The sequence below is a fragment of the Sulfitobacter brevis genome (genome assembly GCF_900112755.1).
Taxonomy (GTDB): domain Bacteria; phylum Pseudomonadota; class Alphaproteobacteria; order Rhodobacterales; family Rhodobacteraceae; genus Sulfitobacter; species Sulfitobacter brevis.
Map to the genome: position 1 here is coordinate 1 of NZ_FOMW01000001.1, position 110,366 is coordinate 110,366.

Consider the following 110,366-nt stretch of genomic DNA (forward strand, 5'->3'; position numbering starts at 1 on the left):
CTCTCGTCGATGAGACGGCCTCAAGACTTTTTTCCGAGGGCTTCCTTGAGCAACTCATTCTGCATGCTCATCTCCGCATACATCTTCTTGAGGCGGCGGTTCTGCTCGGCCATGTCCTTCATCTCTACGATGAGCGACGCGTCCATACCGCCAAATTTGGCCCGCCATTTGTAAAAGCTGGCACTGCTCATCCCATGCTCCCGGCAAAGCTCAGAGACCGGCACACCGCCCTCCGCCTGCTTCAACACAGCCATGATCTGCGCATCGCTAAATCGTCCGTTCTTCATCGTAAATCTCCTCAGATATCTTGCCGAGAAAATTCTACTTTTGAACACCACTAATTTTAGGGGGGATTACCTGCGGAGCTGAAACCTAAGGTAATCGCTCTTTTTGACTCAACTTATACGAGAAGAGCTTCACAAGGTCTGTCGGCAGGATCAATGGCTTTTTACCTCCTAAAGCTCCATTCTGCTGGGCTTCCTGTTTCAAAAAACAAAGCCGCCCATTTGGCTTCAAAGCTGGCGCTCCGAAATTTACAGGCAAGAGGGTTGGGAATGAAAACAGGGCCGAAGCGTATCCTCGCGAATTTTCGTGAATACGCTCACGTGAGCCATTATTGGGCTGCAAAACTTGTTACAACTACTCCTGAGGCCCGAATGAGCTTCAAATCTGCTCATCCCCATTTTAATAGAATTGAAATCGCATTGTGGAGCATGATCCAATTCCTTGCTTGGGCAGAGCAATTTCGTGCAGATTTAGTCAGGATTCCGCATCTAGAAGCTGCTAGCTGGGGTATGCGGCCTCGACTTTTGATCCACTGTTCACAGCAGTACGTGCCACTCGCCACTCCGCCAGACGCTCTTCTGGCAGAGCTTGCCGATTATCAAAATCCAAATATGGGACCCTTGAAATAGGCCCCACGACATAGAGTATTTAAGCGCCCATCTCAGTGCACAGAAGCAACCTATGGAGACTTACTGTGCGCTATCTTTCCTTTCGCGAACTTCAAGCCAAACTCGGCGGACGTGGACGCACCACGATATATAAAGACTGCGAGTTAGGCCGCTTGCCTAAACCTGTCAAAATCGGCTCACGTCTCTACTGGAACGAAGCCGAGATCGACGCAACCCTTCAAGCAAATGCTGAATAACTTCACCCCCCGCCATGCAAAGCGCATGGGCGGTGGGTGGAGCGTCTTCCTTGGACGGAATGTCTCCACTCTACGCCCAGCGCCTTGCGGCATCAACTGCAAGGATGACACCATGTCAGACGACCAATTTTACTCTGGAAAGACACAAATAGCTTGGGCATGCCAAGCGCTTTTGGATGGTCGAAAAATTAGCCACCGCTCCGAAATAAACGAAGCGCACGGATGGCGTCTTGGCGCGATTATCTGCCGCCTTAAGCACGAGTTTGGCTGGCCAATTGATAAGGAGCGCGGCGCTGGAAACGTCGCGTACTACTTCCTTATAGCGGACGCCGATCTGGCTAATCTGCGGTTCCCTAGATCTGCAAGGACAGCGGCAAAGCGGGAGGCTGCGGAATGACCCGGCTTCGTATCGCCCGCTTGCGCCACCGCTTCGGCATGTCCCCGTCCCAAGCCCGTCTTTATGCGGAACTGTTCTTTGGAGGGATTGGCGATGATTGAGCGATATCGCATCACCCCCAAAGGCCAGGCTTGGCACATCATGGCTCGCAAGGGCGCTGGAACCGCAACAGACGCCGCATGGATAAGCTTGGGCGGTTGCCCCAGCCAAATCATTGCGGTGCGCGTCTATCTGGCGCTTACCGCACGTGGGGGCCGCTGATGGCAGCCAAACCCTACAAGGGCCATAAGAAGGGGGCTGGGCGTCATGTCCAGCTCCCCGAATGGGTACAGGCGTCCGAGGCATGGGCAACGCTCAAACCCGGCCCACGCGCGCTCTACGTCGAACTGAAGCGGCGGTTTAATGGCGGCAACAACGGGCGCATCATTCTCAGTCACCGTGACGCTGGCAAGGCACTTGGCGTCCATCGCAATACGGTTGGGCCGTGGTTTGATACATTGGAGGAACGCGGCTTCATCCGTATGACACAAGCCCCGCACCTTGGACCGTCCGGCGTTGGTCAGACTGCACATTGGGCATTGGAGGAATTGCCAACGGACAATCTAAAATCTGCTCCAAAAGGTTTCATGACATGGCGGCAAAAACAGAATCCTCGCACAAAAAACAGGACAGGGTGTCACATAAATCAGGACAGTAATGGCCCAGCGTCCCCCAATCCGTGCCCAACCGTCCTGAAAATTGTGACGGGATAGGCCGGGTTGCGGTTTTGCGCGGCACGGAAAACAGGACATATCTACATCTAGCCAAGGGCAGGAACACATGACCAGTAAGAAACTAGAGGACAAGAGCACGTTGGGCATCAAGATGGGTGGCAACAATGAGGAAGGTCAGAACCTAACTCTCACACAAGCCGACACCCTCAAGACCTTGTTTGGAACGGTGCATGATGAAATTGCCAATGGGCTTTTCCGGCATTGCATCAAAGCGCTTAAATCAGACGAAGCCAGCGATGAATTTAGCGGGAACGATGAACGCATGTTCATGGTGGCTGCAATTTCGGAAATCAAACCCCGCGATGGGGTCGAACGCATGTTGGCCGTGCAGATGGCGGCAACCCATGTTGCATTGATCCGTTCTGGGCGATGGATGGCGAATGCAAGCAACCTTGAACAGGTAAAGGCCCACACGACAGGCTATAACAAGCTGGCCCGCACATATTCATTGCAAATGGAGGCGCTACGCAAACACCGCAACGGAGGCAAACAGACCGTCACGGTGCAGCACGTCAACGTAGAGGGTGGAGGACAGGCTATTGTGGGCAATGTCCAGACGGGGGAGGGTCGCACATGAAAAGTGACGCCAACCCCATGCAAAGGGCGCACCAGTCACCGCGATGCACTGCCCACTCGAAGCGCTCCGGTTTTCTATGCAAAAATCCTGCCGTCAGAGGCTGGCGCGTCTGTCGGATGCATGGCGCTGGCGGTGGTCAGCCATCCGGCAACAAACATCCATCGTGGAAGCACGGTTTGCGCTCAATGGAATGGGCGAAGATGCACAAGAAAATTAACAAATTTGTGAGAGAGATGCAGCGAAAAAACTAGGTTCTATGAAGCCTAAGGTCAGTGGCCACCAGTCACAGGCGCAGAGCATTGTTGCTCACTTGATACTAACCGGATGCGTCGCCAACGGGCCTTAACGCACGGCAGGCTGGGCAATTGGTGTGTGGACGCGGGACGGCGACGAAACATCGCGCATAACATACCAAGCGCAAGAGGGGCGCATAGGGTCACAAAAAGGTTCTATTTCGGCCCGATGGACGCCTTTCAATAAAATTAGAGTTAAGCCTCGAAAGCACTGCTAAACCGTAGCTTGAGGCCGCGCTAATGGATGAACTCGCTGATATTCTGCACACAGATGCGATACGCATGCGGTACTTCAAGGGAAGTACTGACAAGCTAATTGTCGTGTTTTGTGGCGTGGGGACTCAACGTAGCCAACCCCCACCGATTGAAATGTTCGCGTCTGCCACTCAGGGTGCACAACACCACGCGCTGTTTGTAACAGATGCGAGTCGATGTTGGCTGAACACGCCCGGTTTTGACGTTCAGATCGCATCCGCAGTACAACGCGTCGCGGCGCGAATTCTACCATCTAAAGTGACGCTCATCGGTAATTCGATGGGGGGCACTATGGCCCTGCTATTGTCGAATATGATTCCATGCGACTCTGTTTTAGCCTTCGCGCCGCAGTTTTCGGTGCACCCAGAAATTGTTCCCGAAGAACTGAGGTGGAGTTATTTCAGAAATAAGATTGAAAGATTTAGCTATCCTCAGATCGACGAGCTAGATCCACAATCAAGAACAATTCAAATCGTGCATGGTGACAGCCCTGACGAGCTCGTTCACGCGCTGCGCTTCCCGCAATTACAGCGCCTGCGCCACTATATCGTCCCTGGGACAGACCATCATTTGATTAAAAAGCTCAAGACTGACGGCGCACTGACGACCTTGGTAAAACATGCAATCAATCAGCGACCCGGTCGGTTTCGTGGAGCCATGCAAAAACACGGGGCTATGTTTCGCTCTGAGTATGAAGCGCAGCACCCGTTTGCCTTGGACAATGTCGCGCTGCGCCTCACTGGGTAGCAAAATTGGCATACCTTCGCAGCGCAGAAGAGCGTGTGATGTTTTTCGACTAAGGGGAAGCGCTTTGCAGGCAAGCAAACACTGCCAGCCCCTTCGAAGTCATCGACTTAGCATGGCACAGAGCAAGCGAAGACCCTGAGAGAAAATGTCTGCGCAATAATAAATTGCTACTTGGCCGGAAACATCGCTTTAATCAAGCAACGGCATTGATGAAGGAAACCCCATGAAGATCGAAGACTTAGCCACCACATGTTTGCTAATTTGCGTCGGGTTTGGAGCGCCCGCGCTGGCACAGTCACTCGAGGAATGGGGCGCTTCTGAATACTGGGATGTGATGATCGATCCCACCTTAGGGGACGGCTGTTTAATCCAGTCCGAATTTGATGACGGATCAGTAGTGCGCATCGGCTTTGACCGTACCGAAGGCACTGGCTATGTCACAGCTTTCAACATGTCATGGGGCGATATTGTAGAAGGCCAATTATATCCGGTTCTTTTCTCGCTCGATGGTGAAGATTACGAGGCCGATGCGACTGGAATATATTTGGATGATGTACCCGGTGCCGACATCGCCTTCGACAGCACTGACTTTCTGTTCGACATCGCGAGAAAGTACACGATGACATTATACACCGAAGAAGGTGAAGTGATGTCAATCGACCTCACAGGCAGCTATCAGGCATTGGAAGCCGCGATTGAATGCCAAGACGAGCAGGGCTGACCAGTACCTCAACAATTTTTGTATACAGGACTAGAAGTAATGAAACTATTCAACGTTTTAGCGGTCACCCTTACGCTTGTCGGCGCTCAGGCGGCGACTGCGGGACCAGTTGGTATTTACGATGTTGTCGGCGCTAATCCAGGCGATGGTACGGCGTATGAAGGCGCTGTCGCTATCAAGGAAAATGGTGCCACCTACACGGTACTTTGGAAAATTGGCGAAGAGGAGTATATCGGCACCGCAATCGGAGCCGCAAACCTCAAAGGGTCAACAATATTCGGTGAGGCCGGAGAGAATGACACGGCACTCGCAGTCTCTTATAGATCAGGTGAAAGTTTCGGATTGGCGCTGTTTGTAGAGCAAGAAAACGGACATTGGAACGGGATATGGACGTATGCCGGCTCCGACTCCATCGGCTCCGAAACATGGACCCCACAGTGAAAATTACTTTGCAAGTTCGTTCGCGAAGAATGCGAAATTATTAAATAAGCAACTGGCAACAAGCTGATGCGATAGTTCGGATCTCTCGTACTTCATGCCATTGAGTGGGACGAGGAAAATCTTCTCCGCGCCAGTGATGTAAGTCGTCGGCATTAGGGAAGGCTCGTTACCATGTCTTTTCTGCGAAAAGTGCTGACTTTCTCGCCGCCATTGTAAGAGCATTGCCTATGTAAGCCAATCAGAGGCTCGCTATGACCGTATGTTACGGCAGGCGAATAAGCTGCGCATGGCGCTGGGCGGCGAACCCGGCACGGCGAATGGGATATTACATAAGCCAAAGGGCATGTGGCAACGCACCTGCCAGCGTAAACGGTTTTTGAATGAATAGTACGAGAACTAAGCAGACAATGCCTTCATAGCAAAATTTGCATACCTTCTCAGCGCGGAAGAACTTGAGATGTTTTTCGACTAGACCATGCGCCGCCTCATGGCGGTCCTAAAACCTGGTCACGCTAACCCCGCATCATTAAGGACACGACTGCCAACCACCTCTAGGCGTTAGCAGTACTCCCTGAGTTGGGAAGACTTGCCGCGTCAATTGCTGGCGACAAACCGGCGCTTTTCTGATACCATTAGTTCATGAAAACGCACTTCTTCAGATTCGTACTTTTCTTGTTTTTCATTCTGTTGCCTAGAACAGGGTTTGCCGCTGAGATCGAACCTTTCGTAGGCTCATATGCCGGACAAGTTGTTTCAGAATCGGACGGAAAATCTCTCCAACGGGATCTAAACGTCGTGATCGAAGCGACGAAAACGGGATTCGTCCTTACTTGGACGACCAATATCCTCAAAAGCGATGGCCGAACCAAGGACAGAACTTATAAAGTCGAGTTCACTCCTAGTAAGCGCGCAAGCATCTACGAATCTTCGATGAAGAAAGACTTGTTTGGAAATGGTGTGCCATTAGACCCGATGGCGGGAGAGCCATTTGTATGGGCACGGGTAGCGGGGGACACACTTTCAGTTTTCTCCCTCTTTATAGACGAAGTTGGTGAGTACGAAATTCAGGAGTACCACCGCACCTTGGTAGATGCAGGACTGGAGTTAGTCTTCGAAAGGACGCGCAACGGGAAATCTGAGAAAGCTATCAGAACCATCCTTTTACGTCAGGATTGATCGCAGCATATCTATCTGGAGCCTCAGCCTTAAAGCGGGGCCTCATTGATTTTATAGAGCGCAACTATCCGTTGGCCGAACCAATCATCAAATTGCCAAAGGGGGACGCTAAGGGGGACTTAAAATACCCAGCAAGCCCTAAGCCATTGAAAGTAGAAGAGTTTTTTAATAAAATTGGTGCGGTCGGAGAGACTCGAACTCTCACGGGTGTTACCCCACAGCGACCTCAACGCTGCGCGTCTACCATTCCGCCACGACCGCACGCCATGGATGGTAGGCGCGGTTTAGTGAAACTTTGCAGGGTTGTGAAGAGGTAATCGGCAACAAAAAAGCGCTGCGCGAAAACAAGTTGTGGATTGGTGGTTTGCTACGGTGCTCAAGCTGTTTTCTAGGCCGAGAGTTTAGGGATCAACATTTTGATAAAAGGGGTGCTCTAGACGTTTGCACACGTCACGCCCGGTGGTCTGGCGTGCTCCCCATCGTTCGATCCGCTGAGCACAAACCATATATGAACTCGAATCAGCGATTCTGCCCAAACTGCTCCCTCACCAATGAACTCTTCCCCCTCCTCCGAACCGTGACCGTCGGCCATACCCTGTGCACGCCCTCTTGCCGCTCTGCCCCGCCACGCCTAAACCGCTCTCATGGTAGAATGGATCACAACAGACGGGCTGACCGATTATCGCACTGCCGAGGCTTGGATGGAGGCGCGTGCCACTGCGATTGCGGCGGGCGAAGCCCAGGAGTGTATCTGGTTGGTCGAGCACCCGCCTCTTTATACGGCGGGCACGTCGGCGCGAGACGCTGATCTGGTCGATCCAGATCGCTTCCCCGTGCATCCGACACGGCGCGGCGGGCAGTATACCTATCACGGGCCGGGACAACGGGTCGTTTATGTGATGCTCGACGTTGGCGCACGCGGGCGCGATGTGCGCTGTTTTGTGCGCCAGCTTGAGGCTTGGGTGATTGCGACGCTCGCACAGTTCAATCTGCGCGGTGAAATACGCGCCGGACGGGTCGGTGTATGGGTGCAGCGCCCCGACAAGCCGCGCGGGCCGGACGGCGCGATTGGCGAAGATAAAATTGCCGCCATCGGCATCCGGCTGCGCAAGTGGGTAAGCTTTCACGGCATCAGCATAAATGTGGAGCCAGATTTGAGCCACTTCAGCGGAATTGTACCCTGTGGAATCACTGACCACGGCGTTACGTCACTGGTCGATATGGGGCTTCCGGTCACGATGGACGATGTCGACGTGACACTGCGCGCCACGTTTGATGAGGTTTTCGGTCAAAGTCTGAGTGGAAGCTGTAAGATCTCTACGTAAATCCGTTCAAGTTGACGGATCAGAGCGGGGTCGAGCGCAGCGGCGGTTGCCACGTCCATCGCCTCGAATGTCGCGCAGCCTGAAGGATGCATCGGGCAGTCTTTCTCTGGCAATGGCGCGAACAGGGCCGTAAACGCAGACGCATGAATATCGGCTGCGGTGAGCCAGTCCCCAATCAACCCGCGCCCACCGATCGCTTCAAGCCGCTTCGATGCTGCCCGGCCAGACCTGCGGCCACCTGTTGAGCACGACGGCACCATCCCAGCCCGTCGCGGCCTGCAAACGGATGCACCACAGCGCGCACCTCGTCGGCATGATCTTGGGGAACCAAGGCAGGTTCTGGCGCGATGCGTTCGGCCAGTGCGAGCATATCCAGCGCCGTGTTCACGGGTGCCTCGCCTTGCCAAAATGCCACAGGGCCGATGGTCTGTCCTGCCCAAGTGGCGTGAACCGGATCACGCGGATCAAGATAAACCGCGAGCCAATCAACGCCTTTGGCGTGGAAAATCCTCTTCGCGGCCTCGACCCACGGGCTGGGCACACCCGAGACCACGAACATGCGCAAGCCCTGTGCCGCTTGCGCCTTTTGGGTCGTCACGTATTCAAATGCCCTGGCATCCTCCCGCTTTTCGCATCCTGCATTTGGCTCCACCATGGGCACAAGGCCCAAGATGCGGCAAAATAACCTGCCCCTGCGACCTATCCGCCCATTGCCCCCCGCGCAGTGACCCTCTAAAACAAGCGGGACTTCGCATCGCGCGTGCCATCAGGCGTGGTGTTTTCAATTTTTACCCAGGAGGCACCGCATGGCAGACGCAGCCATCCACGGCCATGACCACCACGACGAGCGCGGGTTCTTTACCCGCTGGTTCATGTCCACCAACCACAAAGACATCGGGATACTTTACCTGTTTGTCTCAGCTTTCGCTGGCTTCATTTCGGTCGCCTTCACCGTTTATATGCGGTTGGAGCTGATGAACCCCGGCGTGCAATACATGTGTATGGAAGGCGCGCGTTTGATCGCCGACAACTCTGCACTATGTACGCCTAACGGACATCTCTGGAACGTGCTGATCACCGGCCACGGCATCTTGATGATGTTCTTTGTGGTGATTCCGGCGCTTTTCGGCGGTTTCGGCAACTACTTCATGCCGCTCCAGATCGGTGCGCCCGATATGGCGTTCCCGCGGATGAACAACCTCAGCTTCTGGCTTTATGTCGGCGGTACTGCGCTGGCGGTCTGCTCGCTGCTGGCACCGGGTGGCAACGGCCAGCTTGGTTCTGGTGTGGGTTGGGTACTTTACCCGCCGCTCAGCGTTAAAGAAGCCGGTATGTCGATGGATTTCGCGATCTTCGCGGTCCACGTCTCGGGTGCTTCTTCGATCTTGGGCGCGATCAACATGATCACCACCTTCCTGAACATGCGTGCCCCTGGCATGACCCTGTTCAAGGTGCCGCTGTTCGCATGGTCGATCTTCGTCACCGCTTGGCTGATCCTTTTGTCTCTGCCGGTTCTGGCGGGCGCGATCACCATGCTTTTGATGGACCGCAACTTCGGGTTTGCCTTCTTTGACCCCGCAGGCGGCGGCGATCCGGTGCTGTACCAGCACATCCTGTGGTTCTTTGGCCACCCCGAAGTCTACATCATCATCCTGCCCGGCTTTGGCATCATCAGCCACGTCATCGCGACCTTCTCGCGCAAACCGATCTTTGGCTACTTGCCAATGGTCTGGGCGATCATCGCGATCGGTGCATTGGGCTTCGTTGTCTGGGCGCACCACATGTATACGGTGGGCATGTCGCTGAACCAGCAGGCCTACTTTATGTTGGCTACAATGGTCATCGCGGTGCCGACTGGCGTTAAGGTGTTCAGCTGGATCGCGACGATGTGGGGCGGCTCGGTCGAGTTCAAGACGCCGATGCTCTGGGCCTTTGGCTTCCTGTTCCTCTTCACCGTTGGCGGCGTGACCGGCATCGTGTTGAGCCAGGCCGCTGTGGACCGCGCCTATCATGACACTTACTATGTCGTGGCGCACTTCCATTATGTGATGAGCCTTGGTGCCGTGTTCGCGATCTTCGCGGGGATCTACTTCTACTTCCCCAAGATGACCGGCAAGATGTACCCTGAATGGGCAGGCAAACTGCACTTCTGGGCGATGTTCATCGGCGCCAACCTGACCTTCTTCCCACAGCACTTCTTGGGCCGTCAGGGCATGCCACGCCGCTACATCGACTACCCAGAGGCGTTTGCTTACTGGAACCAGTGGTCCTCGATCGGTGCCTTCCTCAGCTTTGCGTCCTTCGTGTTCTTCATCGGCGTGATGTTCTATGCGCTGACACGCGGCCCACGGGTCACGGCGAACAACCCGTGGAACGAGTATGCGGATACGCTGGAATGGACACTGCCCAGCCCGCCGCCAGAGCACACGTTCGAGATCCTTCCAAAGCAGGAAGACTGGGACAAGATGCCGAGCCACTAAGACGCAGTACTCTCAAACATGATAAAAGGCCCCGACTTTGGTTGGGGCCTTTTGCGTTGGAGGGGCGGGCACACACCGCCCACTCTCGCATCATAGCCGTCGCCAGTGCCCCGATGCTTCGCTAGGCTTGGTGTATGATTGCCCCCTACCCAAAGGCCCAGCCATGTCCCTGACCGTTACCCCGATCTATGCAGCCCTGCTTGTGGCGCTGTTTTTGTATCTCACATTTCGGGTGATCGCCTATCGCCGCGCCAATACCCTCTCACTGGGGGATTACGGCGATAAGAATTTGCTTAAACGAATGCGTGCGCAGGCGAACTTTATCGAAGTGACACCGCTGGCCTTGATCCTGCTTTTGATCAGCGAGCTTCAGGGCGCACCCGCGCTTGCGTTACACATCCTTGGCCTGTTGCTACTAGCCGGACGGCTGCTTCATGCCCTCGGCTTCGCCGCTACCCCGCAAAAGATTTTCCTGCGCCAGCTTGGGATGCTGCTGAACATGGTGATGCTGGTCTTTGCTGCATTGGGTATTTTGGCTCACGCGCTGCTCTAAAAATCGGCCAATGCATTTTTTTTACATCTGGTCACATTTCCCTCTTGCGGCTCGCGGCTGCTATGGGTATTTCGGCCTCACCAAAGGAAGCGGGCGTAGCTCAGGGGTAGAGCATAACCTTGCCAAGGTTAGGGTCGGGCGTTCGAATCGCCTCGCCCGCTCCAATTGGACCAGTTCACCCGACTGGTATGCGACAAGACCGCTTCGGCGGTCTTTTTGCTTTTTAATCACACCTCTTGCCTATTTCCGTCCCCTCAGCGGACCTCCGCCGCAACCCCTCGCAATCGAGAGATTTTAAGTTAAATTCGCAACTGAAAGTTGCAGTTGGTCATACTTTGGTCCGAATTGGATGCGTAAATCTTAACAACCGAACGATAAGGATGGGTACGGGGCGCCCACTGTATGACTAAACGAGGTTTATGATGAGAATACTTGCCGTTGATGACGACCCGCTGATCCTGGAGCTGCTGCCCGTCGTCTTTCGGCAGGCCGATTTTCCGCAAATTTCTGTCGCAAGTTCGGGCGCGGCTGCCCTTGAGTTGCTGAACGATCCTGACGAGCATTTCGACTGTCTGCTACTCGACATTGAAATGCCCGAAATGACCGGGATCATCCTGTGCGAGCGTATTCGCCAGCTCAGCAAATACCGGAGCACCCCGATCCTCATGCTGACCTCGGTCACGGATCACGCACGTGTTGAACGCGCCTTTGCCGCAGGTGCCAACGACTATATCTCCAAGCCTTTCGACGTAAAAGAGATCGCCACCCGTGTTCGTGTCGCCGAACGGATGGTCGCATCGGTTTCCAATGTCGCCCGCTTTGAAGGCACTGATGCAATACTCGCCGCAGGGCGCGGGCAGCACAACTTCGCCGTGGACATGCCGGTCGAACTGGCGAGTATTCCGCAGCTGATCCTGCCCTTCTCGCTTGGCAACTACCTGTCACAACTCGCCCGCAGCAAGATTGACGCCTGTCAGGTGTTCGCCGTGCATGTAGAAGCGATCGAAGACCTCTATACACAGAGTAACAGCCGTGAATTCGTCAGTGCGCTATCCAAAATTTCGCAAGCCATCATCCGCGTTGCGGACTATCCGCATATGTTGATGGCCTATAGCGGCAACGGCGTGTTCCTGTGCATCACCCAAGGTGTGACTGTACCAGACTGGCCCGGCATCGAAGAAGACATCTATGAGCTGCTACACGATGGCACCGCGCTCTTTGACGACGGTACAGCGATGAACCTTGATGTCTCCGTTGGTAACCCGATCACGCCCTTCGCAAGCCGGACCCAGCGTGTAAAGAAAACCTTCGAGCGGGCAATTGACCGCGCGATGATGCGCGGCAAAGCCAAACGCGCCCAGCGCCGCGTCGAGTAACCGGCTTTCGCACAAAAATCAGGCGGTGGGCGGAGGTGTATCTGATCGGTTATGCCCTGCCGACGTCCTGCCCGCGCAGCCTGTTAAGCTATCGCAGTGCTGCAGAACGGGCACCAATCTGCGGCAGCGCATTCGAACCAATCCATTTTGGATTATCGGCCGTGTCGCGCTGATGACAGATTAGTTGATCGGAAACTGTCGCAAGCACTGGGCCGCGTTGTTACGGTAATCCTGCAACGTGTCCTCAAGGTTGCGCCGATCCCGCATAACCTCCAAGGCTGCCTTCTTCTGGTTCCAAGTGCCGCTGACATGCCGCTCCAGAATCAGAAAAGTAATGCCCAGCATCACTTCCTTCTCCGCTTGACTGATCAAGGCTTCGCCATTCAACGCCACGGCCGTCAGCGCCAGGGTATTGGCGCAACGCAGTGCGGCAGCTTCCTCACCCGCATAGGTCCGCGCCGCCTGGGCTGTACTGCCCATCGACGCCACAATGGCTATCGCAAATGTGGCGCGACGCATCCTCAAAATACTTTGAAGGTCATTGTGGTCAGCGAGCGCTCAATGCCCTCGATATCCAGCAGGTTGTCGTTGATAAAGACGCCTACGTCCTCCCCCTTCGGGATATAAAGCTTCATCAACAGGTCATATTCGCCCGAGGTCGAATAGAGCTCCGAGTGGATTTCACGCAGCGCGATATTTTCGGCGACAATATAGGTGGTGCCGGGCTTGCAGCGAATTTGGATGAAGACGCAGGTACTCATGGAAAGGCCTCATATGTTCTGCCTTTACGGTGACATATGGGGGTATGCGCCGCAATCCCTGTTCGGCAGCACGCTCGCCCCCTCGGCGCAGTCCGCCCTCCCCTTTGCCGGCATACACCAACCCTTGGCCTAAACGCCGGCGCTGCTATAAGGGCGCCAACAGACACCGAAAGGACCATGCCCCATGCGCAGCGCCAGCCTGACCCGCACCACGGCCGAAACCGATGTGCACGTCGAGATTAACCTCGACGGTACCGGCACCTACGACAACCAGACCGGCGTGGGGTTCTTTGATCACATGCTGGATCAACTGGCCCGCCACGCGCTGATGGATTTGAAAATAACCGCCACAGGCGATCTGCACATCGATGATCACCACACGATCGAAGACGTCGGCATCACACTCGGTCAGGCGCTCAGCAAGGCATTGGGCGACAAGCGCGGTATCCGCCGCTACGGGTCGTGCTTGCTGCCAATGGATGACGCATTAGTACGCTGTGCGCTTGACCTTTCGGGCCGCCCCTTCCTGATCTGGAACGTGACAATACCGACAGATCGCATTGGTGGCTTTGATACGGAACTGGTGCGCGAGTTTTTCCAGGCGCTCTCCACTCACGGCGGCATCACCCTGCACGTCGATATGCTGCACGGGCTGAACAGCCATCATATTGCCGAGGCCACGTTCAAATCGGTCGCCCGCGCCCTGCGCGACGCGCTGGAGCCTGATCCACGCACCGCCGATAGCATCCCGTCAACCAAGGGCGCGTTGTAACCCCATGCTGACAGCGATCATCGACTACGAATCCGGGAACTTGCACTCGGCACAAAAGGCTTTTGAGCGGATGGCGCGCGAAACCGGCACCGGCGAGGTGATCGTCACCGCGCGGGCCGCTGACGTGGCCCGGGCCGACCGGCTCGTCCTCCCCGGCGACGGCGCTTTTCCTGCTTGCATGGCGGCGCTGAAAGGTGCGGGCGGGCTTTACGATGCGATGGTCGAAGCGGTCGAGGTCAAAGGCCGCCCGTTCCTTGGCATATGCGTGGGTATGCAACTTATGGCGACGATGGGGCGCGAATACAGCAACACCGCCGGTCTGGGCTGGATCGGCGGCGAGGTCACACGGATCATGCCGGGCGAACCCGCGCTCAAGGTCCCGCATATGGGGTGGAACGACCTCGTGATTGATCACCCGCATGCTGTATTTGACGGAATTGCCACCGGTGATCACACTTACTTCGTGCACTCCTACCACATGGCAGTGACCGATCCGGCCGAGCGGTTGGCCCATGTCGACTATGGGGGCGATGTCACCGCCATAATCGGGCGTGACACGATGATCGGCATGCAATTCCACCCCGAGAAGAGCCAGACAACCGGCCTCAAGATGATTGCCAACTTTCTGGCGTGGAAACCTTAACGCAGCCGCGTCCAGACTGCATCGCGGCAAGCCCCCGCGTCACATCCGCGAAGCCAAAGCTTGTTGCCCTGCACCTTGAGATTCACCGGTACTGCCTTGCCCCGGACGGGCTCTCTGAACTGGCCCGCATAGCTGCCATCAGGCTGCGGTTTGAGGTCCCACATTACTTTGCTGCCGACCACGCTTGAAGGCGTGTCATAGCCGCGCCGGTCTTTGGCGCGCTCCACCATACCGCAAAGCGAAGCGCCGCAAGCACGAGTGCGCACATGAACAACAAGCCCCGAATCATCTGGCGCAGACCGCCAAAGGCCAACCGGCATATCGCTTTGCGCCTGCGCCATTGTGGCGAAAGTTGAAGCTAAGCATATAGAGATAAAAGGCTTTATCGAAAACATCCGCATCACTCCCCCAAGCGATACTTATGCCCCGAAGGCGTCGGGCTAATCCCGAACGCCCAAAAAGGGCGCATGCGTTAAAATACGCCTGCGCCCTCTTTTAATCAAATGATATCTATTCCGGCCCCGTGAAGGTTACTGAATGCGTTGCCATGTCTGCTTGGAGCAGATCAGCCCGCCCGCGACGCAACCTGACAACTTAAGGGAGTTACCCGAGACATTCATCTTACCGATGTAAATCTTGCCATTGGAGGGCCGCCAGACCTTGCCCGCGTAGGCGCCATCGCCGGAGGGGGCCATGTCGATGACCAGCGTCTTGCCGATGTTGGGCGACTTATATTCGCCGCTGTCATTGAACGTGCGCGCGATGGTGCCGCAAACCGCGCCGCCACAGGGGGCCATTTTAACGTGCGCATAGGCACCGTCGTCAACCTGCGTCTGCCACGTGCCAACCGCAGGGTCAGCCGCCATCGCGGCCCCTGCCATACCAAAACCCAATACAGCAGCAGTCAAAAACTTTTTCATAGCGATCCTCCCGATCTCTGATGCGCCCAACTTGGTCTATCTGCCCTGCGTCGGGCAAGCTTGACCTTAGGTCGCGTTGCAAATCGTGACGCAACGTGCATAACCGCGCCAAACATCCCAGCCAAAGGCCCGATCATGATCCTGTACCCCGCCATCGACCTCAAAGACGGACAGGCCGTGCGCCTAGTGCGCGGCGACATGGACCAAGCCACCGTGTTCAGCGATGACCCCGCCGCACAGGCCCGCGCTTTCGTAGAGGCGGGCTGCGAATGGCTGCACCTTGTCGACCTCAACGGGGCCTTTGCCGGTGAGCCTGTGAACGCCGCCCCTGTCGAGGCAATCCTCAAAGCCTGCAGGGTCCCTGCCCAACTCGGCGGCGGCATCCGCGACATGGCGACCATTGAACGCTGGCTCGACAAAGGTCTGGCACGGGTCATCCTCGGCACCGTCGCGGTGGAGAACCCTGCCCTCGTCCGCGAAGCCGCAGCAGCCTTCCCCGGTCACGTGGCTGTCGGTATTGATGCCCGCAATGGTCTGGTCGCCACCAAGGGCTGGGCCGACCAAACGGATGTCAAAGTCACCGACCTCGCCCGTTCTTTCGAGGACGCAGGCGTCGCCGCGATCATCTACACCGACATCGACCGTGACGGCGCGATGGGCGGCCCGAATGTCTCCGCCACTGCGGCCCTCGCAAAGGCCGTCAGCATTCCGGTGATTGCCTCCGGTGGGGTTTCTTCGCTCGATGATCTCATCGCCCTGCGTGATACCGGCGTCATCGAAGGCGCAATCTCGGGCCGCGCCCTATATGATGGTGCGATCGACCTTGGCGCCGCCCTCACAGCCCTGCGCAGCTAACCGCATTTTGCCGATCCGCGCGGGCCATGACAACCCGCGCCGCTTGCCACCCTCACCGCCGGAGCCTAGACAGTCCCCATGCTGAAAACCCGCATCATCCCCTGTCTCGATGTCGCCGATGGCCGCGTCGTCAAAGGCGTGAACTTTGTTGGCCTGCGCGACGCTGGTGATCCGGTCGATGCCGCCATCGCCTATGACGCTGCTGGCGCCGACGAACTGTGCTTTCTCGACATCCATGCCACCCATGAAAACCGTGGCACGATGTTCGATCTGGTGCGCCGCACGGCCGAGCATTGCTACATCCCGCTCACCGTGGGCGGCGGCGTGCGCACCTCGGCAGACGTGCGGGCGCTCCTGCTCGCGGGGGCCGATAAGGTCAGCTTTAACTCCGCCGCTGTGGCCGACCCCGACGTTATCGCCCGCGCCGCCGACCAGTTCGGCAGCCAATGCATCGTCTGCGCCATCGACGCCAAAACCGTCAGCCCCGGCAAATGGGAAATCTTCACCCACGGTGGCCGCAAACCAACCGGCATCGACGCCGTAGAATTCGCCCGCCTTGTCACCGCAAAAGGTGCCGGAGAAATCCTGCTCACCTCGATGGACCGCGATGGCACCCGCGCCGGTTTCAACTTGCCCCTAACCCGCGCGATCAGCGATGCGGTCAAGGTGCCAGTCATTGCCTCGGGCGGTGTCGGCACACTTGATCACCTCGTCGACGGCGTCCTCGAAGGCGGCGCTTCTGCCGTGCTCGCGGCGTCGATCTTCCACTTTGGCGAGTTCACCGTGGCACAGGCCAAGGCCCATATGGCCGCCGCCGGCATCCCCGTGAGGCTCTCATGACCCTAGAAGACCTTTATGCCACAATCCTTGCCCGCAAATCCGCCGATCCCGACAGCAGCTGGACCGCGCAACTCCTCGCCAAAGGTCCCGAGAAATGTGCCAAAAAATTCGGTGAAGAAGCCATCGAGGCCATCATCGAAGCGGTAAAAGGCGATCAAGACGCCCTGTGTTCTGAGGCCGCAGACGTGCTCTACCACCTTCTGGTGATGCTCGCTGCCCGCGACGTATCCTTGCAATCGGTCCTCGACGAACTCGACCGCCGCCAGACCCGCTCAGGACTGCAAGAAAAAGCGGCGCGTTAACGCTCTTTCTGGCCGGAGATATTCTGTGGGAAGTTTGAAGCCGCAAAGCCCTCTCATCCAGGCATCACAACTTGCTCGAAATCCGCCCAGTCGCGAATCCCCCCATCCGCAATTCCCCGAACAGACGCTGATATTCAATCTTGGGGCAGCGGCCCTCAATCACGGTGACCCCACGCGCTTCTGCCACAGCAGCAGCTTGCGGGTGCCGCACGCCGATCTGCATCCAGATCGTCTGCAATTCGGGAAATGTGGCCAAAGCCTCGTCGACAATTTCCGGCACCGCATCGGACCTGCGGAAAATATCCACCATGTCTACAGATCCCTCGATCTCGCTCAAAGAGGCGCAGATTTTCTTGTCAAACAGCGTCTCGCCCGCGTGCATCGGGTTCACCGGCACAACGTCAAAGCCCTTCAGCCCCAAATACCGCGCGACAAAATAGCTTGGCCGCACAGGGTTCATCGACACGCCGACCACTGCGATCCGCTTGGTCTGCTCAAAAATCAACCTGAAAAGACTGTCCGGATAGCTCATCGCCCGCCCCTGTGCTGTACTGCCATACCCTAGCGCGGCACTGCGGCAGAAAAAAGCGCCCCGTGGTGAAAACCAGGGGCGCAAAGGTATGGAACGAGGGACAGTAAATACGGCAGACCGGACGTTCCAGTTCCGGTGCCTTGCAATGAAGGTAATCACCAGCGTCGCCAATCAAAGAGGCAGCCCCGAAAAGACGATGAAACCGGCCATAATCAGCCTATTCTGGCGACATCCCGCCACAAACAGCCTGCTTTCAGTCAAAGATATCTTCGACGAAGTCGAAAGCCTCTTCCAACAGGTCGCGATACCACGGCTTGCGTTTGCGCGGTTTCGCGTAGCTCTGGTGGCGTTTCGCCGCTTTAACGGGGATCGTAGCGCGCCCTCGCTGCGGCCTCTGATGCGTCACTGCTGCGGGCCGCGCCTCCTCCACCCGAAGTGCCTTGAACTGGCTCAGCGGTGCGCCACAACTGGCACAGGCCAGCATGTGCCGGCCTCGGTCCAGTTGCAGAATCGTCTTGCTGCCACAATGGCAACAGGTCGCGATCTTGGTCGGATAGGCGATAGCAGCAGCCCCTCTTAGCTATGGTTGCGCGATGCATATAGGGCGATCGCCGCCGCGTTCGAGACATTGAGCGAGCCAAACCGCCCCGATGCGTCAATCCGTACCAAATGATCGACGGTTTCTTTGGTTTTCTCGCGCAGACCCGGCCCTTCAGCCCCCAAAACCAGTGCCACAGGGCGATCACGCCGACCCTCAACGGCAGTTTCGATACTCATCTCGGCCTCGCCGTCGAGCCCGAGCACCACATAGCCCATTTGTTGCAAGCTGGTGATCGCATCCGAAAGGTTACGCACCCGCAGATAGGGCTGGCGTTCAAGTGCACCTGAGGCGGTCTTGGCCAACGCGCCGGTTTCCGGCGCCGAGTGGTGCCGTGTTCCGATCACAGCAGACGCGCCCATCACCTCGGCCGAACGTAGAATCGCCCCGACGTTATGCGGGTCCGTTACACGGTCGAGCAAAATCACCCGTGGTGCGACATCGCCAATGCAAACATCCTCAAGGCGGCCCCAATCCAGCGGTTTGACCTCCAACACGGCGCCCTGATGCACCGAATTCGGGTCGAGCGGCGGGCGGAATTTGCGCGGATCAACAATCTCGGGCGTGATTCCCGCCTCGGCGATCGCATCTTCGAGCTTGGCAGCCGCATTCGGCGTCACCATCAACGTCAATTTTTCGCGCTTCGGATTGACCAACGCATCGCGCACCGCATGCAGTCCAAACAGCCAAAGCGTGGTATTTGCCTCGGCCTTTTTGTCCTGTTCTTTCTGTACGACCCACTTCGGTTTCTTCATGACTTTGCCTTTACTCTCACGCCTTGCGGATTTTGCGTCGCATTTCGCCTTGACGCCCTTAAGACCCGCTTGTAATCACGCCTCCACGTCCGGTGCAATGCACCAGGCTAAGTGGGCGACAGGCCGCAAGGTGTGGCAGGGGACTGTAACTCCCTCGCGGAGACGCACGCCTGGTTCGATTCCAGGGTCGCCCACCACTTTCCCTCCTCCCGTTGTGCTAAAATGACCCCCTCAGGGGCGCCGACAGTATCCTTCGGAGATTGCTCCAGCGGACGAGGTTCACGGGATCAACACCGCCCCGCGCTCAAATGTCGCCTCATCCACCTTGAGGTCATCATAGACGACCCGCACCTTTACCGTCTGAACTGACCCTTCCGGCATCGCCCGATACGGCAGCCCATCTTGTTCCAGCACCGCATTGGGCGTTGCGAGATCTTTATGGCAGGGCGGCAATGGCCAGTCCTGCAACGGCGCGCCATTGATCGATATCGCCATCGCCGCCCACCCGCAGCGCCAACTCCACAAATGCGTCACGTAAACCAAATCCTGCCCATCATAGACACGCACCGCGACCCAACTCGCCTTGGTCGCCTCCAGTATCGGCCTGATTTCCATGGCCGTCGTGAATTTTCCGGAAGGCGTTTGCGGCTCCGCTACCAATCCTTCATTACCTGCATTTTCGGCACCCGCACCTGCCGCGCTTTCCGCTCCCAAATTCGCACCCGGCCCCGCCGCTTTTGCTCCTTGCGAAACCGCACCGTTCAACCCAACCGCCAATATCGCAAACATGAAATCGAGCATAAATATCACCTCGTCCCAGTCCGGCAGAATTGCCGTCTTTTCCTTTGCTTCTCTGCCCCTATACTAATGACAAAAGATCAAAGGCACGCATCGAGTATGGCACGCAAACCGCAGCCCTCGCAAATTTTCAACGTAGCGGTCGTCGCACAGCAGGGCAGATTGGCCTATGAGGCGCTGCTCTTTGCGGCCTCCCTGCGCCAGTGCAGTCCGGATTTCAAAGGCAGGTTGCTGGTGATGGAGCCCCAGCCCGGTCCGCTATGGAACACCGATCCCACCATTCAAAGCGACGAGGTGCGCGAAGCCCTTGTCGATCTCGGGGCCGAGATCGTTCCGTTTCATTCTAAGCATTTCGGCAGCACCTACCCCTACGGCAACAAGATCGAGATGCTTTCAGCCCTGCCCAAGCGCGAGCCTTTCGTATTCTTCGACACCGACACCTTGATCACCGGCGATCTGACCCGCGTGCCGTTCGATTTTGCACGCCCCGGCGCCTCCCTGCGCCGCGAAGGCACTTGGCCAATCCCGCAACTCTACGGACCGGGGTACACAGGCTTGTGGAAATCGCTCTACGACAAATTCGGCATCGACTTCCCAAGCAGCCTCGATCTGAGCCAGCCCGACGAATACTGGCGCCGCTACCTCTACTTCAACGCGGGCTTTTTCTACTACCGGTGCCCGCACGAGTTCGGTGAAAAATTCCTGGATTATGCTGTGGCCATCCGCGACACCCCACCGGTCGAACTTTGCTGCCAAAGCTTCGATCCCTGGCTGGACCAGATCGCCCTGCCCCTCGTGATCCACGCATTGGGCGGCAGTCGCGACGCGTTGCCTGATGGGCTGCTCGACGGCGAAGTCTCTTGCCACTACCGCCTACTGCCACTGCTCTACGCGCGCGAAAGCGATCGCGCCGTCGAAGTGCTGGAACAGATCGCCGCACCAAACAAGATCAAGAAAGTCCTCAAGGGCCATGATGCAATCAAGCGGATGATCTTCCAAGGCCGTGGGGAAAAGGTGCGCGCCTTGTTTGATCAGGACGACCTGCCGCGTAAGGAACAGGCCATCCGCAACCGCATTAAATCAAACGGCTTCTGGATGCGCTGACCCGCCCGCGTTTTTGACCACAAAAACCCCAGATGTGGTCCGGTGAGGGCTGCGCGCCCCAGTGCTTTCAACTGCCAGAACGCCCCATTCCCCGCCCCGTTCTCAGGCCCCATTTTGCAAAGGGGATGGGTCCCGATCATCTCAAGGAACCTGCAAAACACAGACAGTTGAGCGCCACAGAAATACCGCCTACACCTTTGGCAACAGATTTTCAGGAGGACCACCAATGACAGATGCACCCACACACGGCTTTGACACCCTGCAAATTCACGCAGGCGCACGCCCCGATCCTGCAACCGGCGCCCGCCAGACACCGATCTATCAGACCACAGCCTATGTCTTCCGTGACGCCGACCACGCAGCGGCACTCTTCAACCTCCAAGAGGTCGGCTTTATCTACTCACGCCTGACCAACCCGACTGTCGCCGTCCTGCAAGAGCGTATCGCCACTCTAGAAGGGGGCGTCGGCGCCGTCTGTTGCTCCTCGGGCCATGCCGCGCAGATCATGGCGATTTTCCCGCTGATGGGTCCGGGCAAAAACATTATCGCCTCGACGCGCCTCTATGGCGGCACGATGACCCAGTTCGGCCAAACCATCAAACGCTTCGGCTGGAACTGCAAATTCGTGGATTTCGACGATCTCGATGCAGTGCGTGCCGCAGTTGACGACGACACCCGCGCCATTTTTGGCGAAGCGATTGCCAACCCCGGCGGCTATATCATGGACGTGCGCGCTATCGCCGATATCGCCGATGAGGCAGGCGTGCCGCTGATCATCGATAACACCACCGCCACTCCCTACCTGTGCCGCCCGATCGAGCTTGGCGCGACCCTTGTGGTACACTCAACGACGAAATACCTCACTGGCAATGGCACCGTGACTGGCGGTTGCGTGGTCGACTCGGGCAAGTTTGACTGGTCCGCCAACGACAAATTCCCCTCCCTCTCGCAGCCCGAGCCTGCCTATCATGGCCTCAAGTTCCACGAGACCTTTGGCGCGCTGGCCTATACCTTCCACGGCATCGCCATCGGCCTGCGCGATCTGGGGATGACGATGAATCCGCAAGCGGCGCATTATACTCTAATGGGCACCGAAACCCTGTCCCTGCGCATGGACCGCCACATTCAAAACGCCGAAACCATCGCCAAATGGCTGGAAAACGACGACCGGATCGAAAAGGTCACCTATGCAGGGCTGGAGTCCTCGCCCTATTTTGAGCGCGCGAAAAAGGTCTGTCCGAAAGGCGCGGGCGCGCTGTTCACTGTCGCGGTAAAGGGCGGCTATGATGCCTGCGTCAAACTGGTTAATGCGCTGGAAATCTTCAGCCATGTTGCAAACTTGGGCGATACGCGCTCGCTGGTCATCCACTCGGCTTCGACCACGCACCGGCAATTGACCCCCGAGCAGCAAGAGGCCGCAGGCGCCGGTGCCGGTGTCGTGCGTTTCTCCATCGGGACCGAAGATGCCAAGGATCTGATCGCCGATCTTGATCAAGCGCTCGCAAAAGCTGTCGCCTGAAACTGGAAATTAGGCAACTAAACGAAATGGGGCGTTTCGCGGGCAGGCGTGAAACGCCCCTCTAGATTTAAGAACTCTTGCTCTGTTATCTCGCTTGTGCGCACCCAACCGACCTTTGTTGGCACTATTCGAAATGCAACAACCAGCAAGACAGCGCTAAAGCGAGGTATATGCAAAATGTTAGTCCGACGACTTTCCGGAGAAGACGCGGCCGAGTTCCAAGCCCTTAGGCTTGAGGGGCTCAAACACCATCCAGAAGCCTTTGGTGCATCTTATGAAGATGAAGTCGCCCTGCCGCTCTCGCTGGTATCGCAAAGACTTTCTGCTGGCGTGGTCATTGGCGGATCTTGCGACGGTCACGCGCTAGACGGTATGATCGGCGTAATGATGGGGCAGTCTGAGAAAGTCCGGCACATCGCCACGATCTGGGGAATGTATGTCCGCCCGCAGGCGCGTGGAACGGGGTTGTCCTCTGAGTTGCTAAAAACAGCAATTGCAGAAGCCACTCCGAGTTGTCGCACAATCCATCTTTCTGTCGTTTCTACAAATGAGGCGGCGCGTCGCCTTTACCAGCGCGCTGGCTTTGTTGAATGGGCTGTGGATTCCGAAGCGCTGTTTGCAAATGGGTCTTTCCATGATGAAATTTTGATGCGTCTGAGTGCTGAGTGACCGTCCGGTTATCTGGCATACCAGCGGTCACTCAGATGAGCTAATTTTTCAAATCAAGAAACTGCTGCTTAGGGCGCGATCGCATAAACGATCGTAACCTGCGCGCGCACATCTACCTCACCACCCGCGACGGCATCACTCATCACGCTGCGCATCTGGGCCATTTCCATGCCTTTGGGCTGCGCACCCATACTGCTTTCGGTCATGCGCTGGATCTGGCCGAGCTTTATGGAGGCGGCCTGCGCCAACTGCTCCGCCCGCAACCGCGCATCGGCGACAGCCAGCGCACGGGCCGTGGCCAGCGCCACAGAATCGTCCTTGAGGCCAAAGCTTAACCCGTTGAAATTATTGGCCCCGATCTCCAACACGGCATCCATCATTGTGCCGAGTGTCGCGAGGTTCCGCACCCGCACGGTCACCGAATTGCCTGCCTCATAGCTTATGACCTGCGGCGCTTTGTCGGTATCAATGGGGCGAGGGTCATAGACAGGGTTAAGGTAAAATTGACTGGTTTGCCGGTCAATATCCGCCACGCCGAGTTCGTCCAGCTTCACGAGGATCGCAGCCACTGCGCCGGAAACCTGCAACATCGCGTCACGCGCACTGGGCGCCGTCTCGCGCACCCCAAGTGTGATCATCGCCATATCGGGCACAGCCGCATAGGTGCCCTCCCCCGTTACCACGACGCCCTGTTCGGGCATATCTGCGGCCACGCTACTTGCGACGCCAAGGCAAAATGCCAGCGCCAAATTCAGCAATTTCATCGCGGAATACCTCCATACATTCGATGCATGGGCATATCTTCGCGTAGTGCCCTGCGCCGCGCAAGCCGGACTTTGGGTGCTCCCCTTTCCTTGAGCAAACTACCGCGCTATTCTTAACCAAACGTGCATGTGCATTTCCCCTGATTTTGAACTGAGTTAAGCTATCGCAATGAAGCCAAATTTTGCTCTTTCCCTGTCGTTCGATGGCATCCGGCTGCTACACCGCACCGCTGGTGGCTGGCGCCTTGTCGGTGAGGTCGCCCTTGAAGCCGAGGATATGGCCGCCGAACTGGCCATGCTGCGCAAGACAGCAACCTCTCTCGAACCCGGCGGAGTGCGCTCCAAGATACTGATCCCGAACGGACAAATCAAATACCTCACCATCCAGACACCCGGCGCTGAGCAGCCTAAACGCCGCGCGGCGGCTACCGAAGCATTGGCGGGGGCGACCCCCTATGCCGTCTCCGAGTTGGTGTTTGACATCAGCACCGAGGGGCCGCGCACGCATATCGCCGCCGTCGCCCGCGAGACGCTGGAAGAGGCCGAAGCCTTTGCGGTCGAGCACCGTTTCCACCCCGTCAGCTTTGCTGCCATGCCCGAGGATGAGACATTTGTCGGCGAGCCGTTCTTTGGCTTGACCGAAACCTCGGGGACCCTGCTGGAATCGGGCGAGAAGGTCGAGCCCGACAGTGTCGCAGTGGTTGTCGTCGGCGATAGCAAAACCGCCGATCATGACACCGCTCCAGCGCGGCAAGAAGGAGCTGACAAGGCGTCTGGGACCGTCGTGGCGGCGGCTATGGCTGCGCCGGATGAGCCTCCAGCATCCGCGCCAATTGAAATACCCGAGCCTGCGAACGCACCAATCCCTGCGGACCCGACGCCCGATTCTGTACCGGACGAACTGCCGCAGCCGACAGATCCGACGCCACCGGCAGCGCCCAAAAAAACGCCCGAGGTTCCCGCAGACCCGACGCCGGCGCCGACCCCGCAAGAAGCGCCACAACCAGCGGAGCCTGATCCGGTTGCGCCGCCCGCCGAAGTGCCTTCCCCTGTCGCGCCGCAGCCAAAGTCGCCGCCGCTGGAGAGCCCAACACCACCCGCGCCCGAAACCCGCGCCGCAACGGCATCGCAGCCCGTCGGTGTCGCGCTGCGCAACGGCCCGCAACTCCCCCCCACCCATCCAGCGGCTAAGCCGCCTGCCCCCCAAAGCCCACCGGTAAAACCGTCTCTGGGCGCGGCAAACCGTGCGGGCAACGCAAGCAAACCCAGCGCGCCCGCTGTCGCCGCCTCAAAGCCTGCGACGGCGAATGTCGATCCACTGGCGATCTCCACCGGTTTCATCAGCCGTCGCGGGGCAGAGAATGCCCCGGCCTTGGGTGCTGCAAAACCGGTTGTGCCCGATGCGGTCCGTCCGGTACCGGCTGTTGCCTTGTCTGCCAGCAAGGCGCAGAGCAGCAACACGCCTCCAACCGCCTCAACCGAAAGCCCTGCCCCCGCCGCTAAGGCAGGTTTCCTGAGCCGCCGCAAACTCAAAGCAGCAGGTACCCAGCCCCGCAAAGCCGAGCAATCCGCACCGACAGGCCGTGCCGCCGCCCGCGCCAGCGAAGCAGAGCGGATGACTGTTTTCGGGGCCCGCCGCAGCGCTGGCATCGGAGGAAAGCCGCGTTTCCTCGGGCTGATGCTGACCTTGGCGCTTTTGGTCTTTCTGGCTGGCGTCGCAGCATGGGCCTCGGTATTTCTCGATGACGGGCGCGGCATTTCGCGTCTCTTCGGGGATCGCGCTCCCAAAACGGTGACGGCTCCGACATCCGAAGACGCGGCTATTGCGCCACAGGCTGCTCTGGTTCCCCAACCCGCTCCTGAGAACCCCGTAGCAACAGTCGAGACTGCCTCGCTCGAACCGGGACTGAGCGACGAAGACGGCGCGATACTGGATGCTTTGAGCGAACCTGTCCTGCCCGAGCCAGATACACCCCCGACAGAAGCCGAGATCGACGCTAAATATGCCGCGACCGGCATCTGGATGTACGCGCCCAGCGTCCCGCCCGAACCTGCGGGGCTGATTGATATCGAAGACCTTTATCTGACCTCGATTGATCCGGTTAGCACCTCCACCGATGCCGTCGCCTTGCCTGCGGCGGAAAGCTTTGCCTCCGATCTGCTGCTGGCTTCGCTGAGCTCGCCTGCAGCTGCGGGTACGAATTTCGCGCTTGGCCCCGACGGCATGGTGATCCCGACGGCCCAAGGCGCCATCAGTCCCGATGGCGTCACCGTTTACCTTGGTCGCCCTGAAAAAGTGCCGCCAGCGACCATGGCACGGTTCCAAGCGGTGCCACAGGAAACATCGGTCGCGGCAGAGCAATCGGCGCTTGCCGCTTTTCGCCCGAAAACAAGGCCCGAAGATCTTGAGGAAACCACGGAGCGCTCCCAGCTTGACGGATTGACCCGCAGCGAATTGGCCGATTTCCGTCCAGCTTTGCGCGCCAAATCTTTGCAAGAGGCCGCGCAGGAGGCGCTAAACGCCGAAAAGGTAGAACAAGCCGCAGTTGTGTCGGCGCAGGACACCCGTGCAGCCGTCGCCGCAGCCCTGCTCAGCCCGCCGGTAGTGCCGGAACCTGAGGTCGTCCCGACAGTGGGGGCAGATGCCACTAAATTCGCAGTCGCCTCTTCGGTGCGCCCCGATACCCGCCCACGCAACTTTGGCCGCTTGGTCAAACGCGCCGAAAAACTCGCGCCGCGTGAGGAAACAGTTGTCGCCAGCGCGGCCGCCGTAGCGCCACGGGTGGTGCAGCCTTCGATCCCCTCTAAAACTTCGGTGGCCAAACAGGCGACCACAAGTAATGCGATCAACCTGCGCAAGATCAACCTGATCGGCGTCTATGGCAAACCCTCCGAGCGCCGCGCGCTGGTCCGGCTTGGCAATGGCCGCTATCAAAAACTGGTTGTTGGCGACAAAATCGACGGGGGGCGCGTGTCGGCCATCGGCGACAGCGAATTGCGCTATTCCAAAGGCGGGCGCAATGTCGTCCTGAAGATGCCAAACACTTAATACTCAACCGACAGCCAGCGCGGCAGCTACGCACACCTGCGGCTTTTGCCCCCGCCACGTAAAAAAGGGGGCAGTCATCCCGCCCCCTTCATCACAGTTTATATAATCGCATTAGCTTTCAGCGAGTTCACCACTGTCGATCTGCTCCTGCTCGATGCTCTCAAACAGCGCTTTGAAGTTGCCCTCGCCAAAACCATCATCGCCTTTGCGTTCAATAAATTCGAAAAAGATCGGCCCGATCACGGTTTTCGAGAAGATTTGCAACAAAATACGGGTTTCGCCGCCATCTACCACACCTTCGCCGTCAATCAGAATGCCGTGCTTCATCATCCGCTCCAGCGGCTCGGTATGGCCGGTGACACGGTCGCGGCTCATCTTGTAGTAGGTCTCGGGGGGGCCCGGCATGAACTTCAGGCCATTTTCAGCAATCGCGTCGGTGGCGTCGTAAACGTTGCGCGCCCCGACCGCGATGTGCTGGATGCCCTCGCCGTTATATTTCTTGAGATAGGCAACGATCTGGCCCTTCTCGTCGCGATCTTCGTTGATCGGGATGCGGATCCGTCCACAAGGCGAAGTTAGCGCACGGCTGGTCAGGCCGGTGAACTTGCCCTGAATGTCGAAAAACCGGATTTCGCGGAAGTTGAACAGGTCGCCGTAGAACCTGAACCACAGATCCATGTTGCCCTTAAACACATTGTGGGTGAGGTGATCGAGATAGTAAAATCCGACACCTTCAGGCTTGGATTGCGCGATCCAGTCGTACTCCCAGTTATAGGGTGACGTGTCATAATATTGATCGACGAAATAGATCAATGACCCGCCGATGCCCATGATCGCGGGCACATCCAGCACCTTGCCGTCGCCTGTGTACTCTTCCGCCCCCTTCGAGACCGCGTGTTCCAACGCTTTCGCTGCATCGACCACACGCCAGCCCATCGACGGCGCACAGGGGCCGTGTTCCTGCACGAACTTTGCGGCGAAACTGTCGGGATCGGCGTTCAGTACATAGGTGATGTCGCCCTGCTGCCACAGCTCGATCTTTTGGGTTTTGTGATTGGCCACATGGACATATCCCATGCGGGTAAACACATCGCGCAATTCCTGTGGATCGGGGCTGGCGAATTCTACAAACTCGAACCCGTCGGTTCCGGCAGGGTTATCGGACGAAATCACAGTTTTGGCGGCGTCATGTGGGAACGGACCCATGGGCGGTCTCCTTTTTAAGCAATTGGTGGAAATATATCCAAGAAAATGCGCAGGTTTTGCGCTTTCTCCTGCAAGCACCTAGCCATTTTCGCAAAATTACCGCACAATCATCGAATTAGACGCGGAGTTTACGCATGCCATTGGACGAAACCGACACGCGCCTGCTGACAGCGCTCCAGAAGGACGCACATCTGACCGCCCAAGAATTGGGCGAGCGGTTGAATATGTCGGCCTCGCAAGCGGGGCGCAGACGCCAGCGGCTGGAGGAGCACGGCTATATTCGCGGATACGTCGCGCGGCTTGATCCGGTGCGGTTGGGGCTGAATGTACAAGGCTTTGTGCAGGTCCATCTCGGCACCCACGGGCCGGAGCACTCTGCCAGTTTTGCGCGGCTTCTCGCCACGCGGGCTGAAATAGTCAGCGCCTGGACGATGACCGGGGATGCGGATTATCTGCTGAGGGTCTATTGTAGCGATCTACCAAGTCTGAACACCCTGATCCACGAGGTCCTCCTGCGCCACCCTGCCGTTTCGCGCGTGCACAGCCAGATTGTGATGGACCAACTGAAACCCGACGGGCCGCTGCCCACCTAAGACACTGGGGCCGCCCCCGAAAGGACCGACATGGAAGGTTTCCTGTTCCAAGCCACCATCTACCTCGCCGCTGCGGTGATCGCGGTGCCTATTGCCGCCCGATTGGGGCTGGGGTCGGTGCTGGGTTATCTGGCTGCGGGGATCATGATTGGTCCGGTGCTGGGGCTGGTCGGCTCGGAAACCAAGGACTTGCAGCACTTTGCCGAGTTTGGCGTGGTGATGATGCTGTTTCTCATCGGGCTGGAGCTTGAGCCCCGCGCCCTGTGGGACATGCGGCACCGATTGCTGGGCTTGGGCGGCTTGCAGGTTGTGCTCTCCACAGCGGCGCTGATGGCGATTGCCATGGCCTATCAGCAACCGTGGAGCGTCGCCTTGGCGATCGGCCTGACCCTGTCGCTGTCTTCGACCGCGATCGTGCTGCAAACCCTGTCGGAAAAGGGGCTGATGCAGACTGGCGGCGGGCGCTCGGTGTTTTCGGTGCTGCTCACACAGGATATCGCGGTGATCCCGATCCTCGCGTTTCTGCCGCTGCTGGCCATTGCAGTGCCGATGGGCATGTTGCCGGACGGATCAATCTCGCTGGATGCTGAAACGGTGGAAAGTGCTCATGGCGTCGCCGAGGCAGGCCACGGCTCCGATGCCGCACATGCCGCCTTCAGCTATGTTCAGGGCTTGCCCGGTTGGGGAATTACACTCGCGACGCTGGGCGCGATTGCCGCGATTATCTTTGTCGGCGTGTTCTTCACCCGCCCTGTATTCCGGTTTATCCATTCCGCCAACCTGCGCGAGATGTATACCGCGCTGGCATTGCTGATCGTCGTCGGCATTTCATTCCTGATGATGCTCGTCGGGTTGTCGCCTGCACTTGGGGCGTTTCTCGCGGGTGTGGTTCTCGCCAGCTCAGAATTTCGCCACGAGCTTGAGACCGACCTTGAGCCCTTCAAGGGCCTGCTTTTGGGGCTGTTCTTCATCACCGTGGGCGCAGGCATCAACTTCGAGCTTTTGGTCTCCAAGCCCGTGATCATCCCCGGCATTGCGGTGCTGGTCATCGTGGTGAAGGGGTTGATCCTTTATGGACTGGGCTGGATATTTAAGATGCGCGGCCGCGACAGGTGGCTGTTTGCGCTGGCGCTGGCGCAGGCCGGTGAATTCGGTTTCGTGCTGGTCAGCTTTTCGGTGACCACCGGCGTGATCCCCAATGAAATCGCCGAAACCCTGTTGCTGGTGATTGCGCTGTCGATGCTGATCACCCCGCTTCTGTTCATCCTCTATGACACGATCAGCACGCGGATGGAGGAAAGCGGCGTAATAACACCCGACGAGATCGACGAAGAAGGTCCGGTGATCATCGCGGGTGTGGGCCGTTTTGGCCAGATCGTGAACCGCATTGTACAGGCCAGCGGCTTTCGCACTGTTGTCTTGGACGTGAACCCAGAAACCATCGCGGTGATGCGCCGTTTTGGCTTCAAAGCTTTTCTCGGCGATCCGACACGGCCCGATATCCTGCGTAAAGCCGGGCTTAAAAACGCCCGCGTACTGGTGGTGGCCTTGGATGATCCCAAATCAGCGCTACAGCTGATCGCCTATGCCCGCAAACAGCGCCCCGATCTGCATATCGTCACCCGCGCCCATGACCGGACGGACGTCTACCGCCAGTATCAGGCAGGCGCCAATGACATCGTGCGCGAGATGTTTGACAGCAGCCTGCGTGCGGGCCGCTATGTGCTGGAGAATATGGGGTTGTCTGAGTACGAAGCCTCGGAAGCGCAAAAGTTGTTTTACACCCACGACCGCGCCTCGGTCCGTGAGTTGGCAGCGCTCTGGCGTCCTGACGTGCCGCCGTCCGAGAACAAGGCCTATGTGGCACGTGCCAAGGAATTGCAGAAAGACCTCGAAACCGCCTTTCTCAATCGTGGCGACGAGGACGATAAGAAACGCGCCTGATACCCGGTCGGGTGCACATCAATCGCGTGCAGTGTGTCAGGTATCGCTGACACCAGCCTCGGCAAAGGTCGCCATCCCGACGTGGCAGGCCACAGCGCCCTTGAGCACCCCAATCGCCAGCGCCCCGCCCGAGGCTTCGCCTAAACGTAGGCCAAGCTGCAAGAGCGGTGCCTTGCCTAAAGCCTCCAACAAGCGGGCGTGGCCGCCCTCAGCGCTCAGGTGTCCCGCGACCGCGTGATCAAGCGCGCCTGCATGGCTCTGTGCGAGGCAAAGGGCCGCCGCACAGCAGATAAACCCGTCGAGGATCACCGGAATACGCAGTGCCCGCGCCCGCGCAATTGCCCCGACCATGCCGGCCAGCTCCCGCCCGCCAAGACGGCGCAGGGTTTCAAGCCCGTCGCCCTGACCGCCATGCAATGCCACGGCCTCGGCGACAACGCGGGTTTTTAGCGATAGGCCCGCATCATCGACGCCCGTACCACGGCCCGTCCAATCCGCAGCTTCCCCACCCAACAACGCACAGGCCAATGCTGCCGCCGAGGTGGTATTGGCGATGCCCATCTCACCGACGACCAGCAAATCCGCTTGCGGGTCCACCGCATCCCAGCCCGATTGCAGGGCGGCCACGAAGGCTTCCTCGTCCATCGCAGGGGCCTTGGTAAAATCTTCGGTGGGCGCATCCAGATCGAGCGAGACCACGTCCAGCGACGCACCGACCGAGCGGGCAATCTGGTTGATTGCCGCACCGCCGGTCTGGAAGTTCATCACCATCTGCGCGGTGACTTCCGCCTGGAACGCCGAGACGCCGCGTGCCGCGACCCCGTGATTGCCAGCGAATACAATCACCTGCGGGGCCGAAATCTCGTTGGCCGCACCACCACGCCAACCGCGATACCAGATCGCAAGGTCCTCCAGCCGCCCCAAGGCACCGGGGGGTTTGGTCAACTGCCCGTCCCGCGCTGCTGCGGCATCCTGCGCGGCAACGTCGACCGCAGGCTGGCTGGCAAGGAGCGCACGAAACGCCGCGAGGGTGGCAAAGCTGTGGGACATGGGGAAAGCTCGATTTGCAGTTTGAGGTTGTTTCGTGTCTAGCCTTAGGTTGGACAGACGAAAAGGGCAGGAAAGTCGGAATGATTGACAGAAGCGACATCAGCAGACTGGCCGCGGCCTATCGTCCGCAGGATTTGTTGACAGCGCTTGGCCTGCTGACCCGCCTGCCTTTGCCCGTAGATACCAATACTTCCCCGGACGGGCGGGCAATGGCAGCGGCGGCTTGGGCCTATCCGGTGGCGGGGTTTGCGGTCGGGCTGGTTGCAGTCGCGTTCGGCTCGGTGCTGGCCGCGCTCTCGGTCGCGCCGCCGGTGGCGGCACTTTTCGTCATGGCGACGATGATTTTGCTTACCGGCGCGATGCACGAAGACGGGCTGGCCGATTGCGCTGATGGATTTTGGGGCGGTTGGGATCGTGACAGGCGGTTGGAAATCATGAAAGACAGCCAGATCGGCACTTACGGCGTGATCGGTTTGGCCTTGTCGCTGGGGCTGCGCTGGATGGTGCTGACCTTGCTGATCGAACAAGGCGCACTGGGGATCGGGTTGCTGGGCGCTGCCGTTATATCCCGCGCCGCGATGGTATGGGTGATGTACCACCTGCCAAACGCCCGCGCTGTCGGCCTGTCGCGGCTGACCGGACGGCCCGACCAAGCCGCCACGGGTGGCGCAATCGTGCTCGCTGTGCTGATTTCTCTCTGGGTTGCAGGACTGGGTTTTTTCTGGCTCTTGGCAATAGCAGCGGCAGTTGCCTTTGGCTCAGCACAGATTGCACGACGTAAAATCGGCGGGCAGACCGGTGATGTGTTGGGGGCAATCCAGCAATTGGTCGATCTGGCGGTTTTGGTCACACTGACCACGATGATCGGGTAGACTTGGGTACTTCAGCCAGCGCAAAAAGCAAAAGGCCGCCCCCGAAGGGACGGCCATTGGAACTCACTTGCAGCCAGATCAGGCGGCGACGCGGCTTTCCAGCACATCACCGACCTGCTTGGCAGCGGCCAACTCGTCACCCCCACCAACAGCGGCAACTTCGCGGGTCAGACGCTCAAGCGCTGCTTCATAAAGCTGACGCTCGGAATAGCTCTGCTCGCGTTGGTCATCGGTGCGGTGCAGATCGCGGACCACTTCGGCAATGGCAATCAGATCGCCGGAATTGATCTTTTGTTCATATTCCTGTGCGCGGCGCGACCACATGGCCCGTTTGACCTTGGCTTTACCTCTAAGGGTTTTCATCGCATGGGTAATCACGTCAGGGCTCGATAGAGCGCGCATGCCAATCTCGGTGGCCTTGTGGGTTGGCACCCGCAGGGTCATCTTGTCTTTTTCGAAAGAAATCACGAAGAGTTCCAGCGTAATGCCAGCGACTTCCTGCTCTTCAACCGAAACAATTTGACCCACGCCGTGCGCGGGATAAACGACGAACTCGTTAGGGCGGAATTCAAGCTTTTTCGACTTAGTCATGTACAGGCTCCTATACGCGCGGGGGCTCCCGCTCTTGATGTCATGCATTGATACAAACGGCACAGACAACTGCGGGCAGCGGTCAAGGGCGACCGCGTCCGGCACTTCGGGTTAGATTATCGGCGTCAACCTATGCAGCTTGGTTGATGGTTTCCCATGTCGTGTGATGGTCCGTTTGGATCAGGCTTGCCCTACTATACCACAGAATCGGCCCCACTGAAAGCTGCCGCAGCGTCACTGCAATCAACAATCTTAGTTATCAGCCGTTTACAGCCGCAAGAACAGCCTTCTTGACCCGAATCACAGTGATTCGGCGCCTCAGCCGCCCTCGCCCGGCGCTTCGGAGAAATATTTCTCCAGCTTGCCGCCCTCGCCATCGCGCTCTTCAGCTTCAGGCAGGGGGTCTTTTTTGGTGATAATAACAGGCCAAAGCTCGGAATACTTGCGGTTGAATTCAACCCATTTCTCGGCTTCCGGCTCGGTATCAGGGCGGATCGCGTCGGCAGGGCACTCGGGCTCGCAGACGCCACAATCGATACATTCATCCGGATGGATGACCAGCATGTTTTCGCCTTCATAGAAGCAATCTACTGGGCATACCTCGACACAGTCGGTGTATTTGCAGGCAATGCAGGCGTCATTTACGATATATGTCATGCAGGGTTCTTCAATCTATCCGGTGCGCTTACCGTCTAGCTAATTCAGGGTGCAGGATCATTCAAGGTGCCGCGCCTTGGAAAGATCAAGCTGCCTGCGGTCACGTTTTGTCGGGCGACCCTTTCCTTCAAACGCGGGATTCTCCGGTGGTTTGTCCTTGTCGCGCGGCTGTGGCGGGGACAGATCTTCGTATAGGGCCTGTGCCTCAGCCGCCGGACCGCGCCGCACCCCAATACCAACCAGCCGGATCACGCGAATATGATCGCCAAGCGCAAAGGTCAGGACGTCCCCTGCTCCGATGGTCGCGGCGCGTTTTGAGGTGAGGGTGCCGTTGATGCGGATGTCGCCGGCCTGCACACGTGCGGCGGCCAGCGACCTTGTCTTGAAAAACCGTGCATGCCAGAGCCATTTGTCGACCCGTAATTTGGCAGCAGGTTCCGCGCTCACTTATTTGCCATCCTTCAACCCCATCAGGGCTGCGGCAAAGGGGTTGTCGGGATCAATCTGCTTTTCCCGACGGGGCGGCTGGGCCGAGAATTTTTGCGGCTTGTCCGACTTGTCGCCACCGCGCGGTGCACCTTTGCGGCCCTTGCCTTGCGGTTTGCCTTTGCCTTGACCTGCGGGACGCTCGCCACCGCGCCCGCGTGCGGGCTGGTTGCTGCGTGCAGGGCGGGCCCAGGTGAAGGTGTAAAAGCTCTCCACTTCGGCTCCGGCAATATCGGCATCGGCTGCCGTGCCTTGGGGCGTCTCGGTTTCCGACATATCAGGGATATGATCGTCCACTTCGGGATCAGCCTCAAGTTCCTCGGCAATCGGCGCCAAACCTTCGTCGACGATCGCTGCCACTTCGGCAGACGTGTCATCCGCTTCGGGCGCTGAGGGCTGTTCGATGATACCGCCTGCGGGCTGCTCTGCCGCAATATCCATGATCGGACGATCCGCATCTGCTTCTGGCGTGTCGTCGAGCGTCTTCTCGGCGACCACTGCATCCGCCTCAGGGGCCATTGCCTCAAAGGTACCGTCATGGGGCATCGTGGTGTCGACAGGCTTCACCTTGGTGCGCTCGGCTTTTTCGGCTTTATAGCCCAAGCCTTGCATCAGGTCGGCAAACTGCTCCAGCGTCATGCCGGTGATCGACAGCATATCGGCCTTGGCTTCAAACCCGCCACGCGAATCTTCTGTGCGCAGCATATCGGCCAGACGCTCCAGCATATCGATGCGGATCGCACGGGTGCCCGCGTTGCGGTAGCCCGACATCGTGTCGGCACCGGCGGGCGCACCTGCATCCACAGGAATGGTCACCAGGCCCGGGGGCGGCGATTCGGGGAACTCCGACAGACCTTGTGACAGCGACCACAGCACCAAACGCAATCGCGTTGGCGCAGGCTTCAGCAGCAAAGGCATGAACACGGTAAACTGGCCAAAACGCAGCCCGTGCTTGCGCAGCGCGCCCCGTGCTTCCTGATCCAGCGCCTTCACATCATCTGCAACCTGCGCCCGTGGCAAAATGCCAAAGCTCTCGATCATCCGGAAAGCAAAGCCCTTGGCTATACCATTGAGGCTATCGTCTTTGCCAAGCGCCAGCAGCGGCTCGAACAAGGCGGCAATCTTTCGGTCCACGAAGTGCTGGAGCCGGCGTTTGACCTTCTCCGCGACTTCGGGGCCTGCAACATCATCAACGAAAACATCAACCTGCGGCTTTAGCGGGTCACTGCCTGTCGACAATTTGCCAACCGCAGACTTGCCCCACATCAACCCGCCCTGTTCGGTAAAGTCGATTTCGGTGTCGGGTGCGTTATAGAACCTGTCGGCCCGCAAATGGAACTGGGGGGCCAGCGCCTGTAAGGCCGCAGATTTAATCGTGCGGTCCTCGGCGGCGCCTGCACCCTTATCCGCGCGGAAACGGAACCCGTCCAGCTTGCCTACGTATTCACCTTCAACGGTGACTTCACCGGTATCATTCACTTCGGCCACCATGGCTTCCTTCTGTCCAAGCCGGCGCAAAAGTACGGATGTGCGCCGATCTACAAATCTTTGTGTCAGACGTTCGTGTAGAGCGTCTGACAAGCGGTCTTCTACGACACGGGTTGCACCGCGCCAATGGCTTTCGTCCCTTGTCCAACCTTTGCGCTGCGCGACATAGGTCCACGTCCGGATAAAGGCCAATCGTTTAGACAACGCATCAATGTCGCCATCGGTTCGATCAATGCGCTTTATTTGTCGCGCCAACCAGTCATCAGGCAGGTTCCCTGACTGATGCAGGTAGTTAAATATCGTCTCCAACAGCCCCGCATGTTCGGAATTACTGATACCACGAAAGTCGGGAATCCGGCAAACATCCCACAGCAACTTGACCGATGGGCCGTCACTGGCGCGAGCAAAAACCTCGTCTACCTGCGCCAGCGACTTGAGCGCGCGCAGATCGTCGGCCTCTCGCGCGCGGACCAATCGCTCATCATCGGGGGGCATCTCGAGGGTCGAGATCAGACGGTCGATGCTGCCAAATTGCAGCGCGTGATTGCGCCAGTTGATCTTGTTCTGGGGCGTGAAGGAATGGTCCATGATCGCGCGGGCCACCTGATCATCCAGCGGCGCGGTATCGCCCGTGACGCCGAATGTGCCGGACTTAAATCCGCGCCCTGCCCGTCCCGCGATCTGCGCCAGCTCGTTGGGCGCCAAGGGGCGCATCCGCCGCCCGTCAAACTTGGATGTGGCCGAGAATGCGACGTGATCGACATCGAGATTGAGCCCCATACCGATGGCATCGGTGGCGACAAGATAGTCAACCTCGCCGTTTTGGTACATCGCCACCTGCGCATTGCGGGTGCGCGGGCTCAGCGCCCCCATAACCACGGCGGCACCGCCCTTCTGGCGGCGGATCAGCTCGGCGATGGCATATACATTCTCAACCGAAAACCCGACTATTGCACTGCGCGGACGCATCCGGCTTATCTTTTTCTGACCTGAATAGATCAATTCGCTCATGCGTTCGCGGCGCATGAACTGGACGTTCGGAACCAGAGCCGCGATCGTTCCGCGCATCGTATCCGAGCCTAGAAACTGCGTTTCATGCAGCCCGCGACTGCGTAAAAGACGGTCGGTAAAGACATGGCCGCGCTCGGGATCAGCGCAAAGCTGGATCTCGTCTATTGCAAGAAAATCGACGCCCATCCCCTCCGGCATCGCCTCAACGGTACAAACCCAATACTGGGTACGCGGCGGTACGATCCGCTCCTCGCCCGTGACCAAAGCCACCACCGACGGCCCGCGCAGATCAACGATCCGGTCATAGACCTCACGCGCCAGCAAGCGCAGCGGCAGACCGATCACCCCTGTGCGATGCGCCAGCATACGTTCAATCGCATAGGTGGTCTTGCCAGTATTTGTCGGGCCTAAAACAGCCACGACACGCGCGTCACTTTTCACACGGAACTCCCGTCAAATATCTTAAAGCTCGCGCCCAATTCCGTCCCGCTTCAGCACATCAAGCGCTTGGGCGGCGTTTTCATGCATCGGGTACAGGGCCAGCACCTTTTGGTACAGCCGTTCTGCCAGCGGCAGGTTACCGAATTCCTGCACCATCACGGCAAAACCGAAGATCGCGTTATAATTATCGGGGTTCAGGGCAAGTGCACGCTCCAGATCATCCATTGCAGGACCGTAAAGCCCTTTGCGATAATAGGCCTGTGCCCGCGCATGAAAGCCTTCGGCGAAATCAGGCGCGTGGTCTGTCAGCGCCGTAAGGTGATCAATCGCCAGCGGGAAATTCCCCGCATCCAGCGCGTCACGTCCCCGCTGCAGCAGCAAATCCATCGCTGCCGACCCGGACCGCGACCACAGATTCTCGACCTCGCGGGCCACCTTGGCCGCCTCCCCCTGCGGCGCATTGCGCAACTGCTCCAGCAACTGCGGCGGCGCAGGGTCGGCTGTCGCCATGCCACCGAGCAACACAAGGGGACCAAGTGCCGTAAGGTGACGTTTGAGGTTGACGGGTAACTTGCGCATAACAACAGTGAATGTAACAGGCTGCCGCCGCATTTCCAGACGTGTTGCAGCCGAAATGCCAAAAAGGACTCAAGATGAGCGACATTGTGAACGAAGCTGTAGTTGTGCTGAATGAAAAACTGCAAGGCAACGACATTGGCGGCACAGCCAAATTCGATATTGCCGGCGAAGGCTGCATCATGATGGACGACGCAGGTGCGCGTGCCGGTGACGAGCCTGCCGATGTGACGCTCAGCGCCGATGCCGACACATTCCGTTCGATCCTCGAAGGCGAGACCAACCCTACCGCCGCGTTCATGAGCGGCAAGCTGTCCGTGGACGGCGATATGGGGATGGCGATGAAACTGGCCGCCGCTTTGGCCTGATGCAGATCAGCCCCGCCCCCCTTTTCACCGATATCAAGCCTGGCCCCGAGGACGGTGCCGCCTATTGGCTACAAACATCGGATGGCAAGCGGATCAGGGTGGGGCACTGGCAACCCAAGGGGGCAAAAGGCACGGTCCTTTTGTTCCCGGGCCGCACGGAATATATTGAGAAATATGGGTTTTGCGCCGCCGAGCTTGCCGCACGCGGCCTTGCCACCTTTGCGGTGGACTGGCGCGGTCAGGGCCTGTCAGACCGGTTGACCGAAAACCCGCTGATCGGCCATGTCGATCTGTTTCAGGACTATCAGAAAGACGTTGGCGCGATGGTGCGTGCGGCGCGTGAATTGGGTCTGCCGCGGCCCTTCTTTTTGCTCGCGCACTCGATGGGGGGCGCGATCGGATTGCGCGCGGTGATGGAAGGGCTGCCGGTCAAGGCCGCCGCTTTCTCGGGCCCGATGTGGGGCATTCGCATGGCCCCGCACCTGCGACAACTGGCATGGGCCTTAACCCGGCTGATGCCGCACGTAGGCCGCGGCCTCAGCCTGCCGCCCGGCACCAAAATCCAACCCTATCCGGTCACGGAACCCTTTGAAAACAACATGCTGACCACCGACACACAGATGTACAGCATGATGCGCGATCAGGTTACCGCCCACCCCGAACTGGGGCTTGGCGGGCCAAGCTATGTCTGGCTGGGTGAGGCTCTGGCCGAAACCGCCCATCTTGCCAGTCGCGCCGCGCCGAACCTGCCCTGCGTGACCTTTGTTGGCAGCAACGAACGTATCGTCGATATGACCCGCATCCAAAGCCGCATGGGCAAATGGGCGGGCGGGCGGCTCGGAATTATCCCCAGTGGCGAGCATGAGGTGCTGCTGGAACAAGACGCCTTGCGCCGTCCGATATTCGACGCGCTGGAAAAGCTGTTTTTGGGCACGGTGACAAACTAACCTGTCCAACCGCCCTGCGCCGCCTATATTCTTGGCCATGACGCATGAACCAGTCCTGACCTTCAATGAAAACGGCATCTATTGCGCGGCGGGCGATTTTTATATCGATCCGTGGCGCCCTGTGGACCGTGCCTTGATCACCCATGGCCACGCTGACCATTCGCGATCAGGCATGGGGCGGTATCTGGCGACCGACGCGGCTCTCCCGGTGATCCGCCACCGGTTGGGCGACATCACTGCCGAAGGCATCGCCTACGGCGAAAAGCGCCAAATCGGTGGGGCGACAGTGTCGTTTCATCCCGCGGGCCACGTGCCCGGCTCGGCGCAGATCCGGGTCGAGGTGGGCGGCGAGGTTTGGGTGGCATCGGGCGATTATAAGGTAATTGACGATGGCCTCTCGGAGCCGTTCACGCCGGTCAAGTGCCACCATTTCATTACCGAGAGCACTTTTGGCCTGCCAGTCTTTCGCTGGGCCGATCAGGCACAGGTTGCGGCTGAGCTTAACGCGTGGTGGGCCGGTTGCGCGGCTGCGGGCAAGACTGCTTTCCTCGGGGCCTATTCGCTGGGCAAGGCGCAACGGTTGATCACCATGCTCGACCCCGATATCGGTCCAATCCTGACCCACGGTGCGGTTGAAAATACCAATGCGGTATTGCGCGCCCAAGGCATCACCCTGCCAGACACAATCCATGTCACCCCCGACCTAAACCCCAAGGACCATGCAGGTGCCTTGGTCATCGCGCCCCCCGGTGCCTTGGGCAGCCAGTGGTCGCGGCGTTTCGGCGCGCACGAGAGTGCCTTTGCCTCTGGTTGGATGGCGATGCGCGGGGTGCGCAGACGCCGCGCAGGGGATCGTGGATTTGTCATCTCCGACCACGCTGACTGGCAAGGATTGCTCTGGGCGATCAACGAGACGGGTGCAGAAAATATATATGTCACCCATGGTTACACGGACATCTTCAGCCGGTACCTCAACGACAACGGTTGGAACGCGCAGGTCGTACCAACCCAATTCGAAGGCGAAACCCTAGATGCGGATGACGCCGCATGAAACAGTTTGCCGAGCTATTCACCGCCATTGACCAAAGCAACAAAACCACCGTCAAAGTCGCAGCGCTGGCTGACTATTTTAGCAATGCCGCCGAGCAGGACCGGCTGTGGACCATCGCGCTATTCTCTGGCCGCCGTCCGAAACGTGCCGTCACTACAACCCGCTTGCGCGAATGGGCGTCCGAGGCTTCGGGCGTGCCCTTGTGGCTGTTCGAGGAAAGCTATGCCATCGTCGGCGACCTGGCCGAAACCATCGCGCTGGTACTCCCGCCCAACCCGTCTGACGACAGCCGGAGTCTCGCGGACTGGATCAATGCCTTGCGCGGCTTGGCCGAGGTTGATGAGCCTGCCCGTAAGGCTTTCGTGCTGGAGGCATGGCAGCATCTGGGTGGGTCCGAACGGTTCTTGTTCAACAAGCTGATCACCGGCGGCTTTCGCATCGGGATCAGCCAAAAGCTGATGACCCGCGCCTTGGCCCAAGCCACCGGCAAGCCGGAGCCGGAACTGGCGCACCGGTTGATGGGCAACTGGCACCCCGACGATGTCACATGGCACAGCCTGATCGAGGCAGAAGACGCCTCCGCCGATGCCTCGCGCCCCTACCCCTTCTACCTCGCCTATGCACTTGAAGCCGCACCGGAGGATCTTGGCCCGCCCGCTGACTGGCGCGCCGAGTGGAAGTGGGACGGAATTCGCGGCCAGTTGATCCTGCGCGACGGCGAGTATTTCGTCTGGTCACGCGGCGAAGAGTTGATGACAGACCGCTTCCCAGAACTGGCCCGCGCGATTGATCACCTGCCCTCGGGTACCGTACTCGACGGTGAATTGCTGGTCTGGCCGCAGGACGCGCCGCTGCCGTCTTCGTTCAACAAACTGCAAGCCCGCATCGGCCGCAAGACAGTGCCGAAAAAGCTGCTGCAAGAGGCGCCCGTGGTGCTGCATGCCTACGACCTGCTGGAATGGCAGGGAGAGGACATCCGCCATCGCCCCTTCGCCGAGCGTCGCGCCTTGCTGGAGGCCGCCTGTGCCGATCTGCCGCCTGAGGCGCCGGTCAGGTTGTCGCCACAACACCAGTTCACGGACTGGTCGCAGCTTGGCATCCTGCGCGAGAACGCCCGTGACGCGAACGCCGAAGGCTTGATGCTCAAACGCGGCGACAGCCCCTATCTGGCGGGGCGCAAGAAGGGCGATTGGTGGAAATGGAAGCTTGATCCGCTGACCATCGACGCGGTGATGATCTATGCGCAATCCGGCTCCGGCAGGCGCGCGAACCTGTTCACCGACTTCACCTTTGCGGTCTGGAACGGCAATGACCTTGTGCCCTTCACCAAGGCTTACTCCGGCCTGACTGACGCTGAATTCCGCCAAATCACCGCTTGGGTGCGCAAAAACACGCTCGAACGCTTTGGTCCGGTGCGCAAGGTCACCCCGCATCATGTGTTCGAGATCGCCTTCGAGGGCATCCAGCCCAGCCCGCGCCATAAATCCGGCGTTGCCCTGCGGTTTCCGCGCATGTTGCGCTGGCGCAAGGACAAACCCTTGCAGGAAGCTAACACGCTGGACGATCTCAAAGACATGCTGGCGCTTTACGGCTGACGCGCTGCTTGTCCCCGCCCGCCACCGCGCATAGGTATGGGCAAACGCATTAAACGAGGTACCGCCATGTTCCAGCTCCCCTTTCCTGTCCGCGATGCCAATGCCGGTTCCGGCGCCAAAAACCTTGGCAATCTGCCCGAATGGGACCTGAGCGACCTTTATACCTCCGAAGACGCGCCCGAGCTAAAGCGTGATCTGGATTGGCTGGAGGAAGCCTGTGCCAGCTTCGCCGCCGATTACGAAGGCAAACTGGCAGGTATTGATGCCGCAGAGTTTCTGAATTGTGTGCTGCGCAACGAAAAGATCAACCAGATCGCAGGGCGGATCATGTCCTTTGCCGGACTGCGCTACTATCAGCTGACCACCGACGCGGGGCGTGCAAAGTTCCTGTCCGATTGTCAGGAAAGAATCACCAATTTCACCACGCCGCTGGTATTCTTCACGCTGGAACTGAACCGGCTCGAGGATGACCACCTCGACAACCTCTTTGCCCAAAGCGCCGAACTGGCCCGCTACAAACCCGTCTTTGACCGTATCCGCGCGATGAAGCCGCACCAGCTTTCCGACGAGCTGGAGAAGTTCCTTCACGATCTCGGCGTGGTGGGCGACGCATGGGAGCGGATGTTCGACGAGACCATCGCAGGGCTTGAGTTTGACGTGAACGGCGAAACGCTGGGCATCGAAGGTACGCTGAACCTGTTGACAGACCCCGACCGCGAACAGCGCCAAGCCGCCGCCGAAGAACTGGCCGATGTCTTTACCCGCAACGTCAAAACCTTTGCGCGGGTGCACAACACCCAAGCGAAGGAAAAAGAGATCGTCGACCGCTGGCGCGGCATGCCGACCCCACAGACCGGACGCCATCTGTCCAATCAGGTCGAGCCCGAGGTTGTCGAGGCGCTGCGCAATGCTGTGGTTAACGCCTATCCAAAGCTCAGCCACCGTTATTATGAGCTAAAGCGTAAATGGCTGGGGCTGGAGCGTATGCAGGTCTGGGACCGCAACGCCCCCCTGCCGATGGAAGACCCGCGTATCGTTGATTGGGCGCAGGCCGAAACAATGGTGATGGACGCCTATACCGCCTTTGATCCGCGCATGGGCGAGCTGGCGAAACCGTTCTTCAGCGATGGCTGGATTGATGCCGCCGTGAAGCCTGGCAAAGCGCCCGGTGCTTTTGCCCACCCGACCGTCACCAACGTGCACCCCTATGTGATGCTCAATTACTTGGGCAAACCGCGCGACGTGATGACGCTGGCGCATGAGCTGGGCCACGGTGTCCATCAAGTGCTGGCTGCTGATCAGGGCGAAATGCTGTCCTCCACGCCGCTGACGCTGGCCGAAACCGCGAGTGTTTTTGGCGAGATGCTGACCTTCCGCAAGATGTTGGAGAACGCCAAGACCAAGACAGAGCGTAAGGTGCTGCTCGCGGGCAAGGTCGAGGACATGATCAACACGGTCGTGCGCCAGATCGCCTTCTATGATTTCGAGTGCAAGCTACATGACGCCCGCCGTGGCGGCGAGTTGACGCCCGATGACATCAACGCGCTGTGGATGTCGGTTCAGGCAGAATCGCTCGGGCCAGCCTTTGACTATATGGACGGGTATGAGACCTTCTGGGCCTATATCCCGCACTTCGTGCATTCGCCCTTCTACGTCTATGCCTATGCCTTTGGCGACGGGTTGGTGAACGCGCTCTATGCGGTTTACGAACAGGGCGAAGCCGGCTTTGAGGACAAGTATTTCGACATGCTCAAGGCTGGTGGCTCGAAGCACCACAAGGAGCTGCTCGCCCCCTTCGGGCTGGATGCCTCTGACCCTGCGTTCTGGGACAAGGGACTGTCGATGATCTCTGGCTTCATCGACGAGCTCGAAGCGATGGAAGAGTGACACCGCAACCCCAGCGGCCGACCCGTGGCTAAGCGCCCTGCCCGGATAACATGGCGGCAGCGTCTGAACCGCTTTTTGGCATGGGTGCGGCTGCGGGTGCCGTTTGGTTTGCGGCTGCTTTTGGGGATCGTACTGATCTGCGGCGGGCTGCTGGGGTTCTTGCCCATTTTGGGTTTTTGGATGATCCCGCTGGGGATCGCAGTTGCTGCACTTGATATCAAGCCGATGCTCCGCCGATGGCGGAACCGCCACCGGGAGTGATTATTTAAGCTGGCTGTCCTTGGAGCCGCGGCGGTTGATGCCGCCGCGCTGCTGGGCCTGACCGTCACGTTCGCGCACACAGTCAATGCAGAGCTTGACGCCGGGCAATGCGTCGCGCCGCGCCTGCGGGATCGGCTCTTCACACTCCGCACAATGGGTCCGGCTTTCACCGACTGGCGTTTTGCGGGCTTTCAGCCGCGCCAACTCGTCGTTGATTGATGCTTCGATCTGCTCCGAGACCGCGCCATCCTTTGCCCATCCACCAGCCATATTAAGCCCTCCATTTGACTTTATGTAGGGTGTCTTTGGCCCCTTACCACCCATGGCGATCCGGTTTTCCCAAAGCAGGGTGTGCGCAAAAAAAATGCACCCCGAAAGGTGCAGTTGAGCGTGAAAAAGGGGCAGTGTTCAGGCGGCCTTCGACAAGCCATTCCGATGTGTGCGGTTTAACAGGATCGAAAGCCGGACAGCGCTCTCGATCAACCGTGTGCGCAAGTTGTTGTCCTGGCCGTGGCCCAGCAGAGGCACGCTGGTCAATACCCGCGCGGTATGTGGCGGCTGGGCTGGATGGGAGAGATATGTCACCGTCACAAAGGCTTCGATGCGGCAGAAATCGCGGCAATGGTGGACCTGCTGAATGTCGGCATCCAACACCCGCAAAGACGGAGCGCTCTGAGCGGCTTTGCGTCCGATTGGAATTGGGTCACTGGGCGTGGAGTGTGGCGCGTTCATGCTCAACGTGATCGGAGCGTAGGCCACGTCATTTTCAGTCGTTTTCTCATTCATCATCATATCTTTACCTCAACGTAATCTTTACTGGGCTTTATACTTAGACCCTTCGTAACTGCGTTATCGCTTCTGCGCGTCGGCCTTTTTGCCAACCTGTTCCTCAGTTGGTGGCGGCGAAATAAGGCAAGAATGAGGCGGGATGGTGGCGACAGTTGGCCGATTCAACCAAAAGGAAACTTTTCTCGCGTTTTTATTAAAATTTCCGCGCGCAAACTTACAGACGAATGAGTTTGCATCTAATTCTGACCATTCAGCCAGTCTTCCTGTTCTTGAGTTTCTATCGATTCATCGAAGTGATTTCGGACCAATCCGATCGCCTCGGAAGCCGGCAAACCGCAGCCCATCAAAAGCAATGCTGCGATCATCCCGCTGCGCCCCGCCCCATGTCGGCAGCACAGCGCGACGGTCTCGCCTGCCACGAGCGCTGCAAGAAACGCCGCCTTGCGCTGCGGCCACCCCGCCATGAAAGCGGCCTCGGGCACCGAGTAGTCCGCAATCGCCGCAAACTGCACATCAATCGCCAGACTTGCGGCCGCGGCCCTTACTAACGCAAAGGCCCCATCGGGCAGTTCCGCTTCCTCGGGCAGCACCAGGAGCCGCCGCGCACCGGTATTTCTCAGCGTTACGAGCGTTTCGTGCAATCTCTCCCGATCAATATACGGTGTCCCCTCCGCTCGTAATCTGAGCCCCGGAAAGCCCGCCGTAGAGATGTAACCGCCGCGCTTGGTAGGTATCATCGTGCGGATCGACGTCGCATCGCGGTCGAAAGTGGGCGGCAAGGCGGCCTGCATTACAGCTCCTGATTCTATCGGCAGTCCGATCTGATACGCGCACTCACGTCAGCGCGGCAATCGCTCATCTGCGCCGCGCGAAGCTCAATAACGCAAAAAGCCCCGCCGAAACCGGCGAGGCTTTTTAATTGGCTTAAGCAACCTAGGTTCAGGCTGACGCCATCATGCCCTTTTCCTTCGCCAGATCGCGCATCCGCTTTTGCAGCTTTTCAAACGCACGCACCTCAATCTGGCGAATGCGCTCGCGGCTCACATCATACTGGCCCGAAAGATCTTCGAGCGTCACGGTCTCGTCCGACAGGCGACGCTGGGTCAGAATGTCCTTCTCGCGGTCATTCAATATGTCCAACGCTTCAGCCAACATCTCGCGACGGGTCTCTAACTCGTCTTTCTCGGCATAGTCACCGGCTTGATCGGCATCCTTGTCTTCCAGCCAATCCTGCCACTGCATGGTCCCCTCGCCTTCGGAGCCAACAGTCGCGTTCAAGGACGCATCCCCGCCCGACATCCGCCGGTTCATCGAGATCACTTCCGCCTCGGTCACGCCAAGCTGCGTGGCAATAGTGGTCACATTCTCGGGGCGCAGATCGCCTTCTTCCAATGCGCCGATCTTGTTTTTGGCTTTGCGCAGGTTGAAAAACAGTTTTTTCTGGCCGCTTGTCGTGCCGAGTTTCACCAAGGACCACGAGCGCAGGATATATTCCTGGATCGAGGCACGGATCCACCACATCGCATAGGTCGCAAGGCGGAAGCCCTTTTCGGGATCAAACCGCTTCACGGCCTGCATCAATCCGACATTCGCCTCCGAGATAACCTCGGCCTGTGGCAGCCCGTAGCCGCGATAGCCCATGGCGATCTTTGCCGCGAGGCGCAGGTGCGATGTCACCATCTTATGCGCAGCTTCAGTGTCTTGTTCTTCGACCCACCGCTTGGCGAGCATGTACTCTTCTTCGGGTTCCAGCAGAGGAAACTTGCGAATTTCCTGCATATACCGGTTCAGACCGCCCTCGGGCGTCGGTGCCGGAAGATTTGCGTAATTGGCCATTTTGTCCCTTTCCCCTTCTATCGGGGCCCATGTTTATGGGCTTAACATAGCATATGGAGAGCATGGCATGTCTTTTCAAGACAAGGTGCCGCGCATTCCTGTTCACATTTGCACAGCTGACCTGCGCAGGGAACTCCCCCTGCAGCAGGTTCACGCGCCTGTGCACTTCATGTCAGATTAACGTTTCGGGATGGTTGCCGTTCCTCCCTTCGCCCCTCACGGGCGGAGGATCGCCTAGACAGGCAGGCGTAGCACATCCAGCAGATCGACCATATCCTGCGGCAAAAGCGCTTCAAAGCGGATCGCCTCACCCGTTACCGGATGCTCGAAACCCAAAACTGCAGCGTGTAAAGCTTGCCGCGAGAACGCACTGATCGCATCGGCAGCAGCCTGAGGCAGCGCCGCTTTCGGCAATTTGCGCCGCCCGCCATAGGTCGGGTCGCCGATGAGGCTGTGGCCCGCATGGGCCATATGCACCCTGATCTGGTGCGTGCGTCCGGTTTCGAGCCAGCATTCCATAAGCGCCAGAACCGCGGGGGTGCCAAACCGCTCGACTGTGCGGGCGCGGGTCACGGCGTGACGCCCGCCTTGAAACAACACCGCCTGCCGCTGCCGGTCTGTGCGGTGGCGCGCAAGTTGGGTGGTCATCTTGAGGATATTGCCCGGCTCAAAAGACGCGCCGCGAATGCCGCGCAGACGCGGATCATTGGCATCAGGCACGCCGTAGACGACACATTGGTAATACCGCTCGACGGTGTGCTTTTCAAACTGTGACGCAAGCCCGTGGTGGGCCGCGTCGGACTTTGCCACCACCAGCAAGCCGCTAGTTTCTTTATCAATCCGGTGCACGATACCGGGCCGCTTGACCCCGCCCACGCCGGACAGGTTGTCGCCGCAATGGGCCATGAGCGCATTAACAAGTGTGCCTGACGGCGACCCCGGCGCGGGGTGCACCACCATGCCCGAGGGTTTATTCACCACGACCAGATCATCATCTTCGAACACGATCTCAAGCGGAATGGCCTCGGCGCCAATATGGCTCTCTTCGGCTTCTTCCACCTCGATATCGATCTGGTCATCCTCATTCACCCGCGCACGCGGATCACGCACCACCTGTCCGGCAACCTTGACCGCACCCTGTTCAAGCAACTTCATCAGCCGCGTCCGCGACAGGTTCGCATCCTCTGGCACATCCCGCGCCAGCGCCTTATCAAGACGCGGTGGCGGGCTGTCCGCGATGATGAATGTAATTAGGCGGTGCGACATGACTGATCCGATGGAGACTGCGGAACCGGCAAATCTGCGGTTCCTGCGACGGTTGGTGACGGTGTTGACCGTGGTGATGATTTTCGGCGTTCTAGTGGTGATTGGCCTGCTTGTCACGCGCCTGTCTGGTCGCGGGCCTGAATTGCCTGCCAGTATTACGCTACCGGATGGCTCGGAGGCGGCGACTTTCACGATGGGCGACGGCTGGTATGCGGTTGTCACTACCGACGATCGCATCCTGATTTTCGACCGGTTGAGCGGGAATCTGCGGCAGACTTTGCAGATCGACTGACCCGCCCAGAAGCGTTCAGAAGCTAATCGCCCAAGTCTGTTCCACATTCGGTTTGCCAAAAGACACGACTGGTTTGCTCTCCACCAGCGTCCAACCGTTGCGCGCATAGAGCGCGCCTGCGGCGGCATGGGATTCGTGTGTCCAAAGCTGCATGCCCTTATACCCTTCTGCGCGGGCAAACCCCATACAGGTTTCCAGCATCTCGCGGCCCAACCCCTTACCGCGCGCATCAGGAGTCAGCACGAACAGCCGTAGTTTGGCAGTCGCCTCGTCTGACCGGACGCAAAAGACACTGCCCAACCGCTGGCCTCGCTGACAAGCGATCCAGCCTGCCTCACAAGCACGATCATGATTTCGCAAAAAATCGTCGATGATCGAGGCAACAAGCACGCCAAAGCTGCTGTCGAACCCCTCTTCGCGGGCATAGTGCACCTGATGCTGTTCGATCAGCCAATCCCGATCAGCGGCTTCAAATCTGCGTATCTCAAGGTTTTCCATCGGCGCAGCATGCCACCATGAACCCTTGCCTTTCAAGCCGCCACAGGCTAGCGATCATGGCCACCGAAACGGAGAATACCATGGGCATCGACACAGAACGCGACATCGAAGCAAACCTTCAGATCGGCCCGACCGACAAAGGCATGGTGCGCCTGTTTGTCGAAGGTAAGGGCTTTGAAATCCCGATGGATTTCACTCCTGAGGAAGCCTACGAGATCGCGGAAGAGATCATGGCAGCCGCCCAGCGTGTTGATGGCGGCAAAAAGCGCCGCTAACTGCGCTAGCCCAACTTGGGCGCGCATTTCTGGGTGAACTGCTCCGGTTGATCAGCCTTCCCAAACCCTTCAGCCCCAATCGGGCAACATCTCGGGGTCGCGCAGGCGGTGCAACCGCCGCGCTGCGTGAAAGGCAAACTTTTGCACCATCACCTTGCGCCGCGCAGGCGCGAGCTTGGTCTCGGGACCGGTGCGCACAATCTCCCCGCCATAGCTATCCGCAATGATCAATCCCGTCTCAAACGGCAGCAGGTCTGTGTCAAAATCCGAGTCCACAGCCCAAAAGAACCTGTCACACCACGGCAGATACCCCTGCCATTTGGCATCTGACAGATAGTCGGCACGGCTCGACTTGCACTCCACCACCCAGATCTCGCCCTTTGGCCCCAAAGCCATCACATCCACCCGCAGACCACGGGTGGGAACCAGTTCCTCCACGCAGGCGAAGCCGTGACTGGCCAAATGCCGCGCCACGCCCCGCGCCAAAAGCTGACCTGCCTGCAATTCAGGGCGCAACGGTTGGAAGTCATCATGAGCCATAGCGTCCTTTTACGAACAATACGTGAACATTGGCAAGCCCCCTGCATCCGTCGCCCTATTCAGGTGGCATTTTGCCAGCCCGTGCCTATCTTAAGAGTTGGCCAAGCTGGGGAATTTTATGACGGATCACGACGGCACCGATCGGGCGCGGGCACGCGGCGTGCGCTATGCAATCGAGCTGCAGGGCCACCTGACGTGGTTGGAAACGTTTTCCGGCACCGCCTTGGGTGTGCTGGCAGTGGCATCAGGCATCTACACCTACTTGGGCGTCTCGTCTTTGCTGGATGACACTGGTGCGATGTCAGCTTTTGCCGCAATCGCCTATTCCGTCGCGGTTTCGGTCGGTATCTTTGTTTTCTGGTCCTACATGATGCGCCTGTTTCCGGCGGTGCGCGGTGCGCGGGCGCGGGTTGGCCTGCTTGGCACAATGGGCTTGGGCTCGGTTGCCATCATCGCCATGTCGAGCTGGCTCAACGCTGCCGCTCTGGCAGGCTCCGCGGCCGTCGAACAACACCTCGCCGAAACCGTACAGGACTATCAAACCTCGCTGGAACGTGCGCATGAGATTGCCGTTTCCGCTCAAGGGTTGGAACGTGACGTCGCCCGCGTACGCCAGAGTTTCGAGGACCTCAGCGAACAAGAGGCGACCGGAAACCTCTCCGGTCTTGCCGGACGCGGCGCGGTGTTTCGGGTGTTGCGGCAGAAATCTTCCGAGCTCACCGGACTTGAGACCCAGATCGCGACCCAATCCCCACTGGTCGATGCGGCCTTTGCCGAGGGCAACCAGATCCTCAGCAAAATGCGCTCTCTCACCGTTGAACCCGGCCCTGTTGAAGCCCGTTCGGTCGAGTTTTCCGAAGCCGCCGTACGCCTTGCAGGGCTAATCACCCAGTTGCGCCAACTGTCTGTTGCGCCCTTGGTTGAGCGTGCCGCACAAGATCTCGCCGCCTCGGTCGTGCTGCCCGAGCTTGACGGCAGCACAGCAGAAACTCGCACCGCGCAGGGGGCGACAATCACCTCGGTTCTCGAAGTGCTGACCCAACGCGCCACGACGCTGGAGCGCGCCGCGCAAGCTGTTCTGGCGATGCCGCCACCAACGGAGACAACTTATACCCCGATCTCCAGCGCCGATGCGGTGATCCTATATGCCCGCAATTTTGTGCCGTCTTGGGCTGGTGCCATCGCCATTGATCTGCTGCCCGCCGTGCTGGTTTTCATTCTGGCAATCACACAATCGGCCATCCGCTCCGGTCGCGAAGGCAGCGCCATCGAAGACACCTTGACCCTGACGGAACTGCGCGCCGCCCTGCTAGCGCTGCGCGAGATGGAGGGGGCGATGGGTACTGGAGGGGGGTTCGGCAACTCTGCTCCCACCGAGCCGCCCAAAGCGGTGCCCGATGCCGAGCCGCAGCCGTTGGCCCAAGAAAAGGCTGCGCATGTCACGCCGCTGAAAGCCACATGAGCGACCCCGCCCCGCCCGTTGCGCCGCGCAACCCGATCCGGCGCATCCTGACGGGCGTGCTGATCTTTCAGCTCGGCCTTGGCATCATGCTGTTCTGGGGCGACCTGCAATCAGGTTTTGCCCTGCCCGGCTTCGGTCCCCGCGCCCCGTCCCTGACCGAGCCGATCCGCCCCGGCGACCAGACCCGCCGCTTTCGCGAAGATCGCGCCCCTGCCCCCGGCCAGCCGATGCCCTCGACCGATCTGCCTGACCGCCTGACTCTCACCTCGATTGAGGCTGGCAAGTCGGCGTTGCTCGAGGGCGCCATCGTCCAGGGTGACGCCGAGCGGATTGCCAAACAGCTCGATGCCATGCTGCCCCAGCTTGAGCGGGTCTACCTCAATTCTTCTGGCGGATCGGTGCAGGATGCGCTCGCCTTAGGCCGCCATTTGCGTGACGCAGGCCTGATCACTGCGCTGCGCGAGGGTGACATTTGCTATTCTGCCTGCCCCTACCTGCTGGCCTCCGGTGTCACACGCGAGATCCCCGAGACCGCTTATGTCGGCGTGCACCAGCACTACTTCGGGCAAAGCACGCTTCTGCCTGCTTTCGTGGCTGTTGAAGACATCCAGCGCGGTCAAGGCGATGTTATGGGGTATCTCGATGACATGGGGATTGATCCCTTGGTGATGCGCCACGCGCTTGTCACCCCGCCCGATGAAATCTACGTGCTGCTGCCCGAAGAGCTGCGGGCATACGGGTTTATCCAGTCCGCGCCCTAATCCATTCCCCAGCCAGCAAAGCATCAACGCTTGACATGATACCTTTTGGTATCTATTAAAGTGATACCGTTAAGTATCACTAAGGCGCTACCACGCCGCCGCATCCGAAAGGGCTAACCCCATGACTGCTGCCCAAGCCGACGCTGCACAAAATACCTTTCGCGCGCTAGCCGACCCAACCCGCCGCGACATCCTGCGTTTGCTGGGAAATCGCGATATGACCATTGCCGAAGTCTCCGACAGTTTCGACATGACCCGCGCGGCAGTAAAGAAGCACCTCACCGTGCTCAGCGATGGCGGGCTGATCACCGTTCGCACCGAAGGTCGCACCCGCATCAACGCGCTTGACCCACAGGGCTTCGCGCCCGTCCTTGGCTGGCTCGAGTACTTCGACGACTTCTGGGACGACCGCCTCCTCGCCCTTAAATCTGCACTGGAAAGGAACCAACCATGACCGACACCATCCTGCGCAAGACGATTTACCTCAAGGCCAGCCGCGAAGAGGTCTGGGCCTATCTTACCCAACCCGAAAAGCTGGCGATCTGGTTTCACGCGCCAAAGTCCCCGCTGGTGGAAGGCGAAGAACTGGCGCTTTACGGCGCAGAGAGCGGCGACAAAATCTGCTGGGGCGAGGTCCGCACTGCCCGCGCGCCAGAGTATCTCGAATATACATTCACAATCAAACCGTTGAACGGCGCCTTCACTACCGTGCGCTGGACGCTGGAGGATGTCGCCGCAGGCACCCGCATGTCGCTGGAACACGAGGGCCTACCAGCTGATCTTCCGGGTTTCGACCTGACATTGGCGCTCGATAAGGGTTGGGAGGGCCATATGGGGCAAATGCGCGATCACATTCATAATATCACCCCTTAAGCCCCTTGCCGTGGACCCGTCGCAGGCCTACCTATGAGCTGTGACGGGTTCTGCCCTGTTCGTGAGACGTTACATTCCAGTGGCCTTAAGCAAATCCGAGGGAGCTGGCTCTGATCGAGCCCTGGTTCGATTACCTGGCGCCCACCTGTACATACAGGTCCTCGGGAATAATAAAACTGACCGGCAGCGGTGGTCCCGTCACACTCCATCTTCGCAAATGGTCAAAGGCGTTGGCCGGTCCCCCCAAGGGGCACCGAAGCCAGATGCAGTTCATTTTTCAATAGTCTTAGAAAATCAGCGCTGCTTAAGGCCCCGCAAAGCCTCGGATCAGAAATCCTTGGGCCGCTCTTCACGCGCCATGTGGTCAAGCACCGCATTCACAAAGCTCGGCTCTTTGCTCTCAGGGAAGAACGCCCGTGCCACATCAACATATTCCGAAATAACAACTTTGGGCGGCGTATCTGCGTTGCGCAGCTCGGCCCCCGCCGCGCGGAATAGTGCCCGCAACGTCGGGTCGATCCGCCCCAATGGCCACTTGGCCACCAACGCTCGGTCGGTCTGCTGGTCAATCGACGCCTGATTGCTCACCGCAAGGTCGAGAACCTCACCGAACAGGCTGATATCGCCGTCCAGCATCTCTTCGCCCTCATAGGTCGCCCCGAAGCGGTGCTCAAGAAACTCGGCCCGCACCGTATCAGTGGTCTGCGAGGAATGCTCCATCTGGAACAATGCCTGCACGGCATAAAGCCGCGCTGCCGATTTCATCTTGCGTTTCTGGTTGCCTGAAAGGCCCGGTGCCGAATTTGTCATGCGCTTGTGGTTCCGTCTGGGTCGCCTGCCATCAGGGTATCTTGTCCCTGAGGCTTGAAGCCGATGCCCTTGCTTTGGCTGCCCCACTTACGGCCCAGTGCGATCAGATGCAAGGCCGCAGCCGCCGCGCCGCCACCCTTGTTCTGTCCGTCAGGATCAGCGCGTACCGCCGCCTGTTCAAAGTTCTCGACCGTCAGGATGCCATTGCCGATGCACAGCCCCTGCAAGCCCAACAACTGCAAGGCGCGCGAGCTGTCGTTGCACACGGTCTCATAGTGGGTGGTCTCGCCGCGGATCACACAGCCTAGCGCCACATAGCCATCAAAGCTGCTGCGCCGGTCGGAAATACCGATAGCTGTGGGGATTTCCAGCGCGCCGGGCATCTCGATGACATCCCAAGCAGCGCCCGCCGCTTCCAGTTCCGCCTTGGCACCGCTCAGCAAACCATTGGCGATGTCACTGTAATAGGGCGACACGACGATCAATACTTTTACAGGGCGATCAAATTCGGGCCGTGGCAAAACGGTGTGCGACAAGGAAGCTGCCATTGGGTTTACTCCGCAGTGATCGGACGGGTGCCGACAATCTCAAGGTCATAGGCGTCCAGACCCAGATAGCGGGTCTCGGGGTTATCGGTTAGCAATACCAACTGGTGCACGCCGATAGAGGACAGGATTTGCGCGCCAAGCCCGGTGCGCTTGATGGTGCGCGGGCCTTCATCTTCATCACTGTCCAACCGCAGACGCGGGTAAGGATCGCGGAACAGGACAACAGCACCCCGGCCTTCGGCTGCGACAATCTCCATCGCGCGGGGCAATTCATCGGCAGGGCTCGGCCCCAGACCCAAAATATCTTCCAGCGCGTTGACCGCATGGGTCCGCACCAGAACAGGCGCAGGCGTTGTCAAATCACCCTTGCTCAAGACAACATGGTCGGTGCCGGTAATCTGGTCGCTAAACACCCGCATCAACCACTCGCCACCATACGCAGAAGTCACGGTGCGGCTGTCGCGCTCGACCAACAAATTGTCGTGCTTGTGGCGATAGGCGATCAGGTCGCTGATCGTGCCGATTTTTAACCCATGCTCACGGCCAAAAGTCACCAGATCCGGCAACCGCGCCATAGTGCCGTCTTCTTTCATGATCTCACAGATCACGCCCGACGGGTTCAGCCCCGCCAAGCGACTGATGTCGACGGCCGCCTCGGTATGTCCCGCGCGGACCAAGACACCACCATCGCGCGCGCGCAGCGGAAACACATGGCCGGGCGTCGCGATATCCGCAGCCCCCGCCTGCTGGGAGATCGCCACGCCGACAGTCAAAGCCCGATCTGCGGCTGAAATCCCCGTACTCACGCCTTCGCGCGCCTCGATTGACACGGTAAACGCTGTCTCATGGCGCGAGGAGTTGTTCACTGCCATCATCGGCAAGCCGAGATGGTCAATCCGGTCCGAGGTCATCGGCAAGCAGATCAATCCGCGCCCATAAGTGGCCATAAAATTGATCGCAGCCGCATCGGCAAACTCGGCCGCAATGACCAGATCACCCTCATTCTCGCGATCCTCGTGATCGACCAGAATAAACATCCGCCCCGCGCGGGCTTCTTCGATGATCTCTTCAATCGGCGCAATGGCGCCAGACAGTTCCGCTTCAACCGGACCAGGCGTTTCAAATGTCATGGCAGCATCCCCTTCTCGCTTGTCCGGCTCTTAGCCCACCGATGGCGCAAAGACCAGTGTCACAGCACTGCCGCTCCTGCTTCATTTGGCCAAATAAACTCAAACACCGACGGTCCAGCAAACACCACTGCTCCAGATGCCGCGCAGGTCGTTATCCTTGCGCTGCAAAATACCGGTTCGCACCAACAAACCCTGCCGCGCGCGCCGCAGCCGTCCAGTCGCGCTCCAGCCCTGTGTCCCCGATGATCAACACCTGATCCCCGGCCAGCTTACGACCGGTGACAAAGCCGCTCAGATGCGTCTGCATCTGCGACCAGCTAACAGTGAATTTCGGAGCCAGCGCGGTGGCGTCCAAAACTCCATTGGCACTCTGCACCGCCTCTGCCCGCAAAGGGCGATGCACAAGCGCCAGCTTCTGCGCACCCTGCACAGCGGCCAAGGCCGCCTCACGCGCCAAGGGCATCTGCGGCGCGTCCACATGCATCACCCGCAGTGCGTTCGAGGAAAACAGCAACGCCATAATATCGCGCCCCGAGGCTTTGCGCACCGCCGCATAGGTCGGATAATCCAACCCCAAGGCATGGGCACGGGCCACATGCATCTTCACCACCATCAGCGGGATCGTCTTGGGCATCGCCTCGGCACGGGCCTGTTGCCACTGGAAGGTGCGCCATTTCAGACCACGCTCCATCGTCGGGCCTTGGTTATGCCCGATCCCCGCCCTCATGACATTTCTGCCAAGCGCGCCACATAGCGCGCCAGAGTGTCGATCTCCAGATTGATCCGGTCGCCCACGGCAACATCGCCCCAGGTCGTCACTTCCTTGGTATGTGGAATGAAATTGATCCCGAAGTCGCATCCGTTGACCTCGTTCACTGTCAGCGAGGTGCCGTTCAGCGCGACAGACCCTTTCGGCGCGATAAACCGTGCGAGATCTTTGGGTGCGCGCAGGGTGACGCGGGTGCTATCGCCCTCATCGGCCATCGCCACCACCTCGGCCACGCCATCAACATGACCCGACACAATATGCCCACCCAATTCGTCGCCAACTTTCAGCGCCCGCTCTAGATTTACCCGTTTGCCAACCTGCCAGCCGTTGTGGCCGATATTGGTCTTTTCTACAGTCTCGGCGCTGATCTGGACCTCGTACCAATCCGGCCCCAGGGCCACGACTGTCAAGCACACCCCGTCCGAGGCGATCGACGCCCCCATATCAATGCCATCCGTTTCATATCCGGTGCGAATACGCGCCCGCAGGTCGCCTTGCTGTTCGACCGCGACAACACTGCCGATATCCGTGACAATTCCGGTGAACATGACAGGCTCCTTCAGTTAGGCTCGTCTTGGAGTTAAACCCGCGCTCACAGGCTGGCAAGGCGGTGAGCGTCATATTTTCGCCGCCTTCCCATGGTGAAACAAGGCACTGACGCGCAATTCGAAGGACGACCATGCCACATCCTGCCCCCGACACACGGGTATTTTTGTTCCTGCAAGGGCCACACGGGCCCTTTTTCAACCGGCTGGGCAAGATGCTCCGGCTGGCGGGGGCCGAAGTTTGGCGGGTTGGTTTCAACGCGGGCGACCGTGCTTTCTGGTTTCATCCGCGCAGCTATATTCCTTATCGCGGCACCGCCGACGACTGGCCCAGCACCTTTGCCAGTCTGATCAACGAAAAACAGGTCACCGACATCGTGCTTTACGGCGATACCCGCCCGATCCACGCCAAAGCGGTTGCGCAGGCCCGCGCCCGCGGCATAACCGTGCACGTCTTTGAGGAAGGCTATATGCGGCCCTATTGGGTCACCTATGAGCGCGGCGGAACCAATGGCAATTCGCGCCTGATGGAGATGACGATCCCGCAGATGCAAGAAGCGCTAGCCAAATCGGATATGGAAGCGCCGCTGCCCCCCGGCCATTGGGGCGACATGCGCCACCATATCTTTTACGGCGCGCTCTATCATTGGTTTGTGATGTTCCGGAACGGCGATTATCGCAATTTCCGCCCGCATCGCAGCCTGACCGTCACCAAGGAGTTCCAGCTTTATATCAAGCGCCTGCTGCTGATGCCGGCACTGGCCCTAGACCGGTTGATCGCTACCCTGCGCATCCGCTGGGGCGGCTTTCCCTACCACCTTACCTTGTTGCAGCTTGAACATGACAGCTCGTTCCAGATGCATTCGCCTTTCGAGACGATGGCGGATTTCCTCGAACTGGTGATCGACGGTTTCGCCAAAGGTGCGCCGCAACACCACCATCTTGTCGTGAAAGCGCACCCGCTGGAGGATGGCCGCGTGCCCGTGCGCCGCGACATCAAACGTTTGGCGAAAAAGTTGGGTGTGGCGCACCGCGTGCATTACGTGCGCGGCGGCAAACTGGCCCAATTGCTTAACGATGCGCGCAGCGCAGTCACGGTGAACTCTACCGCAGGCCAGCAGGTTTTGTGGCGCGGCATCCCGCTCAAGGTCTTTGGCCGCGCGGTTTATTCCCAGCCAGAGTTTGTCTCCGAGCAACCCCTGCCGGAGTTTTTCGCTGGCGCCAGCCGTCCCGATAACCGCGCATATAAGGATTACCGCCGCTATCTGCTTGAAACCTCGCAAATTCCGGGCGGGTTTTATGCGGCACGCGGGCGCACACAACTGCTGCGGCAGGTGGTCGATATGATGCTCAGCCCGCATGACCCCTACGACGCGCTTGAGCTTGGGACCGCGGCCCCACGGCAACAGTTGCGCGCCGTTACATGAAGGGCTGCCCCTAAGCGTCTAGATTTTCAAATGAACCTGCGCTAGCGTCGCGGTAATTACGTCGGATTAACTGGCGAATTCGAGGCAGAACGAAATTGGTCGAGGAGACCGGGCAGTGAAATCCTTTTCTATCCGGTGGGCGCGTCCCATCGCAGTTATTGCGGCTCTGGCCGTCGTTTCGTCATGTGGTTTGCCGCAGGTCGGCCCGAATAAGCGACAGATTTACGCAGGTTCGGTGCAAAAAGAAGGCGACGCCTTTATCGTCGCCGTCAATGACCGCGTGACCCGCGCCACCGCCGTGACACCCGCACTTGGGTTCTCCCAATCCTTCCTTAACGCATCGCAGCTTGGGTCTGATACGATCCGCGCCGGTGATGTTCTGGGCATCACCATCTATGAAAACGTCGATGACCCCTTGCTGGGCGTCGAAGGTGCACCCGCCACCCTGCTCGAAGAAGTGCAGGTTGATGGCGCAGGTTTCATCTTTATTCCTTACGCTGGCCGGATCAAAGCGGCGGGCAACACGCCTGACGCAATCCGCCGGATCATCACCACCAAGCTGGGCGAACAGACCCCTGATCCGCAGGTCGAAGTCCGCCGCGCGGCGGGGGATGGCTCTACCGTTTCTTTGATTGGCTCAATCGGGGCACAGGGCGTCTATCCGATCGAGCGTCCGACCCGCACCCTATCCGCCATGCTGGCCCGCGCCGGTGGCGTCACAATCCAGCCCGAGATTGCCCAGATCACTGTTGTGCGCGGCAATGCACGCGACAAAATCTGGTTCCAGGACCTCTACCGCAATCCGGGCCTTGATATCGCCCTGCGCGGCGGCGACCAAATTCTGGTTGAGGAAGACACGCGCTCCTTCACCGCGCTCGGTGCGACGGGTGGGCAGGCACAGGTGCCCTTCGAGACACAGAACCTGTCGTTGCTGGAAGGCATCGCCCAGGTCGGTGGCCTGAACGCAGGTACGGCAGACCCGACTGGCGTGTTCATCTTCCGCAACGAACCTGTCGAGATTGCCTCACAGGTGTTGGGCCGCAATGATCTGCAAGGCACCCAGCGGATGGTTTATGTCATTGACCTCACACGCCCTAACGGCATGTTCATGGCCCGTGATTTCGTAATCCGCGACCGCGACACGCTTTATGTCACCGAAGCGCCTTTCACCCAGTGGAGCAAGGTTATCTCGGCGATCACCGGCACTGCGGGATCGGCATCAAGCCTGTCTTCGCTGGCCTCAAGCGGCTAACGCGGCGCGCGTGGCTCTGGGCCCCGACCTCTATGATACTCCTGTCGCTGGACCCCGAAAGGTCCGGCGACTTTTCGTTTATAATGGCGGCTTTCTGACCCAGCGGCGGGTGCGGCGCATTTTGCACCTCGCAGATTATTCCCTGCATCTGGGCCTGCCGCGCGAGGGCGATGCTGTCGCAGTCTGGGGCAATTCGCCCACCGCGCATCGCGGGCTGGCAGTTGCAGCCAAACGGCAGGCGCCGGTTGTCACGGTCGAAGACGCGCTGCTGCGCTCGCTGCATCCGGGGCGCGGGGGCGAGCCGCCGCTGGGCTTGCTGATCGACCACAAGGGTGTGCACTTCGACCCGACACGCCCCTCTGATCTGGAAACCCTGCTGGCGACGCATCCGCTGGACGATACCGCCCTGCTGAACCGTGCCCGTGGCGCCATGGCGCGGATCGCCGAGGCGCATCTGACGAAATACACCGCCTTTGATCCTGCCACCCCTGCCCCCGCGCCGGGGTATGTGCTGGTCATCGACCAGACCCGCGGAGATGCCAGCGTCACGGCCTCTGGCGCAGATCGCGGCCGGTTTCTGGAGATGCTGGTGTTTGCCCAAGAGGAACACCCCGGCGCGCGGGTGATCATCAAGTCGCACCCTGAAACGACACAAGGTCACCGCGCGGGGTATTTCGGCCCCGAGGACGAAAACGAGCGCATCACTCTGTTGCGCGATCCGGTCAGCCCTTGGGCGCTATTTGAAGGCGCTGTCGGGGTGTATACCGTGTCATCGCAGATGGGGTTCGAGGCGATCTTTGCTGGCCATTGCCCACGGGTCTTCGGCCAGCCGTTTTATGCCGGATGGGGGCTAACGGCAGACGAGTTTCCGGTGCAGCGCCGCCAGCGGGTATTGACCCGCGCACAGCTGTTTGCAGGCGCGATGATCCTCTATCCGACATGGTATGACCCGCACCGCAATCAGCTGTGTGATCTGGAGACTGCAATTGAGGCTTTGGCGGCGCAAACACGCTGCTGGCGCGAAGATCATGCCGGATGGATCGGCTCCGCCATGCGGCTATGGAAACGCGGACCGTTGCAGCGGTTCTTTGGCCAGCATCGGCGGATGCGATTTGAGGATAATCCGGCCAAAGCCAGTGACACCGGTAAAACTGGCGGGCGGCGCTGGATGGTCTGGGCCGCCAAGGCCACAGAGGCCCATGAAGGCGCTGTGCGAGTTGAGGATGGGTTCCTGCGCTCCAAAGGTCTCGGCGCGGCGCTGGTGCCACCATTGTCTTTGGTCTGTGATGATCTCGGAATTTACTATGATCCCTCGGGTCCGAGCCGTCTGGAGCGCCTGATTGCCCTGCGCGCCAAGATGCGCCCCGACCAGATCCTGCGGGCTCGCAGGCTAATTGATGCCTTGGCCGCGCGCGGGGTGAGCAAGTACAATCTTGGTGGTCAGGCCAATATGCAGGACCTGCCTGCGGGTAAACGCATTCTGGTCCCCGGTCAGGTGGAGGATGATGCGTCAATCCTCACTGGCACCGATAAGGTTCGCACCAATCTCGCGTTGTTGCAGGCCACTCGCGCCGCTAATCCCGATGCGGTGATCCTCTATAAACCCCATCCGGATGTCGAAGCGGGCCTGCGGAAAGGCGCGATTGATGCGGCACCCTTGGCCGACCGTGTATTGGCGCAAGCCGATCCGATGGCTTTATTGCAGACTGTAGACGAGGTCTGGACCATGACTTCACTGCTCGGCTTTGAAGCCCTGCTACGCGGCGTGCCTGTCGTGACTTTAGGCGCGCCGTTCTATGCCGGTTGGCGGCTCAGCGATGATCGCGGTGATGTGCCGCCGCGGCGGCGGGCGGATGTGACCCTTGAGGGGTTGGTACATGCCACGCTGATTGATTATCCGCGCTACGTCGATCCGGTGAGCGGGCTGGCCTGCCCTGTCGAGGTGGTGGTGGAGCGGTTGGCAAGCGGGACGGTACCGCGCCCGAGCGCAGGCAACCGGATGTTGTCAAAGGCGCAGGGCATTTTAGCGAGCCGCAGCCATTGGTGGCGCGGTTAGCAAGCGGTGAATTTGAGTTTACTTGGCTAAATGAAGCTGCGCTAGCGGACCCAATGATGCAGCACGTCCGGGCCGATGCGGCGGGTCTCGTGGAGCGTAAAGCGGGGTGCTTCGGCGAGGCGCGACAAGCCCATGGCGCCGATGCCGGGCAGGCCCTCGGCACCGATAACGACGCCCGCTGTCATTCCGATCAGGTGGTCGACGAGGTCGGCGTCGATCAGCGAAGCCGCCAGAGCCGCGCCGCCCTCGCAGAAAATCCGCGTCAAGCCGTGCTTGCCGAGCTGTTGCAAAACATCGGCAGCGTCAAGCTGTCCGGCGCGGATCGCGCAGGGGAGTAGGGTGGCGCCAATGTCACGCCATGTGTGGATCAGAGTGGGCTCGGCATCAGCGCCGTGGCACAGCACCAGAGGGATGTGTTTCGCGCTGCGGGCCAGCTTGCTCATCAGCGGCAGATCAAGGCGGCGGGAGATCACGACGCGGACCGGCTGGGCCTTGATGCCAAGGCCGCGCACGGTCAATTCGGGGTCATCCTTGCGGGCGGTATTGCCCCCAACCATCACCGCGTCGTGACGGCTGCGCATGGCATGGACAAGTCGGCGCGCGGGCGTGTCGGTAATCCATTGGCTTTCGCCGGTGCCGGTGGCGATGCGGCCATCAAAACTGCTTGCCAGTTTGAGCGTAAGCATCGGACGGCCCAGATCGGTGCGGGCAAAAAATCCGGCGTGATCGGCACGGGCCTCGTCCTCTCGCAGACCGGTGGAGACCACGATGCCCGCTGCCTGCAGCATCGCCAACCCCTGCCCGTCGACACGAGGATCACTGTCGGTGGTGGCCACGACGACGCGGGCGATGCCTGCATCAATCAATGCCTGAGCGCAGGGCGGCGTGCGCCCGTGATGGGCGCAGGGTTCTAGCGTGACATAGGCCGTAGCACCGCGCGAAGCGGGACCAGCCTGCGCCAGTGCTTCGGTTTCGGCATGGGGGCGTCCACCCGATTGGGTGCAGCCGCGCCCGACAATGCGGCCTGCATTGACGATGACACAGCCCACCGCCGGATTAGGCCAGACACGACCCTGCCCGCGCCGCCCCAAGGACAGCGCGAGCGCCATAAATCGCGCATCAGCAGCGCTGTGGGCGGTCACTCTTCGGCGGCAGGATCGGGGCGCAGCTCCTGCACAAATTTGTCAAAATCATCCGCAGCCTGAAAGTTTTTATAGACGCTGGCAAAGCGCACATAGGCCACGGTATCAATCCGCGCCAAGGCCTCCATAACGATCTCGCCGATCTGTTTGGAGCCGATGTCAGTCTCGCCGGTGCTTTCAAGACGCCGGACAATGCCGCTGATCATCTGGTCGATACGCTCAGGATCAATTGGCCGCTTCTGCATCGAAATGCGGATCGACCGTTCAAGCTTGTCGCGGTCAAAATCTTCGCGTTTGCCAGAGGTTTTAATTACCACGAGGTCGCGCAGTTGCACCCGCTCATAGGTGGTGAAACGTCCGCCGCACGCCGGACAGAACCGCCGCCGCCGGATCGAGACGTGATCCTCTGCCGGACGGCTGTCTTTTACCTGTGTGTCGATATTTCCGCAAAACGGGCAGCGCATGGCCGTTCCCCTTTTCTATCCTGCCTGACTTGTGGGCCTTTTCAGCCACTTCCCGAAACTTATAGGACGGACGCGAGGTTTTGGGTAGCCATGATTTTAAACGCTAGATGTTGCGTTGGGATGTGTGACATTGCGTCACCGCTCTTGCTCAGCCCAAGGGCATCAAACAAGCGGCCACGTGGCGGCGGTGCGGGGCGCTGCGATGCTCGAATACATAGATGCCCTGCCATGTGCCCAAGCGCATTCTGCCGTCTTTTACGGGGATGTTCAGGCTGACCGGCATCATCGCCGCCTTGATATGGGCTGGCATATCGTCGGGTCCCTCGGCCGTGTGGCGCAGGTACTGCATGGCAGGATCACTCGCGGGCGGCACAAGGCGGCTGAAGTAGGCCTGTAGATCGCGACAGACATCCGGATCGGCGTTTTCCTGTATCAAGAGCGAGGCAGAGGTGTGTCGGATCATCAGCGTCAACAGCCCGTCACCCTGCGTACAAAGCCAGCGGGTAACTTCGGAGGTAAACTCGTAAAGGCCCGCGCCGGAGGTTGTGATAGTGAATTCATGTTGCATGGCGGGAGGATGACCTTTGGTGCAAGCCTTTGCAAACGTTGTGCGACGGTTAAGGTGCGCCCTAGTGTTGCGGCAGCCGCGTGTCTGCACAGAACTGCAACGCGTGGCCGACCGTCAGGTTTGTCCCTGCCCTGCGCAGCGACGCGCCAACGATCGTTACCGGAGCCGGCACCAAACCGGCAGGATCGATGGTGAAGAGCACCGGATCGCGGCTCCAGAAGCCCGCCCCGTCGCCGCTTGCCACGAACACCCGCTGGGAGGCAGGCGCTCCGAGGGCGTCGCGCGCATAACTGGCGGCCGAGCACCACATTCCGCGTGCGCCATGCTCGCGGTCGTGCGCGACCAGAAATCCACCCGCAGTTGGCGAGACCGTACCGTAACTCTGCGCCGATGCGGCGAGAACGGAAAGTGGCGCGGCAAATATCAGGGCAGCGAGGGCCAAGGGGTTGCGTTTCACGAGGCTGTCTCCTTTGAGGTTAGAACCGGTCTTCAAGCTCGATCAGGTAGTCTTTGCAAAATTGGTAGGCATGGTGGATCGGCAGCCCCAGCCCCGCATCGCGCACGCTGACGGAATAGGCCTGTTTCGGCGCGACCGGAAGCGTGTCGGCGCGCGTGGTAAACACGACGCCGATCCGGCCCACACCGCTGATCGACGGGCCGCGCGGTGATTTCACGTAGAGCCGTTGATCTGTGGCGGTACCCTGAGCGTAGCGGGCAAAGCTTGCCGCCGCACACCAGATGCCGCGCGCCCCCTCGCCGTGATCTTCTATCACTTCGAAATCGCCGCCATTCAGGGGCACGACATAAAGCTGGTTTTGGGCGCGATAGACCTGCGCTTGCGATTGCGTGGCCACGGCCAGCAGTACGCACGCGAGAACAGAGGGAATTTTGCGCATCTGGAAACCTTTCCTTACCGGTTAGCCCTTAAGATAGGTGTGCAGAGCCAGAGGTCAAAATCACGGCTTCGGCACCTCGCGCGGGCAGGCCGAGGAACTCTTGCGGGATAATGTGGAGGGGGGCAGCTCAAGAAAAAAGGCCGCCCATGAAAGGGCAGCCTTTTGCGTTACTGATCGAGGAAGCTGCGCAGTTTGCGCGAGCGGCTCGGGTGTTTGAGCTTTCGCAAGGCTTTTGCTTCGATCTGACGGATCCGTTCGCGGGTCACGCTGAACTGTTGGCCGACCTCTTCCAGCGTGTGGTCGGTGTTCATCCCGATGCCGAAACGCATCCGCAGAACCCGCTCCTCACGTGGGGTGAGCGAAGCCAGGACCCGTGTCGTGGTTTCCTTGAGGTTTTCCTGAATGGCCGAGTCCAGCGGCAGGACGGCATTCTTGTCCTCGATGAAATCGCCAAGCTGGCTGTCTTCCTCGTCGCCAATCGGCGTTTCGAGCGAGATCGGCTCTTTGGCGATCTTCATCACCTTGCGGACTTTTTCCAAAGGCATTTGCAGCTTCTCTGCCAATTCCTCTGGTGTCGGTTCGCGACCGATTTCGTGCAGCATCTGGCGACCGGTGCGGACCAGCTTGTTGATCGTTTCGATCATATGTACCGGGATACGGATGGTGCGCGCCTGATCGGCGATCGAACGGGTGATCGCCTGACGGATCCACCACGTCGCATAGGTCGAGAATTTGTAGCCGCGACGATATTCAAATTTATCCACGGCCTTCATCAGGCCGATGTTGCCTTCCTGAATAAGATCGAGGAACTGCAGGCCACGGTTTGTGTACTTTTTGGCAATCGAGATCACCAAACGCAGGTTCGCTTCGACCATTTCTTTCTTGGCCTGACGGGCTTCTTTCTCGCCCTTCTGGACCTGCTGCACGATGCGGCGGAATTCCGAGATATCTAGACCGACGTACTGACCGACCTGCGCCATATCTGTGCGTAGCTCATCGACCTTCTCGGAAGAGCGCTCGATGAACATCTGCCAGCCACGACCGGATTTCTCGGCCATCCGCTCCATCCAGTTTGGATCAAGCTCGTAGCCGCGATATTCGTCGACGAATTCCTTACGGTTGATCCGCGCCTGATCGGCGAGCTTCACCATCGCGCTGTCGATCTGCATGATGCGGCGGTTGATGCCGTAAAGCTGGTCGATCAGGGCTTCGATACGGTTGTTGTGCAGGTGCAATTCGTTGACCAACAGCACGATTTCGGCGCGCAGCTTTTGATAGGTCTGTTCCTGCTTTTTCGAAAACGAGCCGTCCTCGTTCAGAGTTGCCGAAATCCGGCTGTCCTGCATCTCGCTCAGCTTGACGTAATCATCGGCGATGATGTCGAGCGCTTCCAGAACCTGCGGCTTGAGCGCAGCTTCCATCGCGGCCAGCGACATGTTGGCCTGTTCGTCCTCGTCGTCGTCATCGTCATCGTCATTGGCGCTGATCGGGTTGCCATCGGCATCCAACTCACTCTTGTCGCCCTCAGATTTGCTATCGGTCGCAACGCCCGGGGCGACCACGGGGGTGGTCTCCTCTTCGTCACCGAGCTGGTTGCCGAATGTCGCCTCAAGGTCGATCACATCCCGCAGCAGAATGTCTTCGGACAGAAGCTCGTCGCGCCAGATGGTGATCGCCTGAAATGTCAGCGGGCTTTCGCACAGCCCTGCGATCATGGTGTTGCGGCCAGCCTCAATGCGCTTGGCGATGGCAATCTCGCCCTCGCGGCTCAACAGCTCGACCGAGCCCATTTCGCGCAGATACATCCGTACCGGATCATCCGTACGGTCGAGCTTTTCCGAGGTGCCCGTCGATAGGGTTACATCGCGGTTGGATTCGGTTGTCGCCAGCTCGGTGGAGCCTTTGTCCTCGTCCTCGGCGTCTTCGTCCTCGATGATGTTGATGCCCATTTCGGACAACATCGACATCACGTCTTCGATCTGTTCGGAGGACACCTGATCGGGCGGCAGGACCGTGTTAAGCTGATCGTAGGTGATATAGCCCTTTTCACGGGCCTCACCGATCATCTTTTTAACGGCGGCCTGACTCATGTCCAGCGAATGACCGCTGTCGTTGTCGTCGGTCTTCTGGTCTTCGTTGGTGTCTTTGGCGGCCATGAGATGCTCCTCCAGCGAAAGCGTGCGAATCACCTGACAGGTGATTCGTTTTTCGAATCATGCGGGGTTCTGGGTGATTCTTAAACCCGTCCTACCGCTTTTTCCTAAAGTTCGGACTAAAAGGCCACGGGGTCAGTCGCCCGAGGCCTTTGTCTTATTGTATTTGATGCCCCCCAGCAGCTTGTCAAACTCGCTGCGTTCGTCGCGACTTAGAAGTGCGCCGTTATCGCCCACGTCATATTCCGCACTGTCTTCCTGCCCTGAACGCTGGGCGCGATCTGCGGCGCGGGCAGCCTCGCTTAGCCGCCATGTCACCCCTTCATCTGCCACACCGCTCAGGTCCTGCGCGGCTTCTGCAATTTCCGCGCTCAATCCGCGCGCGGCCATCAGCTTGGCCAATTCCTCGGCCACCGTCATCCGCGACAGGTCAGCGTTGCCAGGGTTACGGATACAGGGCGTTATGGCCACATGGCGCTGCGCGCGCAGATTTTCAAGGGTTCCCGTGCCCAGAACGCTCTCAATTTTTTCGCGCAACACCTCTGCGCCGGCATGGCCGTGGCGCAACATCATGTCGCGCATCACCGCATGATCACGGTCCTGACAGGACATTGCCTCCAGTCCGTTATCAAAGTCCTCGATGATTTCAGGGCAGCCCGCCAGCACCGCAAGGATCACCCCCTCGCGCAGATGCTCCGAGGCCGTCTCGTCGGTCGTCACGAGCACTGACGACTTGGTGCTGGGCATCGGCGGCTCGGGCGGTGGCTGCCATTTGCCCCCGACCCTGCTGCCCGCCGCACGCGGTGGTCGCGGCCCTGCCCCGCTCATGCGCTGCGGGCGAAACAACTGCCAACGCAGGTCCTTGATCTCTTGCCCGTAATGGCTGCGGATCGAGGGATCCTTGATCAACTTGATCTTCTCGCGCAGCGATTTATCCAGCGCCGCTTTCCGCTCGGGGCTGTCAAATACGCGGCCCTCGGTCTCGCGCTGCCACAACAGCCGTACCATCGGCATCGCGGCATCCAACAGCTTCTGCAACGCGCCAGCGCCTTGGGCTTTCAGCAAATCATCTGGGTCCTGCCCCTCCGGCATCACCGCAAAGCGCAACGACTGCCCCGCCTCCAGCAACGGCAAAGCCAGATCAATCAAGCGCAGTGCCGCCCGTTGCCCTGCCGTATCCCCGTCCAGCGTAATGATCGGCTCCGGCGCGATGCGCCACAACATCTGCAACTGGTTTTCGGTGATCGCGGTGCCCAGCGGCGCCACCGCTGCCTCAAAGCCCGCAGAATGGAGCGCGATCACGTCCATATAACCCTCGGCCACAATCAGCGGCTGCCCCTGCCCTGCTGCCACCCGTGCCTCGCGCACGTTGTAAAGGCTCCGACCCTTATCAAACAGCACGGTCTCGGGGGAGTTAAGGTATTTGGCCTTGTCGTCGGGATCCATCGCGCGCCCGCCAAAAGCAATCGCGCGCCCCCGCGCATCACGGATCGGAAAGATGATCCGCCCGCGAAACGTATCATAAGGCTTGCCGCCCTTGGAGGAAGGTTTGGCCAGCCCCGCCGCGAGGATCAACTCATCGGCGATCCCCTTGGCTTTCAACGCGTCCCACAAGCCCTGCCAGGCATCAGGGGCAAAGCCGATCTCCCATCGCTCCAACGCCGCAGGCTTCAAGCCGCGCCGCTCCAGATACCCCCGCGCTTCGGCTGCGACACCGGTCTTTAACTGCAACCGGAACCAGCGCACGGCCTCTTCCATCACGGCGGCCAACTCATCGCGCGTATCGGCTTTTTGCTGGGCCCGCGGGTCTTGCTTGGGCACCGGCATCCCTGCCTCGCGCGCCAAAATCTCCACCGCTTCCATAAAGCTTACATTCTCGGTTTCACGCACAAACGAGATTGCATCGCCCTTGGCATGGCAGCCAAAGCAATAATAGAATCCCTTGCGGTCATCGACATGGAAACTGGCAGATTTTTCCTGATGGAACGGGCATGGCGCCCACATGTCACCCTTGCCCTGATTGGACTTGCGCGCATCCCATTGAACCTTGCGTCCCACGACCTGAGACAGGCTCGCACGGCCACGTAGTTCATCTAAAAATCCAGGGGGCAGGCTCATGGTTCTTTATATTGCGCCGAACCGTTCAGAGTCCAGATGCCGCCGGCTTGTTCACGTGGCCAAATAAACTCCGGGGGGCCGTGCCCCAGCACGGCGGGGGCAGCGCCCCCTCCCCCCTCTTCTCACTGCGCCAGACACATCTCTTTCCATGCCGCCGCCAAATCCTGCTCTTTCACATCGCGCATTTTCATCTCGTAAATCCACGGCGTCACAAGCGGGATCGCGGTGTTAAAGCTCTCCGGCCATGTCGCCTGCGCGACCACCTTACCCTGCACATCGCGTTCTTTCACACGGTCAATCCGTGCTTGCCGTACCGCGCCGACAACCGAGGCTTGATGCACACAAGTGGTTTCTTTGTCGGCCTGCGCAAGCGCCGGACCCGAGACGACAAACAAACCGGCGGCAACTGCCAGCATTGAAATTTTTACCATTAGATCGCTCCACGTTGTACAAGTCACTATAACGGGATTCGGGCCCCGCGACGCCAGATTAACCGCGCGCCGCCACCGCTGCCATAGCCTGTTTCAGATCGTGCGAGAGCGTGCCTGCCATCGAGCGGAATACGAGGATCAGAAAACTGTCCTTGCCGGTACGGGTGATTGACGCCGACATATGCATGACCTGCGTGCGGATGCTATGCCCGCGCTTGAATGCCCCCTCGCGTAGATCGACCGGCACCAACCGCGCCAGCACATCTACCGCCGCCGCCCCGCTTAATGACACCGCCGCCCACGCGTCCAAGACATCGACGCTGGCGCCGTGGTCTGCAAGCGATGCGTCCGGCGCGGGACCGATCAACAGTGCCTCGCCGCGCCCGAACCAGATGCACCGCCCGCCGTCCTTGCCCGTGGCGCGGTTCGGTTTGGGAAATCCCAGGCCATGCGCGGCGCTTAACGCCTCCGTCATTCCCGCCTCCGCCCCGAACGGCGCCAAGACAGTCAAATGGCCCAAATCGACTTCGACCAGTGCCGACCGCCCGATGCTGACATCCAGCCGCTCTGCCCAAGGCCGCGCTGCTTGTAATTCACCCACGGGTGCGTCCTCCCTCTGGATCGACAAATACCGGTGCGCAGATTTCAACCTCTGCTTCCAAGCCGCGCAGATGATCGACCATGCGCATCGCCTCGCCATAGCGTTCCGGCCCGCGCTGCACGAAGCCAAGCCCGATAAAGGTTCCAACATCTGGCGAGAACCCGACCGAAGTGACATAGCCCTGATCGTTCTCGGCCACAGCCTCCGCTCCGCTGTCAAACAAATGCGCTCCTGCGCTCAACTGCTTGACCGCCCCGATAGGACGCAGCCCCACCAGTTGCTCCCGCTCGGGGTCCATCAGGCCCGGCCGCTCTGACATGGTCTTGCCAATACAGTCCTTCTTGTCCGACACCATCCGTCCCATGCCAATATCGAACGCGGTGGTGCGCCCGTGGATTTCCGCATGGGTGATATGGCCCTTCTCGATGCGCAGCACATTCAGCGCCTCCATCCCGTAGGCACCGCCACCCAAGCCTTCGGCGCGGCGCACCAGTTCGCCAAACAGGCTTGCGCCATAGCGGGCTGGCACGGCAACCTCATAGGCATGCTCGCCCGAAAACGAAATCCGGAACAGGCGTCCCGCAACCCCGAGGACGGTGGCAGGCCCGCAGGCCATGAACGGCCAGCTTTCATTGTCGATCGGCTGATCCAACAGCCCGTTCACCAGCGTCCGCGCCTGCGGCCCCGCCACAGCAAACTGCGCCCAGTGTTCCGTGACCGAAGTTATTTTCACCTGCCATTCGGGATGCAAACACTGGGTCACAAACTCCAGATGCCGCATCACTGCCCCTGCCGCAGCCGTGGTGGTGGTCATCAGATACCGGGTCTCGCCCAAGCGCGCGCAGGTGCCGTCATCCATCACATGACCGTCTTCGCGCAGCATCAGGCCATACCGCACCCGTCCGACCTTCAGCGTCGAGAACATATTGGTGTAGACGAAATCCAGCAGCGCCGCCGCGTCCGGTCCCTGAATGTCGATCTTGCCCAATGTCGAGACATCGCAAACCCCGACGGTATTGCGCACAAACCCCACCTCACGGTCGCAAGATTGCCGCCATGTGCGCTCATCGCCGCGCGGGAAGTAACTGGGCCGATACCATAGCCCCGCTTCGATCATCGGCGCACCCATCCGCACACTCTGGGCATGGCTGGTGGTCAGCCGTTCGGGCGCAAAACCCTTACCCTGCGCGCCCGCGCCCATCGCTGCAATCGCTACCGGAACATAGGGCGGGCGGAAGGTCGTGGTGCCCGTCTCGGGGATACCGCGCCCCGTCGCATCCGCCAGCACCGCCAAAGCCATCACGTTCGAGCTTTTGCCCTGATCCGTCGCCATGCCCTGCGTGGTATAGCGCTTCATATGTTCGACCGAACGGAAGTTCTCAACCGCCGCCTGCTTGACGTCCTTAACCGATACGTCGTTCTGAAAATCAAGCCAGGCACGTCCTTTGCCCGCGACAGCCCAAAGCGGCGACAGGTTGTAAGGTGAATCCTCGGCTTGCGGCAAATCCACCGCCGCAATTTTGCGCCCCAAAGCGCCCAGCGCGGCAACGGCAGCTTGCTGCCCCGCCTCCAGACAGCCATGTGTCGAAAACACCCCGTTACAGGCGCCAGCCGCCGTCATATCAGGCACCGATCCTACAGTAGGCACGAATGCCTGAATCGCTGGGCTCCACGTCGGGCGGCCATTCATATGACAGGTCATATGCACCGTCGGGTTCCACCCGCCCGATACCGCAAGGCAATCGGCCTGAATGTTTACAATCCCGCTGGTGGTGCGCAGCGAAATGCTCTCCAACTCCATGCGGCCGCCCGAATTGCATACTTGCGCGCCGCGATAGACCGGATAATCCGTGCCTTCGATGTCGGCATCATGGCGGCTGTCGATCACGGCGGCGACATGCACGCCTGCCGCGCGTAAATCCCGCGCCGTGCGATGGGCATCGTCATTATTGCCAAAAATCGCCACCTGCTTGCCGGGACTAACCCCCCAGCGGTTTAGATAAGATCGTACCGCGCTTGCCGTCATGATGCCCGGTCGGTCGTTGTTCTGAAACGCAACAGGTCGCTCCAGCGCGCCTGCTGCCAGAATGCTCTGCCGTGCGGCGATGCGCCAGAATGTCTCCAGCGGTGCCGCGCCTCTGAGCGGCCTGTGCTGCGAAACCCGCTCCACCGCACCGTACATGCCGCCGTCATAGGCGCCTGTCACAGTGGTGCGCGTCATCAACCGCACATTCTCCATCGCGGCCAGTTCCGCAACCGTCTCGGCAGCCCAGATGTGGCCGGGCTTGCCTGCAACCTCCAAGGTCTCGGCATTCAGCCGCCCGCCCATCAACGCGTCTTCATCGGCCAAGATCACATCTGCCCCCGACCGCGCCGCTGTCAGTGCCGCCATCAACCCCGCAGGTCCGGCGCCGATCACCAAAAGATCACAGAACGCATAGGCCCGTTCATAGGTGTCGGGGTTATGCGCACCGCTGAGCGCCCCCAAACCCGCCGCTTTGCGAATGATCGGCTCATAGACCGCTTCCCAAAACTTCTTCGGCCACATGAAAGTCTTGTAATAAAATCCAGCACCCAGAAATCCGGACGCCAGATCGTTGACTGCCATCACATCAAACCCGAGGCTCGGCCAAGCGTTCTGGCTGCGGGTTACCAAACCGTCGTAAATTTCCTGAACCGTCGCACGCACGTTCGGCTCGGCCTGCGCGCCGCTTCCGGTGGTGATCAGCGCATTGGGCTCCTCGCTGCCTGCGGTTATAACCCCACGCGGGCGGTGGTACTTGAACGACCGCCCCATCAGGCGCACCTCGTTGGCCAGCAGCGCCGAGGCCACGGTATCCCCGGCAAAACCGGCATAGCTGGTGCCGTCAAACCGGAAAGAGACAGGTTTGCTCCGGTCAACCAACCCCTTGTTCGCAACCCTCATCGTGCGGCTCCCTTGACGTCCGCGGCCAGCGCGACCTCGAAAATCTTGTGGCTGACTGTGTCACGGGTCACCACGACCCACGCGCCACAGCCGCCTTCATGGTGCCAAAGGTCCCGCGTTCGGCCTGCGGGGTTCTCGCGCAAATGCAGGTAGTCTTCCCAAACCGCCTCCTCGGCGTCCGGTGCCGGACGATCAAGCGTCACAGCAGCACCCTGATAATAATACTCGCGCCGGTCGCGGTCGCCACAGATCGGACAGTTGATCCTCATGCCACATCCCCTCGGGACCGCAACGGGCCCCCCTTCATTTGGCTAAGTAAACTCATCTCAGCGGCCGATCCGAACAGCACCGTCAAATAGACAGGCCGCCCCTTAATGCAGGTTATGTTGCGCACCGGTCGCCTCCTCGTCCATCAGGCCATAGCCGGTACGGAACCGGTCGAGCCTGAATTTCGCCGCTGGTCCGTGATGATCCCCCGTAGCCATCAGATGCGCGAAGGAGAAACCGGACCCCGGCACCGCCTTGAAGCCGCCGTAACACCAGCCGCAATCGATGAACAATCCCTCGGTATCGGTCTTGTCGATGATCGGACTGCCGTCGGGTGTCATGTCCATGATCCCGCCCCAAGAGCGCAAGACCTTGGCCTTGCCGATCATCGGCATGAGGGTCATTCCGGCCTCCATCACATGCTCCATCATCGGCATGTTGCCACGGCTGGCGTAGGAGGCATAAAAATCCAGATCGCCGCCAAACACCAAGCCGCCCTTGTCAGACTGGCTGATATAGAAGTGCCCCATACCAAAGCTGACCACATGGTCGATCACCGGTTTCAGCCCTTCGGTCACGAAGGCTTGCAAGACGTGGCTTTCAATGGGCAGGCGCATCCCCGCCATCGCGGCTACCTGCCCCGAGCGGCCCGCTACAACGATGCCGACCTTCTTGGCGCGGATCGGGCCACGTGTGGTCTGCACGCCGCGGACCTTGCCGTTTTCAATGTCGATGCCTGTGACTTCGCATTGCTGGATCAAATCCACCCCGCGCTGGTCGGCCCCGCGCGCATAGCCCCATGCCACCGCATCATGCCGCGCCGTGCCGCCGCGCCGGTGCAGCAAACCGCCATAGACCGGAAAGCGGGCGTTATCGAAATCCAAGTAGGGCAGCATCCGCTTTACCGCCGCACGGTCCAGCAGCTCCGCGTCATCGCCCTGCCCGATCATCGTGTTGCCACGCCGCGCGAAGGCATCGCGCTGGCCGTCGGAATGGAACAGGTTGATGATCCCGCGCTGGGAATGCATCACGTTATAGTTCAGATCCTGCTCCATCCCCTCCCAGAGCTTTAGCGAGTGGGAATAGAACTCGGAGTTGCCGGGCATGCCGTAGTTTGCGCGCACGATCGTGGTGTTGCGCCCGACGTTACCGCCACCCAGATAGCCCTTTTCCAGAACGGCGATGTTGGTCATGCCGTGGTTTTTGGCGAGGTAGTAGGCCGTCGATAACCCGTGACCGCCGCCGCCAATGATGATCGCGTCATACTCGGCCTTGGGTTCGGGATCGCGCCAATGCGGAGCCCAGCCCTTGTTGCCGGTCAACCCTTCGCGCAACACGCGCCATCCTGAAAACCGCATAAGTCATTTCCTTCTGGACTGTCGTGATGACTAAACCAAACCCGCCTACCAGTAGCAATGTCTCATGCTTTGGTTGCGGCGGTTCGCGCCACCGTTTTGTCCGGCAGCGACGCTCTAGAGGGTATGCAGTGAATTTAGGGTAGGATCGGCGTGGTGGGACGCTACAGGAAAGGCGGGGGTGCAGCCCCCGGACCCCCGGAACATTCATGATCTAAAAGAGTAAGGGATTTATATGTGTGACGGTCAAGGGCAACCGTCAGGCCGAAGGCGGCAGGGCTAGGTCCGCGCCTTCGGCGACCATTTGGCATCAGCGCCGTTCAGGGCTGCTTGCAGGGGCGGTCGGGGTATCTTCGCTCAGCGTGTCGATCGCGAGGTTACCGACCTGGCGGCGCAGATATTCTTGTTGGTCGATGCGGATGTTGCGCTCGATGCGGCGGTTGTCGTGCAGCCTATCGGCGCCGAAGTCATGATGCATTCGGGTCATCTCAATACTCCGTGATTGCTGTCGCCGGCGGGGTGTCAGGACCGTCCCGATCCCCCCGACATATCAGCAACCCCAAATACTGCGGAGCGGTTCCCGCTGAAGGGGAAGTGGGGGCAGCAATCGGCGAATTGCTGCCCCTCACATTGGCTTGTCGCGGTTAAAGGCCCTTGGCGCGGTAGCTGGCAGCGACTTTGCGGATCGAAACCAGATAGGCGGCGGTGCGCAGGTCTTCCACGTCATCGCGGCCATGCCAGACTTCGGCCATCGACAGATAGGCGGTCTGCATCGTATCATCGAGACCGGAACGCACCAGCTCCAACTCACCCGCCCCTTTCAGGTATTTCTCCTTAAAGTTCGGGCTGAGGGTCCAGCCAAGCTGTTTGTCGGCGCTCAAACGTTCCAGTTCGTCGACGACCAACTGGTGGCGTGCCTCCTCTTGACGGCGCTGCATGCGGCCAAACCGGATGTGGCTGAGGTTTTTCACCCACTCGAAGTAGGACACGGTAACACCACCCGCGTTGGCATAAAGATCGGGGATGATCACGATGCCTTTCTTGCGCAGCACATCATCAGCACCAGCGGTGACAGGACCATTGGCCGCTTCGACGATCAGCGGCGCTTTGATCCGGTCGGCATTGCTGAGGTTGATCACCCCTTCCAGTGCGGCGGGGATCAGGATGTCGCAAGGCGCTTCGAGCAGATGGGCGCCCTCCACGGTCATCGAGGCATTGGGGTAGCCCTTGATGGTGCCGTGCTCGGTGATCCACTGGTGCACCGCCTCGACATTCAGACCTTTTTCGTCGTGCAACGCGCCGTCACGCTCAATGATCGCGGTCACGATACAGCCATCTTCCTCGCTCAGGAACTTGGCGGCGTGATAGCCCACGTTGCCCAGACCCTGAATGATCACCTTCTTGCCGGCGAGCGTGCCGGTCATCCCGGCCTTCTTCAACCCTTCGGGATCGCGGAAGAACGCGTGCAAGGCGTATTGCACGCCGCGTCCTGTGGCTTCGGTGCGGCCCTGAATGCCGCCCGCGTTGATCGGCTTGCCCGTGACACAGGCATTGCCGTTCAGCTCGGTCGTGTTCATGCGCTTGTACTGGTCAGCAATCCACGCCATCTCGCGCTCGCCCGTGCCCATATCAGGGGCGGGCACGTTTTGCGCGGGGTTGATCAGGTCGCGTTTGATCAACTCATAGGCAAAGCGGCGGGTGATCAATTCCAGCTCGTGTTCATCATACTCGCGCGGGTCGATGCACAAGCCGCCTTTGGAGCCGCCAAACGGTGCCTCTACCAGTGAACATTTATAGGTCATCAGCGCGGCCAGCGCCTCGACCTCGTTCTGGTTCACACCAAGCGAATAGCGGATGCCGCCCTTGACCGGCTCCATATGTTCGGAGTGGACCGAGCGGTAGCCGGTGAACGTCTGGATCTGGCCGCGCAGGCGCACGCCAAAGCGCACGGTATAGGTTGCGTTACAGACCCTGATCTTTTCCTCCAGGCCCGGTGGCAGGTCCATCAACGCAACGGCGCGATTGAACATCAAATCCACACTGTCGCGGAAACTGGGCTCATTGGCGGGATTCATCGGTCACTCCTAAACTGAATCAACGAACGACTCACCCCGAGGTCAGCCGTTCTGGCGCACCCTAGTCGCCAAGTTTGCAAACTGCGACTTTTTTAATCACTTAAGCTGATTCGGGGGGATTTGCGCCCAATCCACCCCCTGCTCGGAGATTGTGCCAATAGCGGAAACAGCGCCCCAGGGCGCTTTCGCAAAAAGCCTTCTAATTGGTTAAAATGTGACACTTAGCCCTGTTTTGGCCCCATTTTGGCCGCGTTCGGACGTCAACCTACAGTGACAGAATTATTGCTATAGCGCCGCCGCTCTGCGCTGACCCGTCCCAAAACGAGGTGTATGAAGATGCCTAACCAATCTCGGATTCCGCATGCCAGAACCTTTGTGTCCTGGCATCATCCCAAGCGCTTCCTGCGTGCCGAAGACGGCGCCGTTACGATCTTCGCCCTGTTCATGGTTCTCATCATGCTGATGGTCGGCGGCATCGGCGCTGACCTCATGCGCAACGAGATGGAGCGCACACGCCTTCAGGCGGTATCGGACCGCGCTGTTCTGGCTGCGGCAGATCTGGATCAGACCTTGACCCCTGAGGATGTCGTGCGCGACTATTTCGCCAAATCCGGCATACCCGCAGAATACGTGTCGAAGGTCACGGTGGAGGAAGGGCTCAACTACCGCACCGTGCAGGTCGATGCTTCGGCCTCGATGCAAACCCAGTTTATGCACATGATGGGCGTGGACCGTCTGACGGTCGCAGGCCGATCGAAAGCCGAAGAAAAAATCGCCAAAGTCGAGATTTCTATGGTGCTCGATATTTCGGGGTCGATGGCAAACAATAGCAAGCTGGTGAATTTGCAAGACGCAGCAGGCGTGTTCATCGACACGGTCCTCAAGCCCGAGAACCAAGACCTGATCTCGGTCTCTGTTGTGCCCTATTCGGAGCATGTGAACGCAGGCCCGCTGATCGCCAGCCGCCTGAACGTCAACACCGTGCACCAATTTGGCGGGGCGGCCCCCTGGGCTGGTGCGCCATCAGGTGTCAACTGTCTAGAAATGCCGGAATCCGAGTTCAATTCGGTCAGCCTCAACAAAGCTCTGTGGTACCAGCAGGTCCAGCACTTCCAGTGGAACTACAGTTCGGCCTATGACGTAACCAATACAGTTTGCCCGCAGTACGAGTACGAGCGGATCATTCCGCTGTCGCAAAATGCCGGCTACCTCAAGCAGCAGATCAACAAGTACCAGCCCCGCGCCGGCACCTCGATTTTTCTGGGCCTGAAGTGGGGCGCGGCAATGCTTGACCCCTCCTTCGCTTCGCTGAGCAATTCGATGGCGGCTGCGGGCAATGTGGATGCGGTTTTCGGTAATCGCCCCGCCGCCTACACCGATCCTGAAACGCTCAAAACCGTTATCTTGATGACGGACGGCCAGAATGACAGATCCTACCGCATCGACTCTTCCGTCTACGCCAACGAGAGCCACTCGAAGCACTGGAGCCAATGGAATTTCCAGTACTACATCAACCGCTACGTCAGCTCACGCGACCGCTATAAATGGTACAACCAGAAATACACGGCCACCTATGGCGATACGCTGCTCGACAATATCTGTGATGCGGCAAAAGCCTCGGGAATTGTGATCTGGTCGGTTGGCTTTGAAGTCACGGACCACGGCGCCGACGAAATGCGCAAATGCGCTTCCTCGCCCAGCCACTTCTTTCGGGTCGAAGGCCGCGACATCACCAAAGCATTTGAGGCCATTGCCCGCCAGATTAATCAGTTGAGGTTGACCCTATGATCACTCGCATCAAAAACCGGTTGCGCCGTTTTGGGCGCAACGAGGATGGATCAGCGCTGGTGATGGAGTTTGTGATCTTCGTGCCGCTGCTGTTCAGTAGCTTCCTGATGGCAGTAGAGTTGGGCATCTATTCCATGCACCAGATTTTTCTGGACCGCGGGCTGGACGTTACCGTGCGCTATATCCGCCTCAACACCAATGTGCCGCTGACCCATGCCCAGCTTAAGGACATGATTTGCGACAATGCCGGATTTCTGGAGGATTGCGACAATTCACTGCGGCTGGAGATGGCCCCGATGAACCCGCGCAACTTTGCCGCCTTTGATGCCACGCCCGACTGTGTCGACACCTCCGAAGATGTGACGCCCATACGCGGGTTTAGCTTGGGCAAAGAACATGAGCTGATGATCTTGCGCGCCTGCGTCAAGTTCCGGCCAGTGTTTCCGACCTCGGGGCTTGGCTATGCGATGGACAAGGATGGTGCAGGCAAGGCGCGGATGCTCTCGACTGCTGCCTTTGTACAGGAGCCTAAGTGATGTGGACTACCATATTTAACCGCCGCCTCGCACAGATCGCCCGCTGCAACTTTCTGCGGCAAGAGGATGGTACCATCGCAATCGAAACGATGATCATCCTGCCGATGCTGTTCTGGACCTATCTGACGATGTTTTCGATCTTCGACTCGTTCGAGACCTACTCCAACAACCAAAAGGCCGCCTATACCATCGGCGACGCCATCTCGCGCGAGACTTTGCCCATCGATGACGCATATCTCAACGGCACGCAGGATCTGTTCGAGTATCTTACCTGGTCCGAAGGCCAGTCGTCTATCCGCGTGTCCTCGCTGTGGTATGATGAGGCAAGCGATAGCATCAAGCGTGACTGGTCCCAGTCGCGTGGATGGGTCGTTGCATTGACCGATAGCGATGTGGTGAATTGGAAAAACCGCCTGCCAGTCATGCCTGATGGCGAACGGGTGGTGGTGGTTGAGACTTGGAGCAACTACACGCCGCCCTTCAAGACGGGGCTGGAAAAAGGCGAGATCCACAACTTCGTCTTTACCCGCCCACGCTATGCACCCCGGGTCTGTTGGGTAAGCTGCGACTAGCCTGGGACGCGTGCGGTTTGGGCAGGATAACAACAGCCCAAACCCGCAGTTTACTTTAGACGGTTGGCATCGATTTCTGTTTCAGGTTGAGGCTCAGGCTGATCGCGCTGGGCCACCAATGCGGCCAGAATTTCGCTCATGAATTTAGTCTGGCTGCCCGGTGTCATGCCGCCAATCCCGATCCGCCGCCCCATGCGCCACCACAGGCCCGGCCGCCAGACCCGCCCTGCTCCGCTGCGGGTCTTGAGCAGAAAACCGTTTGAGGGTTTGAAGGCGAAAAACCCGCGGTCCATCGATTCAATATCTGCTACCTGCGCCAGCACCGTGCCATCGCTGTCGCGCAACTCTGTTTCGGTAAGCTCAACCTGACCAGCGGTGGCACGGCGCATCGCATTTGCCATCCACAAGGCACCAAGGCCCACAACAATCAGAAATATCTGCCAGACCAGCTCCGGCGGGCGCGCAAGTGCGATATAGATCAGCATCACGCCCAAGCCCCCGAGGGCTGCCAGCCCGATCAGACGGCGCCCCGCGGAGGCACGTACAACGGCCAGAACTTCGGTATCGGTGGCTGGTGTCATTGCGCGTTCCCTGCAGGTTTGGCCTTTGCCTACCCTGCCGCACCCCTCAGAGCAAGCGCTGGGCGTGGCTCAGTTCTTGCGCTTGTCGTCGCGATGCTTCGGGCCGCGCTGCAACTCCTGCTCCAACGCATCGGCATAGGCGCGGCGTGCGGTGCTATCCATACGGGTAACCTCGGCCAGCCATGCCGCCTGCGCGGTCTCTTGCACGGCCTCGACGGCGGTCTTTTGCGCTGCCAGTACTTGCCCGGCGCGGGCGGGATCAAACGGCTCGCTGCGCAGCGCCACCAGCATTTCAGTATAAAGCGCACGGCGCGCCTCGCGGGACAGGGCCTTGCTCTGCGGGCCGGACCGCAACGCCTTACCGATGGCGCGCCGCCCGTCTTCGGGCATCGACTGCACATAGGGCGTTGCATAGTCGCGCACCCCCGGCACATGCCGCCCGCCCGGTCCCATCATATCTGCATGACGGTAAGCCGCCCCCGCGAACAGGCCCGCGACCAGCAGGTTTACCGCCAGCGAGACGCCTAGAACATACGGCAAGGCCCGCCGTGTGCGCGTCGTGTGTTGTTCCTGCATCGTGTTATCCCTCGTCCTGATCCCAGCCGAAACCGGCCAGATCCGTGGCCTCGTAGGCCGTGTCGCTTTGTTGCACCAATAACTGCCCCGCCAGATCGGGCAGCCCGTCGGGGGGTGCCACACCCAGCCAGAATCCCAGACAGGAGGCGGTAATCAGCCCGCTCACCGCAGGACCACCGCCGAGCTTGTGCAGCAGCGCGCGAAGACGATCCACGAACCCCAAGGGCTGCGCTTGCGCCGCAGTGGCATCTGCCATAATCCGCGCCATCAAAGCCTCTGACGGCCGGGGCGGATGGGCACGCGCTTGCTCAAACAGCGCCTCAAGCCCGTTATCGCTATCCATGTTGTTCATCATCATACCCCAATGCTTCGCGTTTTCCTGCCAGTGCGGCGCTCAGCGCGCGTTTTCCCCGTGCCGTCAGGCTTTCTACCGCTTCCACTCCGACCTCCAGAATGACGGCGATTTCCGGATTGGCCAAGCCGTCAATATGGCGCAAAACCACCGCTTGCCGTTGCCGGTCCGGCAGGCTGTCGAGGGCGGCCTGCAAGGCGTCCATCCGTGCGGTATCCTGCAGACGCTGGTGCGCGGAAAGTGCCGGATCGGCCGGTTCGGCCACCTCGTCCAGCGGCGTCGAGACCCGCTTGCGCAGCCGGTCGGTACATAGGTTTGCCACCACACGGTAAAGCCATGTCGTTACCTTGGCCTCGCCGCTGCGCCATTCCGGCGCGATCCGCCACAACCGCAAAAGCGCTTCTTGGGTCACATCCTCGGCCTCCGCCGCGTCGCCCAAAACCCGCTGGGCATGGCCGAACAGTCGCGGGGTTAAGCGCACAGCCAAGAGCCGCGCTGCAGCAGGATCCCCCGCCGCATACCGCTGCAACAATGCAGCTTCCGCATCTGCGGTCTGATCCTCGGTTTCGATCTGCATCACCATCAATGGCCAAGTGTGCCGGATGCACACATTCAGGTAAGTGCGCTGGACGCGCAACTTTTGTTAAGTGCGCCGGACGCGCAACTTTTGTTAAGTGCGCCGGACGCGCAACACAAGCGCGTCCGGCTTCTGGCCTACTTCTTGGCGGGCTTGCCATGGCCACGCTTGCCGCCCTCATGGGCTTTGGCAAACTCTTCGGCGCTCAGCGAGCCGTTCTTGTCGGTGTCCAACCGCTCGAGCATTTTTGCCGGATCATGGCGGGCCTGCATCTCGTCCATGGACAGCTTGCCATCCTTGTCCGCATCCATGCGCTCCATCATCTTGCCCATCATTTTACCATGACGGTCGCCCTTATTGCCTTTGCCATCACGGCCATTGGCATCATCGCCTTTGCCTTCATGGTTTTTGCCTTCATGGTCTTTGCCCATGTGACCCATGCCCATGTGGCCTTTACCCATGCGGCCTTTGCCCATGTGCTCTTTGGCCATCGCGGTCAGCTCGTCACTGTTGAGGCTGCCGTCTTTGTCAGCGTCAAACTGCTCCAACATCATGGCAGCACGCTCTGGCGCGGCCTCAGCCATCTTATCGCTGCGCATCTGCGCACGCGCCTCGCCTGCGGCCTTCATCTCTTCCGCATCGAGAAAGCCGTCACCGTTGGTGTCGACCTTGGCGAACCGTGCCTGCGCGTGGGCCTGCATCTCGTCGGGCGTCAGCTGACCGTCATTATTGGTGTCGATTTCGCTGAACTGCGCGGCAGGGTCTGCGACCTTGGCAGACGCAGCACCACCGCCCAATGCGATCAACGCGGTCAGGGCAGCCATTGTCATATTTGCTCGAGGTGTCATTAGGTGTCTCCTTGGTTTTTTATCGAAGGCGGTCTCGTTTTGCCGCTTCGTACTAGGTCAAACGCATGCTAGCCGGCATTCCGTCGGATTTTCTTTAAGAAAAGTTTTTTCCACCCTACCGCGAAGTGTTTGCGACAACGCGCCGCAAGGGCGTGCCCTTTCCTTTTGGCCGGACAACCGCCATCTAGGTCCCATGCCCAAGGAGCCGTGTCCCATGTCCCATACCGATCAGCATCTCGATACCGCCGACGGAGTATCCGACCGCCCGCACTGGCCCGCCATGCGCCGTGGCTGGAGCGGCAAGTGCCCCAACTGCGGCTCTGGCCCCTTGTTGAAAAGCTACCTCAAGGTCAATCACGATTGCACCGTCTGTCGGCAGGAGTTCTACCATCACCGCGCCGATGACGGCCCGGCCTATCTGACAATTCTGATCGTCGGGCATCTGATGGCGCCGCTGCTGCATATCGTTTTTGTGCAATGGCGTCCCGAGCCTCTGACACTGTTCAGCGTTTTTGCGGTTGGCTGCGTCGCGTTGTCCCTCTACCTTCTGCCCAGACTGAAGGGAGCCATGATCGGCTTTCAATGGGCGCGCGCGATGGGCGGTTTCGGCACGACGGGCTGATCCGCATCGGCCCGCGCCTTAGGGAATGGGGCAAAGGGCCAGTATGACCATCGACAAAAGCCAGATCCGCAACGCCGCAACCGTGATCGTGTTGCGCGACCGTCATAGCGATCCGCATATCCTGATGGGCCAGCGCGGTGCCAAGGCCGTATTCATGCCCAACAAGTTTGTTTTCCCCGGCGGAGCCATTGATGTGGGTGATGCGGCGGTGCCGCTGGCCACGCCGCTGCCGCAGACCTGTGCCGACCGCCTTGCAGAAGATGCCGACCCCGCCCTCGCCCATGCGATCGCCGTGGGCGCGATCCGCGAGCTGTGGGAAGAAACCGGTCTGATCCTTGGCCAGCCGGGGCAGTGGGACACGCCGCCGCCCGCCGATTGGGAAACCTTCGCCGCCACCGGCCACTTGCCCCATGCCGCGCCGCTGCAATTTGTCTTTCGCGCCCTGACCCCTCCGGGCCGCCCGCGCCGCTTTGACGCGCGGTTCTTTTTGGTTGATGCGGACGATATCGCCACCGATCTCGACAATTTTGACGCCGCCTGCGACGAGCTTTCGCACCTGCAATGGGTGCCGCTGGCCAAAGCGCGGTCCTTCGACATGCCGTTCATCACCGAAGTGGTCCTGGCCGAGGTGGAGGCCCGCGCCCGCGACACCAATCCCCCCGCTTCTGTACCGTTCTTCAAAAATAACGATGAAGAAAGCCTGTTTTTGCGTCTGCGCGGGCACCGCATGGCCGACTAAACGGTCCTAACTTTCCCAGTACAAATTTCGCCTGATTTTTGGTATGCTGCGCGACGTCTGAACCTTTGACCCTTTGAGACCGGTGGCAACTGCACAACCTAAACCAAGCAGCCCCACCTGTCTTCGGTACGTGTGTTGACCAGTGCAGAGCTGTTGGCTCGTGGAAATTTCCGCATCATCGCGGAACAACGAGGGGCACATCATGAAATCTATACCAACACTATTTTTTGCCACTGCCGTTCTCGCGGCGATCTGCGGCATGATCTGGGGTATCCAGATGGCCGCGACGGGTGATCACTTGCTGTCACCGGCGCATGGTCACCTCAACCTGATCGGTTTTGTCGTGATGGCCGTATCGGGCACCTATTACGCGCTCACTCCTGCGGCGGCGGCCTCAAGGTTGGCGCGCACCCATTACATCCTTCTGGTGATCACAGTCTTGCTGCTCGCGCCCGGCATCGCACTGGCAATTACCGGGCGGACCGAGGCACTGGCCCTGATCGGTTCGCTCTTCGCGCTCGGCTCGATGCTGTTGTTTGGCTATATCGTGTTGAAGTTCGGGGTAGGCAGCGCCCCCTTTAACCAAGCGCGCAGCTAACGGCCTAGGCCGGTGCTAGATCACCAACACCAACATCAGGATCGACCCCATCAGCACCGCCATCCCGCCCCATTCGCGCGGGCTGATCCGTTCGTGAAAAAACAAGGTCGTCGCGGCGATGCTGAGCAACAGTTCAACCTGCCCCAGCGCCTTGACATAGGCCGCATTCTGTAAAGTGAAGGCAATGAACCAGCACAGGCTGCCGCCCATTGACGTGAGCCCGATCCAGATCGCGACGCGCCGTGCCTGCCATACCGCGCGCATCTGCCCCGGTTCACGCAGGCGCAGCCAGACTACCATGATCGCGGTCTGCATTGTCACCACCGCAGCAAGCGTAACCAAGGCCCGCAAAACCGGCCCGTCGTCCAATACCGCCAGCGTCGCCCCGCGGTAGGTCACCGCCGAGATCGAGAATAAAAAGCCCGATGCGATGCCCAAGATCGCGGCGCGTTTGTTGATATGCCCCATCCGCCAGCCGCGGGCGTCTTCGCCGCCCGAGAGCAGCAATAATCCCACCACGCCCAGACCGATCGCCACGAACCCCAGCGCTGAGACTCCTTCTCCCAAGACAATCCAGCCCATCATCACGGTCTGGATCACTTCAGTCTTTTTAAAGGTGATCCCCACCGCAAAGTTACGCTGCTTGAACAGCAGAACCACACATATCGTCGCCGCGATTTGCGCCGCCGCACCCGCCAGCCCATAAAGCCAAAAAGCAGGCATAACCGCTGGCAGTGGCCTGCCAGTTACGCCCAATGTCGCCGCCAGCAGCAGCAAAATGAACGGTATAGAATAGAAAAACCGCGAGAACGTCGCACCGCCCGCCGACAGCGTTGCCCTGGCCAGATGTTTTTGTAGCATGAACCGCAGGGTCTGAAAGATCGCAGCCGCGATTGTGACCATGATCCACAGGTCAGGCAGTCGTTGGGTAAGGGACAATTCCATCCCCCGCTATAGGCTCATTCCGGCTTGGGACGCCAGAGAGGATGCGCCACAGGGTCCTTGCGCCGCCACAAGAACTGCCGGAAAACCTCGGCGTAAGACGGGTAGAAATAGCCTTTGTTGCGCCGCAGATAGCGGGCTTTATGCGCGCGATACAGCGCAGGAAGACGGTACCACGACACCCCCGGATGCATGTGATGCACCACATGCAAATTGTTGTTGAGAAACAGTAACGCCAGCGGACCGCGATCCTCGATGATCACCGTCCGTGCCACCGCGCGCTCATGGGCTTGATGCTCCAGAAACGTGCGAATTTTCAGCACTGATAGCGCTCCATAGCAAGCCAGAACATACAGCCAGAGCGGCATGTTCGACAGGCTCACCAGCCACAGCACCAGCACCGCGCCCGGCAGATGCAGCGCCCATTCCCGCGCAACCCGTCCGTCGCCTTGCCGCATTCGTTTCGCATCCGCCGCCCAAAACCCCACCATCCCCAGCGCAGGGCCCACCACCATCCGCCCGAGCAGCGTGTTGTTGAAAGACATGAGACTGCACAACCAATTCGGCAGCCGCGCCCAGACTGCCGGATCGATATAATTGGTCTCGGGGTCCTCATAGGGATCGGTGAGCTTGGGATCGTCGTGATGCGCCAGATGCGTGGTCCGAAACCGCAGGTAGGGTACAAACAACCCCGGCTGGATAAGCCCGAGCAGGGTCGCAGCGCGATCAGAGCGGAACGGATGCCCATGCAACATCTCATGGCTTAACGAGGAATGTAGGGTCAACGCGACCACCAGCCCCAAAAACGACACAACTCCCCACTGGGTAGGCAGCATCAACATCTTCCCCCAAAGCGCCGCACAGCCGATAAACAATGCCAGCGTCGGCCAGTCCCAGCGGATCACCGTCCCCCACAGTCGCACGATACTGACAGGAAAGAGGGTCCTGCGTCGCAATTCTGTACCGGACATCCGAGCCTTTCTTCATTCTGTGAATAAAAATAAGGGTGTGCGCTTATCGCTCGCGGGACAATCTCGATAACAGTTAACAAACACATCATTAGGTGATAAAAATCACCATATGAGCAAATCAGTCACCAAACTTACCCGCGCCGCGCAATTCCGCATCCGCTTCGCGGCGGCAATTGCCAAGTCTGGTCTCACCCAAAGCGCCCTCGCCCGCCGCATCGGGATCGATCGCTCTACGCTATCACAGACCTTAGGGGATGAGGGCGCGCGCCTGCCGTCAGCTCATGTGGTCGGGGCCGCCGCCGCCGTACTTGGCGTATCAAGCGACTGGCTGCTCGGCCTCTCGGACCGCCCCGAATCCGCCGCCGACCTGCTTTCAAACAGTTTCGAGATTTCGCATGCGCCGCGCGCCATGATCGACGAGCAAATCTATGAATGGCACCGCGAATCAGCTGGCTATAAAATCCGTCACGTTCCCGCCACCCTGCCCGACATGTTGAAAACCGATGCCATGCTGGAGTGGGAATACGGCCCCCATCTTGGCCGCACCACCCAGCAGGCCATTAATGCATCGCGGGATCGGCTAAACTGGATGCGAGAGGCGCAATCGGAGTATGAAATCGCGCTGCCGCTCTATGAGTTGGAAAGCTTTGTGCGCGGCACTGGATACTACGCAGGATTGCCCGTGACCACGCGGCTCGCGCAGGCCGACCAACTCTCCGCTCTCAGCCGCAGCCTCTATCCGCGCCTGCGCATCTACCAGTTCGACGCGCGCAAACTCTACTCCGCGCCCGTCACCATCTTTGGTCCGTTGCTGGCAGTGATCTATACCGGCGGCCATTATATGGCATTCCGCGACCGTCAGCGCATCGATACCTTCACCCGCGATTTTGATCTGCTGATCCGCGAAGCCCGCCATACCGCCCGTGATTTTCCCGACGTCCTCAGCGACATGCGCGCCTTGATCCGCTAACCTTCCCTCTGGTCCGGAGCCGCCCTTGCTTGAGATGAGGCAGACAGGGCGGCGACGGCGGCCAAGGAAAATCCACGCGGGGCCCCGCTTGCGGGGATACGTTGATTATCCTTGGGGAAGCCGCCGCCGTTCTGTCAGACCAGATCAAGAAAGGGTGGCGCCGGACCTTCTGGGACGGTGAGACCCGCAGCGCCTCCCCACCAAACAGCGCATTGACCTGTTACCGCTAAACCTTCGGATCAGGGTTCTCTGTATGCCCGTCCACCGCAATCACCTGCCCCGATACCATTCGCGCCTGGTCCGAGGCCAGAAACACCGCCATATCCGCAATGTCCCGCGCCTCGACAAAGGCCCGCATCGAGGTGCCGACCGCATAGCCTTCGTAAACTTGATCGCGGGTCATGCCCTTGGCCGCTGCCTCGCGCGCCAGTACGCCCTCCATGCGCGGCCCTTCGACCGCACCGGGGCAGATCGCATTGGCGCGGATCCCAAAGGGACCAAGCTCCATCGCCAGCGTTTTCATCAACCCGATCACCGCCCATTTCGCCGCCGCATAGGGCGCGCGGTTGGGATAGCCGTAGATGCCCGCAGTGGAGGAGGTCACGGTGATCACCCCGCGCCGCGCCGCCTTCATTAAGGGTGCCGCATATTTCGCCGCCAGAAATGCGCCTTCCAGATTAACGCTGACGCAGGCACGCCAATCTTCCAGCGCAATATCCTCAACCAAGGCCGTCGGCCCTGCGATACCGGCATTGGCACAAAGCACATCAAGCCCGTCCATCTGCGCAAAAACCCCGCGCATCGCCGTCTCGTCCGCCGCCGAGGCAAGGTGCCGCTGCCAGGTGGCAGGGCAATCGGCCAGCGCTTCGGCATCGACATCCGTTACCCAAACCTCATAGCCTGCCGTATCAAGCCCTTCGGCCATGGCACGGCCAATCCCCGCTGCACCGGCTGTGACCAATGCGCGTTTCACCGTGGCGCGCCGATAGCACGGCCCAACCCGTCAGGCGTGGGCAATCCGGCGTGACCTTCGGCAAAGCGCACCAAAGCCGCTTCGATCTCTGCCGAAGGGGCGGAGGGTTTGCGGGTATCCAGAGAGACATGCAGCAAGAAGTGCTCGCCTGTCGCCAGCACCCTCTCACCGGCCCGCATCTCGTGCCACAGGTGCATCTTCTTGCCTGCCCCTGCGATCACCTGCGTTGTGATCTCGATCTTTGTGCCTGCATGTACCTCGTCAAGGTGCCGGATATGGGTTTCGGCGGTGAAATAGCTGCCGCCTGATTGGATGTACTCGGCGTCACAGCCGATGATCTCCATAAACCGGTCGGTCGCATCGGCGAAGGCGTGCAGGTAGCGCGATTCCGTCATGTGCCCGTTGTAGTCGGTCCAGTCCAGCGGCACGGTGCGCCGCGCGGTGAGCACGGGTGCGTCCGCAGCAATATCGCCCGCCCGCGCGCCCATCTCGGTGCCTTTGCGGATCAGCTTGTCCTGCGCGTTCAGCAACGCCCCCGCGCCCCAGTCCTGCGCTTTCAGCCCGCGCATCATCGTCACAAGGTTGTTGTCGCGAATGCGCTCCAACTCGCGGATAGAGTGGGCACCGGATTGTTCATCAGACTGGCCTGCGATTAGTTCAACCAATTCATCGGTGAATTCCGGCACATCCATCAGCTTGGTCCAAGGCCATGACAGACACGGGCCGAACTGCGCCATAAAGTGTTTCATGCCCGCCTCGCCGCCCGCCACGCGGTAGGTCTCGAACAGACCCATCTGCGCCCAGCGGATGCCAAAGCCGTAACGGATCGCGTTGTCGATTTCTTCGGTGGTGGCGATGCCGTCCTTGACCAGCCAGAGCGCCTCGCGCCAGACGGCTTCGAGGAAGCGATCCGCGACATGGGCGTCGATCTCTTTCTTGAGGTGCAGCGGATACATGCCCAGCGATTCCAGGATTTCCTTGGCGCGGGCGACATGCGGGCCGTCCTGCCCTTCGGCAGGCACCAGTTCAACCAGCGGCAGCAGGTAGACGGGGTTGAAAGGATGCGCGACCATGATCTGCGCAGGGCGCGCCGCCCCTTCTTGCAACTGCGAAGGTTTGAAGCCCGAGGTCGAGGAGCCGATCACTGCCTCAGGGTCGCAGGCCTGTTGCACCGCGCCGAGCGTGCTGTGCTTGATGTCCAACCGCTCCGGCACGCTTTCCTGAACCCATGAGGCACCCTCGACCGCCTCCGCGATGCTGTCATGAAAGGTGATCTTGCCCTCGTCCGGCAGCGCGGTGTCGGTCAGTCCGGGCAGCGAGCGGCGGGCGTTGGCCATGACTTCGCCGATCTTGCGCTCGGCCTGTGGATCGGGGTCAAAAACCCGAACGTTCCAACCATTCAAGGCAAACCGCGCGGCCCAGCCGCCGCCGATCACACCGCCGCCAATAATTGCTGCTGTCCGGCTCATTTTACTCTCCGTAACTGGCTGATGTCCCAGCCATTGAAATCCAATATCTCGCGGGCCGCGGTAATCCGGTCGGCCCCGCCTGTCGCTTGGCGATCAAGGATCGCGGCGCGGCGGCCATCAGCGGTGCCCACCACTGCGGTGCGAAACCCCTCATCAACCCACATCACCACCAAAATATCATCGCCCTCGGTGGCACGCAGGATACCGAGGTTGCCCGGCAGATAGGCGCGGCTGCCTGAGGTGTCGGTCTCGATCACCGCACCCGTCAAGCTTTGGGTAAAGCTAACTGTGGCCCCGCAAGGTCCCAGACAGGCCCGTGTCACCCAATCACCGGTAAAGCGGCCCAGATCAAACCGCGAGGTGCCGCCCAGCGGCGCGCTCGGGTTGCGCAGCGACAAGGGCGCTGTCGGCGCGGTGGGTTTATCCGCTGCACACGCCCCTACAACGCCTGCAACCAGCAAGGCCAATGCCGCCTTGCGGCCCTGCCCGCACAATAGTTTCACGATTGGCTAACCATGCAGGTTTGCATCACTTTGGTGCCCGTTTGGTCAGCCCGAGCTTTTCGCGCACTTCCGCAGCGCCAACAACCCGTGCGCCCATATTTTCAATGATGGTGCCCGCGCGTTCAACCAGCTGCCAGTTCTCGGCCAGCACGCCTTTATCAAGCCACAGATTGTCCTCCAACCCGACGCGCACGTTGCCGCCCGCCAGTACCGAAGCGGCGACCAGAGCCATCTGGTTACGGCCCAAGCCGAACGCCGAAAAGGTCCAATCCTCTGGCACGTTGTTCACCATCGCCATCAGCGTGTTAAGGTCATCCGGCGCGCCCCAGGGCACCCCCATGCACAGTTGCACCAAAGCGGGGCTATCGAGCACGCCGTCTTTGACCAACTGCTTGGCGTACCAGAGATGGCCAGTATCGAAGGCTTCGATTTCGGGCTTCACGCCAAGCTCGGTCATCATCCGGCCCATCGCGGTCAACATGCCCGGTGTGTTGGTCATCACGTAGTCGGCTTCGGCAAAATTCATTGTGCCGCAATCAAGCGTGCAAATCTCCGGCAGGCATTCTGCGATATGGGCGACGCGCTCGGTCGCGCCGATCATATCGGTGCCGTCGATAGGCGGCATCGGCTGTTCGGTCGAGCCAAAGATGATGTCGCCACCCATGCCCGCGGTAAGGTTCAACACTACGTCGGTTTCCGAGGCGCGGATGCGATCGGTCACTTCGCGGTAGAGTTTGAGATCGCGGCTGGGCTTGCCGGTTTCGGGGTCACGGACGTGGCAATGCACGATTGCCGCACCGGCCTTGGCAGCGGCTATGGCGCTATCGGCAATCTGCTGGGGGGAGCGGGGCACATGCGGGCTGCGATCCTGCGTGCCGCCAGATCCGGTGACCGCACAGGTGATAAAGACTTCCTTGTTCATGTTCAGCGGCATCGGCTGGCTCCTTGCTGTTTCGGATGTTCTTGTCTGATTTGAGGGCACACTGTCGCGATTCGCCGCAGACCGCCACACCAATTGCGACCTTTGGGCCGCCCGATGTCAGAACCGCAGTCGCGCGCCAGCCCGTCCGGCAAGCGCGCGGTTTATTTAGTAGGGCATCGGGTGGGCTTTGTGCACCGCGTCCAGTTCTTCGAGGACGGCTGGCGTTAGGGTCACGCTGATCGCGCCCAGCGCGGTTTCAAGCTGGTCCATCGTGGTTGCGCCAAAGATCACCGACCCCATAAAGGGCCGCGTTTCGCACCATGCCAGCGCCATATGCACCGGATCGAGCCCGTGATTGCGCGCCACGTTCAGGTAGGCTGCGACAGCTTCAAAGGCGCGGTCGGTCTTGCGACCCCCGAGGTCTTGGTTCAGCGACATACGGGAACCAGCGGGAATTTCACCATTCTGGTATTTGCCGGTCAGAAAACCCGCTGCCAGCGGCGAAAAGGCCAGCATGTCGATCTCTTCGTTGACGCAGGTCTCGGACACATCGGTATCGGCCAGACGGCACATTAACGAATATTCGTTCTGCACCGAGATCGGGCGCGGCCCGCCCGTGCGCTCGGCTACGGCGGCCCATTGCGTCAGCCCCCAAGCACTTTCATTGCTCAGGCCAAAGCTGCGGATGGTGCCGCGTTTAACCTCGTCTTGCAGGGCGCCCAGCGCGTCTTCCATATGGGCGATGGTTTCCGCGCGGTTCTGGCTGGAAGGGTCAAAGCTCCAGTTTTTGCGAAACATATAGCTGCCACGGTTGGGCCAGTGGAACTGGTAGAGATCGATGTAGTCGGTCTTGAGCCGTTTAAGCGACTGTTCGATGGTCTGGGGAATGGTTTTCGACGAAATCGGGGCGCCATCACGAACATGGGCCATGCCCTCGCCTGAATGTTTGGTGGCCAACACCACATCGGCGCGGCGCTGGTCGCGGGCGAACCACTGGCCGATAATCTCTTCGGTGCGGCCAACGGTTTCGGCGCTGATCGGGTTGACCGGATACATCTCGGCGGTATCGATAAAGTTGATCCCTGCGGCAAGCGCGCGGTCGATCTGGGCGTGGCCTTCTTCAGCGGTGTTCTGGGTGCCCCAAGTCATCGAGCCGAGGCAAAGGGTCGAGACTTCGATATCGCTGCTGCCAAGTTTCTTCATTTTCATAGTCTTGCTCCGGATATTTGCCGCGGTTTACCCCTCAAAGGTGAGGCGTGCGCGGGATGTTGGGCTGGTGTGTTGCAGATGTCATATGAGTGGCGGGGCGGTTCCGCAACTCGATGGCGGGTTCGGGGCGCTGCCCCCGCTTTGGCCTTTGGCCGCAGCGCCCCCGGAGTTTAACGGGCCAAATGAAGCTGGGCAGTTGGCGGATCTGGCGCAAAAGTGATGGTTTGGGTGAGAACCTTCTTGGGTTATTTGCGCAAACGGGCATAACTGCGGACATGCGTTTGCTCATTTCCTTTGCGGCCCTGTTTCTATCGGTCATTCTTTTGCAGCTCTCCTCGGGCGGCGTGGGGCCGCTTGATGTGCTGTCGGGCTTGCAGCTGGGGTTTTCGCGGCAGGAGATCGGCTTGCTCGGCTCCGCGCATTTCTTTGGCTTTTTCATTGGCTGTTGGTGGGCGCCGCGACTGATGGGCAGCGTCGGGCACAGTCGGGCTTTTGCGGCGTTTACAGCCGCAGGTGCGATCGGGCTGATGGCGCATATGATGGTGGTGAACCCCTATGCCTGGGCCGTGATGCGCGTGGCGTCGGGGATGTGTGTGGCAGGGTGCTACACGGTGATCGAGGCATGGTTGCAGGCCAAGGTGAACAACGAAACACGGGGCCGCACCATGGGGGTCTACCGTGTTGTCGATATGAGTGGATCGCTGGCGGCGCAGATGATCATCGGGGTGTTGGGGCCTGCGTCTTATGTGTCGTATAACCTGCTGGCGATCCTGTGCTGTGCCGCGTTGCTGCCGCTGACGCTGTCGACCGTGAAGCAACCAGAGACACCGGATTCACCGCGCTTGCGCCCACGGCTCGCGATGGAGCGTTCGCCGCTGGCGGCAGCGGGTGTGGTGGTTGCAGCGGTGTCGAGTGCGTCGTTTCGGATGGTCGGGCCGATTTACGGCCAAGAAGTAGGCTTGAGCGCGGGGCAGATCGCGTGGTTTCTGTCCGCCTTTGTATTGGGCGGGGCCTTGGCGCAATATCCGGTGGGCTGGCTGGCGGACAAATATGACCGACGCTGGGTGCTGATCTGGCTCTCGGTTGCCGCAATTGTAAGCGCTGGTGTAACGGTGGCCGCTGCGGGGATGGGCACGATCGGGATTATGCTGGCGGCGGGGTTTTTCGGGCTTACCACCTTTCCGATTTATTCAGTCGCCGCCGCCCATGCCCATGATTTCGCCCGCGACGAGGAGCGGGTCGAGCTTTCGGCGGCCTTGATGTTCTATTTTGCCGTCGGGGCGATTTTTGCCCCCTATCTGGCGTCTGTACTGATCGAAAACTACGGGCCTGCGGCTCTGTTCCTGATGATCTCGGTCGCACATCTGGTGTTGGTCGGGTTTGGCCTGACGCGGATGCGCAGCCGTGCCAGCCCCGCCACGCGCACGCCATTCGTTTCGTCACCGCGCACCTCGTTTATCGTCGGGCGATTGTTTGGCAGGCTGCGCAACCGCGACAAAGACAGCGAGTTTGACTGATAGGCTGGCGCGACGCGGGGGGGCCTGTTAAAGCGGGGCAACCCAACGACCAAAGGCATATTTCCCCCGTGACACGGCACCTCATCACCTCCGCGATCCCCTATATCAACGGCATCAAGCATCTGGGCAATCTGGTGGGCAGCCAGCTGCCCGCCGATCTCTATGCGCGCTATCTGCGGGCGCGGGGCAACGAGGTGTTGTTTCTGTGTGCGACCGATGAACATGGCACTCCTGCCGAGCTTGCCGCCGCCAAGGCGGGCAAACCCGTGGCCGAATACTGCGCCGAGATGCACGCGGTACAGGCCCGCATCGCCGAGGGCTTTGGCCTGTCGTTCGATCACTTCGGGCGCTCCTCCTCGCCGCAGAACCACGCGCTGACCCAGCATTTCGCCGGTGTCTTGGCCGATGAGGGGCTGATCGAGGAAGTGACCGAGGAACAGGTCTATTCCAATGCCGATGGCCGTTTCCTGCCCGACCGGTATATCGAAGGCACCTGCCCCAATTGCGGATTTGAAAGCGCGCGTGGCGATCAGTGCGACAACTGTACCAAGCAGTTGGACCCCGTTGACCTGATCAACCCCCGCAGCACTATTTCCGGCTCTACCGATCTTGAGATGCGCGAGACCAAGCATTTGTTCCTGCGTCAAAGCCAGATGAAGGACCGCTTGAGCGAATGGATTGAACAGAAAACCGACTGGCCGGTGCTGACGACCTCCATCGCCAAAAAATGGTTGCACGACGGCGACGGCCTGCAAGACCGTGGCATCACCCGCGACCTTGATTGGGGCGTGCCGGTGAAGCGCGGCACCGAAGACTGGCCCGGCATGGAAGGCAAGGTCTTTTATGTCTGGTTTGACGCGCCGGTGGAGTATATCGCCAGCGCGCAGGAATGGGTAGATGCGGGCAAGGGCGAGGACTGGGAGCGGTGGTGGCGCACCGATAAGGGCGCGGACGACGTGCGCTATACCCAGTTCATGGGCAAGGACAACGTGCCGTTTCATACGCTGAGCTTCCCCGCGACCATCATGGGCTCGAACGAGCCATGGAAGCTGGTCGATTATATCAAGTCGTTCAACTACCTGACCTATGACGGCGGCCAGTTCTCCACCTCGCGCGGGCGCGGTGTGTTCATGGATCAGGCGTTGGAAATTCTGCCTGCTGACTACTGGCGCTGGTGGCTGCTGAGCCATGCGCCGGAGACTTCGGATGCGGAATTCACTTGGGAGAACTTCCAGACCTCGGTCAACAAGGACCTCGCCGATGTGCTTGGCAACTTTGTCAGCCGGATCACCAAGTTCTGTCGCGCCAAGTTTGGCGAAGAGGTGCCTGAGGCCGGTGAATATGGGGAGGCCGAGGCCGCGCTGATCGCTGACCTTACCGAGCGGGTTGCGCGCTATCAAGACCACATGGACGCTGTCGAAGTGCGCAAATCAGCGCAGGAATTGCGGGCGATCTGGGCGGCAGGCAACGAGTATTTGCAGGCCCAAGCGCCGTGGAGTACGTTCAAGACCGACCCCGACAAGGCCGCCGCGCAGGTCCGTCTGGGGCTCAACCTTATCCCGCTTTATGCAACGCTGTCGGCGCCGTTTATCCCCGAGGCTGCGGAAAAGATGTTGGCCGCGATGAAAATCGATGCGCCAGATTGGCCCGACGATGTGCCTACCGCGCTCGGGACACTGAAAGCAGGTCACGCGTTTGAAGTGCCGGAAGTATCTTTTGCCAAAATCTCCGACGAAGACCGCGAGGCTTGGGCGGAGCGGTTTGCAGGCATCCGTACTTAGGACGCGATAATTCCAATTGTCGGCGGGACGCTATTCATGCGCCCCGCCGTAGCCCCTACCCCTTCTTCCGTATCCTCAGCCCGAAGGTGGCAACTTAGCCAATGCATTGGCGCGATGCCGCTCACCGAAAGGTGAAAGGGAGCCACTGGGATGTGGTGTAATGTGGCTTCATAACAACATTTGGTGAACCCAGCAGACAAACGGGAACCTGTTGTCGGTTTGGCAAGTTTTGTCTGCAACACAGATTGAAAGTTTGAGGAGTACGTTATGAAGCGGAGGACATTTGTCACCGGTCTCGCAGCCACAGGCGCCGCATTTACTGCAGGTGCCGTACAGGCGCATGGGGGCAAGATCATTCCGAACTACAATGTGCCAGAAGCCCATCTGCCACGCATGGTTCCCATCGCCGAGGGTGTTGCCCCTTACGAAATTCACGTCGATCCCGACCTGTTCGCGCTATACTGGACGATGCCGAACAACATGGCGATGCGCTATACCGTTGGTGTGGGCCGCCCCGGCCTTTATGAGGCGGGCGAGTTCTTTATCGGCGCCAAAAAGGAATGGCCGAGCTGGACCCCGACCCCTGGGATGATCGACCGCCAGCCCGAGCTTTACGCAAAGCACAAAGACGGCATGGACGGTGGGTTGGACAACCCGCTCGGGTCGCGCGCGCTGTATCTTTTCCAGCCGGGTCGCGGTGACACATTCTTGCGGGTACACGGCACCAACGATCCCAACACGCTGGCGCGGCGCGTCTCTAACGGCTGTGCGCGATTGGTGAATGACCAGATGGTCGAGCTGTACGACCGCGTGCCGATGGATACGCGCGTTGTGCTTTACGAGCCGACGGTTTCTTAATCCCATCCCCTTACGGGGAAATCGAGCAGCGCCTCCCGCAAGAGGCGCTGCTTTTTTATGTGCAGCTCTCTTTAGGCCGGCGTGTCGTCGCGGTCCCAATCACCGTGAAAATTCCCCGCCTTATCGGTCCGCCGAAAGCCATGCGCGCCAAAGAAATCGCGTTGCGCCTGGATGAGGTTTGCAGTGCCCCGCGCCGTGCGCATCGTGTCATACCACGCAAGCGAAGCGCTTAGCGCAGGCATCGGAGCGCCCTGCGCTACACCAGCACCCAGCACGCGGCGCAAGGCGGGAATTGCCTCGTCCAACCGCCCGCGCAGCGAGGGCGCGAGAATAAGATGATCGGCTGGCAATTCAGCGCGGAACGCCGCGACAAAATCACCCAAGAGCGCCGAGCGGATGATACAACCAGCCCGCCATATCTCGCAGATACGCGCCATATCCAGCGCCCAACCGAACTCGGCAGATGCGGCCCACAGCAGGCGAAAGCCTTGCGCATGGGCGATGATGCGCCCCGCCAGCAAAGCCATTTCCAGATCTTCTGCCGAAACTACTGCGGCGTCTTGCCTGCCTGAAGGCAGCAACGGCTCTGCCATCACTCGGGTGTCTTTTTCCGAGGACCAGCCACGCGCGCCGACCGCAGCCTCGATTGCACTGGCGGATTGGCCGAGCTTCAGCGCTTCGATAACTGTCCAGCGGCCTGTGCCTTTCTGGCCCGCCTGATCGAAGATCACTTCGACGGTCGGCAGTCCCGTAGCGGCATCGGTTTTGGCAAGCACCGCCGCCGTGACCTCAACCAAGTAAGAGGCGAGCGGCCCGTCTTGCCACTGGGCAAACTGCGCGCCGATTTGCGGCGCAGGCAACCCCAACACATCGCGCTGGTACCCGTAAACCTCAGCAATCAGCTGCATATCCGCGTATTCAATACCGTTGTGCACGGTCTTTACGAAATGCCCCGCACCATCCGGTCCCAGATGCGCCACGCAAGGATCGCCCTCGAACCGCGCGGCAATGGCCTCGACCATCGGGCGCAGGTGCTGCCAAGAATGATCACTGCCGCCGACCATCATCGACGGGCCGTGCCGCGCGCCCTCCGCACCGCCGGAAACGCCCATGCCGACGAAGTGGATCCCCGTTCCCTCCATCGCGGCGGAGCGTCTGCGGGTATCGTTAAAATCAGCATTGCCGCCGTCGATCAGGGTATCGCCATCATCGAGCAAGGGGGTGATGGCATCGATCATCGCATCAATCGGCGCGCCGGAAGGGATCATGAACAGGATATTGCGGGGCCGTGTTATCGCATCGACAAAGGCCTCAAGGGTTTCTGCACCGGTCAAACGGTCCGCCAACGGCCCTGCGCTCTCGATGAAAGGGGCCACCCAATCGGCCTCGCGGTTGCACACCGCCACCGAGAACCCGCTCTCGGCAAAGTTGAGCGCGAGCGCCGCCCCCATCGTACCTAAACCGTACACCCCGATATCGGCCCCGTTGCGCGTTTCTGTCATCGTCGGTGATCCCTCTTTTGCACGGTGCAAATGTGGGGCGCAGCCCGCCAAAGCGCAAGTAACAGTTAAAGGATTGATTTTCCCCTTAAAATTGTGCTATGTTTGGAGGATAATAATAAACAAACCCGATTGAGCAGCCCCGATATGAGTATGATGCACCCGATCAAACGTGCATGGTCCGATGTGATCATGCCCCTCTTCAAGCGCCCGAAGCAAATTCAGGTCGCTGCCCTGTGCTATCGCGATACGGAGGACGGCAAACGTGTGTTGCTGATCACCAGCCGCGACACCGGACGCTGGATCGTGCCCAAAGGGTGGCCGATTGACGGGCTGGATGGTCCGGGTGCGGCCTTGCAGGAAGCGTGGGAAGAAGCGGGCGTCACCGAGGCCGATATCGAGAGCGCCCCGATGGGCATTTACGAATATGACAAGCGCCTGACCGAAGGTCTGACCGTGCCTGTGCGCGCGCAGGTCTATCTGACCCGTGTACGCGATCTAAGCACCGAATACCCCGAAGCCAGCGAGCGCAAGCGCGCGTGGTTCAGCCCCAAGGAAGCCTCCACTCTGGTGGACGAGCCGGACCTTAAGGCAATCTTATACGCTCTCTGAGCGCCTATCTCGCCTTCCTGACTTCATGCTTTTAAGCCCGGTGGCCCGCGCCTCTGGGCTTTTTCGTGTGTGAAAACCGCTTTTGTGGGGGTTGCGCCGCAGTGAAACTGTTTTATATGCGCTCACTTGCGTGTTGGGCCGCCTTGTGGCACCTCACAGACGCTTAAAGATGCTGTTCGGGGGGCTCGGGCAGAACCGTTTGCCGAAGGAACCGAACCAAACATGGGACATAAACCCCAAGGCAGCCAGTGGAAGTCACTGGACACCGATCTTCACCGTATTTCCCAAGTAGAACTGGCCACGGCCTATGTGTCGCGCCCGATGGTCGGCATGGGGCTGGCGCTGATCTTTATGATGATCGCAGGCGCGATTGCCGCGATGATCTTCGGGCTGGCACCTTCGGGTTTTGTGGTGATCGCGGCAACGGTTTTCGGTGCTTATATGGCGGTCAATATCGGCGCCAATGACGTGGCCAACAACATGGGGCCGGCGGTCGGGGCCAAAGCATTGACTATGGGCGGCGCGATTGTCATTGCCGCGATCTGCGAAAGTGCGGGGGCCTTGCTGGCAGGTGGCGATGTGGTTTCGACGATCTCCAAGGGGATTATCGACCCTGCCACCATCGCCGACACAGACGTCTTTGTCTGGGCAATGATGGCGGCGCTGGTCTCTGCCGCGCTCTGGGTCAATTTGGCCACATGGGTCGGCGCACCGGTCTCGACAACTCATGCGGTTGTGGGTGGTGTCATGGGTGCTGGCATCGCGGCCGCAGGGCTCTCGGCAGTGAACTGGAATTCGATGGGGCTGATCGCGGCCAGCTGGGTGATCTCACCGGTGCTCGGCGGCGCAATTGCCGCGGCGTTTCTGGCCTTCATCAAGGCACGTATCCTTTATCAAGAAGACAAAGTCGCCGCCGCGCGCACATGGGTGCCGGTGCTGGTGGCGATCATGGCAGCGGTCTTTGCTGCCTATCTGGCCTTGAAAGGCCTCAAGAAAGTTATCGACATCAATACCACCAGCGCGCTGGTGATCGGTGTTGTTTCCGGGCTGGTCGTCTATGCCATTTCTGCCCCGCTGGTGCGGCGCGCCTCGGTTGGCATGGAAAACCGCAACAAATCGGTCAAGGCGCTGTTTGGTCTGCCCTTGGTGTTCTCCGCAGCACTGCTCAGCTTTGCTCACGGGGCAAATGATGTGGCCAATGCCGTCGGTCCGTTGGCCGCGATTGTCCATGCGACGCAATACGGCGCTTCTGGCGTCGAGGTTTCGATCCCGACTTGGGTGATGGTCATCGGGGCATTCGGCATTTCATTTGGCTTGTTCCTGTTCGGCCCGCGCCTGATCCGGATGGTGGGCAGCCAGATCACCAAGCTTAACCCGATGCGGGCCTATTGTGTGGCATTGTCAGCGGCGATCACCGTGATCGTGGCAAGCTGGCTTGGCCTGCCGGTCAGCTCGACCCATATCGCCGTGGGCGGGGTTTTCGGTGTCGGGTTTTACCGTGAATGGCATATGGAACGCCGCCTGCGCCAACCTTCTGAGCGCGGTATCGTCAAGCGTATCGCCCCCGAAGAACGGCGGCGGCGCAAATTGGTGCGGCGGTCGCACTTTATGACCATCGTGGCCGCTTGGGTAATCACCGTCCCCGCTGCTGCAACGATGTCGGCGGTGGTGTTCTACGCGCTGAATGCCCTTGCAGGCTAAGGCTAAGGCGAGCGTCTGTGGATAGGTTAGCCTATCTCGCGACGTAGGGCGGCGGCGGGAAGGTTGGGCAGCCCCTCGCCCGCCAATTCGGCAGATTGCAGCACATCATAGACCATAGCCGTCACCGGGACCGCACGACCGAGGTCAGCAGCCATCCGCAAGACCTGCCCCTGCAGCGCATCAATGTCGGTCGGACGACCGGCCATCAAAGCGTGTGACATGGAAGAACGGGCCTGTGCGTCCATCTCCAACATCGACGCAGCCACCCGCCGGAATACTGCCGTCGGCAGCCTTAGAAGGGCCGGAACCGCCCAGATCGGTGCAGACGTGGTCGAGACCACCGGAATGCCCTTGGCGCGCAAAACGCCGAGCGCTTCAGCCCATTGATCGGCCATCAGGCGGCGCCATGCAGGCTGTGCCAGTTGCTCTTGCAAAGTCAGCCCGCTCAGCGCGTTGAGCGCGTTGTTGAGGTTGACCAGAAACTTGCCCCAAAGCACGGCGGCGATCTCTGGCGTCTCGTCTACCTTCAGGTGCGGCACAGTCAACGTATCGCCAAGCCCGCCCGCGCCCGTTGCGATAACCAGATCACCGCCGGTCGCGCGGTGAAAGCACCCCTGCCCCAAGGGGATCACATTGAACGGTACCATGCCGCCGCGGATATCGTGATCCGGCAGGATACGCGCGAGGGTTTCAGCATTTGTGATCGCGTTTTGCAGGCTAATAATGATGGCATTTGCAGGGGCCAAAGCGGCAATAGTGCGTCCGATGGCGGCGGTATCGCCCGATTGAACCGTGACCAAGACAATGTCAGCCGTCGACAGAATGGTCGGGTCGGCAGTCAGGTGGATTTCGTCCGGGTTGATCTGCTGCGCCATGCCGGAAAAGTCGGTCAGGGTCAGGCCGTGGGCGCGGATTTCCTGCGCCATGCGCGGGCGCATGAGCAGGCTGACACGGTGCCCCCCTGCCGCCAGCAACCCGCCGACAAAGCAGCCGATCGCGCCTGCCCCTGCAACAACGATGTGGGGATTATTTTCCAAGGCACCAGCGCATGATCGATTTTTGCGCATGCAGACGGTTTTCGGCCTCGTCAAAGATCACCGAGTTCGGGCCATCCATGACCTCGCTGGTGGCCTCGTCGTCGCGGTGCGCGGGCAGACAGTGCATAAACAAAGCTTCGGGTTTGGCCGCACTCATTAGCTCGGTATTAACCTGATAGCCGCGCAGCTGGTTGTGACGCCGTTCGCGGGCCGATTGCGGATCATGCATCGACACCCATGTATCGGTGACCACGAGATCCGCGCCCTGCACCGCTTTGAAGGGGTCGCGCTCGGTTGTGTAAAGCCCGTCGAGGGCGGCTTCGGGGTCTAGCGGCGTCGGGCCGGTGAAGATCAGTTCAAAATCAAACTGTTTGGCGGCATGAGCAAAGCTGGCAAAGACGTTGTTACCGTCGCCAGACCAGACCACCTTGCGGCCTTTGATCGGGCCTGCGTGTTCCTCGAAGGTCATGATATCGGCCATGATCTGGCAAGGGTGGGTGCGGTTGGTCAGCCCGTTGATCACCGGCACAGAGGCGTATTCGGCCATGTCGAGCAAGGTCTGCTCTTCAAAGGTGCGGATCATAATCAGATCGACATACCGGCTGAGTACGCGGGCGGTATCGGCGATGGTTTCGCCGTGGCCGAGTTGCATATCGGTGCCCGACAGCACCATCGTCTGCCCGCCCATCTGGCGCACACCGACATCAAAGGAGATGCGGGTCCGGGTCGAGGGTTTCTCGAAGATCAGCGCAACCATGTGGTTTTTCAGCGGTTGGTCATCGTCCGGTGCGCCCTTGGGGCGGCCTGCGCGGGCGTTCTTCATCGCGATGCTTTGGTCGATGATCGCACGCAGGTCTTCAGGTGCGGTTTGGTGAATGTCGAGGAAATGGGTCATAAGTCGTCTCAGTTTTGCGAGCGCCGGGGGCTGTCTGCCCCCGGACCCCGAGGATATTTTTGGCCAGAAAGAGCTTAGGTCAATGAGGCCGCGGCGGCATCCAGGCGCGAGATCGCCTGCGATATCTCGTCGTCGGTGATGGTGAGCGGAGGCAACAGACGGATGACGTTGTCGGCTGCGGGGACGGTGAGGATTTCTTGGGCATAGCCGGCAGCGACCACATCACTGTTAAGAGCTTTGCATTTGAGGCCGAGCATCAGGCCCGCGCCACGCACTTCTTCAAAAACATTCGGATGGGCGGCAATCAGCCCTTCGAGTTTTTGGCGCATCAGGCCGGATTTGCGGTTCACCTCGGCGAGAAATTCCGGTGTGGCGATGATATCCATCACGGCGCAGCCGACAGCGCAGCCTAAAGGGTTGCCCCCGTAGGTAGAGCCATGGGTGCCTGCGGTCATGCCGGAGGCGGCCTCTTCGGTGGCCAGAACGGCACCGAGGGGGAAGCCGCCGCCGATGCCTTTGGCGACCATCATGATGTCAGGTGTCACGCCTGCCCATTCGTGGGCAAAGAGTTTTCCGGTACGGCCAACGCCGCATTGCACTTCGTCGAGGATCAGCAGCAGCCCGTGTTCGTCGCACAGATCGCGCAGGCCTTTGAGGCATTGATCCGGCAGCGGGCGGATGCCGCCCTCGCCTTGCACGGGTTCGATCAGGATGGCACCGACGGTAGGCTCGGCCGCCGCTTTGGCCAGCGCCTCATGGTCGCCGAACTCGAGGTGGATGAAACCGGGCAGCAGCGGGCCGAAGCCTTTGGTCATCTTTTCAGAACCTGCCGCGGCGATGCCTGCGGAGGAGCGGCCATGGAAGGAGCCGGAGAAGGTGATGATATCGGTACGCTCGGGCTGGCCTTTGTCATAGAAGAATTTACGTGCCATTTTAACCGCCAGTTCGCAGGCCTCGGTGCCGGAGTTGGTAAAGAACACGGTATCGGCAAAGCTGTGCTCGACCAGGCGATCGGCCAGCGCCTGCTGGTTGGGGATCCCGTAGAGGTTGGAGGTATGCCACAGCATATTGGCCTGATCGGTCAGCGCCTTGACCAGCGCCGGATGCGCATGGCCCAGAGAGTTCACCGCAATACCGGCACCGAGATCGATGAAACGGCGGCCATCCGCCTCGATCATCCAAGCGCCCTCGCCTTTGACAAAGCTGAGCGGGGCACGGTTATAGGTCGGCAATACTGTTGGGATCATCGTGATCGTCCTATCGTCTGGGGGCAGCACCAAATTGCTGTCGAGGCAACTGAAATGCCACAAAGCCATGGTGTTTGCGCAGGGTCAATGGGGGTTTGTTGCTCTGCTGCGGCGGTGCAGCAAATAGATCGCCCTCCTAAAAGGGCGGCGCGGGACGGCTTAGCGGGGCTGTCGTCGCAGGTATGTGGCGCGTTTGATCATGGCGGATGCATAGGCAACAAGGGCGCGCACAGTCAAAGGAAAAATTTGCACAGCACCCCAATGCCCCTATATAGGGCAGGCCTGATGGCACCACCGCACGTCCCTTTGGACCGTGCTGCGTGCTTCCCTGCTTGCGCCTGCCGCCCGAGCGGGTAAAATGGGTGCTGAATTCTGACAAAGCGGTCCGGGCAACGTGGGCCGCTTTTTAACTGGGGAACCCCATATGTCGTGGACCGATGACCGTGTAGAGACCCTCAAAAAGATGTGGGGGGAAGGCCAGTCTGCCAGCCAGATCGCGAAAGAGCTGGGCGGCGTTACGCGCAATGCGGTGATTGGCAAGGTCCACCGGTTGGGCCTGTCCAACCGCGCGGCGACCGGCGCACCGGCACCCGCCGGAAAGCCCGACGCCAAACCCAAGCCCGAAGTTGCAGCGGAGACCAAGCCCAAGGCCGCAGCCAAGCCAAAGGCTACAACCCCAGAGCCCGAGCCTGAAGTAGAGGTCGAAGCCGCGCCTCGCCCGGTTTTGCCAATGCGCAAACAGATCATCCCTGCCGGTCAGCCGCTGCCACCGCAGCCCTCGGCCAACGAGATCAGCCCCGAGGCTTTGGCCAAGGTCAGCGAAATCGAGAAGAAGGCCAAGAAGATCGGCCTGATGGAATTGACCGAGCGGACCTGCAAATGGCCCGTGGGTGATCCCGCGACGGATGATTTCTGGTTCTGCGGTTTGCCGGTCCAACAGGGCAAGCCTTACTGCGAGGCCCACGTCGGCGTGGCGTTCCAGCCGATGAGCGCGCGGCGCGACCGCCGCCGCTGATCGAGCGCAAAATCTAAAACCACCGGCCCGCCAATGCGCAGGGGCCGGTGCCGCCTGCCCCGCCAGATGCCCACAGAGTGAGTTGCATTGGCCTGCGCCGCATGGTCTTTGAAGACAAATCTTGTCACCTAAGGCCGTTATCCCATGACCGATACGATCCGCGCCGCCGACGCGCTTGCCCGCAGGCTCTATGATGCAGGATGCCGCACGGCGTTTGGTATGCCCGGTGGCGAAGTCCTGACGGTGATTGACGCGCTTGAGACAGCGGGTATCCGGTTCATCCTCGCTAAACATGAAAACGCTGCCGGATTTATCGCCGAAGGGGTGCACCACCGTGACCGCGCCCCGGCGATCCTTGTTGGCACCATCGGGCCGGGCACGCTGAATTGTGTGAACACTGTCGCCAACGCGTTACAGGATCAGGTGCCGTTGATCGTGCTCTCTGGCTGCATGGATGCAGATGACGCGGCGCGCTATACCCATCAGGTGATTGACCAGCAATCGGTGTTTCGCCCCATCACCAAGGCCAGTTTCACCCTGACTGCAGGGGCGGCCCATACAATCGCCGATAAAGCCGTGGCGATTGCAACCGAAGGGCGCATGGGGCCGGTGCATATCGACGTGCCCATTGGTGTGGCCGATGCGCGGATACCGTCCCTCGCCCCGCATCACTGTGTCCCTGCCAGTGCTGCGATCCCTGTTGGCGAGGATTTTTTGCTTGCCCGTGAGTGGCTTGAGGCGGCAACACGCCCCGTCATGCTGGTCGGTGTCGATGCCTTGAACCATGACGCAGCTCAGGCCGTGCTGGAGTTTGCCGAGGACCATAATGTGCCGGTCCTCACCACCTACAAAGCCAAAGGGGTGATCCCCGAGGATCATGCGCTGTCGCTCGGCGGAGCGGGGCTGTCGCCGCTTGCCGACACCCACCTCGTGCCGTTTGTGCAATCCGCCGATCTGATCCTCTGCGTTGGCTATGACCCGATTGAAATGCGCCCCGGCTGGCGCGATGTATGGACGCCCGCGAGCCACCGCGTGATCGACATCACCGCCGTGCCCAACCACCATTACATGCATCAGTCCACGCTGAACTTCGTCACCGATTGCGCCGCTACCCTGCGCGCGCTCAGCGAAGGGTTGGATGTGCAGGACACATGGGCAGGCGGCGAGATCTACCAGCTCAAGGCCGACCTCGCTGCTGCCTTCCCCAGCGACGACGCATGGGGGCCTGCTGCGGTGATCGACACTTGCCGCAAGACCGTGCCGCGCGACGCGCTCGCCTCGGCCGATAGCGGGGCGCACCGGATTTTGCTCAGCCAGATGTGGGAATGCTACGCGCCGCGTGATCTGATGCAATCGTCGGCGCTCTGCACCATGGGCTGTGCCGTGCCGCTGGCGATCGGGGCCAAGCTGGCCTCCCCCGAACGGGTGGTCTTGTCCTTTTCCGGGGATGCCGGATTTCTGATGGTCGCGGGCGAGCTTGCGACCGCAGCCGAGTTGAACCTCGCGCCGGTCTTTGTGGTCTTCGTCGATGCCTCGCTCGCGTTGATCGAGAAAAAGCAGCGCGAGCGGCAGATGCCGGATCACGGGGTTAATTTCGCCCAGCATAATTTCGCGGCGATGGGCGTGGCCTTTGGCGGCGCTGGCGTGACGGTGCGCAACCGCGCCGAGTTGGAAACCGCCCTGCGCGATGCCATGGTCGCCCCGACTTTTACCGTTATTGCAGCAATCATCGACAGGGGGTCCTATGACGGACGCATCTAGGGGCGCGTTGGACGGGCTGTTTGTTCTCGATCTGACACGCATTCTGGCGGGGCCGACCTGCACCCAGCTTTTAGGCGACATGGGCGCGACGGTGATCAAGGTCGAAAACCCTGTGACCGCAGGCGATGACACCCGCGGCTGGGGGCCGAACTACAAGCTCGACAATGCGGGGGCAAAGACCGACCTTTCTGCGTATTTCATGACCGCCAACCGCAACAAACGTTCCATCGCCGTAGATATGACCACTGCCGAGGGCCAGCGCGTGTTGCGCCATCTTGCCGCCCGCGCCGATGTGGTTATCGAGAACTTCAAACCAGACGGGCTGGTGAAATACGGGTTGGATCACGCCACTCTGCGCAAGGCGCACCCGTCCTTGGTCTATTGCTCGATCTCGGGCTATGGCCAGACCGGACCGAACCGCGACCAACCGGGCTATGACCTGATGGCGCAAGGCTTTGGCGGCATCATGTCGATCACCGGTGCACCGGACGGGCCACCGATGAAGGTCGGTGTCGGCATCGCAGATGTTATGTGCGGCATGTATGCAACAATCGGCGTGTTGGCGGCTCTGCGCCACCGTGACGCGACCGGCGAAGGCCAGCATATTGATCTGGCGCTGGTCGATGCCCAGATGGCGTGGCTGATCAATGAGGGCACCAACTACCTGACCTCTGGTCAACTGCCGGAGCGGCGCGGCAATGCGCATCCCAACATCGTGCCCTATGATACCTTTGAATGCGCCGACGGGCATATCCTGCTGGCCGTCGGGAATGATCCGCAGTTTGTGCGCTATTGCGATGCCATCGGTCTGGAGGGCGTGGCGACGGACCCGCGCTTTGTGACCAACCTCGCGCGGATCGAAAACCGCGTGGCCTTGATGGACCATATCCGCCCCGCAATGCGCGCCCTGCCCAAAGCCGACGTGCTGGCACGGCTCAGAGCGGTCAAGGTCCCCTGCGGGCCGATCAATACCATTGGCGAAGCGCTCGAGTCCGATCAGGCCCGCGCCCGTGGCGTTGTGGTCGATGTCCCGGCTGCTGATGTGCAGGACGACAAGCTGCGGCTGCTTGCCAACCCGCTCAAATTCTCGGCCACGCCGGTGCGCTATGACCGTGCACCGCCACGGTTTGGTCAGGATACCGAGGAGGTTCTGCGCCGTTGGGGGCCCGACAGCGCCAAGGATAAAGCGCCCGAAAGCTAGGCATCCGTCCCGCTAAACGGGCAAATCGCGGGTTTTCTGACATAATCGTTCACGGAATTTGGCGGAAGCTTCACTTTGGTGTGTGGCTGCGCCCATGGTCGTTCTTCGAAAACGCTTTTGCGGGTACTCCTGTTTCCGCACACCGTTTTCGTGAAAGGCTCCCTTATGATGACAGATCTCTGCGCCGCGCCGCTCAGCCTCCAGACACCGCAGGCTCTGCAGGAGTGGAACGCCATGGTGCGGGCGTTTCTGGGCCATAAAGCCGCAACACCGGTGCATCTTGCTGCGGTTCTGACCGCGGAGCCTGACTTCGCAATGGGCCATGCGGCACGCGGGCTCTTCTCGCTGATGATGGGCAAAGCTGAACTGCGAGCCGTAGCCCAAGATGCCCTCAGGGCCGCAAAAGCTGCCGGCACCGGTGGCCCGATCACCCCGCGCGAACAGGGGTGGATCGACGCGCTGGATCACTGGTTGGGTGGCAGCCCGACAGGCGCCGTGGCGGCATTGGAGACAGTGCTTGCCACGACCCCGCAAGACACGCTGACCGCCAAAGCCAGCCACGGACTACGCTTCATCTTGGGCGATGCGCAGGGTATGCGCGCCTCGGTCGAGCGGGTGTTGCCTGCCCATGGCGCCGACCACCCGCTGCGCGGCTATCTGCTGGGTTGCCATGCCTTCAGTCTCGAAGAAACCGGCGATTACGCGGGGGCGGAGGCGGCTGGTTTGCAAGGGCTTGTCCACGCGCCCGACGATGCTTGGGGTCTGCACGCGGTGGCCCACGTCCATGACATGCGCGCCGATCCGGATGCGGGTATCGCGCTGATCGAGGCTTATGAGGGCGCATGGAGCGGGGCGAACAACTTTCGCTATCACGTCTGGTGGCACAAAGCGCTGCTGCACCTTGATCGCGGCGAATACGATATCGCGCTGGCGCTTTATGATGCCCAGATCAGGGCCGACAAGACCGACGACTACCGCGACATCGCCAATGCTACCTCGCTTTTGATGCGACTGCAACTTGACGGGATCGCCGTGGCAGACCGTTGGGAGGAACTGGCAGCGATCTGCGAAACCCGCGTGGAGGACGGCTGTCTGGTCTTTGCAGATCTGCATTACATGATGGCGCTGGCCGCAGATGGCCGCAGCGGCGCAGAAGCTGCCCTCACCGCGCGTAGCATCCGCGATGCCCGCACGCGCAGTGATATGGGGCACCGGTATGCCGATCCGGGCGTCGCGGCATTGGGCGGGCTGACTGCCTTTGCCGAAGGGCGCTATGGTGTCGCCTTCACGCTATTGGCGAAGGCCCGCCCAAAAATGCAAACAATTGGCGGAAGTCACGCACAACGTGACATATTCGAGCGTATGACCATTGACGCGGGGTTGCGCTCAGGTCATTTCGACGCGACTGAAAACCTCCTGTTGGATCGCCTGCATTTGCGCGCCGGACATGAGGACAGATTCACCTCAACCCGGTTCGACCGGCTGGGACGCGCCCGACGCATCCCTGCCCAATAGCGCCACTTTTATCTGGAATACTTCACGGCCATGACCCTTGCCGACCCGACCCTCATCCCTGCCCGTCCCGTCACCGCCCTTGGCGCTGTGTCCCACACCCGCGTGCGCGACCTGCGACTGGATTTCTTTCGTGGCATCGCGATGTTTATCATTCTGATCTCGCACACGCCCGGCAACTTTCTGTCGTCATGGATTCCCGCGCGTTGGGGCTTTTCCGACGCGACCGAGATTTTCGTGTTCTGTTCGGGCATGGCCTCGGCCATCGCTTTTGGTGGTGCCTTCGACCGGATGGGATGGCGGCTGGGCACCGCGCGTGTCGGGTTTCGGGTGTGGCAGGTATACTGGGCCCACATCGGGCTGTTCATCGCCATTGCCACCCTGCTTGCGGGCATCGATTTTTACGGTGGCTATGACAAGAACTACATCGGCTCACTGAACCTGTGGAAATTCTTTGACGATCCGGCAGAGCCGTTGATCGGGCTGATGACACTTAGCTATGTGCCTAACTATTTCGATATCCTGCCGATGTATATGGTCGTGCTGGTGATGCTGCCCGTGGTGATGGCGCTGTCGCGGGTGCATTTGGGGCTGGTGGCTGCGTTTGTGATTGTGGTCTGGCTGCTCGCACAGAAATGGCTGCTGATCCGGTTGGGGCTGGTTGATCTGCACCTCGCCTTTCCGGCGGAGCCCTGGTCCGAGCGGCGCTGGTTTTTCAACCCGTTCGGCTGGCAACTGATCTTTTTCACCGGTTTTGCACTGATGCGCGGCTGGTTGCCCAAGCCGCCGGTAACGCTCGCTCTGCTGGGGATAACTCTGCTGTTGGTGCTCGCCAATATTCCGCTGAGCAATATCGGCGTGCGCGCGGTTGAACGTGACTGGTTCTTTGTGACCGAAACCGGAAATCCGGTGATCAATGCGCGGCTGGCGCTGGGTGGCCTGATCGACAAGACCAACTTTGGCCTGCTCCGATTTGTCCAGTTCTTGAGCCTTGCCTATCTGGCGTGGGTGCTGGCAGGCGATAAGGGCAAAAACCTGTTGGCCCGTGGCAGCAGCGCTTTGGCTACGGGATGGAGCGGCCTGCTGGCGGTGATCCTCAAGGTCGGGCAGCAATCGCTTGCGGTGTTTATCACCTCGATGTTTCTGGCACGCGTCATGGGCTTTGTGATGGACCTTGCGGGGCGTGGCACGGCAACGGTCTGGCTGGTTAACATCGCTGGCGGCGCGATTCTGGTCTTGGTGGCTTACAGCGCAGGCTGGTTTAAATCGCAACCTTGGCGCAGCAAGGGGGCCGCATAATGCTGCGTCGCGATGTCCTCAAATCCTTGATGGCGCTGGCCGCCCTCCCCGCGGCCGCATGGGCCGAAGAACTTGGCTTGCAGCTGGGCGTAGCGTCTGAACCTTTTGACAGCGACACGCTGATTGCCATGGCGCGCAGACGCGCAGCCGCCACTTTTCAGCCGCGTGAAAAAGTGCCGCAAGCGTGGCGCGACCTGTCCTACGACCAATACCGCCAGATTTGGTTCGACGCGCGTAATGCGCTGTGGGAAGGCACTGATCTGCCGCAGCGCATCGATGTTTTTCCGGCGGGAATGTATTTCCCCCAGGCGGTGGCTTTGAATGTTGTCGAAAACGGGGTGGCGCGGCCTGTCGGATTTGATTTGGGCGTGTTTGACACAACCGACACC

Annotated in this window: 118 protein-coding genes, 3 tRNA genes, 1 other RNA gene and 1 pseudogene (1 of these 123 running past the window's edge); 62 read left to right on the forward strand and 61 right to left on the reverse strand. The window is 59.8% G+C overall.

All coding sequences use genetic code 11. The annotated features are described in order from the left end of the window. A pseudogene (locus tag BM174_RS00005) lies at positions 1 to 287 on the reverse strand (transposase); the annotation flags it as partial. Between the two features lie 153 nt (positions 288 to 440). Between BM174_RS00005 and BM174_RS20740 the strand changes: the two are divergent. The 10 genes from BM174_RS20740 (at position 441) to BM174_RS00050 (ending at position 6,530) form a co-directional block, all read left to right on the forward strand. Next, entirely contained in the window at positions 441 to 914 is a 474-nt protein-coding gene (locus BM174_RS20740; protein WP_143092399.1) for a hypothetical protein, read from the forward strand. 65 nt (positions 915 to 979) lie between these two features. Then, positions 980 to 1,150: a helix-turn-helix transcriptional regulator gene (locus BM174_RS00010; RefSeq protein ID WP_093921787.1), complete on the forward strand. Its 171-nt coding sequence runs from the start codon at positions 980 to 982 to the stop codon at positions 1,148 to 1,150. A 112-nt stretch (positions 1,151 to 1,262) separates the two neighbouring features. Next, positions 1,263 to 1,547, forward strand: coding sequence for a hypothetical protein (locus BM174_RS00015; protein ID WP_093921788.1), 285 nt, complete (start codon positions 1,263 to 1,265; stop codon positions 1,545 to 1,547). A gap of 93 nt (positions 1,548 to 1,640) precedes the next feature. After that, positions 1,641 to 1,808 (forward strand): hypothetical protein, encoded by a 168-nt coding sequence (locus BM174_RS20980; RefSeq protein WP_177209369.1) that lies wholly within the window; start codon positions 1,641 to 1,643, stop codon positions 1,806 to 1,808. Continuing rightward, positions 1,808 to 2,299, forward strand: a complete 492-nt coding sequence (locus BM174_RS00020) for a helix-turn-helix domain-containing protein (RefSeq protein WP_177209370.1) — start codon at positions 1,808 to 1,810, stop codon at positions 2,297 to 2,299. Before BM174_RS20980 ends, BM174_RS00020 begins: the two co-directional genes overlap by 1 nt. Positions 2,300 to 2,366: 67 nt before the next feature. After that, entirely contained in the window at positions 2,367 to 2,897 is a 531-nt protein-coding gene (locus BM174_RS00025; RefSeq protein WP_093921789.1) for a hypothetical protein, read from the forward strand. A gap of 533 nt (positions 2,898 to 3,430) precedes the next feature. Beyond that, positions 3,431 to 4,192, forward strand: a complete 762-nt coding sequence (locus tag BM174_RS00030) for an alpha/beta fold hydrolase (protein WP_093921790.1) — start codon at positions 3,431 to 3,433, stop codon at positions 4,190 to 4,192. Positions 4,193 to 4,415: 223 nt separating this feature from the next. Then, the gene (locus BM174_RS00035) at positions 4,416 to 4,913 is read left to right on the forward strand and encodes a hypothetical protein (RefSeq protein ID WP_093921791.1); all 498 of its coding nucleotides are present in this window, start codon (positions 4,416 to 4,418) and stop codon (positions 4,911 to 4,913) included. A 39-nt stretch (positions 4,914 to 4,952) separates the two neighbouring features. Beyond that, positions 4,953 to 5,354, forward strand: a complete 402-nt coding sequence (locus tag BM174_RS00040) for a hypothetical protein (RefSeq protein WP_093921792.1) — start codon at positions 4,953 to 4,955, stop codon at positions 5,352 to 5,354. 639 nt (positions 5,355 to 5,993) lie between these two features. Further along, positions 5,994 to 6,530 (forward strand): hypothetical protein, encoded by a 537-nt coding sequence (locus tag BM174_RS00050; protein WP_177209371.1) that lies wholly within the window; start codon positions 5,994 to 5,996, stop codon positions 6,528 to 6,530. 175 nt (positions 6,531 to 6,705) lie between these two features. On the opposite strand, the gene BM174_RS00055 is transcribed toward BM174_RS00050, so the two are convergent. Continuing rightward, positions 6,706 to 6,791: transfer RNA gene (locus tag BM174_RS00055), tRNA-Leu, on the reverse strand. 383 nt (positions 6,792 to 7,174) lie between these two features. Here BM174_RS00055 and lipB point away from each other — a divergent pair. Beyond that, complete coding sequence (gene lipB / locus BM174_RS00060; RefSeq protein ID WP_093921793.1) at positions 7,175 to 7,855, forward strand: lipoyl(octanoyl) transferase LipB; 681 nt, start codon at positions 7,175 to 7,177, stop codon at positions 7,853 to 7,855. A 175-nt stretch (positions 7,856 to 8,030) separates the two neighbouring features. Here lipB and BM174_RS00065 read toward each other — a convergent pair whose 3' ends face one another. Then, positions 8,031 to 8,453 (reverse strand): hypothetical protein, encoded by a 423-nt coding sequence (locus BM174_RS00065; RefSeq protein ID WP_143092400.1) that lies wholly within the window; start codon positions 8,451 to 8,453, stop codon positions 8,031 to 8,033. Positions 8,454 to 8,661: 208 nt separating this feature from the next. Between BM174_RS00065 and ctaD the strand changes: the two genes are divergently transcribed. The 4 genes from ctaD to BM174_RS00085 all read left to right on the forward strand — a co-directional run bounded on the left by ctaD (position 8,662) and on the right by BM174_RS00085 (position 12,264). Then, positions 8,662 to 10,335, forward strand: a complete 1,674-nt coding sequence (gene ctaD, locus BM174_RS00070) for a cytochrome c oxidase subunit I (protein ID WP_093921795.1) — start codon at positions 8,662 to 8,664, stop codon at positions 10,333 to 10,335. 163 nt (positions 10,336 to 10,498) lie between these two features. Then, complete coding sequence (locus BM174_RS00075) at positions 10,499 to 10,888, forward strand: MAPEG family protein (RefSeq protein WP_093921796.1); 390 nt, start codon at positions 10,499 to 10,501, stop codon at positions 10,886 to 10,888. An 89-nt stretch (positions 10,889 to 10,977) separates the two neighbouring features. Continuing rightward, positions 10,978 to 11,052 (forward strand) — tRNA-Gly (locus tag BM174_RS00080). Positions 11,053 to 11,307: 255 nt separating this feature from the next. After that, entirely contained in the window at positions 11,308 to 12,264 is a 957-nt protein-coding gene (locus BM174_RS00085) for a response regulator (RefSeq protein WP_093921797.1), read from the forward strand. Positions 12,265 to 12,444: 180 nt separating this feature from the next. Here the strand turns inward: BM174_RS00085 and BM174_RS00090 are convergent, their stop codons facing one another. Then, positions 12,445 to 12,783, reverse strand: a complete 339-nt coding sequence (locus tag BM174_RS00090; protein ID WP_093921798.1) for a hypothetical protein — start codon at positions 12,781 to 12,783, stop codon at positions 12,445 to 12,447. Positions 12,784 to 12,785: 2 nt separating this feature from the next. Further along, positions 12,786 to 13,025 (reverse strand): Lrp/AsnC ligand binding domain-containing protein, encoded by a 240-nt coding sequence (locus BM174_RS00095; protein WP_093921799.1) that lies wholly within the window; start codon positions 13,023 to 13,025, stop codon positions 12,786 to 12,788. Positions 13,026 to 13,209: 184 nt separating this feature from the next. Between BM174_RS00095 and hisB the strand changes: the two genes are divergently transcribed. Together hisB and hisH are read left to right on the forward strand one after the other, a co-directional pair. Then, a complete protein-coding gene (gene hisB, locus BM174_RS00100; protein WP_093921800.1) occupies positions 13,210 to 13,797 on the forward strand; it encodes an imidazoleglycerol-phosphate dehydratase HisB in 588 nt (195 codons plus the stop codon). A gap of 4 nt (positions 13,798 to 13,801) precedes the next feature. Continuing rightward, positions 13,802 to 14,440, forward strand: coding sequence for an imidazole glycerol phosphate synthase subunit HisH (gene hisH / locus BM174_RS00105; protein ID WP_093921801.1), 639 nt, complete (start codon positions 13,802 to 13,804; stop codon positions 14,438 to 14,440). Here the strand turns inward: hisH and BM174_RS00110 are convergent. Then, positions 14,437 to 14,760: a DUF2147 domain-containing protein gene (locus BM174_RS00110; RefSeq protein ID WP_177209372.1), complete on the reverse strand. Its 324-nt coding sequence runs from the start codon at positions 14,758 to 14,760 to the stop codon at positions 14,437 to 14,439. The genes hisH and BM174_RS00110 overlap by 4 nt on opposite strands. Before the next feature lie 210 nt (positions 14,761 to 14,970). Then, entirely contained in the window at positions 14,971 to 15,360 is a 390-nt protein-coding gene (locus BM174_RS00115; protein ID WP_093921803.1) for a DUF2147 domain-containing protein, read from the reverse strand. Between the two features lie 135 nt (positions 15,361 to 15,495). On the opposite strand from BM174_RS00115, the gene hisA reads away from it, so the two are divergent. The 3 genes from hisA (at position 15,496) to BM174_RS00130 (ending at position 17,357) form a co-directional block, all read left to right on the forward strand. Then, positions 15,496 to 16,215 carry a 1-(5-phosphoribosyl)-5-[(5-phosphoribosylamino)methylideneamino]imidazole-4-carboxamide isomerase gene (gene hisA / locus BM174_RS00120; RefSeq protein ID WP_093921804.1) on the forward strand — a complete coding sequence of 240 codons (720 nt, stop codon included), beginning with the start codon at positions 15,496 to 15,498 and terminating at the stop codon, positions 16,213 to 16,215. A gap of 78 nt (positions 16,216 to 16,293) precedes the next feature. Beyond that, complete coding sequence (gene hisF, locus BM174_RS00125; protein WP_093921805.1) at positions 16,294 to 17,055, forward strand: imidazole glycerol phosphate synthase subunit HisF; 762 nt, start codon at positions 16,294 to 16,296, stop codon at positions 17,053 to 17,055. Further along, positions 17,052 to 17,357 (forward strand): phosphoribosyl-ATP diphosphatase, encoded by a 306-nt coding sequence (locus BM174_RS00130; protein WP_093921806.1) that lies wholly within the window; start codon positions 17,052 to 17,054, stop codon positions 17,355 to 17,357. The genes hisF and BM174_RS00130 overlap by 4 nt, the downstream gene beginning before the upstream one ends. A 64-nt stretch (positions 17,358 to 17,421) precedes the next feature. Here BM174_RS00130 and BM174_RS00135 read toward each other — a convergent pair whose 3' ends face one another. The 3 genes from BM174_RS00135 to rlmB form a co-directional block, all read right to left on the reverse strand. Next, positions 17,422 to 17,889 (reverse strand): CoA-binding protein, encoded by a 468-nt coding sequence (locus BM174_RS00135; protein WP_093921807.1) that lies wholly within the window; start codon positions 17,887 to 17,889, stop codon positions 17,422 to 17,424. A gap of 253 nt (positions 17,890 to 18,142) precedes the next feature. After that, the gene (locus BM174_RS00140) at positions 18,143 to 18,373 is read right to left on the reverse strand and encodes a hypothetical protein (protein ID WP_245766213.1); all 231 of its coding nucleotides are present in this window, start codon (positions 18,371 to 18,373) and stop codon (positions 18,143 to 18,145) included. 92 nt (positions 18,374 to 18,465) lie between these two features. Then, on the reverse strand, positions 18,466 to 19,242 hold the full coding sequence (rlmB, locus tag BM174_RS00145) for a 23S rRNA (guanosine(2251)-2'-O)-methyltransferase RlmB (RefSeq protein WP_093921809.1): 777 nt from the start codon (positions 19,240 to 19,242) through the stop codon (positions 18,466 to 18,468). 113 nt (positions 19,243 to 19,355) lie between these two features. Here rlmB and BM174_RS20985 point away from each other — a divergent pair. Next, positions 19,356 to 19,439 (forward strand) — tRNA-Tyr (locus tag BM174_RS20985). Between the two features lie 82 nt (positions 19,440 to 19,521). On the opposite strand, the gene BM174_RS21300 is transcribed toward BM174_RS20985, so the two are convergent. Next, a complete protein-coding gene (locus tag BM174_RS21300) occupies positions 19,522 to 20,043 on the reverse strand; it encodes a hypothetical protein (RefSeq protein WP_245766214.1) in 522 nt (173 codons plus the stop codon). A 96-nt stretch (positions 20,044 to 20,139) separates the two neighbouring features. On the opposite strand from BM174_RS21300, the gene BM174_RS00155 reads away from it, so the two are divergent. The 3 genes from BM174_RS00155 (at position 20,140) to BM174_RS00165 (ending at position 23,332) form a co-directional block, all read left to right on the forward strand. Next, positions 20,140 to 21,144: a hypothetical protein gene (locus BM174_RS00155; protein ID WP_093921810.1), complete on the forward strand. Its 1,005-nt coding sequence runs from the start codon at positions 20,140 to 20,142 to the stop codon at positions 21,142 to 21,144. A 226-nt stretch (positions 21,145 to 21,370) separates the two neighbouring features. Beyond that, a complete protein-coding gene (locus tag BM174_RS00160; protein ID WP_093921811.1) occupies positions 21,371 to 22,663 on the forward strand; it encodes an O-acetylhomoserine aminocarboxypropyltransferase/cysteine synthase family protein in 1,293 nt (430 codons plus the stop codon). Between the two features lie 177 nt (positions 22,664 to 22,840). Next, positions 22,841 to 23,332, forward strand: a complete 492-nt coding sequence (locus BM174_RS00165; RefSeq protein ID WP_093921812.1) for a GNAT family N-acetyltransferase — start codon at positions 22,841 to 22,843, stop codon at positions 23,330 to 23,332. Between the two features lie 68 nt (positions 23,333 to 23,400). On the opposite strand, the gene BM174_RS00170 is transcribed toward BM174_RS00165, so the two are convergent. Further along, positions 23,401 to 24,096, reverse strand: a complete 696-nt coding sequence (locus BM174_RS00170; RefSeq protein WP_093921813.1) for an SIMPL domain-containing protein — start codon at positions 24,094 to 24,096, stop codon at positions 23,401 to 23,403. A 169-nt stretch (positions 24,097 to 24,265) separates the two neighbouring features. On the opposite strand from BM174_RS00170, the gene BM174_RS00175 reads away from it, so the two are divergent. Beyond that, positions 24,266 to 27,145 carry a hypothetical protein gene (locus tag BM174_RS00175; RefSeq protein ID WP_093921814.1) on the forward strand — a complete coding sequence of 960 codons (2,880 nt, stop codon included), beginning with the start codon at positions 24,266 to 24,268 and terminating at the stop codon, positions 27,143 to 27,145. A gap of 111 nt (positions 27,146 to 27,256) precedes the next feature. Here the strand turns inward: BM174_RS00175 and hppD are convergent, their stop codons facing one another. Continuing rightward, the gene (gene hppD, locus BM174_RS00180) at positions 27,257 to 28,351 is read right to left on the reverse strand and encodes a 4-hydroxyphenylpyruvate dioxygenase (protein WP_093921815.1); all 1,095 of its coding nucleotides are present in this window, start codon (positions 28,349 to 28,351) and stop codon (positions 27,257 to 27,259) included. A gap of 134 nt (positions 28,352 to 28,485) precedes the next feature. On the opposite strand from hppD, the gene BM174_RS00185 reads away from it, so the two are divergent. Further along, entirely contained in the window at positions 28,486 to 28,944 is a 459-nt protein-coding gene (locus BM174_RS00185) for an Lrp/AsnC family transcriptional regulator (protein WP_093921816.1), read from the forward strand. Between the two features lie 30 nt (positions 28,945 to 28,974). After that, positions 28,975 to 30,888: a cation:proton antiporter domain-containing protein gene (locus tag BM174_RS00190; protein WP_093921817.1), complete on the forward strand. Its 1,914-nt coding sequence runs from the start codon at positions 28,975 to 28,977 to the stop codon at positions 30,886 to 30,888. A gap of 36 nt (positions 30,889 to 30,924) precedes the next feature. On the opposite strand, the gene cobT is transcribed toward BM174_RS00190, so the two are convergent. Next, on the reverse strand, positions 30,925 to 31,938 hold the full coding sequence (gene cobT / locus BM174_RS00195; RefSeq protein ID WP_093921818.1) for a nicotinate-nucleotide--dimethylbenzimidazole phosphoribosyltransferase: 1,014 nt from the start codon (positions 31,936 to 31,938) through the stop codon (positions 30,925 to 30,927). 80 nt (positions 31,939 to 32,018) lie between these two features. Here cobT and BM174_RS00200 point away from each other — a divergent pair, with 80 nt between their 5' ends. Further along, a complete protein-coding gene (locus BM174_RS00200) occupies positions 32,019 to 32,810 on the forward strand; it encodes an adenosylcobinamide-GDP ribazoletransferase (RefSeq protein ID WP_093921819.1) in 792 nt (263 codons plus the stop codon). Positions 32,811 to 32,888: 78 nt separating this feature from the next. Here BM174_RS00200 and BM174_RS00205 read toward each other — a convergent pair whose 3' ends face one another. The 5 genes from BM174_RS00205 to BM174_RS00225 all read right to left on the reverse strand — a co-directional run bounded on the left by BM174_RS00205 (position 32,889) and on the right by BM174_RS00225 (position 38,063). Next, positions 32,889 to 33,401: a CarD family transcriptional regulator gene (locus BM174_RS00205; RefSeq protein ID WP_093921820.1), complete on the reverse strand. Its 513-nt coding sequence runs from the start codon at positions 33,399 to 33,401 to the stop codon at positions 32,889 to 32,891. A 318-nt stretch (positions 33,402 to 33,719) separates the two neighbouring features. Next, the gene (fdxA, locus tag BM174_RS00210; protein WP_093921821.1) at positions 33,720 to 34,058 is read right to left on the reverse strand and encodes a ferredoxin FdxA; all 339 of its coding nucleotides are present in this window, start codon (positions 34,056 to 34,058) and stop codon (positions 33,720 to 33,722) included. A gap of 57 nt (positions 34,059 to 34,115) precedes the next feature. Further along, positions 34,116 to 34,505: an RNA-binding S4 domain-containing protein gene (locus BM174_RS00215; RefSeq protein WP_093921822.1), complete on the reverse strand. Its 390-nt coding sequence runs from the start codon at positions 34,503 to 34,505 to the stop codon at positions 34,116 to 34,118. Further along, entirely contained in the window at positions 34,506 to 37,484 is a 2,979-nt protein-coding gene (locus BM174_RS00220) for a helicase-related protein (protein WP_245766215.1), read from the reverse strand. A 21-nt stretch (positions 37,485 to 37,505) separates the two neighbouring features. Beyond that, complete coding sequence (locus tag BM174_RS00225) at positions 37,506 to 38,063, reverse strand: tetratricopeptide repeat protein (protein ID WP_093921823.1); 558 nt, start codon at positions 38,061 to 38,063, stop codon at positions 37,506 to 37,508. A gap of 74 nt (positions 38,064 to 38,137) precedes the next feature. Between BM174_RS00225 and BM174_RS00230 the strand changes: the two genes are divergently transcribed. The 6 genes from BM174_RS00230 to BM174_RS00255 all read left to right on the forward strand — a co-directional run bounded on the left by BM174_RS00230 (position 38,138) and on the right by BM174_RS00255 (position 44,169). Beyond that, entirely contained in the window at positions 38,138 to 38,428 is a 291-nt protein-coding gene (locus BM174_RS00230) for an SCP2 sterol-binding domain-containing protein (protein WP_093921824.1), read from the forward strand. Then, a complete protein-coding gene (locus BM174_RS00235) occupies positions 38,428 to 39,375 on the forward strand; it encodes an alpha/beta fold hydrolase (protein WP_093921825.1) in 948 nt (315 codons plus the stop codon). The genes BM174_RS00230 and BM174_RS00235 overlap by 1 nt, the downstream gene beginning before the upstream one ends. Before the next feature lie 37 nt (positions 39,376 to 39,412). After that, positions 39,413 to 40,426, forward strand: coding sequence for a ligase-associated DNA damage response exonuclease (locus BM174_RS00240; RefSeq protein ID WP_177209373.1), 1,014 nt, complete (start codon positions 39,413 to 39,415; stop codon positions 40,424 to 40,426). Beyond that, positions 40,423 to 42,021, forward strand: coding sequence for an ATP-dependent DNA ligase (locus BM174_RS00245; protein ID WP_093921827.1), 1,599 nt, complete (start codon positions 40,423 to 40,425; stop codon positions 42,019 to 42,021). Before BM174_RS00240 ends, BM174_RS00245 begins: the two co-directional genes overlap by 4 nt. 66 nt (positions 42,022 to 42,087) lie before the next feature. Beyond that, positions 42,088 to 43,908 carry a M3 family oligoendopeptidase gene (locus tag BM174_RS00250; RefSeq protein ID WP_093921828.1) on the forward strand — a complete coding sequence of 607 codons (1,821 nt, stop codon included), beginning with the start codon at positions 42,088 to 42,090 and terminating at the stop codon, positions 43,906 to 43,908. Positions 43,909 to 43,932: 24 nt separating this feature from the next. Further along, positions 43,933 to 44,169, forward strand: coding sequence for a hypothetical protein (locus BM174_RS00255; RefSeq protein ID WP_093921829.1), 237 nt, complete (start codon positions 43,933 to 43,935; stop codon positions 44,167 to 44,169). On the opposite strand, the gene BM174_RS00260 is transcribed toward BM174_RS00255, so the two are convergent. The 5 genes from BM174_RS00260 to BM174_RS00280 all read right to left on the reverse strand — a co-directional run bounded on the left by BM174_RS00260 (position 44,170) and on the right by BM174_RS00280 (position 48,060). Next, positions 44,170 to 44,439 (reverse strand): DksA/TraR family C4-type zinc finger protein, encoded by a 270-nt coding sequence (locus BM174_RS00260; RefSeq protein ID WP_093921830.1) that lies wholly within the window; start codon positions 44,437 to 44,439, stop codon positions 44,170 to 44,172. It abuts the gene before it with no gap. Positions 44,440 to 44,577: 138 nt separating this feature from the next. Further along, the gene (locus BM174_RS00265) at positions 44,578 to 44,961 is read right to left on the reverse strand and encodes a hypothetical protein (protein WP_143092401.1); all 384 of its coding nucleotides are present in this window, start codon (positions 44,959 to 44,961) and stop codon (positions 44,578 to 44,580) included. A 233-nt stretch (positions 44,962 to 45,194) separates the two neighbouring features. Then, a complete protein-coding gene (locus BM174_RS00270) occupies positions 45,195 to 45,749 on the reverse strand; it encodes a protein-tyrosine phosphatase family protein (protein ID WP_093921832.1) in 555 nt (184 codons plus the stop codon). A gap of 148 nt (positions 45,750 to 45,897) precedes the next feature. Further along, positions 45,898 to 46,794, reverse strand: coding sequence for an RNA polymerase sigma factor RpoH (rpoH, locus tag BM174_RS00275; protein ID WP_093921833.1), 897 nt, complete (start codon positions 46,792 to 46,794; stop codon positions 45,898 to 45,900). Between the two features lie 234 nt (positions 46,795 to 47,028). Continuing rightward, complete coding sequence (locus tag BM174_RS00280; protein ID WP_093921834.1) at positions 47,029 to 48,060, reverse strand: RluA family pseudouridine synthase; 1,032 nt, start codon at positions 48,058 to 48,060, stop codon at positions 47,029 to 47,031. Here BM174_RS00280 and BM174_RS00285 point away from each other — a divergent pair. Then, positions 48,059 to 48,352, forward strand: a complete 294-nt coding sequence (locus tag BM174_RS00285) for a DUF6476 family protein (RefSeq protein ID WP_093921835.1) — start codon at positions 48,059 to 48,061, stop codon at positions 48,350 to 48,352. The genes BM174_RS00280 and BM174_RS00285 overlap by 2 nt on opposite strands. Positions 48,353 to 48,367: 15 nt before the next feature. Here the strand turns inward: BM174_RS00285 and BM174_RS00290 are convergent, their stop codons facing one another. Then, positions 48,368 to 48,850 carry a GNAT family N-acetyltransferase gene (locus tag BM174_RS00290; protein WP_093921836.1) on the reverse strand — a complete coding sequence of 161 codons (483 nt, stop codon included), beginning with the start codon at positions 48,848 to 48,850 and terminating at the stop codon, positions 48,368 to 48,370. 80 nt (positions 48,851 to 48,930) lie between these two features. Here BM174_RS00290 and BM174_RS00295 point away from each other — a divergent pair, with 80 nt between their 5' ends. After that, positions 48,931 to 49,125: a DUF6324 family protein gene (locus BM174_RS00295; RefSeq protein WP_093922220.1), complete on the forward strand. Its 195-nt coding sequence runs from the start codon at positions 48,931 to 48,933 to the stop codon at positions 49,123 to 49,125. Between the two features lie 69 nt (positions 49,126 to 49,194). On the opposite strand, the gene BM174_RS00300 is transcribed toward BM174_RS00295, so the two are convergent. Further along, complete coding sequence (locus tag BM174_RS00300; protein ID WP_093921837.1) at positions 49,195 to 49,665, reverse strand: MmcB family DNA repair protein; 471 nt, start codon at positions 49,663 to 49,665, stop codon at positions 49,195 to 49,197. Between the two features lie 118 nt (positions 49,666 to 49,783). On the opposite strand from BM174_RS00300, the gene BM174_RS00305 reads away from it, so the two are divergent. From BM174_RS00305 to ssrS, 5 genes are all read left to right on the forward strand, one after another. After that, positions 49,784 to 51,127 carry a hypothetical protein gene (locus BM174_RS00305; protein ID WP_093921838.1) on the forward strand — a complete coding sequence of 448 codons (1,344 nt, stop codon included), beginning with the start codon at positions 49,784 to 49,786 and terminating at the stop codon, positions 51,125 to 51,127. Next, positions 51,124 to 51,888 (forward strand): COG3904 family protein, encoded by a 765-nt coding sequence (locus BM174_RS00310; protein ID WP_093921839.1) that lies wholly within the window; start codon positions 51,124 to 51,126, stop codon positions 51,886 to 51,888. The genes BM174_RS00305 and BM174_RS00310 overlap by 4 nt, the downstream gene beginning before the upstream one ends. A gap of 121 nt (positions 51,889 to 52,009) precedes the next feature. Beyond that, positions 52,010 to 52,342 (forward strand): ArsR/SmtB family transcription factor, encoded by a 333-nt coding sequence (locus BM174_RS00315; RefSeq protein WP_093921840.1) that lies wholly within the window; start codon positions 52,010 to 52,012, stop codon positions 52,340 to 52,342. Next, the gene (locus tag BM174_RS00320) at positions 52,339 to 52,761 is read left to right on the forward strand and encodes an SRPBCC family protein (protein WP_093921841.1); all 423 of its coding nucleotides are present in this window, start codon (positions 52,339 to 52,341) and stop codon (positions 52,759 to 52,761) included. Before BM174_RS00315 ends, BM174_RS00320 begins: the two co-directional genes overlap by 4 nt. A 44-nt stretch (positions 52,762 to 52,805) precedes the next feature. Next, positions 52,806 to 52,961, forward strand: a non-coding RNA gene (ssrS, locus tag BM174_RS00325) — 6S RNA. Positions 52,962 to 53,088: 127 nt separating this feature from the next. Here the strand turns inward: ssrS and nusB are convergent. The 5 genes from nusB to BM174_RS00350 all read right to left on the reverse strand — a co-directional run bounded on the left by nusB (position 53,089) and on the right by BM174_RS00350 (position 56,566). Continuing rightward, on the reverse strand, positions 53,089 to 53,571 hold the full coding sequence (gene nusB / locus BM174_RS00330) for a transcription antitermination factor NusB (protein WP_093921842.1): 483 nt from the start codon (positions 53,569 to 53,571) through the stop codon (positions 53,089 to 53,091). Further along, a complete protein-coding gene (locus tag BM174_RS00335; RefSeq protein ID WP_093921843.1) occupies positions 53,568 to 54,119 on the reverse strand; it encodes a 6,7-dimethyl-8-ribityllumazine synthase in 552 nt (183 codons plus the stop codon). The genes nusB and BM174_RS00335 overlap by 4 nt, the downstream gene beginning before the upstream one ends. A 5-nt stretch (positions 54,120 to 54,124) precedes the next feature. Then, positions 54,125 to 55,249, reverse strand: a complete 1,125-nt coding sequence (ribB, locus tag BM174_RS00340; RefSeq protein WP_093921844.1) for a 3,4-dihydroxy-2-butanone-4-phosphate synthase — start codon at positions 55,247 to 55,249, stop codon at positions 54,125 to 54,127. Positions 55,250 to 55,400: 151 nt separating this feature from the next. Then, a complete protein-coding gene (locus BM174_RS00345) occupies positions 55,401 to 55,976 on the reverse strand; it encodes a hypothetical protein (protein WP_093921845.1) in 576 nt (191 codons plus the stop codon). Further along, the gene (locus BM174_RS00350) at positions 55,973 to 56,566 is read right to left on the reverse strand and encodes a riboflavin synthase (protein ID WP_093921846.1); all 594 of its coding nucleotides are present in this window, start codon (positions 56,564 to 56,566) and stop codon (positions 55,973 to 55,975) included. The genes BM174_RS00345 and BM174_RS00350 overlap by 4 nt, the downstream gene beginning before the upstream one ends. Before the next feature lie 131 nt (positions 56,567 to 56,697). Between BM174_RS00350 and BM174_RS00355 the strand changes: the two genes are divergently transcribed. The 3 genes from BM174_RS00355 to BM174_RS00365 all read left to right on the forward strand — a co-directional run bounded on the left by BM174_RS00355 (position 56,698) and on the right by BM174_RS00365 (position 61,298). Next, positions 56,698 to 57,990 carry a capsule biosynthesis protein gene (locus tag BM174_RS00355; RefSeq protein WP_093921847.1) on the forward strand — a complete coding sequence of 431 codons (1,293 nt, stop codon included), beginning with the start codon at positions 56,698 to 56,700 and terminating at the stop codon, positions 57,988 to 57,990. Positions 57,991 to 58,105: 115 nt separating this feature from the next. Further along, a complete protein-coding gene (locus BM174_RS00360) occupies positions 58,106 to 59,242 on the forward strand; it encodes a polysaccharide biosynthesis/export family protein (protein ID WP_177209374.1) in 1,137 nt (378 codons plus the stop codon). A 10-nt stretch (positions 59,243 to 59,252) separates the two neighbouring features. Continuing rightward, entirely contained in the window at positions 59,253 to 61,298 is a 2,046-nt protein-coding gene (locus BM174_RS00365) for a capsular polysaccharide biosynthesis protein (protein WP_245766216.1), read from the forward strand. Positions 61,299 to 61,339: 41 nt separating this feature from the next. Here BM174_RS00365 and ribD read toward each other — a convergent pair whose 3' ends face one another. The 14 genes from ribD to BM174_RS00430 form a co-directional block, all read right to left on the reverse strand. Continuing rightward, positions 61,340 to 62,407: a bifunctional diaminohydroxyphosphoribosylaminopyrimidine deaminase/5-amino-6-(5-phosphoribosylamino)uracil reductase RibD gene (ribD, locus tag BM174_RS00370; RefSeq protein WP_093922222.1), complete on the reverse strand. Its 1,068-nt coding sequence runs from the start codon at positions 62,405 to 62,407 to the stop codon at positions 61,340 to 61,342. A gap of 29 nt (positions 62,408 to 62,436) precedes the next feature. Then, positions 62,437 to 62,904: a transcriptional regulator NrdR gene (gene nrdR, locus BM174_RS00375; protein ID WP_093921849.1), complete on the reverse strand. Its 468-nt coding sequence runs from the start codon at positions 62,902 to 62,904 to the stop codon at positions 62,437 to 62,439. 148 nt (positions 62,905 to 63,052) lie between these two features. After that, positions 63,053 to 63,472, reverse strand: a complete 420-nt coding sequence (locus tag BM174_RS00380; RefSeq protein WP_093921850.1) for a secondary thiamine-phosphate synthase enzyme YjbQ — start codon at positions 63,470 to 63,472, stop codon at positions 63,053 to 63,055. A 61-nt stretch (positions 63,473 to 63,533) separates the two neighbouring features. Beyond that, positions 63,534 to 63,929, reverse strand: a complete 396-nt coding sequence (locus tag BM174_RS00385; protein ID WP_093921851.1) for a hypothetical protein — start codon at positions 63,927 to 63,929, stop codon at positions 63,534 to 63,536. Between the two features lie 19 nt (positions 63,930 to 63,948). Beyond that, entirely contained in the window at positions 63,949 to 64,368 is a 420-nt protein-coding gene (locus BM174_RS00390; RefSeq protein ID WP_093921852.1) for a hypothetical protein, read from the reverse strand. Positions 64,369 to 64,535: 167 nt separating this feature from the next. Next, entirely contained in the window at positions 64,536 to 66,524 is a 1,989-nt protein-coding gene (gene rpoD, locus BM174_RS00395) for an RNA polymerase sigma factor RpoD (RefSeq protein ID WP_093921853.1), read from the reverse strand. 132 nt (positions 66,525 to 66,656) lie between these two features. Next, positions 66,657 to 68,639 carry a DNA primase gene (dnaG, locus tag BM174_RS00400; RefSeq protein ID WP_093921854.1) on the reverse strand — a complete coding sequence of 661 codons (1,983 nt, stop codon included), beginning with the start codon at positions 68,637 to 68,639 and terminating at the stop codon, positions 66,657 to 66,659. A gap of 122 nt (positions 68,640 to 68,761) precedes the next feature. After that, positions 68,762 to 69,070 carry a hypothetical protein gene (locus BM174_RS00405; protein ID WP_245766217.1) on the reverse strand — a complete coding sequence of 103 codons (309 nt, stop codon included), beginning with the start codon at positions 69,068 to 69,070 and terminating at the stop codon, positions 68,762 to 68,764. A 58-nt stretch (positions 69,071 to 69,128) separates the two neighbouring features. Further along, positions 69,129 to 69,671 carry a sarcosine oxidase subunit gamma gene (locus BM174_RS00410; RefSeq protein WP_245766218.1) on the reverse strand — a complete coding sequence of 181 codons (543 nt, stop codon included), beginning with the start codon at positions 69,669 to 69,671 and terminating at the stop codon, positions 69,129 to 69,131. Beyond that, entirely contained in the window at positions 69,664 to 72,597 is a 2,934-nt protein-coding gene (locus BM174_RS00415) for a sarcosine oxidase subunit alpha family protein (protein ID WP_093921856.1), read from the reverse strand. The genes BM174_RS00410 and BM174_RS00415 overlap by 8 nt, the downstream gene beginning before the upstream one ends. Continuing rightward, entirely contained in the window at positions 72,594 to 72,866 is a 273-nt protein-coding gene (locus BM174_RS00420; RefSeq protein ID WP_093921857.1) for a sarcosine oxidase subunit delta, read from the reverse strand. The genes BM174_RS00415 and BM174_RS00420 overlap by 4 nt, the downstream gene beginning before the upstream one ends. A 102-nt stretch (positions 72,867 to 72,968) precedes the next feature. Further along, positions 72,969 to 74,222 carry a sarcosine oxidase subunit beta family protein gene (locus BM174_RS00425; RefSeq protein ID WP_093921858.1) on the reverse strand — a complete coding sequence of 418 codons (1,254 nt, stop codon included), beginning with the start codon at positions 74,220 to 74,222 and terminating at the stop codon, positions 72,969 to 72,971. 307 nt (positions 74,223 to 74,529) lie between these two features. Continuing rightward, positions 74,530 to 74,706, reverse strand: a complete 177-nt coding sequence (locus BM174_RS20990) for a hypothetical protein (protein WP_177209375.1) — start codon at positions 74,704 to 74,706, stop codon at positions 74,530 to 74,532. Between the two features lie 157 nt (positions 74,707 to 74,863). Further along, a complete protein-coding gene (locus BM174_RS00430; protein WP_093921859.1) occupies positions 74,864 to 76,294 on the reverse strand; it encodes a Glu/Leu/Phe/Val family dehydrogenase in 1,431 nt (476 codons plus the stop codon). A gap of 336 nt (positions 76,295 to 76,630) precedes the next feature. Between BM174_RS00430 and BM174_RS00435 the strand changes: the two genes are divergently transcribed. Genes BM174_RS00435 through BM174_RS00445 form a run of 3 tightly spaced genes read left to right on the forward strand, consistent with a single transcriptional unit; the run spans position 76,631 to position 79,190 of the window. Next, positions 76,631 to 78,082, forward strand: a complete 1,452-nt coding sequence (locus tag BM174_RS00435) for a TadE/TadG family type IV pilus assembly protein (RefSeq protein ID WP_177209376.1) — start codon at positions 76,631 to 76,633, stop codon at positions 78,080 to 78,082. Next, the gene (locus tag BM174_RS00440; RefSeq protein ID WP_093921861.1) at positions 78,079 to 78,618 is read left to right on the forward strand and encodes a TadE/TadG family type IV pilus assembly protein; all 540 of its coding nucleotides are present in this window, start codon (positions 78,079 to 78,081) and stop codon (positions 78,616 to 78,618) included. The genes BM174_RS00435 and BM174_RS00440 overlap by 4 nt, the downstream gene beginning before the upstream one ends. Then, entirely contained in the window at positions 78,618 to 79,190 is a 573-nt protein-coding gene (locus tag BM174_RS00445; RefSeq protein ID WP_093921862.1) for a TadE/TadG family type IV pilus assembly protein, read from the forward strand. The genes BM174_RS00440 and BM174_RS00445 overlap by 1 nt, the downstream gene beginning before the upstream one ends. 50 nt (positions 79,191 to 79,240) lie before the next feature. Here BM174_RS00445 and BM174_RS00450 read toward each other — a convergent pair whose 3' ends face one another. The 5 genes from BM174_RS00450 to BM174_RS00470 form a co-directional block, all read right to left on the reverse strand. Next, complete coding sequence (locus BM174_RS00450; RefSeq protein ID WP_093921863.1) at positions 79,241 to 79,771, reverse strand: hypothetical protein; 531 nt, start codon at positions 79,769 to 79,771, stop codon at positions 79,241 to 79,243. Positions 79,772 to 79,840: 69 nt separating this feature from the next. Further along, on the reverse strand, positions 79,841 to 80,347 hold the full coding sequence (locus tag BM174_RS00455; RefSeq protein ID WP_093921864.1) for a periplasmic heavy metal sensor: 507 nt from the start codon (positions 80,345 to 80,347) through the stop codon (positions 79,841 to 79,843). 4 nt (positions 80,348 to 80,351) lie between these two features. Beyond that, positions 80,352 to 80,705 (reverse strand): hypothetical protein, encoded by a 354-nt coding sequence (locus BM174_RS00460; RefSeq protein ID WP_143092402.1) that lies wholly within the window; start codon positions 80,703 to 80,705, stop codon positions 80,352 to 80,354. Next, the gene (locus BM174_RS00465; RefSeq protein ID WP_425442296.1) at positions 80,683 to 81,276 is read right to left on the reverse strand and encodes an RNA polymerase sigma factor; all 594 of its coding nucleotides are present in this window, start codon (positions 81,274 to 81,276) and stop codon (positions 80,683 to 80,685) included. Before BM174_RS00465 ends, BM174_RS00460 begins: the two co-directional genes overlap by 23 nt. 137 nt (positions 81,277 to 81,413) lie before the next feature. After that, positions 81,414 to 82,124, reverse strand: a complete 711-nt coding sequence (locus BM174_RS00470) for an EF-hand domain-containing protein (RefSeq protein WP_093921867.1) — start codon at positions 82,122 to 82,124, stop codon at positions 81,414 to 81,416. A gap of 214 nt (positions 82,125 to 82,338) precedes the next feature. On the opposite strand from BM174_RS00470, the gene BM174_RS00475 reads away from it, so the two are divergent. The 3 genes from BM174_RS00475 (at position 82,339) to BM174_RS00485 (ending at position 84,083) form a co-directional block, all read left to right on the forward strand. Beyond that, positions 82,339 to 82,746, forward strand: a complete 408-nt coding sequence (locus tag BM174_RS00475; protein ID WP_093921868.1) for a DUF983 domain-containing protein — start codon at positions 82,339 to 82,341, stop codon at positions 82,744 to 82,746. Positions 82,747 to 82,789: 43 nt separating this feature from the next. Beyond that, positions 82,790 to 83,485, forward strand: a complete 696-nt coding sequence (locus BM174_RS00480; RefSeq protein ID WP_093921869.1) for an NUDIX hydrolase — start codon at positions 82,790 to 82,792, stop codon at positions 83,483 to 83,485. A 202-nt stretch (positions 83,486 to 83,687) separates the two neighbouring features. Continuing rightward, positions 83,688 to 84,083, forward strand: a complete 396-nt coding sequence (locus tag BM174_RS00485; RefSeq protein WP_093921870.1) for a hypothetical protein — start codon at positions 83,688 to 83,690, stop codon at positions 84,081 to 84,083. A gap of 15 nt (positions 84,084 to 84,098) precedes the next feature. Here the strand turns inward: BM174_RS00485 and BM174_RS00490 are convergent, their stop codons facing one another. Both BM174_RS00490 and BM174_RS00495 read right to left on the reverse strand, forming a co-directional pair. Next, positions 84,099 to 85,028 (reverse strand): hypothetical protein, encoded by a 930-nt coding sequence (locus tag BM174_RS00490; RefSeq protein ID WP_093921871.1) that lies wholly within the window; start codon positions 85,026 to 85,028, stop codon positions 84,099 to 84,101. A 14-nt stretch (positions 85,029 to 85,042) separates the two neighbouring features. Next, a complete protein-coding gene (locus BM174_RS00495) occupies positions 85,043 to 85,996 on the reverse strand; it encodes a fatty acid desaturase (RefSeq protein WP_093921872.1) in 954 nt (317 codons plus the stop codon). Between the two features lie 109 nt (positions 85,997 to 86,105). Between BM174_RS00495 and BM174_RS00500 the strand changes: the two genes are divergently transcribed. Further along, entirely contained in the window at positions 86,106 to 86,966 is an 861-nt protein-coding gene (locus BM174_RS00500) for a helix-turn-helix domain-containing protein (protein ID WP_093921873.1), read from the forward strand. 226 nt (positions 86,967 to 87,192) lie between these two features. Here BM174_RS00500 and BM174_RS00505 read toward each other — a convergent pair whose 3' ends face one another. The 5 genes from BM174_RS00505 to BM174_RS00525 form a co-directional block, all read right to left on the reverse strand. Beyond that, the gene (locus BM174_RS00505) at positions 87,193 to 87,891 is read right to left on the reverse strand and encodes an SDR family oxidoreductase (RefSeq protein ID WP_245766239.1); all 699 of its coding nucleotides are present in this window, start codon (positions 87,889 to 87,891) and stop codon (positions 87,193 to 87,195) included. Positions 87,892 to 87,935: 44 nt separating this feature from the next. Further along, on the reverse strand, positions 87,936 to 89,408 hold the full coding sequence (locus tag BM174_RS00510; protein WP_093921875.1) for a carnitine 3-dehydrogenase: 1,473 nt from the start codon (positions 89,406 to 89,408) through the stop codon (positions 87,936 to 87,938). Next, complete coding sequence (locus BM174_RS00515; protein WP_093921876.1) at positions 89,405 to 89,911, reverse strand: lipocalin/fatty acid-binding family protein; 507 nt, start codon at positions 89,909 to 89,911, stop codon at positions 89,405 to 89,407. The genes BM174_RS00510 and BM174_RS00515 overlap by 4 nt, the downstream gene beginning before the upstream one ends. Before the next feature lie 25 nt (positions 89,912 to 89,936). Beyond that, positions 89,937 to 90,845, reverse strand: coding sequence for a 3-dehydrocarnitine:acetyl-CoA trimethylamine transferase BcoG (gene bcoG / locus BM174_RS00520; RefSeq protein WP_093921877.1), 909 nt, complete (start codon positions 90,843 to 90,845; stop codon positions 89,937 to 89,939). A gap of 153 nt (positions 90,846 to 90,998) precedes the next feature. Further along, on the reverse strand, positions 90,999 to 92,042 hold the full coding sequence (locus tag BM174_RS00525) for an aldo/keto reductase (protein ID WP_093921878.1): 1,044 nt from the start codon (positions 92,040 to 92,042) through the stop codon (positions 90,999 to 91,001). A gap of 275 nt (positions 92,043 to 92,317) precedes the next feature. Between BM174_RS00525 and BM174_RS00530 the strand changes: the two genes are divergently transcribed. From BM174_RS00530 to BM174_RS00540, 3 genes are all read left to right on the forward strand, one after another. Beyond that, positions 92,318 to 93,559, forward strand: a complete 1,242-nt coding sequence (locus BM174_RS00530) for an MFS transporter (RefSeq protein ID WP_093922224.1) — start codon at positions 92,318 to 92,320, stop codon at positions 93,557 to 93,559. 68 nt (positions 93,560 to 93,627) lie between these two features. After that, positions 93,628 to 95,340 carry a methionine--tRNA ligase gene (metG, locus tag BM174_RS00535; RefSeq protein WP_093921879.1) on the forward strand — a complete coding sequence of 571 codons (1,713 nt, stop codon included), beginning with the start codon at positions 93,628 to 93,630 and terminating at the stop codon, positions 95,338 to 95,340. A gap of 267 nt (positions 95,341 to 95,607) precedes the next feature. Continuing rightward, a complete protein-coding gene (locus BM174_RS00540; RefSeq protein WP_093921880.1) occupies positions 95,608 to 96,198 on the forward strand; it encodes a L,D-transpeptidase in 591 nt (196 codons plus the stop codon). A 71-nt stretch (positions 96,199 to 96,269) separates the two neighbouring features. Here BM174_RS00540 and gndA read toward each other — a convergent pair whose 3' ends face one another. After that, positions 96,270 to 97,700, reverse strand: a complete 1,431-nt coding sequence (gene gndA / locus BM174_RS00545) for an NADP-dependent phosphogluconate dehydrogenase (RefSeq protein WP_093921881.1) — start codon at positions 97,698 to 97,700, stop codon at positions 96,270 to 96,272. Positions 97,701 to 97,850: 150 nt separating this feature from the next. On the opposite strand from gndA, the gene BM174_RS00550 reads away from it, so the two are divergent. Together BM174_RS00550 and BM174_RS00555 are read left to right on the forward strand one after the other, a co-directional pair. Next, complete coding sequence (locus BM174_RS00550) at positions 97,851 to 98,309, forward strand: NUDIX hydrolase (protein WP_093922225.1); 459 nt, start codon at positions 97,851 to 97,853, stop codon at positions 98,307 to 98,309. A 222-nt stretch (positions 98,310 to 98,531) separates the two neighbouring features. Then, complete coding sequence (locus BM174_RS00555) at positions 98,532 to 100,010, forward strand: inorganic phosphate transporter (protein ID WP_093921882.1); 1,479 nt, start codon at positions 98,532 to 98,534, stop codon at positions 100,008 to 100,010. A 26-nt stretch (positions 100,011 to 100,036) separates the two neighbouring features. On the opposite strand, the gene BM174_RS00560 is transcribed toward BM174_RS00555, so the two are convergent. From BM174_RS00560 to BM174_RS00570, 3 genes are all read right to left on the reverse strand, one after another. Then, entirely contained in the window at positions 100,037 to 101,047 is a 1,011-nt protein-coding gene (locus tag BM174_RS00560; RefSeq protein WP_245766219.1) for a 2-dehydropantoate 2-reductase, read from the reverse strand. Continuing rightward, on the reverse strand, positions 101,037 to 101,942 hold the full coding sequence (argF, locus tag BM174_RS00565) for an ornithine carbamoyltransferase (protein ID WP_093921884.1): 906 nt from the start codon (positions 101,940 to 101,942) through the stop codon (positions 101,037 to 101,039). The genes BM174_RS00560 and argF overlap by 11 nt, the downstream gene beginning before the upstream one ends. A 74-nt stretch (positions 101,943 to 102,016) precedes the next feature. Next, on the reverse strand, positions 102,017 to 103,189 hold the full coding sequence (locus BM174_RS00570) for an aspartate aminotransferase family protein (protein ID WP_093921885.1): 1,173 nt from the start codon (positions 103,187 to 103,189) through the stop codon (positions 102,017 to 102,019). A 424-nt stretch (positions 103,190 to 103,613) separates the two neighbouring features. Between BM174_RS00570 and BM174_RS00575 the strand changes: the two genes are divergently transcribed. The 6 genes from BM174_RS00575 to BM174_RS00600 form a co-directional block, all read left to right on the forward strand. Then, positions 103,614 to 104,204: a GcrA family cell cycle regulator gene (locus BM174_RS00575; RefSeq protein ID WP_093921886.1), complete on the forward strand. Its 591-nt coding sequence runs from the start codon at positions 103,614 to 103,616 to the stop codon at positions 104,202 to 104,204. 144 nt (positions 104,205 to 104,348) lie between these two features. Beyond that, positions 104,349 to 105,965, forward strand: a complete 1,617-nt coding sequence (locus tag BM174_RS00580; RefSeq protein ID WP_093921887.1) for a thiamine pyrophosphate-binding protein — start codon at positions 104,349 to 104,351, stop codon at positions 105,963 to 105,965. Then, positions 105,949 to 107,166 carry a CaiB/BaiF CoA transferase family protein gene (locus BM174_RS00585; RefSeq protein ID WP_093921888.1) on the forward strand — a complete coding sequence of 406 codons (1,218 nt, stop codon included), beginning with the start codon at positions 105,949 to 105,951 and terminating at the stop codon, positions 107,164 to 107,166. The genes BM174_RS00580 and BM174_RS00585 overlap by 17 nt, the downstream gene beginning before the upstream one ends. Before the next feature lie 165 nt (positions 107,167 to 107,331). Further along, positions 107,332 to 108,681, forward strand: a complete 1,350-nt coding sequence (locus BM174_RS00590; RefSeq protein WP_177209377.1) for a tetratricopeptide repeat protein — start codon at positions 107,332 to 107,334, stop codon at positions 108,679 to 108,681. A 30-nt stretch (positions 108,682 to 108,711) separates the two neighbouring features. Further along, positions 108,712 to 109,977, forward strand: a complete 1,266-nt coding sequence (locus BM174_RS00595) for an OpgC family protein (protein ID WP_093921889.1) — start codon at positions 108,712 to 108,714, stop codon at positions 109,975 to 109,977. Next, positions 109,977 to 110,366 carry the 5' portion of an OpgD/OpgG family glucan biosynthesis protein gene (locus BM174_RS00600; protein ID WP_093921890.1) on the forward strand. The gene runs 1,140 nt beyond the window's last position, so 390 of the gene's 1,530 nt are visible here — the first part of the coding sequence; the start codon lies at positions 109,977 to 109,979; its stop codon lies off the right edge, out of view. Before BM174_RS00595 ends, BM174_RS00600 begins: the two co-directional genes overlap by 1 nt.

Excerpts from the sequence above, each read along its gene's own strand:
- BM174_RS20740 (WP_143092399.1), top strand. The coding sequence starts at position 441 with ATGGCTTTTTACCTCCTAAAGCTCCATTCTGCTGGGCTTCCTGTTTCA.
- BM174_RS00015 (WP_093921788.1), top strand. The coding sequence starts at position 1,263 with ATGTCAGACGACCAATTTTACTCTGGAAAGACACAAATAGCTTGGGCA.
- BM174_RS20980 (WP_177209369.1), top strand. The coding sequence starts at position 1,641 with ATGATTGAGCGATATCGCATCACCCCCAAAGGCCAGGCTTGGCACATC.
- BM174_RS00020 (WP_177209370.1), top strand. The coding sequence starts at position 1,808 with ATGGCAGCCAAACCCTACAAGGGCCATAAGAAGGGGGCTGGGCGTCAT.
- BM174_RS00025 (WP_093921789.1), top strand. The coding sequence starts at position 2,367 with ATGACCAGTAAGAAACTAGAGGACAAGAGCACGTTGGGCATCAAGATG.
- BM174_RS00030 (WP_093921790.1), top strand. The coding sequence starts at position 3,431 with ATGGATGAACTCGCTGATATTCTGCACACAGATGCGATACGCATGCGG.
- BM174_RS00035 (WP_093921791.1), top strand. The coding sequence starts at position 4,416 with ATGAAGATCGAAGACTTAGCCACCACATGTTTGCTAATTTGCGTCGGG.
- BM174_RS00040 (WP_093921792.1), top strand. The coding sequence starts at position 4,953 with ATGAAACTATTCAACGTTTTAGCGGTCACCCTTACGCTTGTCGGCGCT.
- BM174_RS00050 (WP_177209371.1), top strand. The coding sequence starts at position 5,994 with ATGAAAACGCACTTCTTCAGATTCGTACTTTTCTTGTTTTTCATTCTG.
- lipB (WP_093921793.1), top strand. The coding sequence starts at position 7,175 with ATGGTAGAATGGATCACAACAGACGGGCTGACCGATTATCGCACTGCC.
- ctaD (WP_093921795.1), top strand. The coding sequence starts at position 8,662 with ATGGCAGACGCAGCCATCCACGGCCATGACCACCACGACGAGCGCGGG.
- BM174_RS00075 (WP_093921796.1), top strand. The coding sequence starts at position 10,499 with ATGTCCCTGACCGTTACCCCGATCTATGCAGCCCTGCTTGTGGCGCTG.
- BM174_RS00085 (WP_093921797.1), top strand. The coding sequence starts at position 11,308 with ATGATGAGAATACTTGCCGTTGATGACGACCCGCTGATCCTGGAGCTG.
- BM174_RS00090 (WP_093921798.1), bottom strand. The coding sequence starts at position 12,783 with ATGCGTCGCGCCACATTTGCGATAGCCATTGTGGCGTCGATGGGCAGT.
- BM174_RS00095 (WP_093921799.1), bottom strand. The coding sequence starts at position 13,025 with ATGAGTACCTGCGTCTTCATCCAAATTCGCTGCAAGCCCGGCACCACC.
- hisB (WP_093921800.1), top strand. The coding sequence starts at position 13,210 with ATGCGCAGCGCCAGCCTGACCCGCACCACGGCCGAAACCGATGTGCAC.
- hisH (WP_093921801.1), top strand. The coding sequence starts at position 13,802 with ATGCTGACAGCGATCATCGACTACGAATCCGGGAACTTGCACTCGGCA.
- BM174_RS00110 (WP_177209372.1), bottom strand. The coding sequence starts at position 14,760 with ATGCCGGTTGGCCTTTGGCGGTCTGCGCCAGATGATTCGGGGCTTGTT.
- BM174_RS00115 (WP_093921803.1), bottom strand. The coding sequence starts at position 15,360 with ATGAAAAAGTTTTTGACTGCTGCTGTATTGGGTTTTGGTATGGCAGGG.
- hisA (WP_093921804.1), top strand. The coding sequence starts at position 15,496 with ATGATCCTGTACCCCGCCATCGACCTCAAAGACGGACAGGCCGTGCGC.
- hisF (WP_093921805.1), top strand. The coding sequence starts at position 16,294 with ATGCTGAAAACCCGCATCATCCCCTGTCTCGATGTCGCCGATGGCCGC.
- BM174_RS00130 (WP_093921806.1), top strand. The coding sequence starts at position 17,052 with ATGACCCTAGAAGACCTTTATGCCACAATCCTTGCCCGCAAATCCGCC.
- BM174_RS00135 (WP_093921807.1), bottom strand. The coding sequence starts at position 17,889 with ATGAGCTATCCGGACAGTCTTTTCAGGTTGATTTTTGAGCAGACCAAG.
- BM174_RS00140 (WP_245766213.1), bottom strand. The coding sequence starts at position 18,373 with ATGCTGGCCTGTGCCAGTTGTGGCGCACCGCTGAGCCAGTTCAAGGCA.
- rlmB (WP_093921809.1), bottom strand. The coding sequence starts at position 19,242 with ATGAAGAAACCGAAGTGGGTCGTACAGAAAGAACAGGACAAAAAGGCC.
- BM174_RS21300 (WP_245766214.1), bottom strand. The coding sequence starts at position 20,043 with ATGCTCGATTTCATGTTTGCGATATTGGCGGTTGGGTTGAACGGTGCG.
- BM174_RS00155 (WP_093921810.1), top strand. The coding sequence starts at position 20,140 with ATGGCACGCAAACCGCAGCCCTCGCAAATTTTCAACGTAGCGGTCGTC.
- BM174_RS00160 (WP_093921811.1), top strand. The coding sequence starts at position 21,371 with ATGACAGATGCACCCACACACGGCTTTGACACCCTGCAAATTCACGCA.
- BM174_RS00165 (WP_093921812.1), top strand. The coding sequence starts at position 22,841 with ATGTTAGTCCGACGACTTTCCGGAGAAGACGCGGCCGAGTTCCAAGCC.
- BM174_RS00170 (WP_093921813.1), bottom strand. The coding sequence starts at position 24,096 with ATGAAATTGCTGAATTTGGCGCTGGCATTTTGCCTTGGCGTCGCAAGT.
- BM174_RS00175 (WP_093921814.1), top strand. The coding sequence starts at position 24,266 with ATGAAGCCAAATTTTGCTCTTTCCCTGTCGTTCGATGGCATCCGGCTG.
- hppD (WP_093921815.1), bottom strand. The coding sequence starts at position 28,351 with ATGGGTCCGTTCCCACATGACGCCGCCAAAACTGTGATTTCGTCCGAT.
- BM174_RS00185 (WP_093921816.1), top strand. The coding sequence starts at position 28,486 with ATGCCATTGGACGAAACCGACACGCGCCTGCTGACAGCGCTCCAGAAG.
- BM174_RS00190 (WP_093921817.1), top strand. The coding sequence starts at position 28,975 with ATGGAAGGTTTCCTGTTCCAAGCCACCATCTACCTCGCCGCTGCGGTG.
- cobT (WP_093921818.1), bottom strand. The coding sequence starts at position 31,938 with ATGTCCCACAGCTTTGCCACCCTCGCGGCGTTTCGTGCGCTCCTTGCC.
- BM174_RS00200 (WP_093921819.1), top strand. The coding sequence starts at position 32,019 with ATGATTGACAGAAGCGACATCAGCAGACTGGCCGCGGCCTATCGTCCG.
- BM174_RS00205 (WP_093921820.1), bottom strand. The coding sequence starts at position 33,401 with ATGACTAAGTCGAAAAAGCTTGAATTCCGCCCTAACGAGTTCGTCGTT.
- fdxA (WP_093921821.1), bottom strand. The coding sequence starts at position 34,058 with ATGACATATATCGTAAATGACGCCTGCATTGCCTGCAAATACACCGAC.
- BM174_RS00225 (WP_093921823.1), bottom strand. The coding sequence starts at position 38,063 with ATGCGCAAGTTACCCGTCAACCTCAAACGTCACCTTACGGCACTTGGT.
- BM174_RS00230 (WP_093921824.1), top strand. The coding sequence starts at position 38,138 with ATGAGCGACATTGTGAACGAAGCTGTAGTTGTGCTGAATGAAAAACTG.
- BM174_RS00235 (WP_093921825.1), top strand. The coding sequence starts at position 38,428 with ATGCAGATCAGCCCCGCCCCCCTTTTCACCGATATCAAGCCTGGCCCC.
- BM174_RS00240 (WP_177209373.1), top strand. The coding sequence starts at position 39,413 with ATGACGCATGAACCAGTCCTGACCTTCAATGAAAACGGCATCTATTGC.
- BM174_RS00245 (WP_093921827.1), top strand. The coding sequence starts at position 40,423 with ATGAAACAGTTTGCCGAGCTATTCACCGCCATTGACCAAAGCAACAAA.
- BM174_RS00250 (WP_093921828.1), top strand. The coding sequence starts at position 42,088 with ATGTTCCAGCTCCCCTTTCCTGTCCGCGATGCCAATGCCGGTTCCGGC.
- BM174_RS00260 (WP_093921830.1), bottom strand. The coding sequence starts at position 44,439 with ATGGCTGGTGGATGGGCAAAGGATGGCGCGGTCTCGGAGCAGATCGAA.
- BM174_RS00265 (WP_143092401.1), bottom strand. The coding sequence starts at position 44,961 with ATGATGATGAATGAGAAAACGACTGAAAATGACGTGGCCTACGCTCCG.
- BM174_RS00270 (WP_093921832.1), bottom strand. The coding sequence starts at position 45,749 with ATGCAGGCCGCCTTGCCGCCCACTTTCGACCGCGATGCGACGTCGATC.
- rpoH (WP_093921833.1), bottom strand. The coding sequence starts at position 46,794 with ATGGCCAATTACGCAAATCTTCCGGCACCGACGCCCGAGGGCGGTCTG.
- BM174_RS00285 (WP_093921835.1), top strand. The coding sequence starts at position 48,059 with ATGACTGATCCGATGGAGACTGCGGAACCGGCAAATCTGCGGTTCCTG.
- BM174_RS00280 (WP_093921834.1), bottom strand. The coding sequence starts at position 48,060 with ATGTCGCACCGCCTAATTACATTCATCATCGCGGACAGCCCGCCACCG.
- BM174_RS00290 (WP_093921836.1), bottom strand. The coding sequence starts at position 48,850 with ATGGAAAACCTTGAGATACGCAGATTTGAAGCCGCTGATCGGGATTGG.
- BM174_RS00295 (WP_093922220.1), top strand. The coding sequence starts at position 48,931 with ATGGGCATCGACACAGAACGCGACATCGAAGCAAACCTTCAGATCGGC.
- BM174_RS00300 (WP_093921837.1), bottom strand. The coding sequence starts at position 49,665 with ATGGCTCATGATGACTTCCAACCGTTGCGCCCTGAATTGCAGGCAGGT.
- BM174_RS00305 (WP_093921838.1), top strand. The coding sequence starts at position 49,784 with ATGACGGATCACGACGGCACCGATCGGGCGCGGGCACGCGGCGTGCGC.
- BM174_RS00310 (WP_093921839.1), top strand. The coding sequence starts at position 51,124 with ATGAGCGACCCCGCCCCGCCCGTTGCGCCGCGCAACCCGATCCGGCGC.
- BM174_RS00315 (WP_093921840.1), top strand. The coding sequence starts at position 52,010 with ATGACTGCTGCCCAAGCCGACGCTGCACAAAATACCTTTCGCGCGCTA.
- BM174_RS00320 (WP_093921841.1), top strand. The coding sequence starts at position 52,339 with ATGACCGACACCATCCTGCGCAAGACGATTTACCTCAAGGCCAGCCGC.
- nusB (WP_093921842.1), bottom strand. The coding sequence starts at position 53,571 with ATGACAAATTCGGCACCGGGCCTTTCAGGCAACCAGAAACGCAAGATG.
- BM174_RS00335 (WP_093921843.1), bottom strand. The coding sequence starts at position 54,119 with ATGGCAGCTTCCTTGTCGCACACCGTTTTGCCACGGCCCGAATTTGAT.
- ribB (WP_093921844.1), bottom strand. The coding sequence starts at position 55,249 with ATGACATTTGAAACGCCTGGTCCGGTTGAAGCGGAACTGTCTGGCGCC.
- BM174_RS00345 (WP_093921845.1), bottom strand. The coding sequence starts at position 55,976 with ATGAGGGCGGGGATCGGGCATAACCAAGGCCCGACGATGGAGCGTGGT.
- BM174_RS00350 (WP_093921846.1), bottom strand. The coding sequence starts at position 56,566 with ATGTTCACCGGAATTGTCACGGATATCGGCAGTGTTGTCGCGGTCGAA.
- BM174_RS00355 (WP_093921847.1), top strand. The coding sequence starts at position 56,698 with ATGCCACATCCTGCCCCCGACACACGGGTATTTTTGTTCCTGCAAGGG.
- ribD (WP_093922222.1), bottom strand. The coding sequence starts at position 62,407 with ATGGCGCTCGCGCTGTCCTTGGGGCGGCGCGGGCAGGGTCGTGTCTGG.
- nrdR (WP_093921849.1), bottom strand. The coding sequence starts at position 62,904 with ATGCGCTGCCCGTTTTGCGGAAATATCGACACACAGGTAAAAGACAGC.
- BM174_RS00380 (WP_093921850.1), bottom strand. The coding sequence starts at position 63,472 with ATGCAACATGAATTCACTATCACAACCTCCGGCGCGGGCCTTTACGAG.
- BM174_RS00390 (WP_093921852.1), bottom strand. The coding sequence starts at position 64,368 with ATGCGCAAAATTCCCTCTGTTCTCGCGTGCGTACTGCTGGCCGTGGCC.
- rpoD (WP_093921853.1), bottom strand. The coding sequence starts at position 66,524 with ATGGCCGCCAAAGACACCAACGAAGACCAGAAGACCGACGACAACGAC.
- dnaG (WP_093921854.1), bottom strand. The coding sequence starts at position 68,639 with ATGAGCCTGCCCCCTGGATTTTTAGATGAACTACGTGGCCGTGCGAGC.
- BM174_RS00405 (WP_245766217.1), bottom strand. The coding sequence starts at position 69,070 with ATGGTAAAAATTTCAATGCTGGCAGTTGCCGCCGGTTTGTTTGTCGTC.
- BM174_RS00415 (WP_093921856.1), bottom strand. The coding sequence starts at position 72,597 with ATGAGGGTTGCGAACAAGGGGTTGGTTGACCGGAGCAAACCTGTCTCT.
- BM174_RS00420 (WP_093921857.1), bottom strand. The coding sequence starts at position 72,866 with ATGAGGATCAACTGTCCGATCTGTGGCGACCGCGACCGGCGCGAGTAT.
- BM174_RS00425 (WP_093921858.1), bottom strand. The coding sequence starts at position 74,222 with ATGCGGTTTTCAGGATGGCGCGTGTTGCGCGAAGGGTTGACCGGCAAC.
- BM174_RS20990 (WP_177209375.1), bottom strand. The coding sequence starts at position 74,706 with ATGACCCGAATGCATCATGACTTCGGCGCCGATAGGCTGCACGACAAC.
- BM174_RS00430 (WP_093921859.1), bottom strand. The coding sequence starts at position 76,294 with ATGAATCCCGCCAATGAGCCCAGTTTCCGCGACAGTGTGGATTTGATG.
- BM174_RS00435 (WP_177209376.1), top strand. The coding sequence starts at position 76,631 with ATGCCTAACCAATCTCGGATTCCGCATGCCAGAACCTTTGTGTCCTGG.
- BM174_RS00440 (WP_093921861.1), top strand. The coding sequence starts at position 78,079 with ATGATCACTCGCATCAAAAACCGGTTGCGCCGTTTTGGGCGCAACGAG.
- BM174_RS00445 (WP_093921862.1), top strand. The coding sequence starts at position 78,618 with ATGTGGACTACCATATTTAACCGCCGCCTCGCACAGATCGCCCGCTGC.
- BM174_RS00450 (WP_093921863.1), bottom strand. The coding sequence starts at position 79,771 with ATGACACCAGCCACCGATACCGAAGTTCTGGCCGTTGTACGTGCCTCC.
- BM174_RS00455 (WP_093921864.1), bottom strand. The coding sequence starts at position 80,347 with ATGCAGGAACAACACACGACGCGCACACGGCGGGCCTTGCCGTATGTT.
- BM174_RS00460 (WP_143092402.1), bottom strand. The coding sequence starts at position 80,705 with ATGATGATGAACAACATGGATAGCGATAACGGGCTTGAGGCGCTGTTT.
- BM174_RS00465 (WP_425442296.1), bottom strand. The coding sequence starts at position 81,276 with ATGCAGATCGAAACCGAGGATCAGACCGCAGATGCGGAAGCTGCATTG.
- BM174_RS00470 (WP_093921867.1), bottom strand. The coding sequence starts at position 82,124 with ATGACACCTCGAGCAAATATGACAATGGCTGCCCTGACCGCGTTGATC.
- BM174_RS00475 (WP_093921868.1), top strand. The coding sequence starts at position 82,339 with ATGTCCCATACCGATCAGCATCTCGATACCGCCGACGGAGTATCCGAC.
- BM174_RS00480 (WP_093921869.1), top strand. The coding sequence starts at position 82,790 with ATGACCATCGACAAAAGCCAGATCCGCAACGCCGCAACCGTGATCGTG.
- BM174_RS00485 (WP_093921870.1), top strand. The coding sequence starts at position 83,688 with ATGAAATCTATACCAACACTATTTTTTGCCACTGCCGTTCTCGCGGCG.
- BM174_RS00490 (WP_093921871.1), bottom strand. The coding sequence starts at position 85,028 with ATGGAATTGTCCCTTACCCAACGACTGCCTGACCTGTGGATCATGGTC.
- BM174_RS00495 (WP_093921872.1), bottom strand. The coding sequence starts at position 85,996 with ATGTCCGGTACAGAATTGCGACGCAGGACCCTCTTTCCTGTCAGTATC.
- BM174_RS00500 (WP_093921873.1), top strand. The coding sequence starts at position 86,106 with ATGAGCAAATCAGTCACCAAACTTACCCGCGCCGCGCAATTCCGCATC.
- BM174_RS00505 (WP_245766239.1), bottom strand. The coding sequence starts at position 87,891 with ATGGCCGAAGGGCTTGATACGGCAGGCTATGAGGTTTGGGTAACGGAT.
- BM174_RS00510 (WP_093921875.1), bottom strand. The coding sequence starts at position 89,408 with ATGAGCCGGACAGCAGCAATTATTGGCGGCGGTGTGATCGGCGGCGGC.
- bcoG (WP_093921877.1), bottom strand. The coding sequence starts at position 90,845 with ATGCCGCTGAACATGAACAAGGAAGTCTTTATCACCTGTGCGGTCACC.
- BM174_RS00525 (WP_093921878.1), bottom strand. The coding sequence starts at position 92,042 with ATGAAAATGAAGAAACTTGGCAGCAGCGATATCGAAGTCTCGACCCTT.
- BM174_RS00530 (WP_093922224.1), top strand. The coding sequence starts at position 92,318 with ATGCGTTTGCTCATTTCCTTTGCGGCCCTGTTTCTATCGGTCATTCTT.
- BM174_RS00540 (WP_093921880.1), top strand. The coding sequence starts at position 95,608 with ATGAAGCGGAGGACATTTGTCACCGGTCTCGCAGCCACAGGCGCCGCA.
- gndA (WP_093921881.1), bottom strand. The coding sequence starts at position 97,700 with ATGACAGAAACGCGCAACGGGGCCGATATCGGGGTGTACGGTTTAGGT.
- BM174_RS00550 (WP_093922225.1), top strand. The coding sequence starts at position 97,851 with ATGATGCACCCGATCAAACGTGCATGGTCCGATGTGATCATGCCCCTC.
- BM174_RS00555 (WP_093921882.1), top strand. The coding sequence starts at position 98,532 with ATGGGACATAAACCCCAAGGCAGCCAGTGGAAGTCACTGGACACCGAT.
- argF (WP_093921884.1), bottom strand. The coding sequence starts at position 101,942 with ATGACCCATTTCCTCGACATTCACCAAACCGCACCTGAAGACCTGCGT.
- BM174_RS00570 (WP_093921885.1), bottom strand. The coding sequence starts at position 103,189 with ATGATCCCAACAGTATTGCCGACCTATAACCGTGCCCCGCTCAGCTTT.
- BM174_RS00575 (WP_093921886.1), top strand. The coding sequence starts at position 103,614 with ATGTCGTGGACCGATGACCGTGTAGAGACCCTCAAAAAGATGTGGGGG.
- BM174_RS00580 (WP_093921887.1), top strand. The coding sequence starts at position 104,349 with ATGACCGATACGATCCGCGCCGCCGACGCGCTTGCCCGCAGGCTCTAT.
- BM174_RS00585 (WP_093921888.1), top strand. The coding sequence starts at position 105,949 with ATGACGGACGCATCTAGGGGCGCGTTGGACGGGCTGTTTGTTCTCGAT.
- BM174_RS00590 (WP_177209377.1), top strand. The coding sequence starts at position 107,332 with ATGATGACAGATCTCTGCGCCGCGCCGCTCAGCCTCCAGACACCGCAG.
- BM174_RS00595 (WP_093921889.1), top strand. The coding sequence starts at position 108,712 with ATGACCCTTGCCGACCCGACCCTCATCCCTGCCCGTCCCGTCACCGCC.